The 115343-nt window shown below is 58.7% G+C and carries 103 protein-coding genes and 1 pseudogene (2 of these 104 running past the window's edge); 21 read left to right on the top strand and 83 right to left on the bottom strand.

Annotated elements, in window-relative coordinates; translation table 11 throughout:
• The 10 genes from ACFSR7_RS29310 to ACFSR7_RS29265 all read right to left on the bottom strand — a co-directional run.
• A protein-coding gene (locus ACFSR7_RS29310; RefSeq protein ID WP_378167765.1) for a PAS domain S-box protein crosses the window boundary here: on the bottom strand, positions 1 to 1620 show its 5' portion. 1002 nt of this gene lie to the left of the window's left edge; the window shows 1620 of its 2622 coding nt (coding positions 1-1620); the start codon lies at positions 1618 to 1620; the stop codon falls past the left edge of the window.
• Positions 1621 to 1772: 152 nt separating this feature from the next.
• Entirely contained in the window at positions 1773 to 2969 is a 1197-nt protein-coding gene (locus ACFSR7_RS29305) for a glucosaminidase domain-containing protein (protein ID WP_378167763.1), read from the bottom strand.
• Between the two features lie 339 nt (positions 2970 to 3308).
• Positions 3309 to 9026: a HAMP domain-containing protein gene (locus tag ACFSR7_RS29300; RefSeq protein WP_378167761.1), complete on the bottom strand. Its 5718-nt coding sequence runs from the start codon at positions 9024 to 9026 to the stop codon at positions 3309 to 3311.
• A gap of 38 nt (positions 9027 to 9064) precedes the next feature.
• Positions 9065 to 10717 carry an ATP-binding protein gene (locus ACFSR7_RS29295; RefSeq protein WP_378167760.1) on the bottom strand — a complete coding sequence of 551 codons (1653 nt, stop codon included), beginning with the start codon at positions 10715 to 10717 and terminating at the stop codon, positions 9065 to 9067.
• A gap of 291 nt (positions 10718 to 11008) precedes the next feature.
• Entirely contained in the window at positions 11009 to 12979 is a 1971-nt protein-coding gene (locus tag ACFSR7_RS29290; RefSeq protein ID WP_378167758.1) for an ATP-dependent DNA helicase, read from the bottom strand.
• 154 nt (positions 12980 to 13133) lie between these two features.
• Positions 13134 to 13667, bottom strand: coding sequence for a hypothetical protein (locus tag ACFSR7_RS29285; protein ID WP_378167756.1), 534 nt, complete (start codon positions 13665 to 13667; stop codon positions 13134 to 13136).
• Positions 13668 to 13683: 16 nt separating this feature from the next.
• Positions 13684 to 14415 carry a ZIP family metal transporter gene (locus tag ACFSR7_RS29280; protein ID WP_378167755.1) on the bottom strand — a complete coding sequence of 244 codons (732 nt, stop codon included), beginning with the start codon at positions 14413 to 14415 and terminating at the stop codon, positions 13684 to 13686.
• A gap of 207 nt (positions 14416 to 14622) precedes the next feature.
• Entirely contained in the window at positions 14623 to 14862 is a 240-nt protein-coding gene (locus ACFSR7_RS29275) for a hypothetical protein (protein ID WP_378167753.1), read from the bottom strand.
• Positions 14834 to 15169: a hypothetical protein gene (locus ACFSR7_RS29270; protein ID WP_378167751.1), complete on the bottom strand. Its 336-nt coding sequence runs from the start codon at positions 15167 to 15169 to the stop codon at positions 14834 to 14836. Before ACFSR7_RS29270 ends, ACFSR7_RS29275 begins: the two co-directional genes overlap by 29 nt.
• A gap of 345 nt (positions 15170 to 15514) precedes the next feature.
• The gene (locus ACFSR7_RS29265) at positions 15515 to 16840 is read right to left on the bottom strand and encodes a hemolysin family protein (protein ID WP_378167749.1); all 1326 of its coding nucleotides are present in this window, start codon (positions 16838 to 16840) and stop codon (positions 15515 to 15517) included.
• Positions 16841 to 17176: 336 nt separating this feature from the next.
• Between ACFSR7_RS29265 and ACFSR7_RS29260 the strand changes: the two genes are divergently transcribed.
• Together ACFSR7_RS29260 and ACFSR7_RS29255 are read left to right on the top strand one after the other, a co-directional pair.
• Entirely contained in the window at positions 17177 to 18541 is a 1365-nt protein-coding gene (locus tag ACFSR7_RS29260) for a hypothetical protein (protein WP_378167747.1), read from the top strand.
• A gap of 141 nt (positions 18542 to 18682) precedes the next feature.
• Positions 18683 to 20698 (top strand): Na+/H+ antiporter, encoded by a 2016-nt coding sequence (locus tag ACFSR7_RS29255; RefSeq protein ID WP_378167745.1) that lies wholly within the window; start codon positions 18683 to 18685, stop codon positions 20696 to 20698.
• Positions 20699 to 20725: 27 nt separating this feature from the next.
• Here the strand turns inward: ACFSR7_RS29255 and ACFSR7_RS29250 are convergent, their stop codons facing one another.
• From ACFSR7_RS29250 to ACFSR7_RS29230, 5 genes are all read right to left on the bottom strand, one after another.
• A complete protein-coding gene (locus tag ACFSR7_RS29250; RefSeq protein WP_378167744.1) occupies positions 20726 to 21979 on the bottom strand; it encodes a D-alanyl-D-alanine carboxypeptidase family protein in 1254 nt (417 codons plus the stop codon).
• 122 nt (positions 21980 to 22101) lie between these two features.
• Positions 22102 to 22278, bottom strand: a complete 177-nt coding sequence (locus ACFSR7_RS29245; RefSeq protein ID WP_378167742.1) for a hypothetical protein — start codon at positions 22276 to 22278, stop codon at positions 22102 to 22104.
• Positions 22279 to 22377: 99 nt separating this feature from the next.
• Complete coding sequence (locus ACFSR7_RS29240) at positions 22378 to 23028, bottom strand: hypothetical protein (protein ID WP_378167740.1); 651 nt, start codon at positions 23026 to 23028, stop codon at positions 22378 to 22380.
• Positions 23029 to 23093: 65 nt separating this feature from the next.
• Positions 23094 to 24125: a TIGR03943 family putative permease subunit gene (locus ACFSR7_RS29235; protein ID WP_378167738.1), complete on the bottom strand. Its 1032-nt coding sequence runs from the start codon at positions 24123 to 24125 to the stop codon at positions 23094 to 23096.
• Positions 24122 to 25009: a permease gene (locus ACFSR7_RS29230; RefSeq protein WP_378168196.1), complete on the bottom strand. Its 888-nt coding sequence runs from the start codon at positions 25007 to 25009 to the stop codon at positions 24122 to 24124. Before ACFSR7_RS29230 ends, ACFSR7_RS29235 begins: the two co-directional genes overlap by 4 nt.
• A 239-nt stretch (positions 25010 to 25248) precedes the next feature.
• On the opposite strand from ACFSR7_RS29230, the gene ACFSR7_RS29225 reads away from it, so the two are divergent.
• Entirely contained in the window at positions 25249 to 26163 is a 915-nt protein-coding gene (locus tag ACFSR7_RS29225) for a DMT family transporter (protein WP_378167736.1), read from the top strand.
• 154 nt (positions 26164 to 26317) lie between these two features.
• Here the strand turns inward: ACFSR7_RS29225 and ACFSR7_RS29220 are convergent, their stop codons facing one another.
• Positions 26318 to 27112, bottom strand: a complete 795-nt coding sequence (locus tag ACFSR7_RS29220) for a sugar phosphate isomerase/epimerase family protein (protein WP_378167734.1) — start codon at positions 27110 to 27112, stop codon at positions 26318 to 26320.
• 20 nt (positions 27113 to 27132) lie between these two features.
• Positions 27133 to 28131: a phytanoyl-CoA dioxygenase family protein gene (locus tag ACFSR7_RS29215; RefSeq protein ID WP_378167732.1), complete on the bottom strand. Its 999-nt coding sequence runs from the start codon at positions 28129 to 28131 to the stop codon at positions 27133 to 27135.
• Positions 28132 to 28348: 217 nt separating this feature from the next.
• Between ACFSR7_RS29215 and ACFSR7_RS29210 the strand changes: the two genes are divergently transcribed.
• Positions 28349 to 29173, top strand: coding sequence for a helix-turn-helix domain-containing protein (locus tag ACFSR7_RS29210; RefSeq protein ID WP_378167730.1), 825 nt, complete (start codon positions 28349 to 28351; stop codon positions 29171 to 29173).
• On the opposite strand, the gene ACFSR7_RS29205 is transcribed toward ACFSR7_RS29210, so the two are convergent.
• On the bottom strand, positions 29170 to 30585 hold the full coding sequence (locus tag ACFSR7_RS29205; protein WP_378167728.1) for a DHA2 family efflux MFS transporter permease subunit: 1416 nt from the start codon (positions 30583 to 30585) through the stop codon (positions 29170 to 29172). The two genes, ACFSR7_RS29210 and ACFSR7_RS29205, sit on opposite strands and share 4 nt — an antisense overlap.
• A gap of 235 nt (positions 30586 to 30820) precedes the next feature.
• On the opposite strand from ACFSR7_RS29205, the gene ACFSR7_RS29200 reads away from it, so the two are divergent.
• From ACFSR7_RS29200 to ACFSR7_RS29185, 4 genes are all read left to right on the top strand, one after another.
• Positions 30821 to 31594 carry an ABC transporter ATP-binding protein gene (locus tag ACFSR7_RS29200; RefSeq protein WP_378167727.1) on the top strand — a complete coding sequence of 258 codons (774 nt, stop codon included), beginning with the start codon at positions 30821 to 30823 and terminating at the stop codon, positions 31592 to 31594.
• Positions 31591 to 32613 (top strand): ABC transporter permease, encoded by a 1023-nt coding sequence (locus tag ACFSR7_RS29195; protein ID WP_378167725.1) that lies wholly within the window; start codon positions 31591 to 31593, stop codon positions 32611 to 32613. Before ACFSR7_RS29200 ends, ACFSR7_RS29195 begins: the two co-directional genes overlap by 4 nt.
• A 94-nt stretch (positions 32614 to 32707) precedes the next feature.
• The gene (locus tag ACFSR7_RS29190; RefSeq protein WP_378167723.1) at positions 32708 to 33382 is read left to right on the top strand and encodes a TetR/AcrR family transcriptional regulator; all 675 of its coding nucleotides are present in this window, start codon (positions 32708 to 32710) and stop codon (positions 33380 to 33382) included.
• A gap of 76 nt (positions 33383 to 33458) precedes the next feature.
• A complete protein-coding gene (locus ACFSR7_RS29185; protein WP_378167721.1) occupies positions 33459 to 34151 on the top strand; it encodes a metal-dependent hydrolase in 693 nt (230 codons plus the stop codon).
• An 89-nt stretch (positions 34152 to 34240) separates the two neighbouring features.
• Here the strand turns inward: ACFSR7_RS29185 and ACFSR7_RS29180 are convergent, their stop codons facing one another.
• The 5 genes from ACFSR7_RS29180 to ACFSR7_RS29160 form a co-directional block, all read right to left on the bottom strand.
• On the bottom strand, positions 34241 to 34693 hold the full coding sequence (locus ACFSR7_RS29180; RefSeq protein ID WP_378167719.1) for a divergent PAP2 family protein: 453 nt from the start codon (positions 34691 to 34693) through the stop codon (positions 34241 to 34243).
• Between the two features lie 109 nt (positions 34694 to 34802).
• Entirely contained in the window at positions 34803 to 34997 is a 195-nt protein-coding gene (locus ACFSR7_RS29175; RefSeq protein ID WP_378167717.1) for a cold-inducible protein YdjO-related protein, read from the bottom strand.
• Positions 34998 to 35066: 69 nt separating this feature from the next.
• On the bottom strand, positions 35067 to 36980 hold the full coding sequence (locus ACFSR7_RS29170; protein WP_378167715.1) for an ABC transporter ATP-binding protein: 1914 nt from the start codon (positions 36978 to 36980) through the stop codon (positions 35067 to 35069).
• Positions 36964 to 38763, bottom strand: coding sequence for an ABC transporter ATP-binding protein (locus tag ACFSR7_RS29165; RefSeq protein WP_378167713.1), 1800 nt, complete (start codon positions 38761 to 38763; stop codon positions 36964 to 36966). Before ACFSR7_RS29165 ends, ACFSR7_RS29170 begins: the two co-directional genes overlap by 17 nt.
• Before the next feature lie 21 nt (positions 38764 to 38784).
• Positions 38785 to 40218, bottom strand: coding sequence for an aldehyde dehydrogenase family protein (locus ACFSR7_RS29160; RefSeq protein WP_378167711.1), 1434 nt, complete (start codon positions 40216 to 40218; stop codon positions 38785 to 38787).
• A gap of 202 nt (positions 40219 to 40420) precedes the next feature.
• On the opposite strand from ACFSR7_RS29160, the gene ACFSR7_RS29155 reads away from it, so the two are divergent.
• Entirely contained in the window at positions 40421 to 40876 is a 456-nt protein-coding gene (locus ACFSR7_RS29155) for a Dps family protein (RefSeq protein WP_378167710.1), read from the top strand.
• Between the two features lie 60 nt (positions 40877 to 40936).
• Here the strand turns inward: ACFSR7_RS29155 and ACFSR7_RS29150 are convergent, their stop codons facing one another.
• The 3 genes from ACFSR7_RS29150 to ACFSR7_RS29140 form a co-directional block, all read right to left on the bottom strand.
• On the bottom strand, positions 40937 to 42976 hold the full coding sequence (locus ACFSR7_RS29150) for an acyltransferase family protein (protein ID WP_378167708.1): 2040 nt from the start codon (positions 42974 to 42976) through the stop codon (positions 40937 to 40939).
• A 412-nt stretch (positions 42977 to 43388) separates the two neighbouring features.
• Complete coding sequence (locus tag ACFSR7_RS29145) at positions 43389 to 44279, bottom strand: radical SAM/SPASM domain-containing protein (protein ID WP_378167706.1); 891 nt, start codon at positions 44277 to 44279, stop codon at positions 43389 to 43391.
• Positions 44280 to 44308: 29 nt separating this feature from the next.
• On the bottom strand, positions 44309 to 44902 hold the full coding sequence (locus ACFSR7_RS29140; RefSeq protein WP_378168194.1) for a TVP38/TMEM64 family protein: 594 nt from the start codon (positions 44900 to 44902) through the stop codon (positions 44309 to 44311).
• A gap of 305 nt (positions 44903 to 45207) precedes the next feature.
• Here ACFSR7_RS29140 and ACFSR7_RS29135 point away from each other — a divergent pair, with 305 nt between their 5' ends.
• On the top strand, positions 45208 to 45888 hold the full coding sequence (locus tag ACFSR7_RS29135) for a PsbP-related protein (protein WP_378167704.1): 681 nt from the start codon (positions 45208 to 45210) through the stop codon (positions 45886 to 45888).
• 62 nt (positions 45889 to 45950) lie between these two features.
• Here the strand turns inward: ACFSR7_RS29135 and ACFSR7_RS29130 are convergent, their stop codons facing one another.
• Positions 45951 to 46223, bottom strand: coding sequence for a DUF3886 domain-containing protein (locus ACFSR7_RS29130; RefSeq protein WP_378167703.1), 273 nt, complete (start codon positions 46221 to 46223; stop codon positions 45951 to 45953).
• A 125-nt stretch (positions 46224 to 46348) separates the two neighbouring features.
• On the opposite strand from ACFSR7_RS29130, the gene ACFSR7_RS29125 reads away from it, so the two are divergent.
• Complete coding sequence (locus ACFSR7_RS29125; protein WP_378167701.1) at positions 46349 to 46996, top strand: metal-dependent hydrolase; 648 nt, start codon at positions 46349 to 46351, stop codon at positions 46994 to 46996.
• Positions 46997 to 47019: 23 nt separating this feature from the next.
• On the opposite strand, the gene ACFSR7_RS29120 is transcribed toward ACFSR7_RS29125, so the two are convergent.
• The 3 genes from ACFSR7_RS29120 to ACFSR7_RS29110 form a co-directional block, all read right to left on the bottom strand.
• Positions 47020 to 48906 (bottom strand): LTA synthase family protein, encoded by a 1887-nt coding sequence (locus tag ACFSR7_RS29120; protein ID WP_378167700.1) that lies wholly within the window; start codon positions 48904 to 48906, stop codon positions 47020 to 47022.
• A 76-nt stretch (positions 48907 to 48982) separates the two neighbouring features.
• On the bottom strand, positions 48983 to 50038 hold the full coding sequence (locus ACFSR7_RS29115) for a M42 family metallopeptidase (protein ID WP_378167698.1): 1056 nt from the start codon (positions 50036 to 50038) through the stop codon (positions 48983 to 48985).
• Positions 50035 to 50577, bottom strand: coding sequence for a GNAT family N-acetyltransferase (locus ACFSR7_RS29110; protein WP_378167696.1), 543 nt, complete (start codon positions 50575 to 50577; stop codon positions 50035 to 50037). Before ACFSR7_RS29110 ends, ACFSR7_RS29115 begins: the two co-directional genes overlap by 4 nt.
• 205 nt (positions 50578 to 50782) lie before the next feature.
• Between ACFSR7_RS29110 and ACFSR7_RS29105 the strand changes: the two genes are divergently transcribed.
• Positions 50783 to 51796 (top strand): LLM class flavin-dependent oxidoreductase, encoded by a 1014-nt coding sequence (locus tag ACFSR7_RS29105; RefSeq protein WP_378167694.1) that lies wholly within the window; start codon positions 50783 to 50785, stop codon positions 51794 to 51796.
• A gap of 163 nt (positions 51797 to 51959) precedes the next feature.
• Here the strand turns inward: ACFSR7_RS29105 and ACFSR7_RS29100 are convergent, their stop codons facing one another.
• The 8 genes from ACFSR7_RS29100 to pyk all read right to left on the bottom strand — a co-directional run bounded on the left by ACFSR7_RS29100 (position 51960) and on the right by pyk (position 60967).
• Positions 51960 to 52892, bottom strand: a complete 933-nt coding sequence (locus ACFSR7_RS29100; RefSeq protein WP_378167692.1) for a manganese-dependent inorganic pyrophosphatase — start codon at positions 52890 to 52892, stop codon at positions 51960 to 51962.
• 84 nt (positions 52893 to 52976) lie between these two features.
• Positions 52977 to 53651 (bottom strand): DUF421 domain-containing protein, encoded by a 675-nt coding sequence (locus ACFSR7_RS29095; RefSeq protein ID WP_378167690.1) that lies wholly within the window; start codon positions 53649 to 53651, stop codon positions 52977 to 52979.
• A gap of 106 nt (positions 53652 to 53757) precedes the next feature.
• Positions 53758 to 55389 (bottom strand): family 10 glycosylhydrolase, encoded by a 1632-nt coding sequence (locus ACFSR7_RS29090; protein WP_378168193.1) that lies wholly within the window; start codon positions 55387 to 55389, stop codon positions 53758 to 53760.
• A gap of 174 nt (positions 55390 to 55563) precedes the next feature.
• Positions 55564 to 56118 (bottom strand): TraR/DksA C4-type zinc finger protein, encoded by a 555-nt coding sequence (locus ACFSR7_RS29085; RefSeq protein WP_378167688.1) that lies wholly within the window; start codon positions 56116 to 56118, stop codon positions 55564 to 55566.
• Complete coding sequence (locus ACFSR7_RS29080; protein WP_378167686.1) at positions 56115 to 56834, bottom strand: type 1 glutamine amidotransferase domain-containing protein; 720 nt, start codon at positions 56832 to 56834, stop codon at positions 56115 to 56117. Before ACFSR7_RS29080 ends, ACFSR7_RS29085 begins: the two co-directional genes overlap by 4 nt.
• Before the next feature lie 96 nt (positions 56835 to 56930).
• Positions 56931 to 57845, bottom strand: coding sequence for an aldo/keto reductase (locus ACFSR7_RS29075; RefSeq protein ID WP_378167684.1), 915 nt, complete (start codon positions 57843 to 57845; stop codon positions 56931 to 56933).
• A gap of 65 nt (positions 57846 to 57910) precedes the next feature.
• Positions 57911 to 59335 carry an aspartate ammonia-lyase gene (aspA, locus tag ACFSR7_RS29070; protein ID WP_378167682.1) on the bottom strand — a complete coding sequence of 475 codons (1425 nt, stop codon included), beginning with the start codon at positions 59333 to 59335 and terminating at the stop codon, positions 57911 to 57913.
• Between the two features lie 216 nt (positions 59336 to 59551).
• Positions 59552 to 60967 carry a pyruvate kinase gene (gene pyk / locus ACFSR7_RS29065; RefSeq protein ID WP_378167681.1) on the bottom strand — a complete coding sequence of 472 codons (1416 nt, stop codon included), beginning with the start codon at positions 60965 to 60967 and terminating at the stop codon, positions 59552 to 59554.
• Positions 60968 to 61092: 125 nt separating this feature from the next.
• Here pyk and ACFSR7_RS29060 point away from each other — a divergent pair, with 125 nt between their 5' ends.
• Both ACFSR7_RS29060 and ACFSR7_RS29055 read left to right on the top strand, forming a co-directional pair.
• On the top strand, positions 61093 to 61881 hold the full coding sequence (locus ACFSR7_RS29060) for a helix-turn-helix transcriptional regulator (RefSeq protein ID WP_378167679.1): 789 nt from the start codon (positions 61093 to 61095) through the stop codon (positions 61879 to 61881).
• A gap of 143 nt (positions 61882 to 62024) precedes the next feature.
• On the top strand, positions 62025 to 62231 hold the full coding sequence (locus tag ACFSR7_RS29055) for an alpha/beta-type small acid-soluble spore protein (protein ID WP_378114688.1): 207 nt from the start codon (positions 62025 to 62027) through the stop codon (positions 62229 to 62231).
• Between the two features lie 390 nt (positions 62232 to 62621).
• Here ACFSR7_RS29055 and ACFSR7_RS29050 read toward each other — a convergent pair whose 3' ends face one another.
• The 4 genes from ACFSR7_RS29050 to ACFSR7_RS29035 form a co-directional block, all read right to left on the bottom strand.
• Positions 62622 to 62819: a cation transporter gene (locus ACFSR7_RS29050; RefSeq protein ID WP_378167677.1), complete on the bottom strand. Its 198-nt coding sequence runs from the start codon at positions 62817 to 62819 to the stop codon at positions 62622 to 62624.
• Positions 62820 to 62976: 157 nt separating this feature from the next.
• Complete coding sequence (locus ACFSR7_RS29045; RefSeq protein ID WP_378167675.1) at positions 62977 to 63288, bottom strand: thioredoxin family protein; 312 nt, start codon at positions 63286 to 63288, stop codon at positions 62977 to 62979.
• A complete protein-coding gene (locus tag ACFSR7_RS29040) occupies positions 63285 to 63665 on the bottom strand; it encodes a MerR family transcriptional regulator (RefSeq protein WP_378167673.1) in 381 nt (126 codons plus the stop codon). Before ACFSR7_RS29040 ends, ACFSR7_RS29045 begins: the two co-directional genes overlap by 4 nt.
• An 81-nt stretch (positions 63666 to 63746) precedes the next feature.
• On the bottom strand, positions 63747 to 65084 hold the full coding sequence (locus ACFSR7_RS29035) for a deoxyguanosinetriphosphate triphosphohydrolase family protein (protein WP_378167671.1): 1338 nt from the start codon (positions 65082 to 65084) through the stop codon (positions 63747 to 63749).
• 256 nt (positions 65085 to 65340) lie between these two features.
• On the opposite strand from ACFSR7_RS29035, the gene ACFSR7_RS29030 reads away from it, so the two are divergent.
• The gene (locus ACFSR7_RS29030; protein WP_378167669.1) at positions 65341 to 65877 is read left to right on the top strand and encodes a TVP38/TMEM64 family protein; all 537 of its coding nucleotides are present in this window, start codon (positions 65341 to 65343) and stop codon (positions 65875 to 65877) included.
• A 582-nt stretch (positions 65878 to 66459) separates the two neighbouring features.
• On the opposite strand, the gene ACFSR7_RS29025 is transcribed toward ACFSR7_RS29030, so the two are convergent.
• From ACFSR7_RS29025 to ACFSR7_RS28955, 15 genes are all read right to left on the bottom strand, one after another.
• Positions 66460 to 67239, bottom strand: a complete 780-nt coding sequence (locus ACFSR7_RS29025; RefSeq protein WP_378167667.1) for a FadR/GntR family transcriptional regulator — start codon at positions 67237 to 67239, stop codon at positions 66460 to 66462.
• Entirely contained in the window at positions 67220 to 67972 is a 753-nt protein-coding gene (locus ACFSR7_RS29020) for a LutC/YkgG family protein (RefSeq protein WP_378168191.1), read from the bottom strand. Before ACFSR7_RS29020 ends, ACFSR7_RS29025 begins: the two co-directional genes overlap by 20 nt.
• Positions 67968 to 69485 (bottom strand): LutB/LldF family L-lactate oxidation iron-sulfur protein, encoded by a 1518-nt coding sequence (locus ACFSR7_RS29015; RefSeq protein WP_378167666.1) that lies wholly within the window; start codon positions 69483 to 69485, stop codon positions 67968 to 67970. Before ACFSR7_RS29015 ends, ACFSR7_RS29020 begins: the two co-directional genes overlap by 5 nt.
• Positions 69482 to 70210 carry a (Fe-S)-binding protein gene (locus ACFSR7_RS29010; RefSeq protein WP_378167664.1) on the bottom strand — a complete coding sequence of 243 codons (729 nt, stop codon included), beginning with the start codon at positions 70208 to 70210 and terminating at the stop codon, positions 69482 to 69484. Before ACFSR7_RS29010 ends, ACFSR7_RS29015 begins: the two co-directional genes overlap by 4 nt.
• A 265-nt stretch (positions 70211 to 70475) precedes the next feature.
• On the bottom strand, positions 70476 to 71246 hold the full coding sequence (locus tag ACFSR7_RS29005; protein ID WP_378167662.1) for a DeoR/GlpR family DNA-binding transcription regulator: 771 nt from the start codon (positions 71244 to 71246) through the stop codon (positions 70476 to 70478).
• A gap of 23 nt (positions 71247 to 71269) precedes the next feature.
• Positions 71270 to 72745, bottom strand: coding sequence for a rhamnulokinase (locus ACFSR7_RS29000; RefSeq protein WP_378167660.1), 1476 nt, complete (start codon positions 72743 to 72745; stop codon positions 71270 to 71272).
• 29 nt (positions 72746 to 72774) lie between these two features.
• Positions 72775 to 74037: an L-rhamnose isomerase gene (gene rhaA, locus ACFSR7_RS28995; RefSeq protein WP_378167658.1), complete on the bottom strand. Its 1263-nt coding sequence runs from the start codon at positions 74035 to 74037 to the stop codon at positions 72775 to 72777.
• Positions 74038 to 74150: 113 nt separating this feature from the next.
• Positions 74151 to 74522 carry a sensory rhodopsin transducer gene (locus tag ACFSR7_RS28990; RefSeq protein WP_378167656.1) on the bottom strand — a complete coding sequence of 124 codons (372 nt, stop codon included), beginning with the start codon at positions 74520 to 74522 and terminating at the stop codon, positions 74151 to 74153.
• 44 nt (positions 74523 to 74566) lie between these two features.
• Positions 74567 to 76636, bottom strand: a complete 2070-nt coding sequence (locus tag ACFSR7_RS28985; RefSeq protein ID WP_378167655.1) for a bifunctional aldolase/short-chain dehydrogenase — start codon at positions 76634 to 76636, stop codon at positions 74567 to 74569.
• 393 nt (positions 76637 to 77029) lie between these two features.
• On the bottom strand, positions 77030 to 77539 hold the full coding sequence (locus ACFSR7_RS28980) for a GNAT family N-acetyltransferase (protein WP_378167653.1): 510 nt from the start codon (positions 77537 to 77539) through the stop codon (positions 77030 to 77032).
• 78 nt (positions 77540 to 77617) lie between these two features.
• Positions 77618 to 77914, bottom strand: a complete 297-nt coding sequence (locus ACFSR7_RS28975) for an antibiotic biosynthesis monooxygenase family protein (RefSeq protein WP_378167651.1) — start codon at positions 77912 to 77914, stop codon at positions 77618 to 77620.
• A 51-nt stretch (positions 77915 to 77965) separates the two neighbouring features.
• Positions 77966 to 78517, bottom strand: coding sequence for a hypothetical protein (locus ACFSR7_RS28970; RefSeq protein WP_378167649.1), 552 nt, complete (start codon positions 78515 to 78517; stop codon positions 77966 to 77968).
• A gap of 22 nt (positions 78518 to 78539) precedes the next feature.
• Entirely contained in the window at positions 78540 to 78980 is a 441-nt protein-coding gene (locus tag ACFSR7_RS28965; protein ID WP_378167647.1) for a GNAT family N-acetyltransferase, read from the bottom strand.
• Positions 78981 to 79037: 57 nt separating this feature from the next.
• Positions 79038 to 79262: a hypothetical protein gene (locus ACFSR7_RS28960; RefSeq protein ID WP_378167645.1), complete on the bottom strand. Its 225-nt coding sequence runs from the start codon at positions 79260 to 79262 to the stop codon at positions 79038 to 79040.
• A 12-nt stretch (positions 79263 to 79274) separates the two neighbouring features.
• Positions 79275 to 80117, bottom strand: a complete 843-nt coding sequence (locus ACFSR7_RS28955; protein WP_378167643.1) for a M15 family metallopeptidase — start codon at positions 80115 to 80117, stop codon at positions 79275 to 79277.
• Between the two features lie 143 nt (positions 80118 to 80260).
• Here ACFSR7_RS28955 and ACFSR7_RS28950 point away from each other — a divergent pair, with 143 nt between their 5' ends.
• From ACFSR7_RS28950 to ACFSR7_RS28940, 3 genes are all read left to right on the top strand, one after another.
• A complete protein-coding gene (locus tag ACFSR7_RS28950) occupies positions 80261 to 81079 on the top strand; it encodes an SDR family oxidoreductase (protein ID WP_378167642.1) in 819 nt (272 codons plus the stop codon).
• A gap of 82 nt (positions 81080 to 81161) precedes the next feature.
• The gene (locus ACFSR7_RS28945) at positions 81162 to 82910 is read left to right on the top strand and encodes an alpha-glycosidase (protein WP_378167640.1); all 1749 of its coding nucleotides are present in this window, start codon (positions 81162 to 81164) and stop codon (positions 82908 to 82910) included.
• A 164-nt stretch (positions 82911 to 83074) separates the two neighbouring features.
• The gene (locus ACFSR7_RS28940; RefSeq protein WP_378167638.1) at positions 83075 to 84304 is read left to right on the top strand and encodes a sugar phosphate nucleotidyltransferase; all 1230 of its coding nucleotides are present in this window, start codon (positions 83075 to 83077) and stop codon (positions 84302 to 84304) included.
• A gap of 73 nt (positions 84305 to 84377) precedes the next feature.
• Here ACFSR7_RS28940 and ACFSR7_RS28935 read toward each other — a convergent pair whose 3' ends face one another.
• Entirely contained in the window at positions 84378 to 85367 is a 990-nt protein-coding gene (locus ACFSR7_RS28935; protein WP_378167636.1) for an EAL domain-containing protein, read from the bottom strand.
• A 158-nt stretch (positions 85368 to 85525) separates the two neighbouring features.
• Positions 85526 to 86779 carry an NAD(P)/FAD-dependent oxidoreductase gene (locus ACFSR7_RS28930; RefSeq protein ID WP_378167634.1) on the bottom strand — a complete coding sequence of 418 codons (1254 nt, stop codon included), beginning with the start codon at positions 86777 to 86779 and terminating at the stop codon, positions 85526 to 85528.
• A gap of 193 nt (positions 86780 to 86972) precedes the next feature.
• On the opposite strand from ACFSR7_RS28930, the gene ACFSR7_RS28925 reads away from it, so the two are divergent.
• Positions 86973 to 88205 carry an MFS transporter gene (locus ACFSR7_RS28925; protein ID WP_378167632.1) on the top strand — a complete coding sequence of 411 codons (1233 nt, stop codon included), beginning with the start codon at positions 86973 to 86975 and terminating at the stop codon, positions 88203 to 88205.
• Positions 88206 to 88316: 111 nt separating this feature from the next.
• Here the strand turns inward: ACFSR7_RS28925 and ACFSR7_RS28920 are convergent, their stop codons facing one another.
• Positions 88317 to 90965 (bottom strand): ATP-binding cassette domain-containing protein, encoded by a 2649-nt coding sequence (locus tag ACFSR7_RS28920; RefSeq protein ID WP_378167630.1) that lies wholly within the window; start codon positions 90963 to 90965, stop codon positions 88317 to 88319.
• 99 nt (positions 90966 to 91064) lie between these two features.
• Between ACFSR7_RS28920 and ACFSR7_RS28915 the strand changes: the two genes are divergently transcribed.
• On the top strand, positions 91065 to 91727 hold the full coding sequence (locus ACFSR7_RS28915) for a biotin transporter BioY (RefSeq protein ID WP_378167628.1): 663 nt from the start codon (positions 91065 to 91067) through the stop codon (positions 91725 to 91727).
• A 109-nt stretch (positions 91728 to 91836) separates the two neighbouring features.
• Here the strand turns inward: ACFSR7_RS28915 and ACFSR7_RS28910 are convergent, their stop codons facing one another.
• Positions 91837 to 92238 (bottom strand): hypothetical protein, encoded by a 402-nt coding sequence (locus ACFSR7_RS28910; RefSeq protein WP_378167626.1) that lies wholly within the window; start codon positions 92236 to 92238, stop codon positions 91837 to 91839.
• 157 nt (positions 92239 to 92395) lie between these two features.
• Here ACFSR7_RS28910 and ACFSR7_RS28905 point away from each other — a divergent pair, with 157 nt between their 5' ends.
• Positions 92396 to 93451, top strand: a complete 1056-nt coding sequence (locus ACFSR7_RS28905; RefSeq protein WP_378167624.1) for a hypothetical protein — start codon at positions 92396 to 92398, stop codon at positions 93449 to 93451.
• A gap of 90 nt (positions 93452 to 93541) precedes the next feature.
• On the opposite strand, the gene ACFSR7_RS28900 is transcribed toward ACFSR7_RS28905, so the two are convergent.
• The 22 genes and pseudogenes from ACFSR7_RS28900 to ACFSR7_RS28795 all read right to left on the bottom strand — a co-directional run.
• Entirely contained in the window at positions 93542 to 94054 is a 513-nt protein-coding gene (locus ACFSR7_RS28900) for a YlbF/YmcA family competence regulator (RefSeq protein WP_378167622.1), read from the bottom strand.
• A 40-nt stretch (positions 94055 to 94094) separates the two neighbouring features.
• Entirely contained in the window at positions 94095 to 95699 is a 1605-nt protein-coding gene (gene miaB, locus ACFSR7_RS28895; protein WP_378167620.1) for a tRNA (N6-isopentenyl adenosine(37)-C2)-methylthiotransferase MiaB, read from the bottom strand.
• Between the two features lie 172 nt (positions 95700 to 95871).
• On the bottom strand, positions 95872 to 96057 hold the full coding sequence (locus ACFSR7_RS28890; protein ID WP_378167618.1) for a hypothetical protein: 186 nt from the start codon (positions 96055 to 96057) through the stop codon (positions 95872 to 95874).
• 127 nt (positions 96058 to 96184) lie between these two features.
• A complete protein-coding gene (locus ACFSR7_RS28885; protein ID WP_378167616.1) occupies positions 96185 to 97051 on the bottom strand; it encodes a tetratricopeptide repeat protein in 867 nt (288 codons plus the stop codon).
• 29 nt (positions 97052 to 97080) lie between these two features.
• Positions 97081 to 98037, bottom strand: coding sequence for an ATP-binding protein (locus ACFSR7_RS28880; RefSeq protein ID WP_378167615.1), 957 nt, complete (start codon positions 98035 to 98037; stop codon positions 97081 to 97083).
• A 147-nt stretch (positions 98038 to 98184) separates the two neighbouring features.
• Positions 98185 to 98763 carry a phosphate propanoyltransferase gene (pduL, locus tag ACFSR7_RS28875; protein WP_378167613.1) on the bottom strand — a complete coding sequence of 193 codons (579 nt, stop codon included), beginning with the start codon at positions 98761 to 98763 and terminating at the stop codon, positions 98185 to 98187.
• 135 nt (positions 98764 to 98898) lie between these two features.
• Positions 98899 to 99486 (bottom strand): HAD-IA family hydrolase, encoded by a 588-nt coding sequence (locus ACFSR7_RS28870; RefSeq protein ID WP_378167611.1) that lies wholly within the window; start codon positions 99484 to 99486, stop codon positions 98899 to 98901.
• 555 nt (positions 99487 to 100041) lie between these two features.
• Complete coding sequence (locus ACFSR7_RS28865; RefSeq protein WP_378167609.1) at positions 100042 to 100602, bottom strand: hypothetical protein; 561 nt, start codon at positions 100600 to 100602, stop codon at positions 100042 to 100044.
• Between the two features lies 1 nt (position 100603).
• Entirely contained in the window at positions 100604 to 102361 is a 1758-nt protein-coding gene (locus ACFSR7_RS28860) for a sensor histidine kinase (protein WP_378167608.1), read from the bottom strand.
• Complete coding sequence (locus ACFSR7_RS28855) at positions 102358 to 103038, bottom strand: response regulator transcription factor (RefSeq protein WP_378167606.1); 681 nt, start codon at positions 103036 to 103038, stop codon at positions 102358 to 102360. Before ACFSR7_RS28855 ends, ACFSR7_RS28860 begins: the two co-directional genes overlap by 4 nt.
• A 155-nt stretch (positions 103039 to 103193) precedes the next feature.
• Positions 103194 to 104060: a 2-oxoacid:ferredoxin oxidoreductase subunit beta gene (locus ACFSR7_RS28850; RefSeq protein WP_378167604.1), complete on the bottom strand. Its 867-nt coding sequence runs from the start codon at positions 104058 to 104060 to the stop codon at positions 103194 to 103196.
• Positions 104060 to 105805, bottom strand: coding sequence for a 2-oxoacid:acceptor oxidoreductase subunit alpha (locus tag ACFSR7_RS28845; protein ID WP_378167602.1), 1746 nt, complete (start codon positions 105803 to 105805; stop codon positions 104060 to 104062). Before ACFSR7_RS28845 ends, ACFSR7_RS28850 begins: the two co-directional genes overlap by 1 nt.
• 219 nt (positions 105806 to 106024) lie before the next feature.
• Positions 106025 to 106966: a dipeptidase gene (locus ACFSR7_RS28840; RefSeq protein ID WP_378167600.1), complete on the bottom strand. Its 942-nt coding sequence runs from the start codon at positions 106964 to 106966 to the stop codon at positions 106025 to 106027.
• 140 nt (positions 106967 to 107106) lie between these two features.
• A complete protein-coding gene (locus tag ACFSR7_RS28835; RefSeq protein WP_044877525.1) occupies positions 107107 to 107367 on the bottom strand; it encodes a stage V sporulation protein S in 261 nt (86 codons plus the stop codon).
• Between the two features lie 216 nt (positions 107368 to 107583).
• Positions 107584 to 108378, bottom strand: a complete 795-nt coding sequence (locus ACFSR7_RS28830; protein ID WP_378167599.1) for a TIGR00282 family metallophosphoesterase — start codon at positions 108376 to 108378, stop codon at positions 107584 to 107586.
• 100 nt (positions 108379 to 108478) lie between these two features.
• Positions 108479 to 110020 (bottom strand): ribonuclease Y, encoded by a 1542-nt coding sequence (rny, locus tag ACFSR7_RS28825; RefSeq protein WP_282909018.1) that lies wholly within the window; start codon positions 110018 to 110020, stop codon positions 108479 to 108481.
• A gap of 336 nt (positions 110021 to 110356) precedes the next feature.
• The gene (locus tag ACFSR7_RS28820) at positions 110357 to 111244 is read right to left on the bottom strand and encodes a regulatory protein RecX (RefSeq protein WP_378167597.1); all 888 of its coding nucleotides are present in this window, start codon (positions 111242 to 111244) and stop codon (positions 110357 to 110359) included.
• A gap of 96 nt (positions 111245 to 111340) precedes the next feature.
• Positions 111341 to 112399, bottom strand: a complete 1059-nt coding sequence (recA, locus tag ACFSR7_RS28815; protein WP_378167595.1) for a recombinase RecA — start codon at positions 112397 to 112399, stop codon at positions 111341 to 111343.
• Positions 112400 to 112604: 205 nt separating this feature from the next.
• A complete protein-coding gene (locus ACFSR7_RS28810) occupies positions 112605 to 113663 on the bottom strand; it encodes a sensor histidine kinase (protein WP_378167593.1) in 1059 nt (352 codons plus the stop codon).
• Positions 113653 to 114342: a response regulator gene (locus ACFSR7_RS28805; RefSeq protein WP_378167591.1), complete on the bottom strand. Its 690-nt coding sequence runs from the start codon at positions 114340 to 114342 to the stop codon at positions 113653 to 113655. Before ACFSR7_RS28805 ends, ACFSR7_RS28810 begins: the two co-directional genes overlap by 11 nt.
• A gap of 54 nt (positions 114343 to 114396) precedes the next feature.
• A pseudogene (locus tag ACFSR7_RS28800) lies at positions 114397 to 114520 on the bottom strand (phospholipid methyltransferase); the annotation flags it as partial.
• Positions 114521 to 114733: 213 nt separating this feature from the next.
• Positions 114734 to 115343, bottom strand: partial view of a competence/damage-inducible protein A gene (locus ACFSR7_RS28795; protein WP_378167589.1) — the final stretch only. The gene runs 644 nt beyond the window's last position; only the last 610 of its 1254 coding nucleotides appear in the window; the start codon falls outside the window, past its right edge; the stop codon is at positions 114734 to 114736.

The following is a 115343-nucleotide window of genomic DNA, read 5'->3' as shown; positions in this document are numbered from 1 at the left end:
CAGATAGCTCCGCTGCGTATCGGACAGGTTTTCTCCGTCGAGCAGCAGGTCCGTCATGCCGATGATTCCGTTCATCGGCGTGCGAATCTCGTGGCTCATCATCGCGAGAAATTCGCTTTTCGCTTTGTTGGTCGACTCCGCGCTTTCCTTTTCGATCAGCAGCTTTTTCTGTTCGGTAATATCCTTGATGATCAGATAGTAGCCGACATTGTCGCCATGAATGATAATCGGCGCCAGCGTCGTCAGCACTTCGCGCGTGCTGCCGTCCTTATGCGTAATCTTGTCGTTCTGGCGAACTTCGGCTTCGGAGGCGACGACGTTCCCTCGCAGCGGAACAAACCTTTTCCAGCCCGTGAATCTGGCGATCGGATTGCCGACCATCTCGCTTACCGTATAGCCCGTCAGTTCCTGCGCGACCTGATTGGCATTAATGACGCGTCCATCGAGATCGATCGACACGACGGCGTCGTGATTGTATTTCTTAAGCGACGTGTAGCGTTCGACGCTCTCCTGCAGCTTGAGCTCGACCAACTTGCGATCCGTAATATCCTGCACGGTGCCGACTAGTCCGCCGGCTTCGCCAGGATCCGAGTGGGCGATCGCACCTCGGATATGCATATATTTAACCGAGCCGTCCCGCATCGGCAGGCGCGACTCGAAGCTTAGCTCGCCGCCCCTGGCTGCTGCCACGGACAGCTCCGAAAAAGCTTCGCGGTCTTCGGGAGCGACAAGGTCGATCAGCTTCAGCTCTTCGCTATTGGTGCAGGTCGCTGCGTCTTGATAGATGAGCGACAGATTCGCCGAGTAGGAGAAGCGCCCGCTCTCCTTCTCCCACTCCCAGCTGCCGATCGAGGCGATTCGTTCTGCCTCCGCAGACATACGCTCGTGTTTTTTGCGCGCCGTGATCTCGCGGCCGATAAACAGCTTATATGAATTTCCGTTGTTTCCCTCAATCTGCTTGATGCTCGCTTCGAACCAAACGGATCTTCCGTCCTTGCGCTTCAGTCTGTATTCCTTCGGCGCACCTGCCTTCGGACATTGGCTCTTGTAGCGCTTCAGATCCAGTTCCTCAAAAAGCATGCGCTCGTCGAACCCGACGAGCTCGCCCTGACTGTAGCCGAGCAGCAAATAGGCATTCGGCGCCGCTTCCACGATCCGGCCTTTATCATCGCATATGTAATAGAGATCGACGATATTTTCGCCGATGACTTGCTGCCGCTCCCGAACGGCCTCCAGCTTGTCTTCGGCCCGTTTTTTTCCTTCCGCTTCATAGAATTGCCAGAGCGTGAGCGGTTCCCCTCCCGCGATCGACTCAAGCCTTCCCGACGAGACGTCAAATCTCACCGGCTTGCCGCCGCTGTTTTTGAGATGGACGCCCAGCATGGCGTCCTTATATCGCTCTGCTGTCTCAATACGCTCAACTCCTTCATAGCCGGCCTGAGCGAATAAAGCTTCGACCGGAATGCCAAGCAGCTCGGATTCGCCGTATCCAAGCATGCTCGTCAGCGCATCGTTCACCGCAACCCACCTTCCGGAGGAATTCGCGATTCCGATGCCGTGACGTGATAATTTGAACCATTGATCTCCCATACTGAGCAAGGACTGCGGCAAGCCTGACATCGCGTTTACTCCTTTCGCATGTCCGCCGATCTGTTTCGAGTCTACACGGACTGTCTATACCCCAATAGAGCGATTTCAAAACATTTTGCGAATTGCGAAAAAGACTGTCGAACATCCGACAGTCTCCATGCTAATGACATTATAACGCAAGACTATAGCTTGCGGTAATCGCTTTTCATAATTCCCATGACTTTCCCGGCCCAGCTTGAGCTTGCCGGACAGTATTTGGCGGCGACCTTATCGATGGTCGTCAAGCCTTTTTCTACGTATTTGTCCGAGAGCAGCTGTCCGAACTTGCGCACCGAATCGCCCTTTGATTTGAAGCGGAACGCTTTATTATCCTTGTCTCCCGATGTCGCGTTCAAGCCGAACAAATTGTTTTTGGTCCGGGACAGCTTGCTCTTCCCGTTGCCGCTCTCCAGCTTCATGACCGCGATCGTGAACAGCGCGTTAATGCCGTACTCATCTTCGATTTCCAGAACGACGTCCTCGATGCCGTTTCCTGCGAGCGCCGTTCCCTCGAACAGCTTTGCGATATGTTCTTCCGTCAAGCCGGAATCCGAACGGACCCGGTTGGTAGGACTCGAAGGATCCGTTGGATCTTGCTCGGCGCCGTCGCTTTTCGCTGCGTCCGCACCTTTCGGTTCGGCTTGCGGCTCCGATACGGCCGCTACCGCCACGGGGGGCGACAGCTCCGCCGGCGGGTCTGATGAGGGGCTGCCGACGGCAGAGGCACCGACAGGCGCGTCAGGATCGATCAAAGATGCATAGCCGCCGTGAACGTAGCCGCCTTCCTTCAACCGAAGCCAGCCTTTATCCGTAATCGCCTCCACTTCAAGACGCGTACCTTTTTCAACCACGCGGAGCACCTTGGAGCCGTTGTACGGATTGGCGCGCACGTTCAAATAATAGGCCGTTACTTCGTATATCGAAACGGATGAAGTTTTCGTTATCGTTTTCGGAACATCCCCGCCGGGCTTTTCGCCGCTGCCGGCGACCGTGCCGGCTCCGCTCGTGCCGAGTTCCTCGTCCAGCGTGAATTTAAGCGGTTTTTTCCGGTTGTCCGCCGGCAGATCGTTCGGATTGGCAGAAGACGGACCGTCCACATAAGACAAATGAATCGAGGCTTGGGCAGGAATGATATCCGGAAATGAGGGCCGTTCCTGCGTCCCTGCCGTCTTGTTCTGCGATCCGGCCGTAACGGTGGAGGGTGAGGATGTCGCGATCGGGGCTGCGGCGGCTGGCGCAACCGGGTCTTGCAATGCTGCGAGCGAGGTCAGGCCAAGGGTTGCAAACAGCGTCGCGACGATCAATACAACAAGGGGGAACCGCTTCTTATCTCCACGCATAACTGCACCTCTCTTCTTTTGATGAAGGACGAGCGAATCGTGAATATAGGATAGATTGTACAGACGGCCCCTTGAAAAACATGTCAATTCGTCAACGAATATTTAGATTTCCTTTGTCGACGAAGCGTGCGAAAACGCGGCTTCCCCCTTTCCATGCGTGGTCATTCAACGGATTCCTGCACGTATCCGGTCCGGCTGACGGCTCTTGTCGTCTGATGCTGCGGCTTCGCCGTCTGAGGAACACCCTGCTTCCGCCTTCTGAAAAGCATAAAAAAGCAGGAACGCCCCTGCTTCATCGATTCGATGAAAAGGGACGTTCCTGCTTAAGTAGTGGCCCGCTTAGCTGTCGTCTCCACGATCGAGCCAGCTCCGCATCATGGCGAGCAGCTGCGCGCTGTTGACCGGCTTGGTAATATAGTCCGAGGCGCCGGCTTCAAGACATAGCTCCCGGTCTCCCTTCATCGCCTTGGCCGTGAGCGCGATGATCGGCAGCTCCGCAAACGCCGGGTTCGCGCGGATCGCGCGGGTCGTCTCGTAGCCGTCCATGACCGGCATCATAATATCCATCAGCACGATGCTGATGTCAGGCGTCGATTCGAGAATGTCGATCGCGGCTTGGCCGTTCTCCGCCGGCAGCACCGTCATCTGGTGTCGTTCGAGTATCGTCGTCAATGCGAAAATGTTGCGGACGTCGTCGTCCACGACGAGTACCTTGCGCGATTGGATCGCTTCGTCCGACTGATAGATGCGCTCAAGCGCTTCTCGCGAGCCCGCCGGCAGCTCGTCCGATCTCCGGTGGAGGAATAGTGTCGTCTCGTCCATCAGCTGAACGGTGGTGCGCGCTTCCTTTACGACGGAGGACTTGAGAATTTCTTCCCATTCCTCCTGCTCCTCCCCGCTCAGCTTAATGCCGCCTTCCACGACGATCGGAATGCGTCTGCCCACCGACTTCTTCTGGATCTCCCGCAGAAACTTCGGCATCGGCATATCGGACAATTCGCCTTCCGTGACGACGCAATCGAAAGGTTTTGAGCCGATTTGATTCAACGCTTTGCGCGCCGTATCGACCGCCGTGATCTTGAGCGTGCCGCCTGCGAGCGAATCGACGATCTGCTTCCTGCGTTCGGGCGACTTCACGACCGCGAGCAGCTGACGCTCCCCGCGGGAAGCGAACGCGTTGAGACTTTCGAGTGCCAGATCAAGCTCGTCGTTGGTGACGGGCTTGCACAAATAGTCGTATACGCCTTTGCGCAGCAGCTCGGTCTTGTCCTCGTCGACGGTAATGACGCACACCGGGATATGACGGACCGACATGTCGTTTTTCAGATGCTCCAGTACGAGCCACCCGTCCGTGTCCCCGAGGTGAAGATCGAGCGTGATTGCCATCGGGTTGTACTTTTTGGCCAGCTCGAGCGCTTGCAGGCCCTTGGACGTAATCACCGTCTTGATCCCCTTGCGGCTCAGCGCGTCCTGGACGATCTCGCAAAACTTCAAGTCGTCTTCGACGATCAGAAAGACGGAATCGCCAGGCTCGATGTCGTCGCGGTCATCCTGCAGCTCCGCCCCTTGGGTCGGCGGGGTCAACCGGATGCGCTTGGGCGGAGAGACGTCGATCACCTCGGGCATATGCCTCGTCTTCGGCTCTGGCTGAACGTCCCATGCGTCGATCGGCAGATACAAGTTAAACACGCTGCCGCTGCCCGGCTCGCTGAAGAGAGTAATCTCCCCGCCGAGCATCTCCGCAATCTCGGTCGAGATCGTGAGGCCGAGTCCGGTGCCGCCGTACACCCGGTTCGTGCTGCCGTCCGCTTGCTGGAACGCCTCGAATATGATCTGCTGCTTGTCCTTCGGAATGCCGATTCCCGTGTCGCTCACGGTAAAGCACAGCACGGAAGCCGCCCGGTTAAGCCGGTCCGCGCTCTCGCTCCATCCTTCCGTCGCTTTGCGGACCCGGAGCATGATCTCTCCTTTCTCCGTGAATTTGAAGGCGTTGGAGAGCAGATTTTTCAATATTTGCTGCAGCCGCTTCGGATCGCTGACAATGCGCGACGGTACCTCCGGTTCGACCTTGATGCGGAACGCGAGCAGGCGCTCGTCCACCATATGGCGGAAGGAACGGTCGAGTCCGTCCGTCAGCTCTCTGATGTTGAGCTCGCTGAACTCCGCCGAGACGGTGCCCGACTCGATCTTCGACAGATCCAATATGTCGTTGATCAGATTAAGCAGCTCGTGGCCGGAATCCTGGATCGTCTTGGCGAACTTCACCTGGTGATCGGCCAGATTGCCGTCCAGGTTGTCGGCGAGCTGCTCGGCGAGCAGCAGCAGCGAGTTGAGCGGCGTGCGCAGCTCGTGCGACATGTTGGCCAGGAACTCGGACTTGTAGCGCGACGTGAGCGCCAGCTGTTCGGCCTTTTCCTCGAGGAATCGTCTTGCGACCTCTACCTCGTTGTTTTTGCTCTCGACCTCGGCCTTCTGAATGACGAGCAGCTTCGCTTTGTCCTCCAGCTCTTCGTTCGTATTCTGCAGCTCGAGCTGCTGCTTCTGCAGCTCCTCGGTGAGCGATTGGGACTGGACGAGCAGCTCCTCCGTACGCCGGTTCGCCTGCATCGTATTAATGACGATACCGATCGAGTCGGTCAGCTGATCCAGCAGCGCGATATCGATCTCGCTGAACGATCGGAACGAAGCCAGCTCCAGCACGGCAAGCACTTGATCCTCGAAAATGATCGGCAGCAGCACGATGTTAAGCGGCGTCGCCTCTCCTAGCGCGGAGGAAATCACGACATAATCGCCTGGCACGTTCGTAAGCAGAATGCGCTGCTTCTCGATCAGGCATTGGCCGACCAGGCCTTCGCCCGCGCGGAATTCGTTGGACAGATGCTTGCGATTGTGGAAGGCGTAGCTGGCGAACAGCTTCAGCACCGACTGGCCGCTCACGACATCGTTCATATAGAAGACGCCATGCTGCATCGAGACGAGCGGCGCAAGCTCCGACAGGATCATGCGGCAGACGGCATACAGATCCCGCTGTCCTTGCATAAGCCGGGAGATCTTCGCGAGATTCGTTTTCAGCCAGTCCTGCTCGGTGTTGATCCGGGTCGTTTCCTTCAGATTCCGGATCATCTCGTTGATATTGTCCTTCAGCGTCTCGACTTCGCCGGCGGCGGCGACGTCGATCGTACGCGACAGGTCTCCGTTCGTCACCGCGGTGGCGACGTTCGTAATCGCACGTACCTGCGTCGTGAGCGTGCTCGCCATGTAGTTGACGTTGTCCGTCAGGTCGCGCCAGGTGCCTGCGGCGCCAGGCACGCTTGCCTGTCCGCCCAGCTTCCCTTCCGCGCCGACCTCCCGGGACACGGTTGTGACCTGGTCGGCGAAGATGGCCAGCGTATCGGTCATGTTATTGATCGTCTCGGTCAGCTCCGCGATCTCGCCCTTCGCATCCACGGTCAGCTTCAGCTTCAGGTTGCCGTTCGCGACCGCCGTTACGACCTTGGCGATACCGCGCACCTGATCGGTCAGGTTGGCGGCCATGATATTAACGTTGTCGGTCAGATCCTTCCAGATGCCGCCGACGCCGCGCACCTGCGCCTGACCGCCGAGCTTGCCGTCCGTGCCGACCTCCCGCGCCACCCGCGTAACCTCGGACGCGAACGAATTGAGCTGGTCCACCATCGTATTGATCGTATTTTTCAGTTCGAGCAGCTCGCCTTTGACGTCGACGGTGATCTTCTTGGACAGGTCCCCGTTCGCGACCGCCGTCGTGACGCCGGCGATGTTGCGCATCTGAATGGTCAGGTTGCTCGCCATGTAGTTAACCGTATCGGTCAGGTCCTTCCACATGCCCGATACGTCCTTGACGTCCGCCTGCACGCCCAGCTTGCCTTCAGTGCCAACCTCGCGGGCGACGCGGGTAACTTCGGACGCAAAGTTGCCGAGCTGGTCCACCATCGTGTTCATCGTGTTTTTCAGCTCGAGAATCTCGCCCTTGACGTCTACGGTGATCTTCTTGGACAGATCGCCCCTTGCGACGGCGGTCGTGACGTCCGCGATGTTGCGCACCTGGTCGGTCAGGTTGCGGGCCATGTTGTTGACGCTCTCGGTCAGGTCCTTCCAGGTGCCGCCGACGCCCTTGACCTGCGCCTGGCCGCCGAGCTTGCCGTCCGTGCCGACCTCGCGCGCCACGCGCGTAACCTCGGAGGCGAACGTCGACAGCTGATCGACCATCGTGTTGATCGTATTCTTCAGCTCGAGGATCTCGCCTTGTACGTCGGCCGTAATTTTCTTGGACAGGTCGCCGTTCGCAACGGCCGTCGTGACGACGGCGATATTGCGCACCTGGTCGGTGAGGTTGGACGCCATATCGTTAACCGATTCGGTCAGGTCGCGCCAGGTGCCCGCCACGCCTTTAACCTGGGCTTGTCCGCCCAGCATCCCTTCGGTGCCGACCTCGCGGGCCACGCGCGTAACTTCGGAAGCGAACGTCGACAGCTGATCGACCATCGTATTGATCGTATTTTTGAGCTCGAGGATCTCGCCTTTGGCGTTAACGGTGATCTGCTTGGTCAGATCGCCCTTCGCGACGGCCGTCGTCACTTCGGCGATGTTGCGCACCTGGTCGGTGAGCGTGCCGGCCATGAAGTTAACGCTGTCGGTCAAGTCCTTCCAGGTGCCGGAGACGTCCTTGACGTCCGCCTGGCCGCCGAGAATGCCGTCGTTGGAAACTTCGCGGGCGACGCGGGTAACTTCGGAAGCGAAGTTGCCGAGCTGATCCACCATCGTATTGATCGTGCTCTTCAGCTCGAGGATTTCGCCTTTGGCGTCGACGGTAATCTTTTTGCTCAGATCGCCCTTCGCCACGGCGGTCGTGACCTCCGCGATGTTGCGCACCTGGTTGGTCAAGTTCGAAGCCATGTAGTTAACGCTCTCGGTCAGGTCGCGCCAGGTGCCGGCGACCCCGCTGACCTCCGCTTGTCCGCCGAGGATGCCCTCGGTGCCGACTTCGCGCGCCATCCGCGTGACTTCCGACGCGAAGGTCGACAGCTGGCCGACCATCGTATTGATCGTGACCTTCAGCTCCAGAATCTCGCCTTGAACGTCCATCGTGATCTGCTTGGACAAATCCCCGTTCGCGACGGCCGTCGTCACGACGGCGATGTTGCGCACCTGATTGGTCAAATTCGAAGCCATGTAGTTAACGCTCTCCGTCAAGTCGCGCCAGGTGCCGGACACGCCCTTGACGTCGGCTTGACCGCCGAGCTTGCCTTCGGTGCCGACCTCGCGCGCTACGCGCGTAACCTCGGACGAGAACATCGACAGCTGGTCGACCATCGTGTTGATCGTGTTTTTGAGCTCGAGAATCTCGCCCTTCGCATTGACGGTAATCTGCTTGGACAGATCGCCCTTGGCCACCGCGGTCGTCACGGCCGCGATGTTGCGAACCTGGTCGGTCAGATTGCTCGCCATGTTGTTGACGCTCTCGGTCAAATCCTTCCAGGTGCCGGATACGCCCTTGACATCGGCTTGCCCGCCGAGCTTGCCTTCCGTACCGACCTCGCGCGCCACGCGCGTGACCTCGGACGAGAACATCGACAGCTGGTCGACCATCGTGTTGATGTTAGCCGCAGTACGCTGGAATTCTCCCGTCAGCGGCCTCCCTTCGAGTTCGAGTTCGACCTTTTGCGATAGATCTCCTTGCGCGACCGCATTGATAACCCGAACCATCGCGCTGGTCGGCTGCGTGAGATCGTCGATCAGGCCGTTCAGCGATTCGACCGTCTGGTCCCAGGCTCCCCCCTTGTGCTGCAACGCAAATCTGCGCGACAGGTTGCCTTCTTTGCCGACGACGCGGGCGAGCTGCTGGATCTCGTGAACCATCGATTCCTGAATATCCATGATCTCGTTAAACGTATCGGCGACTTTGCCGGCCACGCCCGTATAATGGTAAGGCATGCGATAAGAGAAATTACCTTTTTTCCAAGCCATCAGCGCATTCAGCAGTTCCCCGCTATCCGCAAGATTGTCCCCGGACAGCTGATCCATATCCCGATCCGTCATAGATCCTCATCCCCCATGAAGCATAAATAATAACTTTTCTAATTTGAAAGGTTGCCGAGCAAACGTTTTAAGCGCTCAAGGGAAATTGGTTTTTGTATATAGTCATCGATGTTGGCGGATGCCGTTGCCTTGCTTGCGCGTTCCATCGCTTCTTCGTATCTCGCGCATAAAGCGACTACGAAAGGCGGCTCTCTCGGCACGCGTTTCGTTCGCCCTTTTCGGTCTGCGCCTCCTTGCGGAACGGCCGTCGCCAGCAGCTCTTCGTCGACGAAGACGAGATCGAAAACGCACTCGAGCAGCGCTTCATGCATCTCCTCCGCATCCAAGACAACCTTTGCCTCAATGCCAAGCATGTCCAGCATATGTACGAGCAAAGAGCGGTAGATCGGACAAGTCTCGCCGATCAGCACGCGCAATCCCTCCGGCCAGCGTTTGTCGTCCTCGCCCGTCCGTTCGGGAAGCACGGCGAGCGCATCGGGGCGCATCGGCTCTGCGGCATCGCCCGGCACCCGGCCCGCCCGCACCGTAAAGACGAACATCGCGCCAGGCTCCCGCGTCTCCTCGATACGAATCGCCCCGCCCATCAGCTCCACAAGCGATTTGCTGATCGAGAGACCGAGACCGGTGCCGTCGAACTTGCGATTCATCGACGTATCGAGCTGCGCGAACGGATGGAAAAGCTGGCCGATCTTGTCCGCCGGAATGCCGATCCCCGTATCGAGTACCGTGAATTCGACGTCCAGACGGCCGCCTTCCTCCGACAGCTGCTTGACGAATATGTAAACGCCGCCTTTCTTGGTGAATTTTACGGCGTTTCCGACAATGTTGATCAGCACCTGGCGCAGCCTGTTCTTGTCGCCGATCAAAATCGACGGCAGGCCGGGATCGAGCACGACGATCAGCTCCAGCTGGCGCTCGCGCGAGGCCGCCGTGAACAGATCGATCGTCTCGAGGAGGCAAAGCCTGAGATCGTACGGCTCCTCCTCCAACTCCATTTTGCCCGACTCAATCTTTGAAAAATCGAGAATGTGGTTAATGACCGACAGCAACACGTTGCCGCTCGTATGTATGATGCCGACCATGCTGGCGTACTCCTCGGGCAGATCCGACGAGAGCAGCAGATCGGACATTCCGATGATGCCGTTCAGCGGCGTACGGATCTCGTGGCTCATCACGGCGAGAAATTCGGATTTGACCCGAAGCGCGATCTCGGCCGTCTCCTTCGCCTGCACAAGCGCGTGATTCGTCCGCTCAAGCTGCTTGGTCTGCTGCTGCAGAAGCTCGCTCTGCATCTGCAGTGCCTTGGTCGTCTCGTACATGCTGACGTAGCCCGCGATCTTCGATCTGAAAATATGCGGAGCAAGCGGTCTAGTCAAGTAATCGATGGCGCCTCCGGCATGGCCGTCGAAATCGTACTGCTCTTCGTGTGCATCCTGCGACACGAAGATGATCGGCACGACGCGCGACTTCTCGCGCGCTCTAATCATGGCAGCCGTCTCGAGCCCGTCCATGTCCGGCATATGGATGTCCATGACGATGACGGCAAATTCCTTCTCAAGCAGACAGCGCAACGCCTCGATTCCCGAATACGCCCTTACGCAAATGTAAGGTTCTCCGGCTAATATCGCTTCGATGGCCATCAGGTTTTCCGGACGATCGTCTACTAGCAAGATATGGGCGGCGTCTTCCATTCCGCTCCTCCTTGAATTTCGATAGATTGTCGAGCAAAAAATCTTATGGCGGTTTCATCGCACAAATGTCATGGTTATTTACCCACTCGACTTCTGTCTGAAACACTCGATTCCTGACTTTTTGAACATTTTTTTAGTATGCATACGCACGTTTGACGTGGAAAAGTATTGCATCTAGTTTACATAACTTTATTAACGTTACTTTCCGTAAAAATCCCATAAATATGCAAAAGCAGCCCGGATTGCAGGCTGCTTTTCGTTGGTTTTATCCGATTCGGGCATGCCGGATCGCTATGCGATCGTCATATCGACGCCTGCTGGAAGTGAAGCCCGGATTTCCGATTCGGGCGGCTCTCCCGCCGCTAGCGATGGCTCCAGTACGACGATCTCTCCGCTGTCCTCGCGTGTCCGGATCAACCGCCCCAAGCCCTGCTTGAATCTAAGCAGCATGTATGGCAAGTCCACCTCCCGGTAAGGATCGGCCGCCTCTCGGCGCTTGGCGTCGAACACCGGATCGTTCGGCGGGTAAGGCAGCGCCCACATGACGACGGTCGCGAGCGACGGCCCCGGAACATCGAGGCCTTCCCATAGCGTAACCGCGCACAGTACGCTCCCCAGATCGCGTTGGAACTCGGAGATCAATACCGTTATCTCGCGATCGCCTTCGAACAGAAACCGGCGGCCGGCCGTCCCTTCCGTCCGTTCGTAAGCCGCTTTAAACGCCGCCAACGCTTCCCTGGTCGGAAACAGGATCAAAACGCCGCCCTTCGCCCGGTTGACGGCTTCGAGCGCCGCTTCAGCTTTCCACGCCGTCAATGCCTTTAAATCTTCAATTAAAGCGGCGGGTTGCGCTCGCGGCACCGTCACCTTCATCCGCTCGGGATAATCGTACGGCGAAGCGACGCTGAACGATAAGTAATTCGGCACGCCCAGACTATGGGCGAGATAATCGAACGATTCGCCCGACGATAGCGTCGCCGAAGAGAAAACGATCGGCATCGGCTTCGCGAATACCCGCTCGCCGAGCACCTCGCGAACGGTGCGCGGCATAATGACGAGCGTTAGTCCTGTCAGACCGTCGACCGTCCAGCAAATCGGCGGTGTGGGACCCGCGAACAGGCCGAGCGCGACCCGCATCATTTCCAGATGTTCCTCGACGATTCGCAGCTGGTAGCCGTCCAGATTGAACAGCTCGCTCTCGAACACGAGGTTTTCCTCGATTCTTTCCAGCACGGCATCGAGCTCCGCGACAGACCGGAGCAGCGCTGCATCCGTCTTGATCTCCATCCGGTCGGAACCGGCGACCTTGGCGCTTCGCGCAGCCAGCGCGTCGAACAACAGCTCGCTCCGCTCGATCGCAAGGTCGATCTGCACCGCCAAAGACTCCCGGATATCGTTTTTAAGCAAGCGCGTGACGAGCTCCTCGAACGCAGCATGCTTGAGCCTGTAGGTGAGCGCCTTCTGTGCGGCGGATTCCAGCAGATGGCCTTCGTCGAAGACGACCGAGCTGTGCTCGGGCAGGAGCGGCAATTGCCCTTCCCGTTTGCGGCTCTCGTACGTCCATACATGTTCCATGTAAAAATCGTGCGAACAAATAACGATATCCGCTGCCCCGCGATAATGCTCCCTTGACAGCGTCATCCCGCAGCGATGGCGCTTGTCGCAGACGAAGCAGTCGCGGAAGCTGTCCCAGCCGATTCGCCCCCATTGCACGTCGTCCAGATCCGGATATTCCTTGCGATCGCCGTACGCATGGAACGACTGGAGCGCCTCCGTCTTGCCGACGAACGGCGGCAGGCTCTCGTAAATATCCTTGTACAGCTCCGTATCCGCGTATCCGAGCCGCGCATCGTCCAGCTTTTGCAGACACAAATAACGGTCCTGCGACTTGCCCAGTCTGGCATCGACCGTCAGGTCCAGATGCTTGGCCAGCTTTGCAAGGTCTCCTTCCGGCTTGGCGAGCTGCTCGATCAGAGACTCGTCCGCGCATGCGACGACTGCGGGCTTGCCCGTGTAACGCGCATAACATACCGCATAAAGCAAATAAACGAGCGTTTTGCCCGTACCGACGCCCGCCTCGGCGAAAATCGTTTTTTTATCCGCATACGCCCGCTCCACCTGATAGGCCATAAAAATTTGCTCGTCCCGAACCTCGAACCCGGCTTCGGGCAAAATATCGTAAAAAACGTCCGCGACCCATTCCCCGACTTGCAGGGCGAACGGTTTGCCGCTTACGACTTCGAATGGATAACGCTTGCTCAAGCTCCGTTGCCTCCAACCTTTTGTTGTCTGGTACTGCCCAAAATGCCGAAGCCATTATTATACCATGAAAATAACCGAAACGATGAATCGCTCCGGTCGGGCTGGATTATGTTCTTGCTTTTCACATCCTTCGCGTCATCGGCTTTTTGAGCTTTCAGATCGCAATTACGCGTTTGGTTCCGAAAGTGGCGCTGTCAGGCGGATTAATTCCGATCTCGACGCCGCCGGCCGAAGCGACATTGACGAGCTCCAGCTTCCCGCCGTCTATGCGAAAACAAATGCCGATGATCCCGCTTCCGCCATCGATCTTTTCCAATAAGTCAGCACCCAGAATAAAGCGGCCGACGTAGGGTGCCAGCTCGAACCGGTCCGTCCGCCACTCATAAGGCAGACGCCGCGCGCCCGGGCCTGTGAAGCAATCGCCCGCATTCGTGACGCTCATCTGAATCTCGTTGATCGTCAAACGGATCAGACGTTCGTTTTTGAATCCGATCTCCAGCTGCAGGCCTTCCAGCTCGAATACGACCGGCGAAGAAGCGCACCACCGCTCGGCTTGAACGTCCCATGCCGAACAGACGTTGCAGATCCGCGCCCCGCGCAACGTCTGCAGGTCGATGCCGTCAGCCTCCAAGAGCGACTGCGTATCGCCGTAACCCGGCGGGTCGTAACCCGGCCATTCGAAGGCCATGCGACTCCCTCCATTTCTAACCGAACCAATGCGCGATATAGATCATCACGATCAAACCGATGATAAACGAATAAGTCGAGGGACGCTCGTACCCATGTCCGTGACTTTCCGGAATAAGTTCCTTGTATGCGATGAACAGCATAGCGCCGGCCGCAAACGCAAGACCGATCCCGATCAACGAGTCGACATAGCTTGCCGTAAAGTAGCCGATGACCGCGGAGACGACCTCCATCAACCCCGTAAGCGTCACGAGTGCCAGCAGCTTCAGCTTGCCGACGTTCGACCGGAGCAAAAACACTGCCAGTACCAGACCTTCCGGCATATTTTGCGCGCCGATTGCGACGGCCACCATCGTGCCGAGCCCCTCGCTGGCGCTGGCGTAGCTGAAGCCCGTGCTTAGTCCTTCAGGTATATTGTGTATAAAGAGCGCTACCAATACCAGCAAAGCCTTATTGTCGAAGCCGCGCACGCGCGCCCCGTTCTCGACATCCACGTGCGGAATGTTTTTTTCGATCAGATCCAGAGAGACGATGCCGATGAGCAGGCCCAAAGTCAGCAGCACGAGGCCCGACTCATTGAGCGATTGCGGGATCAGCCCGAACATCGACGCGGACACCATGATACCGGCGGTGAACGCCACCAGCATGTCCTTCCACTTTTCAGACAGCCGCTTGATGAACAAGATCGGGACGGCTCCGAGTACCGTCGCCATCGCGGATATAAAGCTGCCAAGCAGCGCCGTTTCCAAACGCGATTCTCCTTTCGAAAACGAAGCGAAAGCCCCGCCGTTTCCTTATCGTATGCGAACGCGAGCCGTTTTTGACTTCGCCATGCTGCAATTCGATGCGCCTTGGTTTAAAATAACAATATACGATGTACGCGCTTCGTTCAATTACATGAACGCAAAAAGGACGGAGCGTTTGGCTCCGTCCTTCGCTTGCAGATGGCATTATTCCTATTGAGCTTCGTTCAAGTCGCTCGTCACATTCCACACCTTGCTCTCTTTTTCACCTTTTTCGGCCTGAATTGTAAAATAGGCCGCCGTATTTTGATCACTGCGAAGCCAGAATACAATGGCCTTTCCTGCTTGCTCGTTCCAGAGAATGGCCGGATAGGCATCTCCTTTTTTCAAGCCTTTTTTACGAACATCACTCATCATTGCGTCGTTAAAAGTGAAAGCTTCCTCCATCGGCATTTGATTCGTGATCCCGATGGCCGTGTTCACCGCTGCTCACCAATTTCCATTCATCTAGGTCATTAATTACCTTGTTTTTCAAAAGCAAATCTTCTGCGACCGACCAGTTGTGTTTTATTTTTTGTATGATTTCCGGCGGCATTCCATCGAACAGGGGGGATGCGTATTGAATATGTGCGGTCCCGTTTTCAATTTGCTCAAGCGGTGTCTCTATGTGCGTGGCCTCCGTGCTTCGATCAAAGACTAAAAATAAAGCGCCGCAAACGCACCCTAATATTGCCGAGCATATGAGCGATTTATTTTTCATCAAAGTTCACCCCTCTATTTAGGTTTGCTTGCACTGTAATGCCTGCAAATATACATCTATTTTTATGATTAAAGCTATTTTAAACTAAATTGATGCATATGTGCATTTATTTTCCTTTTTAAGTTCGATTTTCGACTTTTAATTTGAATTTACCTGCACATTTGCAGGTATTTGATCAAGAGCCGTTAGTCGACAGAAAATACCTGCACATTTGCAGGCTTTTGGATCCGCGAAGCGTTTAAAAGCGCCGGTACGCCAAAAGTGCGCTTACCTGTCACGAATCGCCGCCCCATTTATTTCTTAAAATATAAAAAAAACTGTCCCAAAAAGGACAGTCTCCAAATATTAACCTTCCACCAGCGTCAACCTCGCCTGACCTTCCTGCCTCCGCGCGATTTCCAGCTTGCGGATCCGGTTGCGGTCTTTTTCGCGGATGATGAACGCCAGGTTCTCCTCCTCGTAAATCCACGGCACGTTCTTGGGCAGGTCCGGCTGCATCGCGAACAGCCAGCCGCCGATCGTGTTGACCTCGTCGCTCGGCAGCTGCACCTCGAACAGGCGGTCGACTTCGTCGACGAGCGTCTTGCCGTCCACGACGTACTTGTCCTCGCCGATCTCCTCGATCGGCTGAATCTCGTCCTCGTCGAATTCGTCGCGGATCTCGCCGACGATCTCCTCCAGGATGTCCTCGATCGTCACAAGGCCGGCCGTACCGCCGTATTCGTCGTGCAGCAGCGCAATATGCTTGCGCTCGGCCTGCATCCGGATCAGCAAATCCTTGACGGGCATCGCGTCGGGTACGGAGAGCACCGGCTGCAGCAAGGCGCCAAAATCAAATTCAGGATTATTATCGTAATTCAAGAAAAATTGCTTTGTGTTGACAAAGCCGATAATGTCGTCTTTGCTCTCGCCGGCGACCATGAATCGCGTATACTGCTCGCGCTTGATCGTCGCCAGATTGTCGGCAAGCGACTTGTTCTTGTGCAAGCACACCATGTCGGTCCGCGGAATCATAATATCGCGAGCCAGCAGCCTGTCGAACTGGAATATCCGGTTCACGTAGCCGAATTCCTCTTCGTTGATCTTGCCGCTCTCGTAGCTCTCCGACAGAATCAGCCGGATCTCTTCCTCGGAGTGGGCTTCTTCGTGCTCGCTGGCCGGCTTCATGCCGAACATGCGGATAAGTCCGTTCGCGGAGCCGTTAAGCGCCCAAATAAAAGGGTACATCACCTTGTAGAACCATACGATAACCGGCGCGACAAGCAGCGAGATCGCCTCGGCCTTCTGGATGGCCAGCGTCTTCGGCGCCAACTCGCCGAGCACGACGTGCAAGTACGTTATCAGTGCGAATGCAATGATGAAAGAAAGCACGTGCGACACGCTCTCTCCGATCTGAAGCGAATGAAACAACGGCTCGAGCAGCTTTTCAACTGTCGGTTCCCCTAACCAGCCGAGACCCAGCGCGGTAATCGTGATTCCGAGCTGACAAGCGGACAGGTAGCCGTCGAGATTGGTAATCACTCGCTGGACGGCCAAGGCATTTTTCTTTTTTTCCATCACCAGTTGGTCGACGCGGCTTGACCGGATCCGAATAATCGCAAATTCGGTAGCGACGAAGAAGGCAGTAAGCAGAATGAGCAACGCAACCCACACCAAGTTCAGCCCTAGCATTCGCAGTCACCCCCTTCAATCGCCTGCCGGGCGATGGCTGCTGTGCGATAGACTAGCGGTCGTAAGCTGCGTAAATCAGATTCTGTGTCCACGTACGATTGTCTCCTCCTGCCCCAAAATGGATTGTCCTTAATTGATCTAATTCATACATACGCTAAAAATACCGATTTAGATTCAAAAAGATTCGATTTTTATCCCATACCCGGTCCGTCGAAACTTTAAACAGTCGCTACAGTCACTAATTTCCATTGACAACATGGTCAACGCTTGCTACTATGTGAAAACAAATTATTCCTACATATTTTATCAGATTATTCGGGCGAAGGAGACATTTTAATGAAAACAATTACGGTAGACTCGCGCAAACTGCTTTTGTCGGCGCTCGTTGCCGCTACGCTCGCAGGCGGATCGCATGCCTTTGCCGCTGCGCCGGCCAATGCGCAAATTCAAGCGCATGAGGTGCAAGCCTCCGAATACGCTGCCTTTTTAAAAGATAAATATTCGATCGCACTGACCGCAGGCCTCACAAAAGGCGAATTCCTGTCGGCGCTTGCAGAAGCCCTGAAGGCGCAGCCGGCTGAAAAACCTCACACTTTTACGGATCTCTCCGCCTCCGATCCGCTCTATCAGGATGCCGCGGCATTGTATGCCCTTGGCGTCATAACGGCGGATACCGTAGCGGCAGGCCAACGCCTGTCCGCCGTTAATGCGGTCCAAATCGCAGTCAAAGCAGCCGGTCTTAAAGAGCTGGCCTACACGTACCCGGCTTCCAAGACGGCAGCCGCGCTGGCGAAGGTCAAGCTGAAGCCCGAATGGCTCGGCACGACTGCCGCACAGGAGGTAGCGGCCGCGATCGACACCGGTCTTCTGCCTGTCTCCTACTTTGGAGAAATTAAGCTTAAGGGTACAGCATCCCGCGAGCTCGCGGAAGTACTGATCGGCCAAACCCTTACCGTGCAAGGACTCTACAAGCACTTCCTCGGCTATGCATCCGACGCCGACATTTACGCCAAGCTTCAGGACGCATTCGCACAGTCGGACATCATTCAGTCTCCCGAGCTGCAAGCGGTCGTAGACGCCGCGCTGGAGCGCAACATCGTCACCGGCTACAACCTCAAAGACAGCCGGTACGAAGCTAACTTCGTCGACAGCCTGTCGCTCATCTACGGGCACTCCAACCTAAAGCATGCCCTTCAACTGATCGGACTGCTGCGCAGCGAAGGCATCGATGCCAAGGTGCAGTTCGAGCCTAAAACGTCCGCCTTCATCTATTTAAAAGAATGGGGCGAGCCAGGCGTTTCGGACCTGTATACGGTCAAGCAGATCGCAAACGGCAATTATATCGAATATGCCAAGGAATACGACATCGCGTTCGAGTTCGCGAACGCCGCCGACAAGCAGCGGTTCGACGGCATCATTGCAGCCTTCGCCAAGAAAAACGAAGACGACCAAACGGGCCTGCTGTACGGCTCGTGGTGGCAGCCGCTTTACTATTCGCTGACGGAGCTGCCCGGTTACAAAAAAATTACGAACAACAAGATCGAACACGGCCATTATTATGCACAATCGTTCTCCCTGCAAAACAGCTCGCAAGCAGTGGCCGCCGGCTTCCGCGAGATCGATCCGAGCATCTCCGTAATCAGCTACGATTTTTGGACGGACGTGCCTTTCTTTAATTATTTGAACGGCGAATCCAAGTAATCGCACGACGATATCCCTTTACATCGAAGGACCGCCGCGAGGCGGTCCTTTTCGCATGTACGAAATTGATCCGAAAATCCATTTGCGGGTAGTATATGTTAGGAAACATTTCAACCGATATCGCGCGCGGAGGTCAGTCGAATGGAAGTCTTCGAAATCATATTGTTTATGCTCGCGATTATCGCCCTGTCCAACATCGTCAATCGGCTATTGCCCGCCGTCCCCTTGCCGCTCGTGCAGATCGCGCTCGGCATGGCGCTCGCGGTGCTGCCGATCGGTCATCATTTGAAGCTCGATCCGGAGCTGTTTTTTGTACTGTTCATCGCTCCACTGCTGTTCAACGACGGCCAGCGTACGCCCCGGGACGAACTTTGGGAGCTCCGCGTTCCCATTTTGCTTATGGCGCTAGGCCTTGTTTTCGCTACGACTGTCGGGGTCGGCTACATCATTCATGCCATGATTCCATCGATTCCTCTTCCGGCGGCATTCGGTCTTGCCGCGATCCTGTCGCCGACGGATGCGGTCGCGGTGACGTCGATGGCCGGAAGGGTGTCGCTGCCGAAGCGCATTTTGCGGCTGCTCGAAGGCGAGGCGCTCATGAACGACGCTTCGGGCCTTGTGGCGTTCAAGTTCGCGATCGCCGCCGCCGTCACCGGCTCCTTCTCCCTCCTGAACGCCACCGGCAGCTTCCTTCTGATCTCGCTCGGCGGCCTGCTGTGCGGCACGATTATCGCAGCGCTGCTCATTCGTCTGAGGCTTTTTTTGAGGCGTTGGGGCATGGAAGACGTCACCGTACATATGCTCATTCTTATTCTTACGCCCTTCCTCATCTTTCTCGCGGCGGAGGAACTCGGCTTGTCCGGCATTCTTGCCGTCGTCGCCGGCGGCGTCGTCCATGCCGTAGAGAAGGACCGGATGGAATCCCGCATGGTGAAGCTGCAGATCGTATCGAAGAGCACCTGGTCGGTCATTTTATACGTACTCAACGGTCTTGTCTTTCTGCTGCTCGGTCTCCAGGTCCCCGAGGTCGTAAACGTCATCTTTTTCGAAAATCCGATCAATAATGGCATCGTCGTCGGCTATATCGCCGTCATCTTCGTTTCGCTGCTCGTCTTTCGTTTTTTGTGGGTGTACCTGTTCTGGGAAAATCGGTTCTCGCGTAAAAACGGCCGTTCCATGCGCGAGGGACTCGGAATGTCGGTGCTGACGTCGCTGTCCGGCGTGAGAGGGGCCGTCACGCTGGCGGGCGCCTTTTCGATCCCGCTCGTGCTCGATAACGGCGACGCATTCCCCCAACGCGACCTCATCCTGTTTCTGGCCGCGGGCGTCATCCTCATCAGTCTTATCGTTGCAAGCATCTGCCTGCCGCTGCTTACGCGAAGCGACGACGAAGGCCCGACCGAAGAAGAGGAAAAGCTTAACGCGGCACGCATGGCCACGATCAAAGCGGCGCTGCGTTTTCTTGCCGAATCGATCAACGAAGACAACCGCCACGCCTCTCATGCCGTCATCGCCCAATACGAGTCCAGATTGCGGCGCTTGTCCCTTCACGAGGAAGAGCAATCGGAGGGCTTCGAGCTCGCCGTCAGCGAAAACCAGGCACGCTTGATCGGACTTCAGGCGGAACGCAAAGAAATCGCTCGGATGTTCAAGGCCGGCGAAATCCCCGATTATGTGGCGAACCGGTTCAACGATTCGTTCGCGTCGCTCGAGGAGGCGCTGTCGCGCCGCTCCAGAATGCGCATTTTGTTGCTGACGCGGGGGCTGAGAAAGCTGGGTACGGCGATCATCAAGCCGAAGGAACAGGAGCCCCGTCTGGACAAGAGCATCATTCGCAAAACGAAGCTGAAAACGTGCCAGGCCGCGATCGGCTCGATCCGCGCGCAAATGACGAAGGAAAACCGCAAAGCTGCGCTGAACGTGATCGGCCAATACCGGGAGATCATCCGCGCGATCTCCCGAAAAAACGAAGATCCGGAAGACGAGCTGCTCCAGCGAAAGCTCCGCCAGGAGATCCAGCTGCGCGCTTACCAAGTGGAACGGGATGAGATTCAAGCCTTGTACGAGCGAGGAGAAATTAAGCGGGACATGGCCAACGCGCTGCGCAAGACGATCAGCTACTCGGAGGCCAGCGTATTAGAAGGAGAGCTGGCATAAGCCGGCTCTCTTCGTTCGTAGCGTCTATTATTCGCGATCGTATGTGCGCCTGGACGGATAGCGGCCGCGCCTGACGCGCCGCACCAGCAATACGGCCACGCCTGCGCCGACCAGGGCACCCGCACCGAGCGCATAGACGCGAATGAAAGAACGGGAGGCTCCGGCGGCATCAAGCACCGCGGAAGGTTCGTTCTCGCCTTGCCGGCCCGAAAAAGCGGAAATTGAAACCTCTTTTTTGACCGGCGACAACTCGCCCGAATCGTAGGTTCCCTGTTGGCTCTCTAATGTGACGTGCCCGTTCGGGTCGACCGTCAAGACCGGCGACGCGCTTTTCGGATATACGCCCCAAATCGGCTTGTCCGCGATCCATTCGCTTGCGGCTCCCGCCTCATTTTGAAGCTCGTAGCGCTCTCCCTTGGCAAAAAGCATCCTCACGCCGAAGTTCGCGAACCCGTAATCGAGCATCTCGGCCATATCTGCATAAGCGATGTTTTTCGAGCCGGCCTTCAGCACGACGCCGATGAGCGACATGCCGTCCCGCTGCGCGGCTCCGACCAGCGTGTTGCCTGAGGCGATCGTATATCCGTTCTTCACGCCGGTCGCGCCAGGATAGTCGGTCAGCATTTTATTATGATTTTCGAGCGTAGTCGTCCACTCGAGACCGGTCCAAGGCAGCTTGCGCGTGGACACGATCCGCCGGAATGTATCGTTGTCCATCGCGTACCGGGTCAGCAGCGCCATATCGGCAGCGGTGGTGTATTGATTCGGATCGGGCAGTCCGGACGGATTGACAAAGTTGGAGTCGTAGGCGCCGATCGTGTTACGCATAAACGCATTCATTCGTTCGGCAAATTTGTCCTTTGTGCCGTCGATCTGCTCGGCGATCGCCGTCGCGGCGTCATTGCCTGAGTTGAGCATCATGCCGTATAACAGCTTCTCCATCGTAACCTGCTCGCCCTCGGCCAGATAGACGCGGGTCCCCTCCTCGCCGCGCGCGGTTTTGGACACAGTCGCGACATCGGTCAAAGACGAATGCTCCAAGGCGATGATCGCCGTCGCAATTTTCGCGATGCTGGCCGGATACAGCCGTTCGTTGCCGTTTTTCACATACAGCACGTCACCCGTATGCTGCTCGATGAGAATCGCAGCTTCGCTCTGCGCCTGCGGCGGCGCCGCTCGGTCGGACGGATCTGCCGCAGTTGCATAGCCTGCACATACCAAAAAAACGATCGTCGCCGCGATCCAGGCTAACCCGATTCGTCGCCCGCTAAGCTGTCTCATCCAGCGTACCCCCGTCGCAATGTTCGACTGCCGACTGATTTCTGCGTTTTGCCATTGTGCCGAAGTCCATTCCGAATCGCTTCAACCCTATTTTATCGCGTATAAGGTGCCTTATGTCCGTTTTATTTCCTGCGCCGCTTGTAAATCGAGATGACGATCAGCACGGTAATAATCAATCCGATGCCGAAGACGATGGTAGCGGACATCGAAAATCCGGCAACGCCCGCGCCCTCCGCTTCTCCCGCTTTTTCCTCGATGATCTGCCTGGCGCCCGAAGGCCATTCGATCGTTCCGTTCACGCCCAATCTCCTTTCAGCTGACAAATACAACCGCTAGCGGCAATAAAAAGGCGCCCTCTTCGCTAATCGAAGGGGGCGCCGGCTTGGCAGGCCGTCGAATCAATCGAGCCCGTGCTCTTCGCGGATGCGGTACAAACCTTGAATCAATAAATCGGCCGGATCGCGGTTAAGCAGATAATGCGCCATTAAAAAATGCAGCGGCATCGCGCACACGTTGTTCCCTTCCGTGATCGACGGGAAACCCGCCTCCACGACAGGACCGTGCTCCTCGTGAAGCTCGAGATCCGCATGCACCGGCTCCGGCGCGAACTCTTCGCGTACGGACTTGACGCAATGCGGCACGATGACCTTGTCGATCAACGCCTTCGCCTCGTCCTCGGACTGGGGCGGCATCGGCAGCAGCCTGCCTTCCGGCGACTTCATCAAATCGACGAAAAAGGATGACATCCACTGCGAAGGATCCTGCTTCGTCTGGAATCCCGCGATCATCTCGCGCAGGAAAAATCCGCTGACGTAAGGCTTGCCCTCGGGCGACTTCACCATATAAGTAAAGATCGGACCGTATGCCTCGTGGTTCATCACCTGGCCTTCGACCTGTTCGTCGCCGAATTCCATTTTCAAGGCTGTCATGCCGTTGTAGTGTACGGCCGCGATCAGCTCCTGCGCCTTCTCGGCTTCGGTCTTGTCCGCTCCGGCCGCCTGCGCGTCCGGGTTCTGCTGCTCTTCTTTAAGATCGTTGTCGGTTGTCATCTTCTTCATCTCCTTGCCTTGCTACCATGATAGCATCCCGCGCCGAGAAGTGAAAGCGCTCTTCGTCAGAAATTCCGATAGACATACGGATCGTCGGGCTTGGCGATCGGCTCCCATTCCTTGACCTTGAGCACCGGAATCATCTGCTTGAAAGGCTGATAATATTCGCGCGTCAGCTTGCCGGTAACGCGGAGCCAGTCGTCGTCCGACAGCTTCGTGCCCGCCGGCATCTGGACGAGCATGCCGAACACGCCCGAATCGGCGACGCAGTGAATGAAGCCGAAGCGAAATACGAAGTAGGACGAGGCGCCGACTTCATCCCCTTTGTAGGCGAAGCCGTCGAACGTAATCGTCTTGTCCGCGAATTCGTCCGTGTAATTGTACAAAACCTCCATGCCCTTCAAATAATTCGTATCGTTCAATTCGACGGAGGACTGGGTCGCAAAGTCGGCCATATCCTTTTGCTTTACCTTGTCGTAGTTTTCGGTGCTGTAGAACACGCTTGTATCCGGCCGTAAAAACTGATGATAGCCCGCGTCCTTGCGGCGCTGATCGAGCTCGGGAAAGGAGAAGCCCTTCGCCTTGACGAAGCTTGAATCCAGCGTCGCGACCGGCAGAAAGATGCCGGTGAATATGGGTACGGCAAGCACGAGGTAGGTGAAGCCGCGCCGCCACCTGGTACGGCCGATATGCGAGTGGCCCGAATGCCCGTCATGATCGTGGTGATGGTGATCGTGGTAATCGTGGTGATTATGGCTATGATCGTCGGTATGGTGACTGTGTTGGTGGCGGTCATGGTCCGCATGGTCATGGTCCGCATGGTCATGATTCGCATGGTCACGGCCCGCATGTTCATGATCGGCATGCTCGCCCTCTCCCGTCGCGCCCCCCGTTACCGCCAACGCAGCAGCCTCCTCGGCTTTCCTTTCCGCCCGGTATACCTTGACGAATTGATACAGACTGAGCAACGCCAGCAGCACGATCGCGCTTACGGATAAGTAGGCATATCTCATATTAATATATTTGTCGAGATCCCCGGTCCGGTGCAGCAGCAGAAACATGAACGCCAGGCCGAACAAAATCGCGAATCGAATCATCCGAACAACCTCCCTACGATCAGAGAACCGGCAACGGTGAACACCGCCACGAGCGCGATCAGCGAGACGACGAACCGTGTGCGGAAGGCGCTGAGCAGCATCAGCGTGTTTTTAATGTCGATCATCGGCCCGAACACCATAAAGGCGGAGAGCGATCCGACCGTAAAGCTGCTGCGAAACGACGACGCGATGAAGGCATCCGCCTCCGAGCAGACCGACATGACGAATGCGAGCACGATCATGACGAGCGATGCCTTGAGCGGATCGCTGCCCAGCTCGAGCAGGTACGAGGTCGGGATGTAAGTCTGCATCGCCGCGGCCAGAAAAGCGCCGATCACCAGATACTTCCCTACGTCGAAAAATTCGTCGATGCCGTGCGATACGACCGAGGACAGCCTGGCGCGGGTAGACGGCTTGGCGACCGTCGCGATCGACGGCTCCAGCGCGGCCGCGACTGGCGCGACGATGCTGTCGGATGTCTCCGCCGCCTGCCGCAGCTGCGTCCCGCGGAAGATCAGCGCGACGGACAGCGACACGCAAAAGGCGACGGCGATCGCCAGTCCCGCGCGAATGCCTACCATCCGCCAATCGTTGCCGAAGGCGATAAAGGTGGCGAACAGGACGATCGGATTGATGATCGGCCCGGATAGCATGAAAGCGACGCCTGCATTCAGCGGCATGCCCTTCATGACGAGCCTGCGGGTGATCGGGACGATCCCGCACTCGCAGGAGGGGAACAGCAGGCCGATTCCGCAGCCGAAGCAGGTCCTCAGCAGGACACCCTTCGGCATGATTCTGGCGATCCAGGCTTCCGTCACGAACGTCTGGATGACGCCCGACACCAGCACGCCGATCAGCACGAACGGAATAGCCTCCATGATCATGCTGATAAAGATCGTATTCAATTGCAAAAACGAAGTCACGATAGGATCACTTCCGTTAAAAAAAGTATGAAGCCGATCCTTTCATTATGGATATTCTGCGTAAAATAGCAAACGCCGCAAGCATCCATCGGGTGCAAGCGAAGGCTTGCTTGCTGGCTTTAACTTCCACTTGCGAGACTTCCGATCGCCATATAAAATAATTTAATTTATGCTTGTTTGCTGAAAGGAACGTGCTTTCTTTGAACCCGATCTCCTCCAAGCCGCCCGTCGCTCCCGCTATCCCGCTGCTGGTCGGCATGATCGCCATCTCGTTCGCACCGATTCTCGTCCGCTATTCGGACGCGCCCGTATCCGTGCAGGGCATGTGGCGCATGCTGTTCACGCTCGTCCTCATGCTCCCTTTTATGGGGGGCAAGCAGCTTCGGGCGCTGCGGGCGATCAAGCTTGCCGACTGGTGGCTGCTGCTCGCCGCAGGCTTCTTTCTCGCCCTCCATTTCCTGCTCTGGATGGCATCGCTCAGCTACACGTCCATTGCCAGCTCCACACTGATCTTGTCGCTCGAGCCGGTGTTCGTCATGGCCGGCGCCTACTTCCTGTTCAAGGACCGCCTCTCGCGCAAAGCGCTTGCGGGACTTGTCGCCGCGCTCGTGGGAATCGCGATCGTCGGCGCCGGAGATTCGGGCCTTTCCGGGGATGCGCTCACGGGCGACCTGCTCTCCTTGCTCGGCACGGTCGCCGTCGCGGTCAACATGCTGCTTGCCAAACGAATCTTGGAGCGCGTGCCTTCTTTTTTATACAGCCTCGTCGTTTTTGCCGTTACGGCCCTTTGCTTCTATCTTTATAACGTCGGGACGGGCGCGAATATGACCGGCTATCCCTCGCGGGAATGGCTCGTCTTCGCGGGACTTGCGATCGTGCCTACCGTATTCGGCCACTTGATCTTCAACTGGCTCCTCCGCTATGTCAAGCCGGCGACGATCTCCATGAGCGTGCTCGCCGAGCCGGTTGGCGCGAGCATCCTCGGTTTGATATTGTTCAGCGAAGCGCTCGGCATATGGCAGCTGGTCGGCGGCGTTTTCGTCATCGCGGGCCTCGCGCTCTATATGCGCTCCGAAGCGGAGGCTTACGATCGACCGGCAGAAGCACAAAGCTGAAACGAAGCTGAAATCGGTTGATGCCGCGTTCTCGCGATGTAGCTCTATATAGAGCTTCTTCACCCCGGTTTATGTGGCGGTCTAGCCAGATAGACAAATAAATGAAAAGAAGCCGCCCCCAGTCATTTTCATGACTTTTCGGGACAGCTCCCCTTTATTTGGAGAAACGTTCGCGTACGCGGTCTGTCATCCACTGGTTCACTTCCCACAGATCGGCAACGGGTCTATTCGTAAACGGCAGCGTGTGCATATAGCCCGGCGGTCCGAACTCGGCCGTAAATGTAGCCTCCTCCGCCCCGCTTTGACGCTTCGCGTTCAAAATCCGTTCCCACCAGCCGAGATGGATCTCAAGCTCCGTCCGATATTCCGGAGCCCCCGGATGCGGCACCTGCGGCCCTTCGGGATAGCCGATCCGTCCGTGAATATGAACGGCGCGTTCGATCGCCAGCGTCAGATGCTCCTCCTGATCCTCGAGATGCGATTCGCATACGTTCATCCAATGGCTGAAATCGGCCGTAATGCGCAGCTCCGGAAATTTGCGCAGCAGCCTGGACGTCGTCCAGGGCGTAAACATCGCCCTCTGCCGATGGGTCTCATGTCCGATCGGGATGCCGATACGCGACTCCGTCTCAAGGGCTGCTTCGAAGAAGCGGTCCTGCTCCGCTTCCGTCATGCTGTCGCGCGCGCTGTGCGAGACGATAAGCTGCGGCTTCAGGGAAGCCGCATAAGCGCTCCGCTCCGCGAAGCTCGCCGCGTGATCGCCGCTCGTAAAGATTTGCGCAATGTAAGCTAGACGGCGCTCCTCGAGCAAAGCGCTGAATTCCTCGGCCTGTTCGGGAGCCGGCGGCGGCGTCTCGATGCCCGCGTATCCCGCTTCTGCCGCACGGTTCACCTGCTCGGCCAGCGTACCTTCCATTCCCCACAACGCTTTAAAAAATTGAAGCCGCATCCCATTCATCCTCTCTTGTTCTAAACCGAGTCGTCTTTGCGTTCGCCGACCGGCATCATCATGCCGTTAGGCATCCCCATCATGCGCACGCCGCCGCCTTCCGCTCCCTTTTCCGCCAAGAAAACTTCAGTTCCGAACGCGGGCGAAGCATACGGTTGATGCGTGGCGCCGCGCGCGAGAATCTGCTTGGCGTTCCCCGAATCTCCTTCGAACCCGTCATGATCCCAGGGAACCCAAGATCTCGCATTGCAATAATGGCACACGTAGGATCGGCGGAACCGGTCGTCCGTCTTGTTCGGATACGAGCGGTGGAACAGGTGCGAGTCGAAAAACAGGACGTCTCCCGGCTCCAGCACGACTGGTATCGGAGCCGAATACTGGGCTACGACGTGGGACAACGTATTCACTTCGTCATCCAGATGGCTGACATTATGCACGGCGTGCAGGTCCTCGAAGGCATCGATCGCATGCACATTGCCGCCGCCTACCTCTTCGGGCGGGAAAACGGGCTCGTGATTCGAACCCGGTACGACCCAAAGGCAGCCATTATCCTCGTCCGCCCGCTCGAGCGCGATCCAGGCGCCGATCAGCGTGTCCGGATGCGTCTTGATGTAGCAAGCGTCCTGATGCCAGCCCTGTCCGCCCTTGCCCGGCGGATTCAGGAACATCATGGATTGCAGCGCGTAAACGTCCGGACCGATCAACGCCTCGACAACGTCCAGCACGTGCGGATTCAACATGCCCTGCTCGGCGGCGGCGTCGATTCGGGAAAGCATATGCACGCGCGTTGCTTGCGCAAACTCTTCTTTCAACGGATCCCGGCTGTTTTCCTGCACGGCAGCTTGCTGCTTTTTCTGCAATCGCGTTTTTTCGGCCAAAGCATACAAGGATTCGATAACTTCCTTGGAGAGCAAGCCCCGTACGATAAGAAAACCTTCGCGATGATAATGCTTGTATTGTTCGACGGTCACAAGATGACGATCATGGGCTCTCGACTTCGGCGTATAAAAGACTGGCATGACGCACACGCTCCCTTTACCGGATGGAATAGCTTTAATGTAAAGGTTTTATACAAAGTCCACCATGCATCGGATTAGCATTTTCGTATCTGCTATTGACAATCGCCTCAAGAATAACGTCATCTGCCGCAAGCTGCACATCCAAGGTCAAATACTTTTTGTATCTCTCGTTGATTGCAGGACGAATGCGCTTTAAAATAGGCGTTGAGGTGATACCATGACGTCAGGGATGCCCGATTTTTCGCTCGACCGTTTGTCCCATGCCGTTGCCGGATCGACCGTTTATCCGCCAGGCAGCAAGTTCGGACCACGCATACAACAGGACATTCAGCTGGTCATGCTGTATGCCGGCGAGATGACCGTGACCGTGTCGGGCCGGCCGCTGTACGTTTCGCCGGGACATGTCATTTTGCTGAAGCCGGGCTTGGAGGAAACGTTCGTTTTTTCGAAAAAAGAAGATTCCTGGCATCGCTGGATCGCCGTCCACTATGAGGGCTTGTCCGACCTGGACGTCGAAGCGCTTGACCGTCTGCCGGAATGCCTGCCCTTATCGGAAGAGATGAATCTCCTTGTCGATCTCATGATTCATCTTACCCGCCAAGGCGCTCCGACGGATGCCGACGTGCGAAGCCTTGGCCTCGCCGCGCTTCATCTTTATCCGCGCGAGTCCGAAAGAGCCTTGCTGCAACGCGAAAAGCACCCCGCCGTCTACGCGGCGCTCGCCTGTATCCACGAAAATTATGCAGAGGAAATGTCGTTGGCAGCGCTCGCGAACGCCGCCGGGTCGTCGCCCGAGCATCTCGTCAGACTGTTCAAGAAGCACGAGCGATCGTCTCCGATTCATTACCTATGGCAGTACCGTGTGAACCGCGCTGTCGAATTGCTGACGAATACCGGCCTGACCGTATCGGAGATCGCTGCGCGATGCGGCTTCAAGACTTCGCATCATCTGGCCCGTCTCGTCAAGGAAACGACGGGACGCACGGCTACCGACATCCGTCGGGACTCCTGGAGCGGTTTTCGCAGCTCGTCGCAAACTTAATGTCCGGCCATCATGGCCGGATCGGGTTTATCTCCGCCGGCAGCTCCTTCATCCTGCTGCTTCGGCTTGCGGAGCAGCAGCGTCAGCGCTACGCCGCCGGTTACGATGCACGCGGACAAGAAAAACGTATCGCCGTAGCCTGCGACAACTGCGCCGAGCGGATTCTCGTTCGCTCCCTCTCCGGCGGCATGCGAAGCGATCTGCGACGTCAAATAACCCGTCAGTCCTGCCACCGCGAATGACACCACGACCTGTTGCGCAGCCGTCGTAAGCGGCGTGACGCGGCTTACCAGACGCCGAGGCGCGGAATTCAACACATGCGTATTGAGCGGCATCATGGAGAAGCCCATGCCAAGGCCGATGAAGCAGATGCAAAGGATGATTTTCCACAGCTGCGCATCCACCGTTATGCCGGACAGGACGAACAGCGAGACGGAAATGACGGTCAATCCGGCAAGTGCGAGCGGACGTGCGCCGATCTTATCGAAAAGCCGGCCGCTGATCGGCATGCCGATGCCCGCGCACAATGCCTGCGGCATCAGGATCCAGCCCGTCTCGAGCGCGGAATAATGCATGACGCCTTGCAGGTACAACGGCACGATCAGCATCGCGCCGAACAGCGCGAGCTGAACGATCCACGTTAATATGATGCTGCGGGTGAAGTCGGACGACTTGAACACCTTCAGTTCCAGCAGCGGCTGCTTCTGCTTCAATTCCACGATAATAAAGACGATCAGCGCAATGCCGCCGACGGTAAGTCCAATGATCGTAGAAGCCTTGGACCAGCCGCTCCCCCCTTCGCTGACGCCATACGCCAGCATAGAGAAGGCGATCGGTGCAAGACACATGCCGATCACGTCCAGATGCGGGGCCGCATGGCGTTCGGACCGCGGCAAATATTTGGAGGCGAGCACCAAGGCGATAATGCCGATCGGCAGATTGATGATAAATATCCAGTGCCAGCTGACAGAATCGACGAGCCAGCCGGACAGAACCGGCCCGAACGCCGGGGCCATCAGCATGGGGATGCCGAGGACGCCCATAATGGAGCCGCGGCGCTCGGGAGGCGCGATCTTGAACACCATAGCCATCCCGATCGGAGCGACCATGCCGCCGCCCAAGCCTTGCACGACGCGGAAAAGGATGAGCTGCTCCGGCGTTTGCGCGATACCGCACAAGAGCGAGCCGACGGTAAAAAGCGCGATCGTCAGCATAAAAATTTGCTTGGAGCCGAATTTGTCGGTCATCCAGCCCGCCAGCGGTATAACGGCGGACAAGGCAAGCGTATAACCGGTGACGGTCCATTGAATCGTCTTAAGGTCGGTGTGGAAATAGTCGACGAGCTTCGGAATCGCATTGTTGACGACGGTGCTGTCCAGAATAACCATGATCATACCGACGATAATCGCCATCAGCGGCGGCAGAATCGCTTTTAGCGAGAACGTTTCCTCCCCGGAGGCATTCTTTTTAGCGGCTCTTGAATCGGCTCAAGACAAAGGTCCCCCCTCGCGGAACGCAGAGGCGGGACCTTTTTTATTTCTATCTTTCGTCTACTACGTTGATTGATCGATCTCTTCCCCTTCATCAAAACATTTGTTAAGATAGGATCGAAAATGAGTAAACACTCACTCGCAAAGGGCTGATCCGATGCCTCACCTGCAAAATGAAATTCGAAACTTCAACGATTCGTCGTCCGAACCCCGCGACGCGATCACGCTCGAGTCCGTCGCCCACAGCTACGGAGATCGTCCGATTTTAAACGAAATCTCTCTTCAAGTCCGCCGCGGGGAGCTGTTCGGCCTGCTCGGCCCTTCCGGCTCCGGCAAGACGACGCTAATCAAGCTCATGACCGGCATCGATACAGCGGACGCAGGGCGGATCACGGTGCTCGGCCATCGGGTCCCCTCCCTTCCGCTGCTCGGCAAAATCGGCTATATGGCGCAGTCCGACGCTCTATACGGAGAGCTTACCGCCAGGGAAAATCTGAAGTTTTTCGGCGCGTTGTTCGAGCTGCGCGGCAACCGCCTCGCAGAGCGGATCGGCCACGCGCTCTCGACCGTCGGCCTCACGGAGGATGCAGGCAAGCTCGTCTCGCGGTTTTCCGGCGGCATGAAGCGCCGTCTGTCGCTGGCCGTAACGCTGCTTCACGAGCCCGAGCTGCTCATACTCGACGAGCCGACCGTCGGCATCGATCCGGCGCTGCGCGTGTCGATCTGGGCGTCGCTGCTCGCGCTGCGCGAGCGCGGCACGACGATCCTGCTAACGACGCATGTCATGGATGAAGCAGAGCGCTGCGACCGGATCGGCTTGATCCGCGACGGCTCCCTGACCGCCGTCGGCAGCCCGGCCGATCTGAAGTCGGATACCGGCACGACGACGATCGAAGAAGCTTTTATCCGTCTGGGAGGTGACTCCGCATGAGAGCCCGCGCCTTGTCCGTACGCATCTTCAGGCAATTCATGCGCGACAAACGCACGCTGGCGCTGCTGTTCGTCGCACCGCTCTTCATTCTGACGCTGGTCTACTGCATCTTCGGCGGTACAGGCAGCGCGCCCAAGATCGGAACGGCCAGCTTGCCCGATACGATCACAAGCGCGTTAAAAGCATCGTCCGCCGACATCGTCTTCTACGATTCCGAAACCGGCGCCAGATCCGATCTGGACGCTCGCAAACTTGACGCCGTGCTGACGATAAAGGACGACAAGCCGACCCTGCTGCTCGAGGGCAGCGATCCTTCGCGCAGCCGCGCCGTGCTGCTTGCCGTATCGGCCATGCAGCGGACGACGGCATCGGCCGTTTTTCAGCCCGAAATCGATTATCTGCACGGGAAGCCGGGGATGTCCTCCTTCGACGCCTTCGGACCGGTTATGATCGGCTTTTTCTCCTTTTTCTTCGTCTTCCTGCTTGCGGGCGTCGCTTTTCTTCGCGAGCGTACGACGGGCACGATGGAACGGCTTATGGCGACGCCGATCCGCAGGCACGAGGTCGTGCTTGGTTACTTGGGCGGCTTTGGCCTGTTCGCGATTTTGCAGTCGGCGCTCGTCGCCTGCTTCGCGATCTATGCGCTCGGCATGTTCATGTCCGGCTCGATCTGGCTGATCCTGCTCGTCAACCTGCTGCTGACGCTCACGGCGCTCACGCTGGGCACGCTGCTCTCCGCGTTCGCGGGCTCCGAATTTCAGATCATTCAATTCGTACCGGTCGTCATCGTGCCGCAGGCTTTCTTTTCCGGCCTCTTCCCGCTGGACGGCATGTCGCCATGGCTGAGCAAGCTGACGTATCTGATGCCGCTCTACTACGGCGGAGACGCCTTGAGAGGCATCATGATCAGAGGCGAAGGCTTCGGAGGTATCTCGCTCGACGTAGGCGTGCTTCTCGGCTTTTCTCTCCTCTTCGCGGCGCTGAATGTCGTCGCCCTCAAGAAGCAGCGGGCCATTTAGCGCGGCGGCGCGGCGTATGGTACGATAGGTAGGACAGGATGCCGTACGGTGCGTCGCGCCGCGGCTTCAAGACAATAGAAGGAGCGACAGCTTGATGGACGCGAATGACGGCTCGATGGAGCCCTGGATGGAAGAGCTGCTGCATGAGGGCTCGCTCGGCGAAGGCCAGCCGGTGAAGACGGAGAAGCAGGCCCGCATCCTGGCCGCCGCGATCGAAGTTTTCGCAGCCAAGGGCTACGCCGGATCCTCCACGAGCGAGATCGCGCAGCGGGCGGGCGTTGCGGAAGGGACGATTTTCAGGCATTACCGGACAAAAAAAGAACTGCTCGTGTCCATCGTCACCCCGGCGATGATGCGGATGATGGCGCCGTTCGTCATTCGCGGTTTCGGCGACGTGCTGGATGCCGAGCACGACAGCTTCGAGCAGTTCGTCCGCCGCATGATCGACAACCGCATCGCGTTCGTAAGCCGCAACAAGCGCTTGTTTCGCATCGTCGCCCAGGAGCTTCCCTTTCACCCCGAGATGCGCGAACAGTTCAAGTCGATCATCCTGACCAAGGTGCTTGCGCGCATGACGGTCGTGATCGAGAAGTTCCAGCGGACGGGCCAGATCGCGCCGATGCCCCCGCATACGGTTGCGCGTCTTACCGCTTCGACCTTGATCGGTTATGTGCTGCCCCGTATGCTCCTGTCGGGCGAGTCCGGATGGGACGACGAGGCGGAGCGCGAAGCGACCGTTTCCTTTTTGGTCAAGGGCCTGTCTCCGTAGTTTAGGCTTCGGTCGGCACGGGTATCGTTTATACTTGCGGACCTATCCTCATTTTGAAGGAAAGAAGGGAATCAGCTTGATCGTTACATTTCTCGGACATGCCTGCGTGAAGCTCGAGCAAGACGGCCGTTCGCTTATCATCGATCCTTACCTCACCGGCAACCCGCTGGCTTCCGCCTCCGCGACCGACATTCAGGCGGACCACATCCTGCTCACCCACGGCCACGGCGACCATGTCGGCGACACGGCAGCCATCGCGAAGCGCACGGGCGCCCAGGTCGTCGGCACGCCGGAGCTGGCGACCTTCCTGGGCTGGCAGGGCGTCGAAAATACGGTCGGCATGAACATCGGAGGCACCTACGATCTCGGATACGCAAAGGTCAAGATGGTACAAGCCTTCCATAGCTCCGGCTATACGCTGACGGACGAGCAGCGCATCGTCTACCTCGGGATGCCGACGGGCCTGATCGTCACCTGGGGCGGGCTCACCATTTTGCATGCGGGCGACACGGGACTTTTCGGCGATATGAAAATGATCGGCGAGCGTCACAAGATCGATCTCGCCTTCATCCCGATCGGCGACCATTTTACGATGGGACCCGAGGACGCGCTGACTGCCGCCGAGTGGCTGAATCCCAAGCAGGTCGTGCCCGTTCATTTCGATACCTTCCCTCCCATCCGCCAAGACGCTGACGCCTATGCGCAAGCGCTCGAACAGAAGGGCATCAAAGGCACCGTGCTGAAGCCGGGAGATCGCCTGGAGCTGTAGGCATGCGGTACGTATACAAAAAGGAGACCCGAACTTCCGGCGCGACGCACCGGGGCTCGGGTCTCTTTCTTTTTGCGGCAAACAAAGGATCAGGCATAGAACAGATAATAGACGGCCACGCCGATGCCGATGCCCCAGATCGCGCCTGCGAACACCTCGATCGGCCGGTGGCCGAGCAGCTCCTTCAGTTCCTTGACCGGATGCAGCTCGCCGTGCAAATCGGGCATTTTCCGCAAAAAACGATTGAGCACGGATGCCTGGAGTCCCGCATGCCGCCTGACGCCAGCCGCATCGAACATGATGATCATGCCGACAACCGCGGCGACGGCAAACGCTGGCGAATCGAGTCCGTCCTCGATGCCGAGCGCAGTCGTAAGTCCCGCCATGGCGGCGGAATGCGAGCTCGGCATGCCGCCGGTGCTGAAGGCCATGCCGGTCTGCCATGAGCGCCTGCCGACGAACTGGATCGGCACCTTGACGGCCTGCGCCGACAGAATGGAGACGATCGCGGCGATGAGCGGAAAATTGGCGAGTAAGGACATAACGGCGGTCTCCCTTCTCCCGAGTGGGCGCTACCCGATCCTGCGGAGGCAGCCAATAGAGCTATTATAGCTTATTACACCCGAGAGGGGACAACCGATTCGCCTTCTGTCAGCGCGACCTCGATTTCACCTTTTTCACGAGCGCGGGCAGATGCTTCATCGTGCGGAGCATGTCGCCCTTGCACATCGGGCACTTCTGTTGCTCGGTCGCGAACTCCTCGCGTACCCATGCCTTGCAGTCGGGACTTTTGCATTTCCAGATCTTCGTTAAAAACAGCTTGCCGCCTTCATCTTGCGATGTCAATCTCGGTGCCTTCCTTTCAAAACCCGTTATAAGTCAACTGACCTACTATAGGCCGTTCTGCCGCCGGAGTCAAGTTCCGGTTGCCGATGTCCCGCCGGACAACCCCGGCGCGGCGCCTGCGCCGAATTGACTTTCGAACATGCGGTAGTAAGCGCCTTTGCGCGCCAGCAGCGCCTCGTGCGTTCCCCGTTCGGCGATGCCGCCGTCCGCGACGACGAGGATCTGATCGGCGCCGCGAATCGTATTCAGCCTGTGGGCGATCACGAAGCTGGTTCGCCCCTTCATGACCGTCAGCAGCGCCTCTTGGATCTGGAGCTCCGTCCTTGTGTCCACGCTGCTCGTCGCCTCGTCCAAGATCAGGATCGACGGACGCGCCAGCATCACGCGGGCGATCGCCAGCAGCTGCTTCTGCCCTTGGCTCAGGCTCCCGCCGTTCTCGGCCAGCTGCGTGTCGTAGCGCCCCGGCAAGCGCCTGACGAAAGCATCGGCGCCGACGAGCCGGGCCGCTTCGGTCATCTCATCGTCGCTCGCGCCGGGATTGCCGTATTTGATATTGTCACGGATCGTCCCCGAGAACAGGTACGTATCCTGCAGCACGACGCCAAAAGCGCTGCGCAGGCTGCTTCGCGTATAGTCGCGGATGTCGCGTCCGCCGATGCGGATCTTGCCTTCCGTAACGTCGTAGAACCTGTTCAACAGCTGCACGATCGTCGTCTTGCCGGCACCCGTCGGGCCGACGAGCGCGACGCAGGTGCCGGCCTCCGCCTCGAAGCTCACGCCGTTCAGAATCGGATGCGCCGGGTTGTAGCCGAACGATACGTCCTCGAAAACGACGTTCAGCGCTCCCGGCTCCAGCTCGGCGGCGCCCGGACGGTCCGACGTCTCCTCCGCCTCGTCGAGCACCTCGAATACGCGTTCCGCGCCGGCCACCCCGGACTGAAGCACGTTGTAAACGTTCGCGATGTCGTTCAGCGGTCTTGCGAACTGCCTCGAATAACTTAAAAAGCTGGCGATGACGCCGACCGAAATATGACCTTTGACCGCCAGCACGCTGCCGACGACGGCTACCGTCGCGAAGCCGATGTTGTTGATCACGCTGAGCAGCGGCATGAGCAGTCCCGACCAGATCTGCGCCCTGATGCCGATCTCGCTCAAGCTGCGATTGACCTCATCGAATTCGGCAACGGACCGGCGTTCCCTTCCGAACGACTTGACGAGCGACAGGCCTGTGACGCTCTCTTCGATCTGGCCGTTCAGCCTGCCGAGATAAGCCTGCTGTTCCTTGAACAGCGTGCCGGTCCTTCGGGTCACGACGCGGGCCAGCAAGTAGACGAGCGGCACGGTCACAAGGCCTGCCAGCGTGAGCAGCGGGCTCAGCACGAGCATCATGACCAGCGAGCCGACGATCGCTACGGCCCCGCCCATCAGCTGCACGACCGTCTGGGACAGGCTCGTGCTGACATTGTCGATGTCGTTGGACAGCCGGCTCATGATCTCGCCGTGCCTGCGCGTGTCGAAGTACGAAAGCGGGAGCCCGTGCAGCTTGGCGAAAAGTCCGCTTCGAAGCCGGCTCACGGCCCGTTGAGAGACGCCCGACATAAGCCAGCTCTGCACGAAGGTAAGCGAGGCGTCCATCGCGTACGCTGCGGCCATCAGCGCGAGCAGCACATGAAGGGCGCCGAAATCGACGGTGCCGGGACCGTGCATCGCGTCGATGGCGCGGCCGATCAAATACGGGCCGAGGAGCGCCGCCCCTGCGCTCGCGAGCGTGAATAGAAAGACGATCGCGAGCAGTCTTCGCTCCGTCCGGAGATAAGACAGCAGACGGCGCACGGTCGCGCCGAACGCTTTCGGCTTCTGTACGGGGCCCCTGCCGCGCGGACCTGCCCCCGAGCCCCCGGCACCGCTCGGACCGCCGGGTGCGCGTACCGGTACGGCTGGCGCCGCCGGCCGTCCGTTCGATCGATCAGATGCCTGAGGCATGCGGAATCGCCTCCTCTCCGAATTGCGAGCGGCAAATATCGCGATATACGGCGCAGCTCCGCAATAGCTCCTCGTGGGTGCCAAGCCCGACCAGCCCGCCATCGTCGAGCACGGCGATTCGATCGGCATCGATGACCGACGAGATGCGCTGCGCGATCAATAGGCAGGTCGGCTTCGGATCATAGGTTCTGAGCGCCGTCTTAACCTTGCTCTCCGTGACGGCGTCGAGCGCGCTCGTGCAGTCGTCGAGGATCAGAATCCGGGGATGGCGGATCAAGGCGCGGGCGATCGAGAGCCGCTGCTTCTGGCCGCCGGACAAGTTAACGCCGCCCTGGCCAAGCATCGCATCGTAGCCGCCCGGCAGCGCCATGATGAAGTCGTGCGCACTGGCGGACCTCGCAGCCGCCTCCAGCTCCGACTGCGTAGCCGATTCGTCGCCCCAGCGCAAATTGTCGGCGATCGTTCCCGTGAACAGCACGGTTCGCTGCGGCACGATGGCCACCGTTTCGCGAAGCTCCGATACGTCCAGCATCCGGTGATCGACGCCGCCGATGCGCACGATACCTTCTGTCTGATCGTACAGGCGCGGAACCAGCTGCACGAGCGTGCTCTTTCCCGCGCCGGTCGATCCGACGATCGCAAGCGTTTCGCCGGGTTCGCAGGCCAGCGTCACATTGCGCAGCGCCCGCTCTCCGTCCATCCCCTCGTACGAGAATCCGACGCCTTCAAAAGAAACGCCTACAATCCCGGAAGCCATAGGTGCGGTAGCAGGCGTTCGATGACTGGCGTCACCGATATGCGCTGCATCGGGGACGGCGTCGCGCCCGGGAGCCGACTCTCCTTCCGGAAGCGCCAGCACCTCCGCGATACGTCCCGAGGATGCTCGCGCGCGGATGAACATATTGAACACCCATGAGATCGTCATCAGCGAGAACAGAATCTGCGTCATATAGTTGACGAAAGCAATGATGTTGCCGACCTGCATCCCGCCGTCGTCCACCCGGATGCCGCCGAGCCAGACGATAGCGACGACGCTCAGGTTCACGACGAGCGCGATCGCGGGGCCGAAGCCGGACATTGCGCGGAGCGTCGTCGTCGAACGCGTCTGATATTCGCCGTTGATCGTCTCGAATTTTTGCGATTCGTAAGCGGATCGGTTAAATGCCTTGACCGACCGTACGCCCGACAAATATTCGCGCATCGCGCCGTTCAACCGGTCGAGCGCCGCCTGAACCTTGAGGAACAGCGGGAATCCGACGCGCATGTTTAAAATAATAAGCAAAATGACGAGCGGCACGACGACGACGAGTACGAGCGACAGCTGCGGGTTAAGCCTGACGGCCATAATAAGTCCCCCGATGCACAAAAGCGGCGCCTTGGCGAAAATCCGCATCATGCCGTTGGCAAAGTTCTGCACCTGGGTGATGTCGTTCGTCAGCCTCGTCACGAGCGATGCCCGGTCAAAGCGATCCGCGTCGCGGAGAGACAAATACTGCACGCGGCGGAACAGATCGCCGCGCAGATCCGCTCCGAACCGCTGGGACACCCGGCTCGAGACGACGTTGCGTCCAAGCGCGGAGAGCGCGCCTGCGGCCGTAATCGCCAACATCCAGCCGCCGTACTGGCGCACGACATGCAATTCGCGCGTCAGCACGCCCCGGTCGATCATATGAGACATCAGCGTCGGCAGCAGCAGATCGCATATGCCTTCAAGCGCGACAAGCGCGAGCGACAGCGAAAAAAGCAGGCCGTATTTCGACATATATTTACGCAAATAATGCAACTCGTTTGCCTCCCCGCCCGTCTACTTGCCGGCCGGGCGCCAAATGAAGAGCTTGAGCTCGGTAAGTTCCTCGATCGCGTAGCGTACGCCCTCGCGGCCCAATCCGCTCTGCTTCACGCCGCCGTACGGCATATGATCGAGCCTGAAAGTCGGAATGTCGTTGACGAGCACCGTGCCGGCGACAAGAGTGTCCATCGCATGCATCGCCGTATCGATCCGGTTCGTGTAGATGCCGACCTGCAGCCCGAAATCCGAATCGTTGGCGCGGCTTACCGCCTCCGCGATCGATTCGACCTTGTTCACCATCACGACGGGCGCGAACGCTTCGCGTCTCGACAGCTCGGCATCGTCAGGCACGTCCGTCAACACCGCCGGAGGCAGCACAGCCCCTTGCGGCGCGCCGCCGGCCAGCAGCATGGCGCCGCGGCTCACGGCGTCGTCGATCCAATCGGCCGCGCGCTTCGCCTCCCGGGGCGCGATCATCGCCGAGAGATCCGTCTTCGGATCGAGCGGATCGCCGACGACGAGCTTCGAAGCCGCGTCCGCAATACGTGTTGCCAGTTCGTTCGCGACCGATGCCAACGCGTAAATCCGTTGCAAGGATATGCATACCTGTCCTTGATAACCGAATGCGCCTTCGACACAGCGGCGGGCGACGGCATCGAGATCCGCATCGTCGTCGACGATGACGGCGCTGTTCGAGCCGAGCTCGAGCGTCACGCGCTTGAGGCCGGCTTGCGCGCGGATGGACTCGCCCACGGCAGCGCTGCCCGTGAACGACACGGCGCCGACGCGGGGGTCGGCCACGATCTGCTCGCCCACGCGTTTGCCGTCGCCCGTCACGACGTTCAACGCCCCGCCGGGAAGTCCCGCTTCATGGAGCAGCTGCGCGACAAAAAAAGCCGACAGCGGCGTCTGCGGCGCAGGCTTCAGCACGACCGCATTGCCAGCGGCGAGCGCGGGTCCGACCTTGTGGGCGACCAGGTTCATCGGAAAGTTAAAAGGCGTAATCGCGCCGACGACGCCGATCGGCTCTCGTCTCGTATAGGCAATCCGTCCTTCGCCTCCCGGCACTGCGTCCATGGGGACCGTCTCGCCATGGAGCCGCTTGGCCTCCTCGGCCGCGAACTTGTAGGTCGCCGCCGTGCGGTCGATCTCCGCGTAGGCTGCTTTCAGCGGCTTCGCCGCTTCCAGCGCGACGATGCGCGCCGCTTCTTCCTTGCGTTCGGTCAACAGATCCGACAGCCGCTCCAATATCGCCGACCGCTGATAGCCGGGCATCGCCCGCATCGTCCTGGCGGCATCGGCCGCGGACGCGATCGCCCGGTCCACGTCCTCGGGGGCCGCATCGGCGATCTCTGCCAGCTCCTCGCCGTCGTAAGGCGCCATTAATTTGACGTACGACTTGGTTTCGTACCCGGCGCCGTCGATCCACAGATGCTTGCGTACGCTCATCATGCATCGCTCCTTCATAAAAAGTATGTTAAACAACCATACTTCCAAGAATAGCACTTGATGCGATGCGGTTCAAAAGTATAAAACGGATAACCGGCACGGAGCCATTTTCATCTGATCTTCATGCTTATTGCTGGAGGATGTGTTAAGATTTCTTTAGAACTTAGATTAAGTCTAAATATCATTAATGGAGGGATTCCGAATGACTGCAACCAAACAAATCGAACAACTGAGCGTCGTACTGAATCGCCAAGTCGCCAACTGGACCGTGCTGCACACGAAGCTCCACCACTTCCATTGGTACGTCAAAGGGAGCGAGTTCTTTACCCTTCATGCGAAATTCGAGGAATTGTACACGGAAGCGGCAGATCGCCTGGATGCGATCGCCGAACGCCTGCTCGCTATCGGCGGCAGACCCGTATCGACGCTAAAGGAAAGCCTCTCGCTCGCGACCGTCGACGAAGCGGCGGGCGGCGAATCCGCCTCGCAGATGGTCGGCGCGGTCATCGCGGACTATGCCAAGCTCGCTAACGAGCTCGCCGCCGGCATCGAATCGGCGCAAGCGGCGGGCGACGAAGCGACGGCCGACCTGTTCATCGGTCAAACGGCCGAGCTGCAGAAGACGATCTGGATGCTGAACGCATATTTGGGCAAATAAAGACGCGAAAACGGGATGAAGCAGAAATTCTCCGCTTCATCCCGTTTGCTATGTCAGGCGTTATTTCTTGCTGCCGAGCAGGTCCGCAACCAGTTTGGCATACGCCTGCGCACCGGTTTTCCCCAGATGCACGCCGTCCTTGCCGAAATATTCGTCGTGGCCCGCGCTCGCATCGTACCAGTCGCCGATCGATACGTTCGGATAATCCGATGCGATATCGTTCAGCATGTCGTTGACGGTGTCCTGCCATTTGCGCGGGACGCGGGTATTCATCAAGATTACTTCATCCTCGCCCGCAAGCGCGTCCAGAAGCTTCGTGAGCTGCTTTTTCGTAAACGAGCCGTTCGTGCCCAGCTCTACGACGATACGGCTGCCGAGCAGCCCTTGGCTCTTAAGCGCGGCGATTCTGTCTGGCGCCTCGCGCATCTGCCGACCGACCTCGCCGTCGACGACGATGCCGGGCAGCAGCTGTTCCAGATATGGCTTTACGTTCAGCATGACCGAATCGCCGATCACGGTAATGCCTTCCCCGCTGCGCGGTTTATACGTGTCTTTGGTTCCGGAGCCCGCCCCGGCGCCTGCAGACTGCTGCGGAGCGGGCGAATCGGACGGCCTTGGCGTCGGCGAAGACGCAGGCTTCGCGGGCGGCTTGCCATCCGCCGAAGGCTTGGGTGTCGGCTTCGCCGTCGGCCCGGTCGTGCCGGCATGACCTTGCGCGGGACGCACGTCGGCGTCTCCTTTCCCTCCGCCGCCGCCGGCAGCTTCGGCGCCGCCGGCATGGCTGCCGGTGCCCGCGCTGATGCCGGCATCGACGATAACGCCCGCGGATCCGTTCGTTGCGGCGGCTGTGCCGCCTTCGCTAAGCGGCTGCGCGCCGCCCGTGCAAGACACGCACAGCAGGATCAGCGCCGCGACCGACAAGCATGCGGCCTGACGACTCGGCGCGGACGGACGTCCAGGTCGCAAGCCGCCCGAGAAGCTTGCCGCGACGGCAAGCATGCCGTCTTTGACAGCGACGAGACCGTGTCGGCGTATCGGGTTTTCGACATAGCGGTAAGATAGCGCCGCAAGCGCAACGCTGACGGCAAGCTGAAGCGCAATGCGCAGCGGCTCCGGTCCGTCTGTGTTCACCTGCTTCTCCGACAGGGCGATGACCGGATAGTGCCACAGGTAAATGCCGTAAGAGCGCTTCCCGATCCAGCGCAACGGTCCGCAGCCCAACCAGACGCCGAGGCGGCTGTCGGGGTGTGCGACCACGGCGACGAGCGCCGCGGCGCAGAGCGACAGCAGCACCAATCCGCCCTTGTACAGGAAAGGATCGTACTCGCTCGTATATCGCATCATGAGCAAAACGGATAAAAGCGCAGCAACGCCGAAGGCGTCGAGGCCGGCGCGCGAACGCCGGGTCAATCCCGCGGACAGCCTGCCGCTCGGCCAGACGAGCGCGAGCGCGGCGCCGAGCAGAAGTCCGAACGCGCGCGTATCGGTGCCGTAATAAATCCGGCTCGGATCTTCTCCCGGCACATAGAGCACAGCCATCAAAATGGCCGAGGCAGCAGCGGCTGCAGTAACTGCCAGCGCCGTCTTGCCCCGGCGACCGAGCAGCATGGCCGTCGCAGGCAACAGCAGCGGCCAGAGCAGGTAAAATTGCTCTTCGACGGCAAGCGACCATAGATGCCCGAACGGCGAAGGCGGCCCGAAGCTCTCAAAGTAAGAGACGTGATGAAAGATTAAGTACCAGTTGCTTGTATAAGTGACGGCCGACCACACGTCGCCTGCCAGCGACGGCAGCCGGTCACGGTCGAATAACAGTAAATATAACAGTACGGCGGCCATGACGAGCAGCATGGCGGGCAATAATCTCCTGGCGCGGCGCAGCCAGAATCCCTTCAGGTCCAGACGACCATCCCGGTGCAGCTCGGAGGCGATCTGATCCGTTATGAGGTAACCGGACAACACAAAGAACACGCCTACGCCCAATAGGCCTCCCGAGGCCCAGCCGAAGTCCAAATGATAGGCGATGACCGCAATGACCGCGATCGCTCTGAGCCCATCCAGACCCGGCATGTAGCGGGATGGTGCGGATTTAGTTGTATGCATGCTTAGCGGACTCCTTTGGCAGCTCTTGACACTTGCTTTTAAAAGCATCGATTCAAATTTCTATCCATTTCTCGTGGTCGTACGTTAAAGCCCCGTCGCCGGGGATCTTGCCGTTGCCGGTGCGAACGATGCCCGGGCGATGCCTGATCATGCGGCGTTCTAGCGGTCACTTGCGTGTCAAGGACTAGCGCTGCGTTCGGTCTAACATCCGACTATGCGACTGCTCCGGCATCCCTCCCCTTGTCCCGTGAATCGGACAATTTTCTTTCGTTTTTGACAATCAAACATTAGACGGCGCAACCCGCTCCAATGTTCAATTAAAAAAAGATTTTTTTAATGTTTTTTGTATACCAAAAAGCCTCTCTCCCCAACTTTTACAGGGAAAGAGGCTTGCCTCGCCATATGTGCTTGCTCAAGCTTGGCTCTGGAGTCCGAAACGCTGCCGGTAGCCGCATTTTCTGCACAGCTCCTCGACGACTTCGCGCCTGGAAAATCCGTCATACATTCGCTGGGCGCGCTCGCCCTCTATAATTTCCGAGAACGGACGCTCGTGAATGTTGCCCAGATTAATGACGCCTTCACCGTCGAGGCAGCAAGGAATGACCGTACCGTCGGACAAGACGCCGGCCTGGTTGCGCAGACCGTGACAGAAGCCTCTGCCCTCGTCCTCCCGCTCGGCAAGATCCGGCCATTTGAACTCATGGTCCTGGTTCAAATAGATACGGTCGGCCAGCTTCAGGCCTTTGCCCCGCTCCCAGCTCTCTTCGATCGGACGCGCCAGGCCGAACTCCCTTTCAAGCAGCGCGAGAATGTCCCGGTTGCGACTTCGCGCCGCGTTCTCGGCGTTGTCCAGCTCCAGGTTCCATAGCCGCAGCGAGATCGTGACGCCGCCGCTCCGTACGGCTTCCTTCGCGAACGCGAGAATGCCGAGCACGTACTTTTCCTTGTGCGGCTCCCCCATATGCGGCCCCTCGCTGTGGAGGGAAAAATTGATTTGTCTGAGCGCCGGCTTCCCAAGGAGCTTGGGGCCGGCCTTGTGCAGCAGCGTGCCGTTGGTCGTCAGATTCACCTTGAATCCTTTTTCGTGGCTCAAATCCATCAGCTGATCCAGCTTCGGATGAAGCATCGGTTCGCCTTTCACGTGCAGATAGATATGGTCCGTATAAGGTTTGACCTGGTCGAGCGTGTGCGCGAAGTCTTCGATCCGGATAAACTTCGCTTTACGTTCGGTAGGCGGACAGAACGAGCATGCCAGGTTGCACACGCTCGTAATTTCAATATAAAACTTTTTGAATCTTTTCAAACGAATGTCTCTCCTTCTGCCCGGCCGGGTTAGACGCCTCTGGCTCGCCTGCGCTCGCGCATCAGCTGCGCCGCAAAAATGCCGGCCAGCGCCACGCAGAACAATAAATATGTACCGATCAACAGCCCGATATCGGTCTCCGGAAATAAAATCGACGAGCTGATGATGCCGAACAGCCAAATATGGGACATCACGCCGACCAGCGACGATACGATGTACGACCTGTGGGAGATGTTGGACAACGACGCCATAAAGGAGATGACGTTGTTCGGCATGATCGGCAGCGTGCGCAGGAAGATGATCGACCATACGCCGTATTTCATAAAATAACCTTGCCACTTTTCGTAGCGACCGGCCTTCGCCTTCATCTTGCGTTCGAACCATTCTGCGAAAAAGTACTTGCATGCGTAATAGACAACCAGCGATGCGACGATTCCGACGAGCCAGCTCGTGATCAGTCCGTTAACCAGGCCCAAGGCGGAGATCTGCAGGAAGATCAGCGTTGAAAATGGAAAAATGCCGAAAAATCCTTGGATGACCGCCAGAGGCACGGTAAGAAGCAGCACATAGAATCCCTGGAGGTTGGTCGACTCCAGCAGCCAGTCTATGGCCTGGTTGATCATGTCGCTCAAACCCCGTTCCCCCTTTTGCACTCTCTTGTTCTTGCTTCCGTACCGCATTTTCCGCGCACAGGATTTAATTGTACCTTACCACGATGTCAGGTATACAAGCAAAAGATTATACGCTTGGCAGGACGGATGCATGCATCGAACGCATGTTGCAGATGAAGCAAGAATTATTTTTACGCTAAAAATTTCCTTAAAGCCGCGTTTTTGCGTTTTCGATTCGGCAAAGCGGTGTACATTCAACAAGATACGATTTTTATCTGCTTTGAACATTAGATCTAAAAAAGGGAGAGAGAGAAATTATGAAAATCAAGGCTCATCAAACGAATTCTTACTTAAAATGGACCGCACCGCTAGGTCTGGCGCTGATCCTGGCCGCTTGCGGGAATAGCGGAGACAACAACGATACGGCGGCGGCTGGGAGCCCGGCCGTCACGGCCACGGCCAGTGCAAGCGTCCCGGCAAGCCCGAGCGCAAGTACCGCTACCGCCTCCGAAGCGGCCTCGCATCCCGCGGGCGAGCTTAAATCGGGCTTTCAGCTGTATGAAAATGCCGATGAAGGCTACAGCATTCAATATCCGAAGGATTGGACCGTCCAGAACGATATCCAGGGCGTGAGCGCAGCTTTTTTATCGCCCGCCGACGGCGATTCGGATCTTTTTAAGGAGAATGTAACGCTGGTCGTTCAGGATCTCGGCGCCGCAGCAACGGGATCGATCGATCAATACGCGGACGAGACGCAAAAAGCGCTTGAAAAAATGATCACGAACTTTAAACTCGTCAGCTCGGAAAAATCCGAAGAAAACCATTCCTTTTTCCTAGAATATACCGGCCAGCAGGGCCAGTATGATCTGCACTGGCAGCAAGCCGCCATTATCGGAGACGATAAAGCGTATATCGTCACCTATACCGCCGAGCCCGGCAGCGTTGAAAAGTATCAGGACACGGTCGGAGAAATGATCGACACGCTCTCCTACAAATAAGATGCGGAAGGGACCGATCGCCCCGCTCGGGGCGTCCTCGGTCCCTTTTTTTGTATGGTACGTTACTTGAACGATTTCCAATCGAGCCGGCTGTTGTCCAGCAAATGTCCGAAGTCGCCGGCAAGCCGCTTTTCCTCGGCCCGCTTCGCCTCTTCCTCCGCCGCCCGCTTTTCCTCGGCCCGCTTCCGTTCCTCTTCCTTGATCGAATCCGCATGCGCCTTCAGCTTTTGCAGCGTCTCGGCGCTCAGCAGTTCCTTCAACGTCGAACCCGATGCTGCCGTTTCTTCTTGCCTGGCCGCAGGCCGACGCGGCGCGCCCGCTTTTTTCTTCGCCATCGCGATCACCTCTGTTTCTATTATAACGCGGTTGTGGAAACTTCGTCCTCCAGTTATAATGGACAAACAAATGTTCGCATGACGATCCATGCAATTTGCAATCCAGTCCGACGGAGGTTCTCATCATGAAAGGTACGACCCATCTGGCCATCGGCCTCGTCGTCGGCGTCGCCGCGGCCTGTTATTATCCGCCGGGTCCCGTTCAATCCGCCGCCTACGTGGCTGCGGCAGCTTTTTCGGCGCTTGCGCCCGATCTGGACGGGACGAACATGCTGAGCGCCAAGCTCGGCGGTCTGTCCAGGGCGATCCACCGCGGCGCGCTCGGAGGCGGCGTGGTCGCAGCTGCGGCCGCGCTCTATTTGTATGCGACCGGACAGGCCGTGCCGGCTGTGCTCGGCTGGATCGGGATCCCGCTTATGCTCGTGCTGATGTCCGTCTCCTCGGGCACGATCCGCAACGGACTCGTATCTCTGATCGGTATCGGTCTCGCCGTCGCGGGCTCGCGAAGCGGGGAGACGTGGCTGATCGGACTCGGCGCATATACGGCCTGGGCGCCTTGGCTCAAGCACCGCGGCATGACCCATACCGTATGGGCGCTGGCCATCTGGTACTGGCTCGGACGGGAGCTCGAGGCCGAGCGAGACATTCCCGGCATCGCGGTCGTCGCGACGGCCGGCTATGCGTCTCACTTGATCGCGGATACGCTGACCTCGCTTGGCGTCAAATGGCTGTACCCGCTCTACCGCAAGTCGATCAAGCTGCCCTTTTTTTGATCCATCCATCGCTCGACGGCCGATTACCGCTTCGGCAGCAGGCGGACGTATCGGTCCGACAGCCCCATCAGCTTCATGATATAGTCGTAGTCCCCGCGATACGGCGAGAGGTCCTTCACCTGCTCCATCGTGTCCAGCGACACCGCCGTACCGTCCTCGAAGCCCGTCCCGGGCACATACAGCACCTGGTCGTTGAAGAACGATCCGGTCGGTAAATAATAGCGGCTGCCGACTACGTTCCGGTCGATATTGAGCAGGTCCTGGCCAAAGGCGACGATCCCGGCGTCGCGCGGCTTTTTCCCGAGCAGATTGGCGATCGTCGGCATCATGTCGAGCTGGCCGCCGACCTGCTCTACCCGCCGGCCGTTCGACTGGCCCGGCGCGTGCACGATAAACGGGATATTCAAACGGGATACGCGCGAATCGTATTTGATGCCGAGCATCCGGCTCACCCAAGCCGGATCGTTGTCGTCCGGCTGCAGACCGTAATGATCCCCGTAGACGGCGAGCGTCGTATGGTCCCACAACCCTTCCTTTATAAGCCCCTCTATCAATTGGCCGATCGCATAATCCGTATAATTCGCCGCAATCAAATAATCGCCGAGCTGCGTTCCTTCGAGCGCATCGGGCACCTGCAGCCTTTGGCGGTCCTTCGGCACCTTGAACGGAAAGTGGCTCGAAGCTGTCACGAATTGCGCATAGAACGGCGTTCCAGCCGCGCTTGTCTTCGCCAGCTCCTCAAGGCCAAAGCGGTACAGCTCTTCGTCCGAGGCACCAAAGTCGTTAAAGTGGTCGTTTTCATAATACGGCTTGTCGAAATATTGGTCGAAATGAAGCGCCGGATACAGCCGGTTGCGATCCCAGAACTTGACGTCGTTGACGTGAAACGTATACGCCTTGTAGCCGTCCTCCTGCAGCAGCCTCGGAAGGCTCGGCAGCGCTCTGTCGCCGTAGCCCGTGGACATCGCGATCTTCGCGGTCGGATAGATCGAAGTGTTCGCCATAAACTCGGCGTCCGACGTGTTGCCCTGCCCGATCTGCTGGTAAACCCGCGGAAAATAATACGATTCGTCCGCCAGCCGGTTGAGGACCGGCGTCACCTCCCGCCCGTCGACCTTCAGATGGAGCGGGAAGTTCTGGAACGCCTCGAGCTGCAGCACGATCAGGTTGCTCCCGGCCGCTTCGCCGAAGTGCGCCGGCGCCGCGCCCGAGCTTGCGCTCTTGCGATAGGGAAACGACGCTTGCAGCGCTTCGATCTCGCTGACGGTCTGCGCGAGATCGGCGGCGGATGCTTGACGGGATTCGCGGTCCGCCTTGATGGCAGCAATCACCTGGTAGCTCAGGAAGCCTTCGCGGTCTGCTGCCGCCAGCTCGTTGTCGATGCCGAGCCCCTGGCGTACGTCGCCTGCTACGATGCCTGCGCAAGCGACGAATGCGATCGCGGCCATCCATCTGGCGGAAGCGAAGGAAGCGAAGCGCACGGCAGCGGATCTCCGTTTTTTTATGCGCCATTGAATCAAGGCGACAGCGGCCATAACGGGCAAATCGGCGAAAAACAAATCATAGAGCGGATCCATCGTCGACTGCACGCTGGCCTGGACTTGCGCCACCTGATGGAGCTCCAGCAGCGCCGTATACGTCGGCATCGAGCCGAAGTGGGCGAAATATAACGTCGCAGCGAACAAAATGGTCGAGACGAGCGCGTCGAGAAGCCAGCATGCGACGAAGCGGCCGCGACGCGGCAGGAACATAGCCAGAAGACTTGTCAGCACGGCAACCGCGGCTGCGTCGGCGCCGATATGGCTCCAGGCGATCTCGCCGAACGTAAAGTAACGGAGCAGAGCCAGCTTGATCCAGAGCAAGGCGGTCAAGACGAGGAAAACCGCGGGCACCCGAAGCGGCCTTCGCATCGTAGCCCTTCCGCCGCGCAGTCCGGCGGATGCGGGTAATGGGCCCGTTTGGGATTCGAAGCGGCCGCCTTCGCGGTTACCGTTCATCCGTGACATAAGCGATCAATAGCGCAGCCGTTCCCAGGATTGCGTCCGCATGTGTGCGCTCCATGCCGTGCGAGGCATGCACGCCTGGACCGATGAGCGCGGCGCGTATATTACCGCCGCCCCGGAGCGCAGCTGTGGCATCCGAGCCGTAATGCGGGTAAATGTCGACCGCATGCGCAATGTTCTCTCGCTTCGCAAGCGCGATGAGACGCGACGTCATTCCATAGTCGTAGGGACCCGAGGAATCCTTGGCGCAGATCGATACATCCCGTTCCGTAGCTGACAGGTCGTCGCCGAGCGCACCCATGTCGACCGCGATCAGCTCCTCGATATCGGCGGGAATCCAGGCGGCGCCGTGTCCCACCTCCTCGTAGGTCGAGAAGACGAGCTTAAGCGTCCTGACCGGCGCTTGTCCCGTGCGCTTCAGCCATTCGAGCAGCCCGAACAACGCAGCGACGCTCGCCTTGTCGTCGAGGTGACGCGACTTGATCCATCCGTTCGCGTAGATGCGGGTTCGCGGATCCCACGATATGAAATCGCCCGGAGAAATGCCCAGCGCGAGCGTATCGTCCTTGCCGCGAACGTCTTCGTCCAACCGGATCTCCATATTTTCTTCCTCGCGCTTCCATTCTCTCGCGTCAGAATATACGTGAACCGACGCCTTCGTAGACAGCACCGTGCCTTCGTACTTGCGGCCGTCGCGGGTATGCACGATACAATATTCGCCCTCTACCGTCTGCATCGCATATCCGCCGATCGGCGTAAAACGCAGCGTCCCCGTCGCCTTGATAGCGCGAACCATCGCGCCGAGCGCGTCGACGTGGGCGGACAAGCCGACCGAAGGTCCGGCTTCGCGTCCAGGCACGATGACGATTACATTGCCTTTAGGCGTCGTCTCGCTGGCGTAGCCGAGTCTTGCGGCTTCCTCTCGCAGCATCGCGGCGATCTCCATGCAATAACCGCTCGGACTTGGACAGCCGAGCAGGCGTTCCAGCCAAGCCAATATATACGCCCGGTCGAGCGACCGGTTCGCGGATTCCGTCATCTGAATGACCTCCTGTGAAACTCGCTGATATGTCGAAAAAGCGCTTGGCCATCCGGTGCCGTAAAACGATCCGGCTCGAAATAGCGGACCATCGCGCGGTAGGGCTCGGGAACCCAAATGTATTGGTGAACGTAATCCGTTCGCGCGAACCCGCATTTCTCCCAAAATCGGATGCGGGCTTTATTTTCCGCTGTGTCATCGGCCTCCGCCTCGATCAAAAGGCCGTCAAGCGCCTGTTCTCTGGCCCATTCGGCGATCATGGACACGAATGCCGTGCCGATGCCCTGTCCCCGATCAGTCTCGCGAACCGCCAAATAATCGATCAGCAGCAGCTTTGGCTTGGCCAGAACGCCGCAAATGGCCATCGCCTTCATCACGCCGTCTTCGATGCCGGTAGCCAGCATGCTGATCCGCTTTTCGAACATGCGGTCCAAAATCGCATCGGGCTTACGTCCCTCGGTGGGAAAAGCCTCGCGGTAAAGCGTTAGCGCCTCTTGCCAGCTGTTGTCGTCAGGCTTATCCTGCAATGTCAGCTTCATTTAAGGCTCCTCCCGCGCGTCCCATTTTTATTCCATAATATTAGTTCACCGAATTTGAAAAGTCCAACCGCAGCAACGCACGCAGCTCTCTTTTTAAGTCGAGGGAAAAGCGAGCTGGCATTTTGCCGTTAAATGTGCGATTATAAATCACAGATAAACGACGCATGCAAAATCGCTCAAATTCGAACGCCGAGGTGAGGGCTTCATGAAATTAAGCATATTGGATCAATCCCAGATCGCAGAAGGACGCAACGCGTCAGATGCGCTTCGCGAAACGACCGAGCTGGCCAAGGAGGCGGACCGGCTCGGCTACCACCGGTATTGGGTGGCGGAGCATCATGCCTCCCACGCGCTCGCATCCTCCAGCCCCGAAGTGCTGATCGCTCATCTGGCTGCGAATACGCAGCGCATCAAGGTCGGTTCCGGCGGCGTCATGCTGTCCCATTACAGCGCGTACAAGGTCGCCGAGAACTTTCGGGTGCTCGAGGCGCTTCACCCGGGCCGCATCGACGTCGGTCTCGGGCGCGCGCCCGGCGGCATGCCGATCTCGACCCGCGCGCTGCAGGAAGGAAAAGTGTCTCATATCGACAACTATCCGCAGCAAGTGGCCGATCTGATCGGCTACTTGAACGACGCGCTGCCCGAAAAGCACAGGTTCAAGGGACTGACGGCTTCGCCCGCCATCCCGACGACGCCCGAGCTCTGGCTGCTCGGCTCGAGCTTCGGCAGCGCCGCGATCGCCGCGGAGATCGGAGCCGCCTACGGCTACGCCCAGTTTTTCGGCGTTCCCGAGAGCGAAGTGTCGGTTCAGCACTACAAGGATCGCTTCAAGCCGTCCGCGCTGAACGACGTTCCGAAGCTGCTCGCTGCCGTTTACGTCATTTGCGCGGATACCGAAGAAGAAGCGCGCCGCCTGGCCACAAGCACCGAGCTGTTTTTCCTGTCGCTGGAGAGCGGGCGTCTGCTCGACCGCTTCCCGAGCGTCGAGACCGCGGAGGCGTATCCGTATACCGAATACGACCGCATGCGCATCGCATCCGGCGCGCACCGCCGGATCGTCGGCACGCCGGCCTCCGTGAAGCGGCAGCTTGAAGAGATGTCCGAGCGCCTTGGCATCGACGAGCTGATGATTGTCACCGTGACGCATAACTTCGAGGCGCGGCTGCGCTCGTACCGCCTTATCGCCGAAGCTTTCGGCTTGACTGAAGGCAGTGTCTGACCGACTTTGCCAGCCTGCCGGCCGGCCTTCCTGTCTACTCGCATTTCCGCCTGCCGGCCTCTCCCACGCTTGCCGGTTAAATACAGGACGCAAAGAAGCCGCCTCGCCAGGCGGCTTCTTCTGCTGGTACGCGATATGCGATTTACAATCGCGCCCGATCCGATTACTGCTTGTTGAACGTGTCCGTCAGCACCGGCACGATCTGCGACTTGCGGGAGACGACGCCCTTAAGGGTCGCCTTATTGCCGTCAAGCTTGACGCCGTAAGCTTGCTCGACGACGGCTGCGGACTTGCCCAGCGCGACGCCTACCGAGTCGTTGTTCAGGATGTCCGTCACGACAAACAGGAACAGATCAAGACCCTTGGCGGCGATAATGCCGTTCAGCTTGTCCTCGAGCTCGGCTTGGCGGGACAGCACGTCGTTCACGTCTACGGCGTTCACTTGCGCGATCTCGACCTTGGCGGAGCCCATCGAAAATTCCTTCGCGTCGAGGGAGACGAGCTCGTCGATCGACTTGTCGAGCAGATTAGCGCCCGCCTTCAGCATGTCGAGGCCGTAAGTGTCGGCTTCGACGCCGGCGATCTCGGCCAGCTCGCGAGCGGCATCGATGTCTTCCTGCGTGCAGGTCGGCGACTTGAAAAGCAAGGAGTCGGAAATGATGGCGGACAGCATCAGGCCGGCGACGTTCTTTTCGATCTCGACGCCGTTTTCCTTGTACAGCTTCTTGAGGATCGTAGCCGTGCAGCCGACCGGCTCGGCGCGGTAATAAAGCGGCGCGCTCGTCTCGAAGTTCGCGATCCGGTGGTGGTCGATAACTTCAATGACCTGCACTTGATCGATATCGGAAGCGCTTTGCTGGCGTTCATTGTGGTCGACAAGAATGACTTGCTTCGCTTCGGAAGCGATCGTCTCCACGAGACGCGGCGCGGCTGCGCCGAACGTGTCGAGCGCGAATTGGGTCTCGGCGCTGACGTTGCCAAGGCGGACGGCTTCAGCTTCGACGCCGAGCTTGTTCTTAAGCGCCGCGTAAGCGATCGCAGAGCAGATCGTATCCGTATCGGGATTTTTGTGACCGAAGATCAATACTTTTCCCATCTTCATACTCCTCATTATTAGAATTGGCTACAAAATTATAACGCACATGAAGCGGGCCAAGCAAGTCGGGCCTGCCGCTTTTTGTCAGGATTTGAGCTGTACGTGCAGTCCCTCCCCTTCGCTCCACTCGGCGTACAGCACCTTTTTGACGTCCTCGACCCCCTGCTCCAACAGTTCGCGAACAAGCCATCCGCCGTCTTTGCCAAGGTCGCGTAAGCCCGCGGCGTCGATTCGTCCGTTAACGACAAGCGCGACCGGAAGCACGACCTCCGCGGTCGGAGGTTGCAGGTCCTCGCGCGCCCCCTCCTCGACGTCGGACTTCAGCATGACGCTCAGACTCCCGTTCGTCTCCAGCACCGCATATTCCACCTGGCTGATCGCGAACACCCCGTTCTGTCTAAGCATCGCATGCAGCTGCTCGAAATCCAGATTGTTGCGCCTCATCGCGGCAAAAATAATCTTCCGGTTATGTACGATCAACTCAGGTCTGCCGCTCGCAAAACGGCCAAGGCGCGGAAACACGATGCTGAGCTTCTCGAGGCCGATCGACAGGCAGGTCCAAAGCGCGAGCGCGTACAGCAAATGAAGCAGCTTCACATCTTTGTCGTAGATCGTATTCCCGACCAGCTCGCTTAGCATGAGCGAAGATACAAAATCGAAGGCGGTCAGCTGCGAGATTTCTTTTTTCCCGAGCAGACGCGTCATGACCCAAAGACCGACAATCGCGATGATCAGCTTAAAAGTTACCATCTCAATCATGGACAACGACTCCTCTGCGGCCGAATTCCCCTTTTTACCCGCGATGTTAAGCCCCTCAAACCGAAAAAAATCCCCCGCGCACAAAGCGCGGGAGATTCGATGAAGGTTATGCGTTCATGCCTTGAACGTAATAATTTTGCAGCGCCTGTACGATGCCGAGCGTATTTTTGAGCAGCGACGACGCGCTGTAATAAATATCGCCCTGCACCATCGGATGCACGGCATTGTATTTAAGCTGATTAACGATCTCGCCCGACGACTGCCAGCCCGCTTCCGCAGTGCCCAGCTTATAGGTCGCATGACCGATATACAGCTTCACGCTCGTATTCGCGACTTCGCCGGACCACCAATCGACGAGCTTGTCGTATCGCGCCGCGGTGTAAGACATGCTCCAGTAAATCTGAGGGGCGACGTAATCGATCCAGCCCTGCCTGATCCAGGTCCGCACGTCGGCATACATGTTGTCGTAAGCCGTAACGCCCGCCTTCGTGTCGGAGCCGGTCGGGTCTTTGGCCATGTTCCGCCAGACGCCGAAGGGGCTGATGCCGAACGATACACTCGGTTTGGCCGCATGGATCGAGACGCCGAGATCGCGCACGAACGTATTGATGTTGTCTCGCCGCCAATCCGTCTTGAGCAGAATGCCCGTCGGGTTGTGCAAGGCGAACGTCGCATCGTCGCTGAACACGCCGCTCGAAGGATAGAAATAATCGTCCAGGTGGACGCCGTCGATATCGTATCCGTTGACGACTTCCATAATCGCATCGATGATGTGCTGTCTGGCCTCCGGAATGCCCGGGTTGATGTACGAGGTCGTGCCCGTCGTCACGATCCATTCGGGGTGCTGCACCGCGACATGATTGCCGGCAAGCGATGCTGTCTTCGTATCCGTATTCGCCCGGAACGGATTGAACCAGGCATGGAACTGCATGCCGCGCCGATGGGTCTCCTCAATGAGATAAGCCAGCGGATCGTAGCCCGGATCGCGTCCTTGCGTGCCTGTCAGCACCTTGGACCAAGGCACGAGCGTCGAGCGGTACAGCGCGTCCGAAGCGGGACGCACCTGCAGGAATACGGCGTTCAGGCCCATCTTCTGAAATTGATCCAGCATTGCCGAAAACTCTTGCTTCTGCTTGCTCTCGTTGCCAGAGGCGGCAGTCGACGGCCAGTCCAGATTGTAGACGGTCGATATCCACGCGCCGCGCAGGCCCTGGTCGGTCGAACCGCCTTCGCCTTGATTGCCGCCGCCGTTTTGGCCTCCGTTTTGACCCTCGTTTTCGCTGCCGTTTTGCCCGCCGTTTTCGCCGCCGCTTATCGCACGCATGACGACGGATCTGGCTGCCGGATCCCAGACGACGTAAAGACCGAGATTTTCGCCGATGAAGCGAAGCGGCACCATAATACGGCCTGCCTTGTTTTGTACGGACGCATCAAGCGGTACCGCGCTGCCGTTCACGGTAGCCGTTTTCTTGCCGCTCGTCAACACGATCGTATCTGCGCCTTTTGTAATCGTGGCCGTCTGCGCTCTCTGCTCCCATACGATCGAAGCGCCCAAGCCTTCGCTTACGGTACGGATCGGCACCATCGTGGCGCCGAGCTTGGGATCGATGTAAGGCGGCACGTCTGCAGGCAGCTTCACGCCGTCCAGGTAGACGGTAATGTCGGCAAGCTTCGCGGCGCTAGCCTGCGGTACAATCGGCACGCTCAGCAGCAGCGCGAATAACAGCGGCAGCGCCATCTTCATAATCCGTTTCAATCGTATAGCCTCCAAGCACCCAAGTTGTGATCGATATATGGTATCGACTCTATGGTGTATAGACGACTAAGAACGCCAATTGTTGCTAAAATAAAAAACACGGCGCGATGAGAAAGCTCTCATCCGCCGTGTTCGCGCGCGTGCAACGCGTCCCGGTTAACGCTCCTGATCCGCCTCGACGCCGGTCGCCTGCGTTTCCGAGGCGTTGCCGTATTCCTCCAGCGTCTTCCAGGCGTCCGCGTCGTCAAAGCGTCCGGCTTGCCGCTGGCGATGCTCGCCTGCGCCCGAAGGCGGACGCGTCATAACCTCTTCCTCCACCGGCCGGTACTCGCCCGGCGCGTTTTCCTCGCTCGGGACGTGCGCGATGCTGTACCGGGCCGCAGGCATCGCTTCGAGACGCTCGTACCCGATCGGCTCCCCGCTGCTCTCGCACAGACCGTACGTCCCGTCCTCCATCTTGGACAGAGCGCGCTCGACATCGTCCTTGCGTTCAAAATAGCGCTGATCGATGGCGGCATCCCGCTCCCGCTCGAACGTCTCCGTACCCAGGTCCGCCGGATGATTGTCGTAGGCCGACAATTCGCCCGTATCGTCGGTGATCGACGTCGCGCCGTCATTCGCCTCCCGGGCAAAATGAAGGTCGATTTCGGACTTTTCGGCGAGCAGCAGTGCCTTCAGCTTGGTTAGCTGCTTTTCGTCTAATCCGTTCATCGCGCCACACCTCCCGGTACGCGGCCTTGACGGTGCTCAAGGGGCTTTTCGGCGACGATCAGATCGGCGACGGCCTGCGCCGCGGCCCGGGAAGAAGCCGGATTTTGTCCGGTTACGAGACCGCCGTCGACCTCGATATGCTCGGCATTGTCCGGACCCGCGACAAACTTTGCCTCAAGCGCTTTCAGCTTCGTTTCGAGCAGGAAAGGCAGCTTGCTCTGAAGCGGCGTCTTTTCTTCCTCCGAATTGGTGAACCCGGTCAGTCGCTTGTTTTCAACGAGCGGATTGCTCGTGTCCAGCTTCGCGCCGACCAGGCCGGCGACGCCGTGGCAGACGGCGCCGATCGGCTTGCCGGCCGTGACGAAGTCCGTCAGCAGGTTTTGCAGATGGACGTCGTGCGGAAAATCGAACATGGCGCCATGGCCGCCCGCGAGAAAAATCGCTTCGTAATCCTGCGTTTTCGCTTTGCGCAGAGGCATCGTGTCCGACAGCCACTTCTTATATGAATGCTCCGCCTTATCGCCGGCGTCCTTCATACTCGCCGGATCGACAAGCGCTTCGCCTCCTTTGGGACTCGCGATCGTCACTTCATAGCCCCGCGCGGCGAATTCCTCGATCGGCTCCGCGACTTCCGACCACCACACGCCGGCGAGCGGTCCGCCGTCAAGCTGTTTGCCGTTCGTCACGACGATCAGCACGCGATTCGTTTGATTCATCCTTTATCACTCCCAGGTGGCAGAATGGACAGCTATGCTCCTTTCTTACCCCTTAGGCCAGCGGAGTAATCCTAAATGCGCAGAAGGAGCGGAAAATCAGGCTTCCGCAACGACGGAACCGGCCGCGGTCAGTCTGCGCTTCGCTTCTTCGTATACATCCTGCGGCAGCGTCCCCCTGCTTGCCTGCGCGACGTTCTCGCTTAGATGCGCAGGATTTTTCGTCCCGATGATAACCGTCGAAACGTCAGGATGGCTGAGCGTAAAGCGCAGCATAAACCCGGTCCGGCTCTCTCCTTCCTCGAGCAGCTCGTCCATTCGCGCGCGGTTCCAGAACGCCCATTGGTCCTGCTGGCCGAGTCCCGCACCCGGCTCTCCTCTGCGGACGCCGCCCCGCACGATAATGCCGGCGCCTTGCGCGGCTGCCTCGGAAATCAGCGCTTCATGCGCCCGCTCCAACGCCGAGTAAGGCATTTGGATCGTATCGTACTCGCCGGCACGGATAAAATGCGGAACGGCCGGCAAAAAGCTGGAGATGCCGATCCAACGCACCTTGCCCGCCGTCTTAAGGCCTTGCAAAAACGCGACGAGCGATTCGCGTTCCGCGTCTTCAGGCATCGGACCGTGGAGCTGCAACAGGTCCACGTAGTCCGTTTTCATCCGCCGCAGGCTCTCGTCGAAGCTCTCCGCCAGAAACCGCCGATCCCAGCAATGAGGCGTGTCGACATGGTCTCCGCGATCGATCACTTCCCGGCCGCATTTGGTCGCGAGCAAATATTCGTCGCGCCGATGGGCGAGATGCTTGCCGATCATCTCCTCCGCGATGCCGTAAGAATAAGCCGTATCGATAAAATTGATGCCTTGATCCAGCACTTCGTTCAGTACGCGCCCCGCCTCCGCGTCCGCTACCGGCCGCCCGCTCCATACGCGGTCGCCGCGCAGCTCCATGGATCCGTATCCGATCGGCGTCACTTGCATTCCCGTGCGGCCCAGCGTTCTTTTAGCCAGATTCATTGGATTCCCCTCCCAAGGATTTCAAATCTTTTATGTGTCGTTTTTCGGAGGTCGCGGCACTTCTGCTACAGATCCCCGTTTTTGCCTATCAGCCATTCGCCGGATATGCCCGGCGAAGTCATCTGGTACGGATCGAGAATAATATCGATCTCCTCGGGCGTCAGCAGCGCGCGCTCCAGAATGATGTCGCGAATCGGCTGCCCGGATTTGAGCGCCTCCTTGACGAGGCCCGCCGCAACCTCGTACCCGAGATGCGGATTGAGCGCGGTCACGATGCCGAAGCTGTCCCGCACATACGTCGCGCAGCGCTCAAGGTTCGCCTCCATGCCGTCCAGTGCGAATTGAATGAATACGTCGACGGCGTTGCGAAGGATGCGCAGCGACTGAAGCAAGTTGAGCGCGATGACCGGACCCATGACGTTGAGCTCGAATTGGCCGGCCTCCGAAGCCAGGCAGATCGTATGGTCGTTGCCGATCACCTGAAAGGCGGTCTGGTTCACGACTTCTGCCATGACCGGGTTGACCTTGCCGGGCATGATCGACGAGCCGGGCTGTCTCGGCGGCAGCGCGAGTTCGCCGAGTCCCGCGCGCGGACCTGAAGCCATAAGGCGAATATCGTTGCATATTTTCGATAAATTGACCGCGCACACTTTAAGCGCGGCGGACAACTCCGTGTAGGCGTCCGTGTTCTGCGTCGCGTCGACGAGATTGTCCGCGGATTCGAGGGCGATGCCCAAATCCTCCGCCATCAGTTGCACGACCTCTTTTATGTATTCAGGCTTGGCATTCAGTCCCGTACCGACGGCCGTCGCGCCCATATTCACCGGAAGCAGATGCCCGGTCGCGCTGGCGATGCGCTTGACGTCGCGTCCGAGTACGGCCGCATAGGCGCCGAACTCCTGGCCGAGCCGAATCGGAACTGCATCCTGGAGATGGGTTCGGCCCATCTTAATGATGCCGTCCCACTGCGCGGCCTTACTCGCAAAGCCGCGTTGCAGCGCCTCGAGCGTCTCGAGAAGACGATGCGCCTGCAAGTAAGCCGCGATCTTGAGCGCAGTCGGGATCGCATCGTTGGTCGATTGGGACATGTTCACGTGATTGTTCGGGCTGCAGTGAAAGTAATCGCCCTTCTCCTTGCCCATCAGCTCGAGCGCGCGGTTCGCAAGCACCTCGTTCATGTTCATATTGATCGAAGTGCCCGCCCCGCCTTGAATCGAATCGACGATGAACTGGTCGGCCAGACCGCCGAGAATAATTTCGTCCGCTGCCTGCACGATGGCGTCCGCGATGGACTTCGTCAGCATATGGGTGGACGCGTTCGCGCGGGCCGCCGCCTTCTTCACATGCGCTAAAGCGATGATCAGCTCATGATGCACGGGGATGCCGGTAATCGGAAAATTCTCGACAGCCCGCATCGTTTGAATGCCGTAATACGCGTCGATCGGAACCTCTTTTTCTCCGAGAAAGTCCCGTTCGATCCGATAGTTCATTTTGCTTCCCTCGCCTTCATCGTAGTCGAATGCTCGCGGCCGTGCCGTTGGTGCCGATTGTAACATACCGGCGCACATATCCATAATGACGCGAGAGCGAGGTGAACCGTCCGGCTTCGATTTAAACTGCTCTTAAATAGTAAAAACGGGATCCAGCGGATTTCGTCCGCTGGATCCCGTTTTGCGCGCCTTTGTCGGCACTTTAATTTAACGGCCTTAAACAACCTGTTCGATCTTGATCAGATTGGTCGCGCCCGACTTGCCGATCGGCGTGCCCGCCGTGATGACGACGTGGTCCCCCGAAGCGATCAATCCGCTTGCGCGGCCGTGCCGCACCGCAGCGGAGATGACTTCGTCGGTCGATTGCTCCTTGGTTCCCTTGACAGGGACGACGCCCCACAACAAACACAGACGCATCAGCGTCTTGTCGTCGTATGCAATCGCGACGACCGGCGCCTTCGGACGGTACTTGGACACCATGCGCGCGGTAAATCCGCTCTCCGTCGGCGTGAGGATCGCCTTCGCGTTCAGCTCGAGCGCCGAGCTGACGACCGCCTGGCTGATGACCTCTGTCGTCGCCTGCGGCTGAACCTTGGCCCGCTGCAAAAACTCTTCTTTGTAATCGAGCATCGACTCGGCCTTGAGCGCAATATTCGACATCGTCGCAACCGACTCGACCGGATACTTGCCCGCGGCGGACTCGCCAGACAGCATGACCGAGTCCGCGCCCTGGATGACTGCGTTGGCGACGTCGCTGACCTCGGCGCGCGTCGGGCGGGGATTGACCTGCATCGAGTCGAGCATGTGCGTTGCAACGATGACGGGCTTGCCCGCGCGGTTGCACTTCTCGATCATCTGGCGCTGGATCATCGGCACCTCTTCGACGGGAATCTCGACGCCGAGATCGCCGCGGGCGACCATGATGCCGTCGGACACTTCGATGATGGCATCGAGGTTTTCGACGCCTTCTTCGTTTTCGATTTTCGAGATGATCTGAATATGCGTCGCGCCAAGCTCCTCAAGCAGGCCGCGAATTTGCAGAATGTCCTCGGCTCGGCGCACGAACGAAGGCGCGATGATGTCGATGTTTTCGCCGAAGCCGTACTTGATGTGCATAATATCGCGCTCGGTCACGCCGGGCAGCGTCGTCTTGATGCCGGGCAGGTTAACGCCTTTGTTGGATTTGATGACCCCGCCGTTCACGACGCGCGTAACGACCTCGGTATCCGTCACGTCCGTAACGGTCAGTTCGATCAGGCCGTCGTCGATCAGAATCCGGTTGCCCGGCTTCACGACGAGCGGCAGTTCGTTATAGTTGACCGAAATGCGCTTCAAATCGCCTACGATGATATCCGTCGTCAGCACGAGCGTATCGTCGGCCTTCAGTTCGCCTGGTTCGGCCAGTTTGCCGATCCGTACTTCAGGTCCCTTGATATCCATCAGAACGGGCACGAGCGCGTTCATCTCTGCCGCCGCTTCGCGAATGCGCGCGATTCGGCCGCTGTGGTCGGCAAGCTCGCCGTGCGCCATATTCAGACGCGCGACGTTCATGCCCGCTCCGATCATTCTTTTCAGCGTCTCCGTAGAGTCGCAGGACGGTCCCATCGTACATACGATTTTCGTTTTTCTCAAGTTGCTCTTCCTCTCTTCATCGCCTGTTTCGACATTATCTTTCTATATTAGACGTTGAATTGTCCGTTGGATATGAATCATAGTATGATTAAAGTATTATTGTACGACCTGAAAGGAGTTTAATGATGCAGGGGATCCGCATCATCGACTTCCGGCTTGACCGGGGGCAAGAGGGCCCTTTCGCAGACGAAGCCTTTGAACCTCACGACTTGTTGGTCGTCGTCACGTACGGCAAGCTTCACATTCGAATAGACGGCATGCCGTTAGCCGCCACGAAAGGAGACGTTATATACGTTCCCGCGGGGGCGACCTGCGAAGCAAATCAAGCCGCAAACGCTTTTCACGAAAAATATGTCGCCCTGTTGTCCCCGCGCGCGAACGCCACAGGTCTCCCGCTGCTCGACGACGGTATCGTCCGGATCGCAAAATACGTGCCGTTCGAATGGATGTCCGACCGTCTCCGAACGATGCACGGCGAATGGCAGGAGGACGCGCCGTATGCCACCGTTCGGTGCGAAGCGATTCTGCTCGAGCTGGCAGCCGTATGGAGCCGGGAGCTGCAAAAAGAACCGCCCAGCCCTTCGTCCCTGCTGCTTGCCGAACGGATGAAGGCTTATATCGCCGGCCACTACCGGGAGAAAATTACGAAGGACGAGCTAGGCGCGGCGATCGGGCGCACGCCCAATCACGCGGCGGCGCTTTTCAAGCGTTCGACGGGCCAGACGATCAGCGAATACGCGCATGCGGTGCGGATCAAGACGGCCGTTTATATGCTTAAAGAATCGCTGCTTACGGCCGGCGAAATCTCCGAATTTCTCGGTTATCGGGACTTGTCTTATTTCCACAGAATATTCAAAAAACTGACGGGATTCCCGCCCACTCACTTTATGAATGATCGAAATCCGAATAACTAATGACGTTAATCGTCATCGCAAGTCGATTAATGACATAAAATGTTGCTTCACGTGAAACAATTCGTATCCTTAAAAGCCATGAGCGCCCGTATAGAAGGAACTGCCAATCGATATAATAACCTCCATCAACGGAGGTGATAGACATGGCCAGAAGCAACCAACTCGTCGTCCCCGAATGCCGCGCCGCGCTCGAGCAGTTGAAGTTCGAGATCGCGCAAGAGCTCGGCATCCATATTCCGCAGGACGGCTATTACGGCAATATGTTGACGCGCGAAGCCGGCCAGATTGGCGGCAACATCACAAAACGGCTCGTACAAATCGCCGAACAGCAATTGGGCGGCAGATTCTGAAAGTCGCTGCACAGCGGCTATTCAAATGAAAAAAAGGGGCTATCTCAAAAGGTAGTGCCTCGGCGCATACCTCCGTTTTGCTAAGAGGCTCTATGTGGAGCCTCTTTGGCTCGTTTGACGGCGCGTTTCGGCAAAGTAGTCCTATATGGGACCTCTTTGCTGCGGTCAGCGGTGCGGCCCCGCAAAGCGGCTCTCGCGCCAAGCGTCTCGCCAGGTCATTGTCTAAGTGCAATAAAGGAACCAATAGACCAAAAACGTAACGGGACGAAGCAGAATGATACTCTGCTTCGTCCCGTTTATCCAGATCGGCTTCGGTTTTGCTTTTTGCTTCAACTTTGGAAGGTCATTTGAGACAACTTCTATTCAGGAAAAAAACTTATTGTCACTCGTTTAAACAACCTCGTAGCCTTGTTCTTCGATCGCCGTCTTAATATCCGCGAGACCAAGCTTGCTCTCGTCGTAGCTCACGGCTACCGATCCGGCCGCCAGGTCGACCTTCGCATCCGCGCCCAATTTCTTAAGCGCGCCCTCCACGCTATTGACGCAGTGTCCGCAAGACATGCCTTCTACTTTTAGGGTCGCATTCACGGTTATAGCCTCCTTAGCATCGTTATACGTTAAATATAATATACCCCTGTATGGTATGTAAAGTGAAAGGTGAAAAGTGAAAAGTGAAAACAAAAGCCCTCAAGCCGAATCGCTCGGGCTTGAAGGCTGTTTTGCTGCGCTGCCGGCTTCAAACGAATCAAACGTACTTGTTCAATGCCGTCCTGTACACTTCGATCGGGCGAAGACCGACCAGCTTCTCCACCGGCTGGCCGTCGTTGAACAAAATAACGGTCGGATTGGCCATCACGCCGAACGTCGAGGCCGTCTCGGGCGACTCGTCGGTGTCGACCTTTACGACGGATACTCGCTCAGCATATTCTTCCGCCAACGTCTCGATAATCGGCAGCAGCGCTTTGCACGGCGGGCACCAGGTCGCCCCGAAGTCCACCAGCGTCACGCCAGTACGCGTCACCGCGTTTTCAAAATCCATATCGTTCGCTTCTCTCATCTCTCGCCCGCAACTCCTTCGCCCTGCTCGGATTCGCCGCGGAAGGAAGAAATGCGGTCGACCAGGTTATCGCGAATGCGCGTCAGCTGCGCAATCTGCGCCTCGAGGTCCGACAGCTTGCTCTCGTATACCGGCAGCACTTCGGTGCAGAACGTCTCCGGCCGGCTGAGCACACAGTTCAGAAATCCCGCGATCTGCTCCGTCGTCAGCCCCAGCTGCAAATAAAAGCGGATCGTGCGCACCTGCTCCTCGGCCAGCGGCGAGTACTCGCGATAGCCGTTAGCTTCGCGCAGCGGCGCGATCAGACCCTGCGCTTCATAGTAACGCAGCGAACGGATGCTCGCTCCCGTCCTGCGCGACAGCTCGCCGATTTTCACCAAGACCGCCTCCTTCCTTCCCGGCTTGCTCCAGCATACACGCTGCCATTAATGTCAGGGTCAAGCGTTGCGGCGACAAGATCAGTCGCGTTCGTAAATCGACCCTGAGCGGCTCGCGAAAAACTCGGCGTACACTTTTTCCGCGTACGCGTCCGTCATGCCCGACAAATAATCCGCCACGAGCCGTTCCCATGGCCAGCGTCCCTTGTGCTGCTCGAAGCTCTCGTGCCAGTCAGGCGGGATAATCAGCTTGCCGGCCTCGTATTCCTTGAAGCTGCCCCACAGCCTGCGGATCATCACCTCGCTGCGCTTGTGCAGCCGTTGCACGCGAAAATCCTTGATCAGCGTCACCCAGGCGAGCTTTTTCAGAATCTCCATCGTCCGCAGCAGCTCGATGTCTTGCGCGCCGTCGCGAATGAAAGTCACCTTTTTCCAGCCCTTGGCGGGATCGTCCAGAATGCCGACCTGGTTGGCGAACTTGCGCACCCAGCGGGCCTTCATCTCGCGCCTCGCCCGCGAAGGCTCGCCTCCGCAATCGATGTATATTTGCTCCCATTGCTCGAGATAGCCGCTCAGCACCGTTCGAACCATCGACGGCAGATCGATCTGCTCCCAATTCATGCTGTGGTTGCCGGGGTCGTCGTTGATTTCCTGAATAAGCGCCGCCACGATGCGTTCGTCCTCGAAAAGGGTCCGGCTCATCGGAATCTTGCCTGCGCGAATGCCGTCCTCCAGGTCATGCGTCGAATAAGCGATATCGTCGCAAAGATCCATGAGCTGGGCTTCGAGCGTCGCACAGCCTTCGGGCATGCCCCACAGGTCGCGGAGGTATCGGATGCCTTCCCATTCCATATGGTAGACGCCCTTAAGCCGCCCGGGCTCGTCGAGATTGTACGGGTACTTGTTGATGCCGAGCAGCACCGATGCACTTAAGTCAAGTCCGCTGTCGCTGCCGGCCCGTTTTTCGAGAAACATCAAAATCCGGAAGTTTTGCGCATTGCCCTCGTACTTCAGCCCGAACTCCTCCATCAGCAGGTCGTTCAGCACCTCTTCGCCCTTGTGGCCGAACGGCGGATGGCCGAGATCGTGCGCGAGCGCCGCCACCTCGACGACCTCGGGGTCGATCATGAGTCCGGGATGCTCTCTTCTGCTAAGCATTTCGTACTGCTTGCCCAGACGTCGGGCAACCTCGCGCGCGATTTGCGACACTTCGATGGAATGCGTCAGACGCGTCCGGTAATAGTCCCCGCTGCCCGCGCCGAACACTTGCGATTTGCCTTGCAGCCGCCGGAACGACGGGGATTGGATAAGCCGCGCGTAATCCTTTTCGTATTCGTCGCGGTCATCGCCGGAATGTATGTTTTCGGTATCGAACAGTCTCATTTTGCGGAGATTCGTTTGTCCTTTTTGCAGGGTCATCGGCCTCTTGCTCCTCTACAGTCTGAACGGCTATGGTTAGTCCAACCGGCGTTGATATCGGGATTAGTATATGCGCCAACCGAAGATGAAGCAAGCCCGATGTAAGCTTGGCGGCAGCTTGTCTGCCCAATCGAGAGCGGTTGCGGGCTTATGGCGATATGCGGTAGTCTGATGAGAGAGATTGTCGGCGAAAAAAGGCCGGCGGACGGCGCGAATCGGGAGAACACGCGGCGGTTCGGCGGCGAAAGGTGCAACTATGAAAAAAATCGGATGGGCCGTCGTCGTCTATGGCCTAGTCATAGGCGGGTTTTGGCTATACAAGGACGAGCTGCTCGCCCTTATGCAGAGCGGTTCGGGGTCGCTATGGGTCATGCTGCTGCTGGCGTTTGCGCTCGCGTTTTTTCCGGTTCTTCCTTATAAACTATTTATCGCGATGGCCGCCTACGCATATGGCGCGCCGGGGGGCGCGCTCATCAGCTGGTTCGGCGCCACCGTTGCGGCCGTCCTCATGTATTTCTATGCGCGCCTGTTCCTCTCCGACGCTGCCGAAGGCTGGCTGTCGCGCAGTCCGAAGCTGAAGGCGTTTGCCGAGCGGCTGGGGAGACGGCCGTTCTGGTTCGTTTTTGCAGCTCGGCTCGTGCCTTTCCTGCCGCAGCCGGTCGTGAACCTGTATGCGGCGGCAGCCGGCATCCGGCCGCTGCCTTACATCGCCGGTACGGCGCTCGGCAAGCTGCCGATGATGGCCCTCTATGCGTTTGCGGGAGAGAAGCTGCTGGGATACTTGCTGGGATAGACAGTTGGCGGTTCATGTCAAGCGGTTTAAAAAGGCTATTGCATTTGGGAGTCATCGTGGTCGGAAGCGTGCTTCAGCAATGTGACGCTATGCAGAGCTTCTCGGCCTTGGTTGACGACGCGATGCAGCGATGAAAAACTGGAGTCGCGCGGGACGCTATCGCCGGCACGTCCGTCACCGTTCTACCGGGTCAGCATATCGCCGTCAGCGTCGTATTTCACCGCACTGCCTGCATATATGCATCTTTTTATGCCGACTTCGCCCCTTTTGTATAGATTAGATGCAAAAGCGCAGGCATTTTGCTTCATCAGCCGCATTTTCGGTTTGTGTTAGGCATTTACCTGCACATTTGCAGGCATTTCATCAGATGTCGCGAACCGACAGAAAATACCTGTACAAATGCAGGTTTTTTTACCCGCCAAACATCCACAACACTCCTGTACGCCGAAAACGCGCTTGAATATCCGCAAATTACCGCCCAGTTCATTATTGTAAGACCTTTCCACAAAAGCCAAACGCGACGAAGCGGAAGACCTGCTGCTCCATCGCGTTTGGCTTTTAATGTACCGCTGTATTGTTTGCTTACAAATGACGCAGCAGCATCCGCTCCACATGCGCGAGATGCTCGTTCATCCGCAGCGATGCCGCAAGCGGCTCCTGCTCGGCGACGGCGTCGAGGATGGCCGAGTGCTCCTCAAACAGCCGGCGCGCGACGGAGCGGTTCGCATACAGCTCGACACGGCGGATGTCGCGGATCGCCCGCTCCATCTGCCCCGTAATCGATGCGAACAGCGAGATCATGATCTCGTTGCGCGTTGCCTTGGCGAGCAGCAGGTGAAACTTGAGATCGGTCCGCTCCCCTTCGACATCGTCGCCGATCGCGGCTTCCATCTCGATCTGGAGCGCGCGAAGGGCGGCCAGGTCCTCGGTCGTGCGCTTGGCTGCGGCGATCGAGGCGATCGACACTTCGAGCGTCTGGCGCACCTCGAGCAGCTCTAGCAGCGTCTTGCGGTCGTCCCGCAAGGACGACAGCTCGGGAGGCTCGAGGCCCGCCGCTCCTAACTGCGAGCCGCCGGACGGCGGAGCGGCTGCGACCCTGCAGCCACCCCCCTGGCGGATGTCGATGAGCCCCATTGCCTTCAAGGCGCTGAGCGCCTCCCGCGTCGTCGACCGGCCGACGCCGAACTGCTCGGAGATCTCCCGCGTCGACGGGAGCTTGTCGCCCGGCTTCAGCCGCCCGTCCTCGATCTGACGGCGGATCTGCATCGCAATCTCTTCGTAATGGTTGCGCTTGGTCAGACGCTTCGCTTCGATCGGTCTCGCCTCCTTGAACGGCTTCGCTTCAGCCGATGATGACCGCATAGACGACGCCGGGACCATGCACGCCGATCGTCAGATCGTTCTCGATGTCCGAGGACCGGCTCGGCCCCGTGATGAAATGGACGCCGGCCGGCAGCGCTTCGCGCCCGCCTTCGTCCATCGGGATGAGCGCTTCGCCGAGCCGGGTGCCGAGCCGCTCGACCGGAATCAAGATGAACAGCACGGTCGGCAGCAAAGAGACCGAACGGCCCTTGTTCGCTGCCGAGCGCACGACGACCGAGCCCGTATAAGCGAGCGCCTGATCGGCAATAACGACGCCGATATCCGCTTCGGCCGCCCGCGCTTTCCAGGCGACGTCTTCGTCCGCATTCCAGACCGACACCTCGGCCTCCGGCACGGACGCTTCCAGGCCCAGCGTTGCCAGCTCGGCCTGGTCCTGCCGCACGATGATGCGCGCGCTGAGCTCCTGCGCCCGCTCGGCGATAAAGCGGCCGGCTTCGGCCAGATCCTGCGCGCGCGCAGTGTGCCCGCCGACGCTCCGCCAGTTCGCCTCGAAGCGTTCGACGCGCTCCTCGGGCGTCCAGTCGAACGTCCGCCAGAAATCCGGCGCGCCCCGCACCGGCTGCACGGGCTTGGACGTCATCCGCGGATGGCGCAGCCTGGCGGCAATGCCGTTCATGAACGATTCCTGCTTGGCCCGGGACGCGCGCTCCATCTCCGCCAGCCAGGCGGCATGCTCCGCGTCTCCGCCCGTCCGTCCAGACTGCTCCTTAATGTCCGCCATGTCCGCCGCCTCCTTGTTCCCGCTCTTTGACGATTTGTTCCATTCTCCGCTTCATATCCGGCGCCATCTGCGGACGCTCGGCGTCCATCTCGCGGTTGAGCTTCTCCCAACGGTCGCGGAACGAACGTCTCGGCAAGCTTGGCGTCACCCGGTAGCTGTTCCAGCCCTTCAAAGGCCCTAGCTTCGTGCGAATCTCGCCGCCGCGGACGACGAGGCGCTGGCCGATCTTGCCGATCGCAAGCGCAGCCTTCATCGCCGCGCTCGAGCCCGTTAGCGCCGCGAAGCCCTTCATGCCGACCGTTTCGACCGCCTTGCCGTTGCCGGTCTCCACCTTGCGGCGCCGCAGGTAGATGAGCATCTCGTGCAGCGGAATTTTGACCGGGCAGGCTTCATAGCAGGCCCCGCACAAGCTCGACGCGTTGGCGATATCGTCCCATTCGGAGACGTTTTTGTTAAGCGCCGGCGTGAGCACCGCGCCGATCGGTCCGCTGTACGTGCTGCCGTAAGCATGTCCGCCGATATGGCGGTACACCGGGCAGGCGTTGAGGCAGGCGCCGCAGCGGATGCAGTTGAGCAGCTCCTGGAACTCGGGATCGCCGAGCTGCAGCGAGCGGCCGTTGTCGACGATGATGATGTGCATCTCTTCCGGACCGTCCGCATCGGCCGTCCGCTTGGGACCAGTGATGGCCGACATATACATCGTCAGCTTCTGCCCGGTCGCCGAGCGCGGCAGCAGCGTCGCCATCACTTCAAGATCCTCGAACGAAGGAATGATGCGCTCCATGCCCATCAGCGTAATTTGCGTTTTCGGCACCGTCGTGACCATGCGTGCGTTGCCTTCGTTTTCGAACAGCACCATCGAGCCGGTCTCCGCGATCGCGAAGTTGCAGCCGGTCATGCCGATGTCCGCCTCGAGGAACTTCTCGCGCAGCTTCTTGCGCACGAAGCCCGCGAGCACGGTCGTATCCGCCTCCAGCTTTTCTCCCGCCACCTCGGAGAGCAGATCCGCGATCTGATAACGGTTTTTGTGAATGGCAGGTATGACGATATGCGAGGGCATCTCGCCGGCCAGCTGAATGATATATTCGCCGAGGTCGGTCTCGATCGCTTCGACGCCGATCTTCTCGAGCGCGTGATTCAGATGCAGCTCCTCGGATACCATGGACTTCGACTTGACGACGGTCTTGGCCGCCTTCCGCTTCGCAATGTCCATCGAGATGGCGACCGCGTCTTCGCCCGTTTCGGCGAAGTGCACGTGCACGCCGTTCGCTCGTGCGTTCTCGACGAACAAATTCAAATAATAGTCGAGATGGGCAATCGTATGCAGCCGGATCTGCCGCCCCCGCTCCCGCCACTCATCCCAATTCCCGTGCTCCGCCGAGGCATTTTTTTTCCCGTTGCGAAGCCGCTCGGTCGTGAACTTGACCGCCTTGACGAGAAACTCGTCGTTCAGCGCCAGCTCCGCCCGCTCCTTAACCGTCGCTCTTCCCTTTTGCGCGCTCATGCCAGTCCCGCTCCTTCCGCCAGCACCTCTGCCAGATGCATGACCCGCACTTGTTCTCCGCGATAACGCAGGTTGCCCGCGATGTTCATGAGGCAGGCCATGTCGAGCCCGACCAGCACCTCGGCCTCGGTCTCCTTCACGTGATCGACCTTCTCGGACACCATCGCTCCCGATATATCCGCCATCTTGACCGCAAACGTGCCGCCGAACCCGCAGCAATCTTCCGCGAACGGCAGCGGCACGAACTCAAGACCCTGCACGTTCGACATAAGCGCCATCGGCTCGTTCTTGACGCCGAGCAGCCGCGTGCCGTGGCAGGACGGATGGTAAGTCACCTTGTGCGGGAAGCTGGCGCCGACGTCCGTCACGCCGAGCACGTTGACGAGAAACTGGGTGAATTCGTACGACTTGTCCCGCAGCCGCTCCGCCCGCGCGAGCTGGACCGGATCCGACTCGAACAGCTTCGGATAATGGTGAATCATGCCCGTGCAGGAACCGGACGGCGAGATCACGAAGTCGCTGTCCTCGAACGCGTCGAGAATCGTCTTGGCGCTCGCGCGCGCCTCCTGCCAATAGCCGCTGTTGAAAGCAGGCTGGCCGCAGCAGGTTTGAAGCCGGGGAAATTCGAGCGACACGCCGTACTGCGCGAGCACCCGAACCATCGCCTCGCCCACGCGCGGATAGATGGCGTCTCCGAGACAGGTGATGAACAATGAGACCTTCATAGCTTGACACCTCGCGTTTTTAATTAGGATATGTCAGGTTGTCAGACAAGTTGATGACGGGAAAAGCGCAGACAAGTCTGCGCCGCGATCTATGATCGTACTGCTTCATCCATATTATTGATTGTACTGCCTTATTGTCAATGAATCGGACTGCGGCATTCACGTTGTTGTCACAATAGGAGCGCAAACCGCCGGATCTCGCGCGCTCCGGCAAAACTTTGCTTCAAACGATCGGACGAATGGGGCGTCGACCGCTTGGGCTGCATCAGGCTATGCTTACGGCAATGCCGCGGGACTCAAGCTCGCGCACGATCTCGCCCGGCAAGCGCCTGTCGGTGACGATCCGGTCCACCTCGGACAAGTCGGACACATGCGTAAAAGCCTGCATGCCGAACTTGCTCGAATCGGCCAGCACGTGCACGCTGTCGGCCATGCCGATCATCTTGTGCTTGATGCGCGCCTGCAGCTCGTTGGACTCGCTGATCCCCCGCTCGAGGTGGACGCCCTTGCAAGAAAGGAACAGCTTGTCGACATGATAGGCGTCGAGCGAGCGCTCGGCGAGCGGACCGACGTACGACAGCGATCTGCGCGCCAGCAGGCCGCCCGTCGAAATGACCTCGATCTTCTCCTTGCCGGAAAGCTCGAGCGCCACCTTGATGGAGTTGGTCAGCACGGTGAGCGGAATATCCGGCATCTCGCGCGCCATGTACCACGCCGTGGAGCTCGCGTCCAGCAGGATCCGGTCCTTGGGCGAGATGAGCTTGATCGCCTCGATGGCGATGCGCCGCTTGTCGTCCGCGCGGATGATCTCCCGCTCGGAGTATGGCGTCTCGGGCTGCGTCTGCACGTCCAGATCCTTGACGCTCACGGCGCCGCCATGCGACCTCCGCAGCCGCCCGGCCTGCTCCAGCCGGTCGAGATCGCGGCGGATCGTCTCCTCGGTGACGCCGCATTGCTCGGACAGCTCGGACACGCGGATGCTGCCGCGTTCGTTAACGAGCTCTACGATTTTTTCATAACGTTCCGCGACGAGCATTCGGCGTCCTCCTTTCTTCTATCCTACTTCGACAGTGACGTCGTCCGCAAGAATTTTCCGTAAGCGTCTTCCCAGATGTCCGCATCCTCGGGTCCGTAGGTCACGACTTCGAACGAATCGCGGATGACCCGGCGCGCCTCGCGCAGGTCGGCCAGTTCGCCGGACGCAATCCATTGGACGGCAAGGTTGCCGATCGCGCTGCCCTCGGCCGGACCGGCCCAGACCGGCTTGCCGATGGCGGACGCGGTCCAGCGGCAGAGCAGCGTATTCTGAATGCCGCCGCCTACCATATGAAGACCGCTATAGCGCACGCCGCTCAGCTCTTCTACCCGCTCTAGCGCGTACCGGTACTTGAGCGCGAGGCTCTCGAGAATGCAGCGCATCGTCTGGCCGATGCCTTCCGGCGGCTGCTGTCCGGTGCGGCGGCAGTACTCGGCGACTCGCCCCGGCATGTCGCCCGGCGGCAGAAAAAGCTCGTCGTCCGGATCGATAAAGGAAGCGAACGACGGCGCCTCTTCGGCCATCGCCACCAGCTCGGGGAACGAATAGACGACGCCCTGTCGCTCCCAGGCTCTGCGGGATTCGTTGACGATCCAAAGGCCCATGATGTTTTTGAGCAGTCTGTACGTGCCGTATGCGCCGCCTTCGTTCGTGAAGTTCAATTCCCGCGCGCGGTCCGTGAGCACGGGCTCGGTCACTTCCGTGCCGATGAGCGACCAGGTTCCGCAGCTCAGATAGGCGAAATGCTCGTCTAGCGCCGGCACCGCGACGACGGCCGAGCCGGTGTCGTGCTCGGCGACCGCATAGACCGGAATCGCCGGCACGCCTAGCTCCTCGGTCACCGCTTCGCATAGCGCGCCAGCTCTATCTCCGGGCGCGAGTACCGGACCGAACCATTCGGCAGGTATGTCGAGCTTCGCGAGCAGCTCTCGATCCCAATCTTTTGTCGTTGCGTTGAACAGCTGCGTCGTCGTCGCATTGGTGAACTCGGCATGCATTTCTCCCGTCAGGAAGTAGCGCAGCAAATCCGGGATCATCAGGAAGCGCTTGGCTTCGCGCAGCAGCGGATTGCCGGCGGACTTCAGCGCGTACAGCTGAAAAATCGAATTGAACGGCAAAAACTGGATGCCGGTTTTGGCGAACAGCTCGGCTTCGGGAATTTCCGCGAACAGCACGGGCATGATGCCTGTCGTATGATTGTCCCGATAGTGATACGGATTGCCGAGCAGCTCGCCGCTCTCGCCGACGAATCCGAAGTCGACGGCCCAGGAGTCGATGCCGATGCTCTGGATTTCGATGCCGCGCTGCTTGGCCTTAAGAAGCGCCTGCTTCATCTCGTGCAGCAGCCGGAGAATGTCCCAGTGCAGCCTGCCGCCGACCTGGACCGGATCGTTCGGAAACCGGTGCAGCTCCTCCGTCTCGATCCGGCCGTCCTTCAGTCTGCCGAGCAGCGCCCGGCCGCTGCTCGCCCCCAGATCGTAAGCCAATATGTCGGCCATCTTCAGCTACCTCCAGTATCTATCCTTGCTTAGCCGCGCGCGGCGAGGACGTCGCGTTCGTACGATTTGACCTCTTCGAGCCAACGCTCGCGGACCGGCACGCCTTGCGATTCGCAGTAGTAGTCCCAGATCGCGCCCAGCGGATACGTCTTGAACTCCTCGGTCAGCGCGAGGCGGGACGTGTAGTCGCCGGCGAGCTCGGCCTTGCGCAGCAGGTCCGTCGGCTCGAGCAGCGCCTGGAGCAGCGCCTTGATCGTGTTGCGCGTGCCGATGACCCATGCCGCGACGCGGTTGATGCTGGCGTCAAAGAAGTCCAGGCCGATATGCGTCTTGCCGAGCAGATCGCCGCGGACGAGCTCCTTGCCGATCTCGTACAGCTCGTCGTCGAGAATGACGACGTGGTCGCTGTCCCAGCGGACCGGACGGCTCACGTGCAGCAGCATGCCATCGGCGAACAGCGACAGCGAAGACAGCTTGCCGGAGATAACCTCCGTCGGATGGAAGTGGCCGGCATCCAGGCAGATCAGCTTGTTATTTTGCAGGCCATAGCCCATGTAGAACTCATGCGAGCCGACCGTGTATGCTTCCGCGCCGAGTCCGAACACCTTGCTCTCGACGGCATCGAGGTTGTGCGCCGGGTTCAGCTCCTCCGCAAACACTTCGTCGAGCGCATCCTTCAGACGCTTGCGCGGCGCGAGGCGGTCGACCGGATTGTCCTTGAAGCCGTCCGGCACCCAGACGTTCGTGACGCAGGTCTGTCCGAGCTGCTCGCCGAAGTAGGCGCCGACGCGGCGGGAGCGCTTGCAGTGCTCGATCCAAAAATCGCGGACCTTCGGATCAGCATGGCTGAGCGTGAAGCCGTCTTTGGAATTCTCGTGGGAGAAGCAGGTCGGATTAAAATCGAGTCCGAGGCCTTGCGCCTTCGCCCACTCGACCCAACGCTCGTAGTGACGGGGCTCGATCGCGTCGAGGTCCACTTTTTCATCGGTGTCCGCGTAGATGGCATGCAAATTCACCTTGTGCTTGCCGGGAATGAGCGAGAACGCTTTTTCCAGATCCGCCCGAAGCTCGTCAGGCGTGCGCGCCGCGCCCGGATAGTTGCCCGTGACCGCGATGCCGCCCGTCAGATCCTGGTCGCGATTCAAGAAGCCGCGCACGTCGTCGCCCTGCCAGCAGTGCATGGAGATTTTGATCTCGGACAGCTTCTGGAGCGCCGCGTCGACGTCGATGCCATGAGCCGCATATTGGGCTTTGGCCGCTTCGTACTGCTTGGTCGTTTCGTTGGATGGCAAAAGGGTCTCCTCCTTGTATAAGCCAGGCGAGCGACGCGGGTCGTGCGCCGCGCCGCTCGGGCTTTCTATCGCTTTAAAATGATAGGAACTGAAATGTTAATGAATCGGGAATATTATTGAATCGGAAACGCCATGACCGACATAAGCGCGTTTTCCGCTTGGGTCGCGTCGAGCCTGCTGTACTGCACGATGACCTTGATGTCGCTGCGCACTTCGATCGCGTAGGGCACGCCCGGCGGGATGCTCTTGCCGTCCTTGGCCAGCGAGGATGTACGGATATGACGTGTGCGCCGCGCCGGTACGACGACCAGGATGTCCTCGATCGGATCGCAGTCCTCGAAATAAATGGTGAACTGGAGCAGCGCGTCGTCGGAAGCCGTGTTCAGCACGCATACCGATTCGTGGCTCGTAAGCTGGCCTGCGCTGTGCTCGGGAATGTAGGCGTCCGGTATGAACCAGCGTTTTTCGCCAGTCGCTTGGGGCATGCGCGAATCCTCCTTCGTAGGCTATTTAACCGCTTAGCGGGCGATTAGCGCGTGAACGCGGCCGGTACGCCGCCGTCGATCGTGAGCATGCAGCCCGTCGTCTTTTCGGCCTTGGAGGAAGCGAAGAACGCTACGCCTTCAGCGATGTCGCGCGGGTAGATGTTGACGAGCAGCGTCGTGCGCTTGCGGTAGTACTCCTCGAGCTGGTCGGGCTCGATGCCGTAAGCCGCAGCGCGCTCGTTGCGCCAGCTGCCGTTCCAGATGGCGGAGCCTTGCAGGATCGCGTCGGGCAGAATCGTGTTGACGCGGATGCCGTGCTCGCCGCCTTCGGCTGCGATGCAGCGTGCCAGATGAGCTTCGAGCGCTTTGGCCGCGCTGTAGGCGGTGGCGTTTTTGCCGGCATAGACGGAATTTTTGGAGCCGATGAACACCATGCTGCCGCCGACCGCTTGCGCCTTCATCACCTTGAACGCTTCGCGGGCAACCAGGAAATAGCCGGTGCCGAGCACGTTCATGTTCAGGTTCCATTCCTTCAGCGAAGTCTCTTCGAACGGGCTGGAGGTCGCGAGACCCGCGTTGTTGACGATAATGTCTACGCCGCCGTAGGCAACCGCGGTAGCCGCGTAAGCGGCCTGAACGGCTTCTTCGCTGGTTACGTCCATCTTGACCGCGATCGCGCGGTTGTCGCCGTAGCGGGCGTTGATCTCGGCCGCGATCTTCTCGGCGCCTTCGAGGTTAAGGTCGGCCAGCACGACGTGCGCGCCTTCGGATACGAGGCGGCGAGCCGTCTCGCTGCCGATCCCGCCCGCGCCGCCGGTGATGAACGCCACCTTGCGCGAGAATTCGGCTTCGGCCGGCGCCAGCGTCAGCTTGTAAAGCTCGAGCGGCCAGTACTCGACGTTATACGATTCGTTCTCGCTCAGTGAGACGAATTCGCCGAGCGCCGTCGCGCCGCGCATAACCGCAATCGCGCGGTGGTAGAGCGCGCCGCTTACCTGGGACATCGCCCAGCTCTTGCCGGTGTTGATCATGCCGACGCCCGGGATGAGGATGACGCGTGGCGCCGGTTCGAACATGACGTCGCCTTCGTTTTTGTTGCGCTCGAAGTAGGCTTTGTATTGCTCCTTATAAGCCGCGACGCTATCCTTCAAGATCGCCTTCAGGCCTTCGACGTCGTCCGCGTTCGGCGTCCAGTCGATGAACAGCGGCACGACCTTCGTGTGCACGAGGTGGTCCGGGCAAGCGGCGCCGACTTGGGACAGCTTCGGCGAGCGCTCGCCGCCGACGAACGTCAGCACGTCGTCCGCGTCGTCGAACGACAGAATCATCTTCTTGGCGTCGGAGACGGCGCCGCGGATCGTCGGCATGACTTGCGACGCGATGCTGCGGCGAACGTCGGCCGGCAGCGCGGCGTGCTTCGTGCCGCCGAACAGCGTCGCGGCGTTTACGCGCGCCTCGATGAACGCTTCAGCTTCGCTGATGATCTTGATCGTTTGCGCGTAAGCTTCCTCGCTCGTTTCGCCCCAAGTGACGAGGCCGTGCTTTTCCATCAGGACGAGCTCTGCGTTCGGGTTGGCCAGCACGCCTTCCGCGATCATCTTGGACAGCTTGAAGCCCGGACGGATGTAAGGCACCCATACGAAGCGGTCGCCGAAAATTTCCTTTGCCAGCTCCTTGCCGTTGTCGGCGCAGCACAGGCTGATGATCGAATCCGGATGTGTGTGGTCGACGTGCTTGAACGGCAGGAACGCGTGCAGCAGCGTCTCGATCGAGGCGCGCGGGTGCTTGACGTCGATCATGCAGTTGACGAGATAGGCGACCATCTCTTCGTCCGGCATCTCATCCTTCTCGAACAGCGGGCGGATATCTTCCATGCGGAGGCCCGTAAAGTTGCCGGCTTTCATCGACGCGAGGTCGGAACCGCTTCCCTTCACGTACATCACTTCGACGTCGCGGCCGCGGAAATCCTTCACGACCGTCTTCGCGGACGTGTTGCCGCCGCCCCAGTTGCAGACGCGGCGATCGGCGCCGATGATGTTGGAACGGTAGACGAGCTGATCAAGCGCGTTTTCTTGCTTCGATGCTTCCGAGGAATTCCACAAGCTTTGAACCATGAGATGAGACCTCCGAATAAATGTTTTGTTTTCTTTTGTTTTCACTATATCATCTTTGTTTGTTTTTGAATACGCATTTTCGGATAAAAACAAAAAACATCCTCGGTTACGAGGATGTACGGGAAAAAAAACAAATAGGATCGTGTTTTGGCGGCTAGAACGCAAGCGATACGCGCGCGGCACCGTTGCATATCCACTTCCGCGTTCCAAGAATAACTGCGCTGCATGCCGTTATTGATCGACGGCTGCGGCGTTTCGGAGCATTAGAGGCACAGAATGCAGCTATCGCTCGCATGCGGCGGCGCTTCGGAGTATTAGCGACACGGATTGCCGCTATCTTCCGCCTGCGGCCGGCACTACCTATTTTTTTGCGAAAAAAGCAGCCGATCCGCCTCAGCAGAGGCGCAGCCCGACGATGACCAAATCCCGCTCGATGCCGTCGAGCTCCGCGACGCGAGGCAGCCGGCCCCACCGTTCGAAGCCATGTTTGCCAAGCAGGCGAAGGCTCGGCTCGTTGTGTCCGAATACGAGTCCGACAAGCGTCTTGATGCCGAGCGGCGGAGCGGCCGCGATCGCATGGCGGATCAGCACGCCGCCGAGGCCCAGCCCCCTGGCGGACTCCGCTAAGTAAATGCTGAGCTCCGCCGTCGCATCGTATGCGGCCCTGCTATGATAAGCCGAGAAGCTAAGCCAACCCGCGACATGCCCATCTCTGCGCAATACCCACAACGGATGCCGGTCCGGCAGATGCGCTTCGAACCAGCCGATCCGGCTCTCGACCGATACCGGCTCCAGATCCGCCGTCACTTGCCTGCCCGCGACAGTCGAATTGTAAATCGAGACGATATCGGGCAGATCTTCGAAGCGGGCAATTTCAATGCGATCGTTTGCAGACTGCGACAATGCTTTCCCTCTTTTCATAAACTGCACCCGGCTATTTTTCATGTATCGAAAACTGCTATTTGCTATTATTGAAGACGATTATTCCAAACGGATGCGGATATAATGGTCGGTCTCCGTCTCAAGCTCGTAATAATCCTGCAGCGCCGACTCCCATTCTGCGCTGGCCGGCGAATTCATGAAGCCGACAGCATGGTCGCCGAGGTTCTGCCATTTGACGAGCAGCATGTACCGGCCCTCCTGCTCCACGCATTTGTGAAGCTCATGAGACAGGTAGCCTCGCGTACCGGCTAACAGCGCCTGGAATTTGCGAAAGCTGCTCTCGAATTCGCTTGCCATGCCTGGCTTGACCGTAAGCATCGACGATTGCAGGATCATCGGTACACCTCCAATAATAGGTCTGAACGAACGGCTGCCTGTAGCCCTCTCCTACAATTCTTCGGTGGCTTCTTCATCGTTCAGCGTCCCGAGTACGATGCGATCGTTCTGCAGGACGGCTGTCAATCCGATCGCGCTAAGCATGACATAGGCATGGCCATCCAGCGAAAACATGGCCGCACCGCCCGAGTACGATCCGGCACTGCGCAGAATAACCGACTTGCTGCCGGGCAGCGTAAAAGCGTACCGGTCGTCGACGTGCTCTACGTACTTTCTGAACGCCCGCGAGCGCATGTAGATGTCGCCGTTCAGTTCGATCCACTCGTACTTGGCGCCGGCAGAAGGATAAATATCGATGCCGGCGCCTTCGACGGCATATTCCGGCGCACGTTTGATCAGGCTCCTGACTGTCGCCAGCGTCGGCGGCAAATCCAGCAAACGCGCCTGCACATTTTCCGCGATGCCGATCAGATGCGACAGTCCGAGCAAGGCGGGTCCGCCGAACAGGCTGAACACGATCATCAGGACCGAATTGCTGGCAAAACCGACGATCGTCCCGCCAATCAAGATCAAATAACCGATCAGATCAAGCAGCGTACGCATTTAATCGTCACTCCTGTCCAGCTTAGTCCTCTTCCTCTTCTTCCGGCGACACGACATAGACGCAGCGGAAACGCTCGGTGCCCGGATACTTCTCCCCAAGGCTGTGAACGGTAAACCCGATGCTCCGGTAAAAATTAACGCCGTCTTCGTCGGTCTCCGCCTCGATGCGCTCGGGCTCGGCAGCGCTCAGCAGATGAAGCACCATGCCTCTGCCGTATCCCTTCCCCCGCTCATCCGGATGGACTGCAATATGACGGATGGTCGCAATGCGGTCGTCGTCCGATTCATATCCGATGATTCCGATGATCTCTCCGTTGTCTTCATAGCCTTGAAGATGAAACCGGACATTTTCCTTATATTCGCTCAACACCTTCACTAGACGGTCCGGATCCGGAAAAACGGACAGCTCGAGCAGCTCGTAGATCGGGCGTTGTTCCAGTCTGTCTTTCACGTTAACCAGCATTCGAGTCACCTTTTCCTATTCATTTAATTGCATTAATTATCGTCGTTAAATATACATTTAGTGTCTCCATCTGATATCCGATTTAGACAATTGGTACACCATCCAGCCCGCCGAGGCCAGCGTGCATAGAACCGGATTGCCGCGCGCGAAAAAAACGGCAAAAATCAAACAAAACACAGTCGTCGTTTGCGCCAAACCGCCAACCAAGCGGCCTTCCTTATCAGAAAACACCGCAAGAATCGATAACAGCAGCATCAATGCGATCAAGAACACCCACAGCATCGCGCATCGCTCCTACTCTACGTCGAAGTTAAAATACGTTTTCGGATAGGGCTCCTTCGCGAGCGTATAATGCCACCATTCCTTGCTGTAAGCTTTGAAGCCCCGTTTCTCCATCGCCTTCTTCAGCAGGTTGCGGTTCGCCGTCTGCGCCGAGACAGCAAGCTTCGCGCCATGCGCCGAGACCGGACCGAGAAAGTCGAAGCTGCCGCCCATGTCGACGAGTTGGCCCGTCTTGACGCTGGCCATCGACAGATCGACCGTGCTGCCTCTGGAATGCCCCGATTTGCCGGAGAGATAACCGAGCTTGAACAGCTTGGCCTTATCGGTGTCCGGATAGAAGACAGCCTTCGTCTTCTGGTCCTTCGGGTCCTTCGACCAACGGATGAAGTGATCCACCGCCTTTTGCGGACGGTATGCGTCATAAATAACCAGCTTGTAGCCTTTTTCGGCGAGATCGTCGGAGACTGCTTTTAGCGCCTTGGCGGCTTGCTGCGTCATGACCGCGTATGGCGCCTTATACCCGTCTACGCGGGCGCCTACGAAATTATAGTCGCTATAATACCGAATGTCGTATTCGGCCGAAGGGATAACTTCGTCCAGATAGACGAATCCTTTGGGAAGCTTGTTCTTCTTGGCAGGCGGACGCTCATCGGCCCCTGGGACTTGGCCATCCGATGCCGGGATCCCGGCAGTCGAAGCGCCTCCTCTATCGACCGGAGCCGAGATCGCACCGATCCGTGCGGATACGGCGACGGCCGTCGCCGCTGACATGCCCAGCGTACCGGCTGCGACTGCGGGGCCCGATGCGACGGTTAAGGCGACAGCGGCGAGCGGTACGATCCACTTGCTGCGCATAGGCCGGACTCCTCCTTCTCGCGATCGTAACCATCATTATAGCATCATTCTTGCGCGGAAGAAGAGCGAGTTGTTGCAGCCTGCAAAGCGACGGGTATACCTTTTTGTGTAAAACTATCGAGTAAACAAAGGAGCGATCGAACATGGCGAACGCCGCACAAGTCGGAGCCGGAAACGGCGATCTTGCAGGAAAGGTAGCGCTGGTCACCGGGGCTGCATCGGGTATCGGCCTTGCATCGGCCGTCAGGCTGGCCCGCGACGGCGCGAAGGTTGCGCTTCTCGGTCGAGGCGGCGACGACGAGCTGGAGCAGGCGGTACATAAGATCGCAGGTTCCGGCGGCGAAGCGATCGCGGTCGAAGCCGACATCTCCGTCGAAGCCGAGATGCAAGCCGCCGTACAGCAGGTGCTAGACCGATGGGGCCGGCTCGACATCGTCGTCGCCAATGCGGGCGTCAACGGCGTATTGCTGCCGATCGAGGACATGGGCATGGACGATTGGAGCACCACGATCGGCATCAACTTGACCGGCACTTTCCTTACGGTCAAACATGCGGTGCCTGCGCTCAAAAAGCAGGGCGGCAGCATCATCATTACAAGCTCTATCAACGGAAATCGCGTGTTTTCCAACTTTGGCTTCAGCGCCTACAGTACGTCCAAAGCAGGTCAGGTCGCCTTTATGCAGATGGCCGCGCTCGAGCTGGCCAAGTACCGCATCCGTGTCAACGCGATTTGTCCGGGCGCGATCGAGACCAACATCGAGGAAAACACGGACCGCCGGCCCGAAGTCGACGAGATCGCCATTCCCGTGGAGTTTCCCGAGGGCGACCAGCCGCTGCGGCACAAACCCGGCAGTGCCAAGCAGGTCGCCAGCCTCGTCAAGTTCCTCGCTTCAGACGAGTCTTCGCACATTACCGGCACGCCGATTTACATCGATGGTGCCGAATCTCTCATACACGGCTGATTCAAACTCTTCTTGGGACAGATTCGTTATAACCAAGCCCAGGCCGCTGTCGCAAACATACCAGGCAAAGAAGGTGCGCATCATGCAGCTCGAGTGCTTCTACCATTCTCCGCGCAGCAACTGGGCTTATTCCTACGACAAGGACACCTTCCATCTGCGACTCCGGACCAAACGGGACGACGTAGATAGTGTCGTCGCTATAACCGGCGACAAGTACGATTGGGCGCATCACCAACGCGAGTGCCTCATGGAGAAAATCGCCAGCGACAGCTTGTTCGATTATTGGGAATGCCAAGTCAAACCCGAACGCAAGCGTTTTTCGTACGGCTTTAAGCTGATGTCCGGCGACCAACGGGTATGGATGATCGAATCCGGCATTTTCGGCGAGGAGCCTTCTCCCCCGGGCGGTTATTACGAGATGCCTTTCATTCACGAGATCGACATTTTCACGCCGCCCGAATGGACCAAGTCTGCCGTTTTCTACCAGATCATGCCCGACCGATTCGCCAACGGCGACCCCGGCAACGATCCGGAAGGCGTGCTCCCTTGGGGCGGCAAGCCGACGCGGGAGAGCCACTTCGGCGGCGATCTGCAGGGCATCGTCGACCGCATCGATTATTTGACGGAGCTTGGCGTAACCGCCGTTTATTTGACGCCAATCTTCGAATCTCCCAGCAATCATAAATACGATACGATAGATTATCGAAAAATAGACCCGCATTTTGGAGACGTCAAAACGCTCAAGAAGCTGGTCGACGTCGCGCACGGCAAAGGCATCCGCATCGTGCTCGACGCCGTTTTTAATCACACGAGCGTGGATTTCCCGCCGTTCAAGGACATCGTCAAAAACGGCGAAAAGTCCAAGTACAGGCACTGGTACCATATCTACGATTATCCCGTCCGGATCGAGGAAGGCAACCCGAACTACGATACATTCGGCTTTTTCGCGCAAATGCCCAAGCTCAACACGGCCAATCCGGAGGTCAAAAACTATCTGCTCGGCGTCGCCGAATACTGGCTCAAGGAAGTCGGCATCGACGGCTGGCGTCTGGACGTCGCCAACGAGATCGACCATGCGTTCTGGCGAGACTTCAGGCGCACGGTCAAGCGGGTCAATCCGGAGGCCTATATTATCGGCGAGGTATGGTCCGACTCGCTTCGCTGGCTTCTTGGCGACCAGTTCGATTCGGTCATGAATTATCCGTTCGCCGATTGCGTGAACGCGTTTTTCTGTCCGGGCGAAGCCGATGCCGGCGATTTTGCGAACAAGATCAACCATGTTCTGATGCGTTACCCGCAGCAGACGAACGAAGTCGTCTTTAATATGCTGAGCAGCCACGATACGCCGAGAATATTAACGATGATGGGATCGGACAAGCGCAGGCTCAAGCTGGCTATCGTGTTTTTGCTCACCTTTATCGGGACGCCCTGCATTTTCTACGGCGACGAAATCGGCCTGTCCGGCGACGGCGACCCGGATTGCCGCAAATGCATGGAGTGGGACTTCGAACGTCAGGATCGCGAGCTGTTCGACTTTTACCGATTGTTGATCGATCTGCGCAAATCGAATCAGGTGCTCCGCTCCGGACGCTTCCGCTTCCTCAAGGCCGATACCGGCGACAGCGGACTCGTCTATGAGCGGATCGACGCCGGCAAGCATTTCACCATCTGGATGAACAACACGGACGAAGCGACGGTGCTCGCCCACCCGATCGTTGCCGACGATTGGATCGACGCGCTGAGCGGCGAGTCTGTCAAGCCGGTGGACGGATGGATGCGCATCGGTCTGGAGCCGCTAGGATACCGGATTTTAAGCCGCTCGATCGTCTAATATGAACAGGGGGATATCTGCATCTCGCATGCAGGTATCCCTTTTTTTTCGGACACATTATGTTCACAAATGAAAAAAAAGTTCGAGTTTCAAGTAATATATGCGCTGGTTAATAACTATCTATGATTGATCTGGCAGTTATTTTCAAGGAGGAAGAGCAGAGGATGAGCAAGCAAAACGTTCTAGCCATGCTATTAGCCGGAGGGGAAGGCAAACGGCTGCATCCGCTAACGCAGCAATGGGCCAAACCGGCCGTACCTTTCGGTGGAAAACAACGCATTATCGATTTTCCGATCAGCAACTGCTTAAACTCCTTCATCGATAATATCGGCATCGTTACACAATATCGAGCCGAATCCATTCACCAATATTTGAGCGAAGCTAAATCATGGAGCGGCGGTCCGCAAGCTCAGCGCGGTCAAACCTTGCTGCCATCCGATCGGATCGGCGGCGAGGGCTACGCTGGAACAGCCGACGCGATCTATCAAAATATAGATTACATCGACAGTCATTCCCCCGAGGACGTCCTTATTCTATCCGGCGATCATATCTATCAAATGGACTATGCGCCCCTTCTTTCCGCTCACCGCAAAAGCGGCGCGAGCGCGACGATTGTCGTCAAGCACGTCGCTTGGGAAGAAGCGAGTCGGTTCGGCATTATGAGCACGGATGAAGAAGGCCGTATCATCGACTTCGCTGAAAAGCCGGCTGCGCCGAAGAGCAATCTCGCTTCGATGGGCGTCTACGTCTTCCGCTGGAGCGACCTGCGCCGCCTCCTGCTGCAGGACGCCGCCAAGCCCGCTTCCTCGCACGACTTTGGCAAAGACCTGATCCCGCAAATGCTCCAAGACGGCGAATCGCTCCATGCCTACAAATTCGGCGGCTACTGGCGCGATGTCGGCACGATCGGCAGCCTTTGGGAAGCCAACATGGATCTGCTCGACGGCGAGGTCCATATCGGCACGCCGGAATGGCCGATGAATGCCTCCGCCCTGTCGTCGGTCGTGCACTTCTCGTCCGGCGTCCACGCGCAAATCCGCGGCTCGCTCATTCACCAGGGCGTCTCGGCCCGCGGCGAGATCGATCGCTCCGTCATTTCGATCGGCAGTCAGATCGGCTCGAACAGCCAGGTCCGCGACAGCGTCGTCATGCCCCACGCAAAGATCGGCAAGCACGCGAAGATTAACCGCGCGATCATCGGCGAAGGCGCCGTTATCGAAGACTATGCGGTGGTCGGCGACGGATCGGACATCGTCGTCATCGCGCCGGGCGAACGCGTCAAGGCGAACGTATTCATGGCTCCGGCATTCGAGCGCATCAAGGACATGAAGGACCGTATCGTCGGCGCTGGGAAGCTCGATCAACCGGCTGCGTTGCTGACGATTGCCGAATAATCGCCGAACCTCCATTAAAAAGAAGGCGGACTCCTGCTGCGGAGTCCGCCTTCTTTTTATCCTGCATCCATTTCTAGCAGCTACCCGGCACAATCGGCTCCGGCCTCCCCCACAGATATCCTTGAAACAGACGGTACCCAAGCGCCTGAAGCCAGCGGTAATCCGCCTCGCGCTCGATCCCCTCCGCCAGCGGCACGGCGCCGACCTGCAAGGCTGTCTGGAGAAGCTCTCCGGCAATCCGCTGCTTGGCCGGATCGCCGCTCACGCCGTCTGCGGCGCCGCGGTCCAGCTTCATATAATGTGGCTTGATCTCGCGGAGCAGCTCCGGCGTACTGAAACCTTCCCCCACATCGTCAAGGGCGTAGCTAAAGCCTTGTTCGGTATAGTAAGCCAAAATCGTCTTCAGGTGCGCCAGATCATCGACCCGCTCGCTCTCCACGACTTCAAAAACGAATCGCGACGCATCCAGCCCCAGCTCCCGCGTCAACGCGGTCGTCGACCGCAGACAATGCTGCGGGGAATAGATCGACGTCGGAATAAAGTTAATGAATACTTTCCCCTGCAAATGAACGGCGCTCCGCACGGCAGCCATACGGCACATGCGATCGAGCGCATAAAGCCGGTTGCGACGCTTCGCCGCTCCGAATACTTCGGCCGGCGACAGCATCCTGCCGTCTTCGGCCAGAAATCTCGCCAACACCTCGTAGCCGTAAACGCCGCCGTCTGCGCTCACGATCGGCTGGGCGTACGGCACGACGCGTTCCTCCCCGATGACGCCTTCGACCCATTGCTCCTTCAGTTCTTCCGGCAGCGTCGTCAGCGGCTTCCATTCGCCTTCGTTCAGGCGATAAGCCATCGCGGCAGGGTTCATATGATCGAGACAAAAGTCGTAAAAATCGGCGACAGCGGACTCGCGAACCAGCATCGCGTCCGGTTGATTTTGCATGGGCGCGCCGCGTTCCTTCATAAACCTGGCGATCTCGCCGGCTACGGCTTCGTTCGCGGGATCGGCTAGCCGGAATTCGTACAAGGGCTCTCCCGCCATGCATTGTCGGCAACTCATCTGCACACTTCCTTCGATGTCGAGCGGGATTAAGGTCCGACGCTATACATTCGCCGTATGCTTCTTTATTCCTACCTTTTTAAGAGAAAGTTCTGAAATTAAAAAGAAAGACAGCCCACGGCTGCCTTGAAGATCTTACCTTATGCACCATTTTTCAGCTAGGACCGCGGCACCTGAAGCTCTGCGAACAGCCGTCCCAGCTCGCCGTCGATATCTGCTGGTTCGCAAGCGTAATTGTACATGCCCAGAAAGATGCGCGTCGCCCGTTCGTCCGTGCCGATCAGTCGATAAGCGCCGAGCAGCTCCGGCGGCAGCGGCGCATTGCGGGTCATCTGGCAGCCGATCTCGAATCGGCTCCTCAGCTTGGCCTGCATGGCGTCCTCGTATTTGGCCGCCATCTCCTCCGATGCTTCAAGCCAGTCCGCGGGCCGGTATGCGGAGAGCGTCCGCGCGAGCAGCCCTGCGCCGAAAACCGCGTCATGCATGCCTTGGCCGACCGCCGGATCCTTGAAGGAGAAAGCGTCTCCGACAAGCGCCCAGCCTCTGCCAATGCCTTCGTGCCAATCGTTGTCGTAGCCGAGAAGCGCGCGTATGCGCCCCGCAAACGACGCGTTCCTCAGCCGGCCCGGAAATTCCGTCGCGGCAAACCCTTCCTCTGCCAGCGCCCGGAGCCCCTGCTCCGGTTCGGCACGCAGCCTCTCGATGCGAGCGGTGTCGGTTAACGGGAACATAAAACCAAGCACATATTGCGCATCGCTCGTCGGGAAAGCGATGGCGAGCTTGTCGCCCTGCTTGTAGAACTCCGCGAACCGATCCCCGCTTTGCTCGTAGCCGTCGACATAGGCGACATAAGAAGCATAATCGGTCGGCACGGCCAGCCGTCTCTCTGCGCCTGCCCACTGCCGTACGGAAGATCGGCGGCCGTCCGCGCCCACGACGAGCGGTGCAGAGAAAGACAGCACCTGCCCCTCTTTCGTAACGCCGGTCACCCCCGTTACTTCTCCGCCTGTGCCGCGGATGAGCGAGGTCGCCCTGAATCCGCTGACCGCCGTAACGCCCGGCTGCGCGCGCGCCAGACGGAATAGAATATCGTCGATATATTTGCGTTTTACGCAAAGACAACCGTCGATCCCGTCAACCGCAGGAAAACGTCCTTCGATGATCGCTCCCTCGAAGTTAATATGCGCTTTGTTGTAGAGCGGGGTACCCGTAGCCAGCAATTCGTCCAGTACGCCCATTTCTCTGAATTTGGATAGCGTGTTGGCATACAAATTGTGCGTGGATAAAGTGTCGCTCGGAAATTCGGCCCGGTCGAGCAGCAGCGTCCGCATTCCCAGCCGCGACAGCTCCCACGCCAGCGTGGCACCCGCAATTCTGGCTCCTACGACAATGACGTCGTATGACGCGTTCATCCAATCCCTCCTCATCTACCTTGACGGGAAGAGTATAACGCCGGACTTCGTCACGAAGACAGTTACGGCGGTCACCGGATTCGTCACGTGTTCGAGAAGGTCGTACGAAGCAGAGACGTCGCATTTCCGGTCTTCCCCTCGCCGACCCGCTCGGTTACAGTAGAAGAACCGGTTAATGAATGGAGGATTTATTTTGAAAACGCCGTTATCGACGGAACGTCCCGCCGCCGCACTGCAGCGCCCGATTGCTTCCAGGGACCATGTGGTGTTCGCGGCCGCGACGCTGCTCTATTGGGCGACCATGTATATTTATGTGCCGATTCTGACCCCGTTTCTCGAGGATCGCGGTCTGCCGCTCGGCACGATCGGCCTGATCGTCGGCAGCTACGGCTTGACGCAAGTGCTCATCCGCTTCCCCCTGGGTCTCTACTCGGACCGGCTCAGCAAGCGCAAGCCGTTTTTGTTCGCCGGCATGGCCGCGGGACTTTTGAGCTGCGCGCTGTTTTTTTATGTAGGCGGCTGGATCGGTCCGCTGTCCGGGAGGCTTGTCGCCGGCATTTGCGCATCGACCTGGGTGCCGTTTACGGTGCTGTACGCCTCGTATTATCCGCCGGCGCAATCCGGCAAGGCGATGAGCACGCTGAGCTTTCTGACGGTCGTCGGACAGCTGGCCGGCATGACGCTGAGCGGCTATCTGGCGGGGTCGGGCGGCTGGAACGCTGCGTTCGCGGCCGGCATGATCATTGCCGCAGCAGGCGGCGCGCTCGTCGCTTTCGTCCGCGAACCGCACTCGGCTTCAACGACGAATGCAGCATTTATGAGCGGCGAAGAAGCCGGCAAAAGGCCGGCGCTGACGCTCCTCCGGCATTCTCGGCAGCTGCAGATCGTTTCTTTGCTGTCGTTGCTCGCTCACTGCGTGCTCTTCATTACCATGTTCGGCTTTACGCCGCTGCAAGCCGTTGAATACGGAGCCGGCAAAAACGGACTCACCGGCCTGGTCGTCTCTTTTATGGTTCCGCATGCGCTCGTCTCATTATGGACCGGCCGCTATATCGCCCCTCGCTTCGGCACGCGGCGCGTCTTAGTCTGCGGCTTCCTGCTGGCTGCCCTCTGCACAGCGCTCATCCCGTTCAGCGGCAACTATGTCGGCCTGCTGGCCACGCAGGCGGTCAACGGCATCGCGCAGGGGTTGTACTTGCCGCTGCTGCTTGGCCTCGCGATCAAGGATATTCGGCCTGTCGAACGCGCCACGGCCATGGGGTTCTATCAATCCGTATATGCCATCGGCATGTTCGCCGGGCCGTATCTGGCCGGGTGGCTGAATGCCGGCGGCGGGCTTAAGGCGGGCTTCGCCTTCGGCGCCGCGATCGCCGTCCTCGCCGCCGTTATCGCGCGACTTGGAATAAAAGCGGAACGCACCGCTTAAGCCGCTTCGAAGTTACGGCTGGCTAGCGCCGGCTTGGCGGGCTTGGCGGGCTTGGCGGGCTTGGCGGGATCGGGCCTAGCTAGTGCTGGCTGGAGCTATTCCCGCGATGTCCTAATAGAGCCCGCCTTGCAGTGTCAAAGCGACGCAGGCAAGCGCGACCAAGATCAGCAGCACGCCGTCCCGGGCATGCCAGTGCAAACGCTCGGCCTCGCTCGGCGCGTCCCGCCGGCCGATCCCGCGGCTCTCGAGCGCCAACGTCACGGTCTCTCCCATCCGGAACAATGCGAGCATAAACGGCACGGCCGTGCTTCGAAGTCTCCGCAGCATCGCCGCGGGCGAACGCCCCGTGTCCTTGCCTCTGGCGACGGCGATGCGGGCGAAGCGATCCCACTCCGCGAGCAGCTGCGGCACGAATCGCAGGAGCAGCGTCACTGTCAGGACGAGACGCTGCGCCCGTCTTCCTGCGCCGCCCTTTCGCGGCAAAACCTGCGCGAGCGCGCGGCGCAAACGGAGCGGCGGGATGGCGGCCGGCAGCGCAATTCCGATCGCCAGCACGAGCCAGGTTTTTGCAAACGAGCGAAAAGTAGCGACGCTGTTCGCGGCATGCCACCAATCGCCGCGATCGCCGCTGCTTCCCGTCAAGCCGGACAGCACCGTCGACATGACGGTGAACAGCGCAAACGCGGCGAGCGGACCTTTGTATTCGCGCAGCGGTAGGCGGGCGAGCCCTACGATCGCTGCCGTCAGCAGGGCGGACGCCGCCAGTCCCGCCCATCCCCGCGCTGCGAACATCGACAGCGACAACGCCACATATCCGAGCCATATCGCTCTTGGATCGAATCCGGACAGCCGGTTGCGATCGGCCCCGGATATGGAGCGCCTCCTTGCGTTTGGCCATGCTTCAAAATCGGCTATTTGCGCGCCGTCCGAATTTACGCCCTGATTCTCGCGGTCGGCAGACGTAGATATATCCTTAACATCCTGAAGTCCCATTGACAGCCGAAACGCTGCAATTTCCGTCGCCTTCCATATTCTCTCTTCCGCCAGTCCATGCCGCCATGCATCGCGGGCGGCCCTATAAGATGCCGGACAGCGAAGCCCGGCTTCCTCCCACCATTCGGGGTGTTCCAGCAACGCGCGCCGGCTGCAGCGCCGGATCTCGCCGTCAGCCCCGAGCAGCAACAGCTCGTCCGCAAGCGGCATCGACCAATCGGGATCGTGGGAGACGAGCAAAACGCCGCGGCCGCTCCGACGCTCTAAGGTTAGGCTTTGCGCCAGCTTTTCGCAGCCAAGGGCATCGAGACCGGCGGTCGGCTCGTCCAGCAGCAGCCAGGACGCCGGCGCCGCCAGCGCGCCAGCCAGCGCGGCCCTTCGCCGCTCGCCGCCGCTCATGGCATATGGGTCCCGCGTTAGCCAGGAATCCCCCCATCCGACGGATTGCAGCGCATGTTCAAGCCGTGTGCGTCTCGCCCCCGCATCCAGCTTGTAGGGCTGGAGCACATAGTCGAGCTCTTCCTCGACCGATCGGGCAAACAGCTGCTCCTCCGGGGATTGACTCGCATAGCTGTACGCCAGTAATCGATGTCGACGAGCGGACCAACCGCTGCCTGCGGGCTGTATTTGCCCCGAGGCGAGGAACTCGGCTCTGGTCTTCTCAGCCTTCTGCAGTCCTGCCGCAATCTCCAACAGACGCGTCTTGCCCGAACCGTTCGGACCGAGAAGAACGACAATACGGCCCGGCTCGAGGGTTAGCGAGTCCATTGTGGGCAGGGACGCTTCGGCGCCGCCGCGCAGTCGAAGTCCCTCGAAGCGCAGCAGGAAAGTTTCGCAGGACGTTGTTTTGTCCGAAGCGGCTATGGCGGGCGTTCCCGCGCCTGCTCTCTTTGCCCTTTCCGTTTCGCGTGAATGCCCGGCTATCCGAGCGTCGCCCGCCTCGCGGCGGCGCAGCGCCATTTCATAATCCAACGCCGCGGCATACGGGAGCCTGAGACCCGCCAAAAGGCAGGGCGGAGCGAACGCGGCTTCCGCCTCTGACGCATCTTTGTACAAAAATCCGCTTGCGCTGCCGTCGTACACCAGTCTTCCTGCCGCCATTGCGAGCACACGGCGTTCCGGATCCGATTCCAGCTCTTCGATTCGCTGCGTAATCCAGACGATCGCCGCCCCTTCTTGCTGCCTTTTAAGCGCAAGCTGCCGCACGAGCGACTGCGAATGCCCGTCGAGCATCGAGGTCGCCTCGTCAAAAACGAGCAACGGCGCATGCCCCGCCGCAGCGGCAGCGACGGCCGCGAGCTGCCGTTGTCCCCCGGACAGCGCGCTCCACGGCAGATCCGCCGCTTCCTTCAGCCCGGCTTCGCCCAGCGCCTCATCCGCCAGCCGCAAAATGTCGGGGCCCCTGGCACCAAGCCATTCCAGCGCAAATACGATCTCCTCGCGCGGCGTCGTCCCGAATAGCTGCGCATCGGGCTGCTGCATGACATAAGGCGCCGGCTCTTCCCCGGCGAAGCCCCGTTCCCAACGCTCGGCGCGAAGCTCGCCGTGAATGCCGAGCCCCGCGACGATTCTGCCCAAGGTCGATTTTCCGCTGCCGTTCGTCCCGACGACATATACCCATTCGCCGGGCGACAGCGTCAGTTCGACCCGATCGAGCAGCGGCGGCGCATCCTCCGCAGCGCCCTCTCTGTAGGCGGACATCCCCGCTATAATAAAGTGCGCTTCGGCCGGCGGCCGTTCCGGGCGCGAATCTACCGTTGCCGTCATTTTTGAATTCCTTCTTCCCAAACCGGTTGTCTCATGCTAGAATTCCAATTGTTAACCACACATTCGTTTTTAGGTTAACATTCGAGAGGAGAATTGACAATGACTGAGACAAATCGAACTTCTTCCGCTTCGGGCGGCGGCGCCGACCGAACGGCAGCCGTAACCGTCGTGCGACAAAACACCACGGCCGCCTGGATCGGCAAAACCGTATTTATCGCCCTCTTCGCCGCGCTATTCATCGCTTTTAGCTATGTATCAATACCGCTCGGGTTCACGAGCGTCCCGATTACGCTTCAGACGCTGGCCGTCATGCTTGCCGGCGGACTGCTCGGCGCTCGGCTCGGCTTCTCCAGCATCGCGCTTGTCGTACTGCTCGCCGCCGCAGGCTTGCCGCTTCTTCATGGACGGGGCGGGCTGTCGACGGTATTCGGACCGACGGGCGGCTTCATCTGGATGTTTCCGTTTCAAGCGCTGTTCATCGGGATGACGGCCGATCGGCTGTTCCGCAAAGGCCGCAAGGCGACGACACGTACATACGCGATTCTGATCTTTTCGGTCGTCCTGTTCGGCGTTGCGCTCGCTTATGTCGGAGGTGTGCCCTGGTACGCGCACAAAGCGCATACGTCGCTGCATGCGGCGCTGATCGGCGCCTGCTACCCTTTCCTTCCCGGCGATCTCATCAAAGCCGCCGCGGCGGTCGTCATCATCGCCGCGCTGCGTCCTGCACTCTACGGCACTTTAAAGCGTTTGTCCGGGCGGTAATATACGACCTGATCGCTTAATGCCAGCATCCTTTCCCCGCATGTCAAAGATCGCCCCTCCCAGGCCTGGCGCCATTGGACGAGGCGATCTTTTTCATACTTCCCGGCAGTCAGATGACCGTCAATCCGCCGTATTTCGCCAGCTCCTCGATCAATCGCTTGTATATCGGCAGCCTGAATTCCATCGGTCCCGTGCGATGAATGCCTCCGCGATGATGCACGACGACTTCCTTTGCATACAATGCGTAATAGGCGCTCCCCGCCGCGATCGAGCCGTAGGCGATCTCCCCGCTCGCCGTGCGGGCCGCACGCATTGCCTTGCGGTCAAGACGGACGCTCTCGCAGGGAACGACGCTCACGATATGCTCGAACAGGATGTAGTAGTTCATATGCGGCTTTTGCACGACCAGCTCCCGCGTCGACAAGGTCAGCCCGAAGGGACCTTTTTTATGCGAAATTTTAAGCTCACCGGTCAAGCCTTTGACTTGCAGAAAATCCGAGATCGGAATCACCTTCTTCCCTGGTAGTGTACGCCGAGCCGCTTGGCCGGCAAGCCGGATCAGGCGCTAGACAAAGGTACAGGCAGCGGTCGGCGCATCGGCATATGCTAAAGACATGCGGCTGCCACGCGGCAGCAAAGTCCTGCATTCGGGAGCGTGAAACGGTGCGATGATCAGCAGCATACTGGACCTTATCGTCAGCGATCTGCCGGAAAGAACGGTCCATATGACGTCGGGCTGTGCGTATGGCGAAGAAAACGCCTTAACGGAGATCGGTGACGGTACCGAGGTCACGCTTGTAAACGGAAATTATTCCGGAAAAGCGGTTGTCCGTTTGCGCAGCGGAGGCGAATGCTTCCATGGCAGCTTCGAGCTCGGCGCTCCCTTGGCGAGACAACTCCGGTTGACCGGCAACAAACGCTTTAAACTCGTTTACGATCCGGACCGCAAGACGCTTAAAATCGGCTCGTCTCCGATATCGGCGGCATCCGCCCCGGTCGGCAGCGATGCGAAAGTCGGCTCCGGCCGGCTGTCGATCGGATACGCGCTGCTCAGTCAGCTCGGCTTGCCCGACGATAGTCGGGACCATACGCTGACGATCAGGCACGGCGGCGCATCCCGGCGCCTAGCCGTTCGTTCGCCCGCCAATCTGTTTGAAGGCGGCTTTAGGCTGCATCCCGATTCGGTTCGCGCGCTCAATCTTCGGTCGGGCAAGGCTTACAAGCTCAGCTACGATCAGCGGGCCAAAGAGCTTGTCGTTATGCCGGCAGGCCGAGCACCCGGCAAAGCCGGGCAAGGTAAAAACGAAGCCAACCGGTCCGGCGGCACGAACCGTTCCAGCAGTCCAAACCGTACTACCGGTTCTAATCGTTCCAGCGGTTCCAAACGTTCTAGCGCTTCTAATCGTTCTAGCGGCACAAACCGCTCGGGCGGCGGCGCCGTTCCCAACCCGCCCGCATCCGCGAATGACCGATCTAAAGGCGACGCCGGCCACCGGCCCGCCGCGCCGCAGCGCACGCGCACACGGACAAGGCGTCCTGCGCCGGCCGCAGCGCCTCGCGACGACCGCCGGCCGACAGCCGGCGCCTTGAAACCGCCGCGTCCGGAGAAAAAACCGAATCCGGCGCCCGTCTTCCACACGACCAAGGGCAGCGGTTCCGGCAAGCAAGCGACAGCCGGTCGAGCCACGCCGTCCAAGCCTTATATGCCAAAGGGCCGCGCATAATGCCGCGGCCCTTCTTGCCGTGAGCCGAGAAATCCTGCCAGGGCAGGCTCGCGCTACGTAAATCCCTTTGACGATCATACCGTTGTGCCGTCAGTCGATGCAAGTCTCCGGCTCTTCGGCTTGAGGCGTAGCCGCTTCGACGTCGAGCTTCTCTGCGACCGTGTCGCGAATGATGCTGACGATGGATTGCAGCATATAGTTGACGTCGGTCTGGCTTTGCTGGAACTGCTGGACGACCGGCATGCCGTCGAGCTCGTCCTGGAGCACCGCAATCTCGCCTTCGATCTTCTCGACCATCGCCGGATTTTTGAACGTCTTCTGGAACGCGACGAGTTCTTTTTGCTTCTTTTTGATCTGGGAGATCAGAACTTGCACTTTTTCATGGCGCTGAATGAGCCGCTCCGCGTTCTGGTACGTCTGCACCTCGTCGGCCGTCGTGATCAGCTGCGCCAGCTCCTTGGCCCGCGCGAGGATGTCGTCGCGCAAGATGAGCTCCCGGTTGTCGAACTCGGGAATGACATAGCCCTCGGGCTGCCCGAGATCGGGTACGCCGTGGCTGCAGCCGTCGTGGCCGTGATGGTGATCGTGCGAATGCTGAGACATGAATTGGGTTCCTCCCGAATGTGATCTACCTTTTGCTAGTCTAAACGCCGCCCGCCGTCTGAGGCAATTCGCGCTCCGGTTCGGCGAGGCCGATCGCTTCGGCCCGGATAAACCAGGTCTGCGGCTGCGTAATGCGCACATTGACGAATTGTCCGATCCACGACTTGGGTCCCTCGAAGTGAATCAGCTTGTTGCTGCGCGTACGGCCGGACAGCACGTTCGCGTTGTTTTTGCTCTCGCCTTCGACGAGCACCTCGACGACCTGGCCGGCCAGTTCCAGGTTGCTGGCCAAGCTCATCTCGGCAATCACTTCGTTTAGCCGCGCGAGTCTGCGCTGCTTCGCCTCGTACGGCACATTGTCCTCCATGTCGGCCGCCGGCGTGCCGGCGCGCGGCGAATAGATGAACGTGTAGGCCATCGAGATGCCCGCTTCGCGAACGACTTCAATCGTCTCCTCGAACTGCGCTTCGGTCTCGCCGGGGAATCCGACGATGATATCGCTCGAGAGCACGGCGTTCGGCATTGCGGCACGGATGCGTCCGACCAGAGAAAGGAACTGCTCGCGCGTATATTTGCGGCTCATACGCTTCAGCACCTCGCTGCTGCCCGATTGGAACGGCAGGTGAATGTGCTCCACCAGATTGCCGCCTTTGGCAAGCACCTCGATCAAATGGTCGTCGAAGTCCCGCGGATGGCTCGTCGTGAACCGTACGCGCGGGATGTCGATCTTGCGGATATCGTCCATCAGGTCGCCGAACCGGTAATTCCGGTCCGCGAAGTCCTTGCCGTAGGCGTTGACGTTCTGCCCGAGCAGCGTGATCTCCTTGAAGCCTTGGCGGGCGAGATCGCGCACTTCCGCGATGACGTCCTCCGGCACCCGGCTGCGCTCCTTGCCGCGCGTATACGGAACGATGCAATACGTACAAAACTTGTCGCAGCCGTACATGATGTTCACCCAGGCACGGAGGCCCTCCCGCTTCTTCGGCAGATTTTCGATGATATCGCCTTCTTTGGACCAGACCTCGACGACCATCTCCTTGCCGTAATGCGCTTCCTTCAGCAGCTCGGGCAGACGATGAATGTTGTGCGTGCCGAAAATGAGATCGACATGCGGATGCTTCTCCAGAATACGGTTGACGACCGACACTTCCTGGGACATGCAACCGCATACGCCAAGCACCAGCTCGGGCTTCTGGAGCTTAAGACGCTTCAGATGGCCCAGTTCGCCGAACACTTTATCCTCCGCATTTTCACGGACCGCGCAGGTGTTGATAAGGATGACGTCCGCCTGCTGCTTGTCTTCGGTGGCGGTATAGCCCATCTCCTCGAACAAGCCGCGCATAATCTCCGTGTCGTGCTCGTTCATCTGACAGCCGTAGGTGAAGATGCAATAATACCGGCCTGCGCCGAACGTCTTCATGTCCTCGCCGATGCCCGTATCGTAGTGGACCCGGATCTCTTCCTTGCCGCGCTTCTTGCCTTCGCGAAGATCGGGCGGCGACGAGATCTGCACATTGCGTCCGTTGATGCGATATGTCGTCTTTCCGTCTTCTTGGGCGATGACCTTCGCGCCCGAGAAGTCGAAGTATTTGGCATAATCTTTAGCCTGACCGGCTGCTTGCCGTCCTTGGCCTTCCTTCGTCATGCGAAGAGATACCTCCTGTCGTCCGCCCTTATAGCGATGGGACCATTCGATTCTCCATTATAGCATAGCAAAGAATGGGGCCCAAGCCTATTTCCTCCCGTAAAAAACCCGCATGGCCGCCGTTCGCGCGAAAAACCCGGCAGCGCTGGCTGCCGGGTCGCGATACGCTCGTCTATTTGCGCAAATTGCGCGTGTCTATCAACCGATTCTGCCTGTCGGGATGACTGTTGGTTCCGACCGGACGCTGCGCTTTGACCGCATCGAAGTTCGACTTCGCCCTGTCCGCGTGCGCCTGCCACTGCTTGCCTTCCTCTTGTACGTCGATGCCTTGCCTGTCCAACCTGCCGTTGTTCGTCATGCGAATCCACCTCCGGGTTGAATAAGGACAAGGAGTATTTACCCGGGAAAGCGCAATCTTAAGCAAACGGATACTCGTTATTCATTTTAGCCTTGAGACTTTATCTCTCTGACCTAGCCTGGAGACGTTATCTCCGACGCCAGCCGAATACGCGCACATGAACGAGCGCCTTCGTTCCCAATTTAGATACCGCGTACAATACGATAAAAAGAAGGACCAAAGGTTTAAACAAGATCCACGCGGCGATCCAGGCGACCCATATTTGCCAGGGCTTCATTCTGCGAATGTATTTGCCGGGCACCGTAAAAATCCGGAACAACGGATGGGCAAGCTGCAGCGCCTCCAGGTATTCGTCCTGGAACTGCTTTTCGTCCGGATTAAGCCGGATCGCGCTTTTCATGTACGTCTCGTCAAGCTTGAAATCTCCGCGCGTACGGGCAGCCCAAGCCAGGTGCAGCAAAACATGCGGCGTTTCGGCGTCGATACGGATTGCCTGGGCGTCTATCCTAGCTGATTCCTCGAAATGACCGAGCAGCGCTTCCACATAGCTGAGCAGCGCAAGGTACACGGCATTGTGGGGCTGAATCTCAAGCGCGCGCAGCAGCTCCGATTTGGCGAGCGGGAATTGACCTTTTTTATTGTAATAATTGGCGTTCAAATAATAATAGAAGGACTCGTAGGGATCGAGCCGCAGTGCTTCGGTCAGCGCCTCCTGAAACGCCTGGAGCTGGCCGCTCTCGTAATAGGCGGATACGCGCACGAACCAGGCGAGCAGGTGCTCCGGATCGCGGCGCAGCGCCTCCGCGGACCAATGCAGTCCTTCGGCATGCCGATCCATGAGCACGTAAATACGCCCGGCCAGCGCCATCGCGTCCGCGTCCTCCGGATCGAGCGCCAGCAGCCGCTGCGTCTCCTCCAGCGCTTCCTTATATCGATTCCATTCAATCAGTTGCTCAGCCGCCTGATAGGACGACTGCCAAGCTGAATCTTCCAAACTTGTCGCCCCCCGCCTGCCGCTACCGTTTATTTAATGCCGTGCTTTTTCGCGTAGTCGAGCACGATCCGGTAATCCCCGTTGGCGTCGCTGAACGTTGCGTAGTTTTTGGCCGTCGAAAACCACTCCAGCGTCGTCGCCTTGCGCGTCTTGGCCGATCGCCGCAAGTCGTCATTCGTGATCGGCTCGATTTTCCCCGAACCGAGCATGCGCTCCATGGCCGTCTCGACCGCGTCCTTGACGACCTGCTCAAGATCCGCGCCTGAGAAAAGCTTCGTCTCCGCCGCAATTTTCGCCAGCTGCAGTCCCTCCGCAGGCTTGCCGGACAACTTGAGCTCGAGTATGCGCTCCCGTTCGGCTTCCTCGGGCGGAGGCACGAATACGAGATGATTGAACCGTCCCGGCCGCCGCAGCGCCGAGTCGAGATACCAAGGGGTATTCGTCGCGCCGATAACGAACACATTTTCATTTTCCGCCTGCAAGCCGTCCAGCTCGAGGAGCAGCTGGTTGACCAGCATGCGGTCGTGATGCTGCCTCATCTGATGCCGGCTGCCGCCCATGGCGTCCAGCTCGTCGATGAAAATGACGCACGGCTTGCTCTGCCGGGCTTTGTCGAAAATATCGTGCAAATTATGCTCGCTCTGACCCGCGTACATGGACAAAATGGCCTGAAGCTCGATGTGCATGAAGTTTGCCTCGATCTCGCCTGCGACGGCTCTCGCGAGGAAGGTCTTGCCGCAGCCCGGCGGGCCGAACAGCAAGAGGCTTCCGCCCGCTTCCTTGCCGTAAGCCGCGAACAGCTCGGGCTGCTGGAGCGGCAGTATGAAGTTCATGCGGATTTTCTTTTTAACCTCTTCCAGGCCGCCGACGTCGGCGAACGTTTCCTTCGGCTTATCCGATTCGACGAGCGACTGATCGTCCTTGCTGAATTGAATGAGCTTCAGGTTTTTCCTTCTTTGCTGCGCAATCTCGTCCCGGTCGGACATCTTCGTTACCACCTCGGCTTCTAGGATAAGGAATATACACAGTTTACCATATCTATGAAAAGTCCAAAGCGCCGATTGTGCAAGAAAACGATGCAAAAAAAGCGCGTCCCCCGCTTGTATCGCGGAAAAACGCGCCCTTTATGCGTTCTATTCGAGCAGCTCTGCAAAATCGCCCGTAGCGGCGCCGGAAGCATTGCCTTCATCGGTGTCGATGTGCATGTCCAGCGCAAACGACGGCGATACGCGCGCGATGACGTTCTCGAACACCAGGCCGCGCTCTCCGCCGACCCGTACCTGTAGCAGTTGCTTGTCCGCGACGCCCAGACGCTCCGCGTCCGATGTATGGAAGTGGATGTGACGGGCTGCGACGATGACGCCTTCGTCCACCGTCACTTCGCCGGCCGGACCGACGATCCGGATGCCCGGCGTCCCGTCGATGTGGCCGGATTCGCGCACCGGCGGTTTCAGCCCGAGCGAAAAGGCGTCCGTGCGGGATACTTCCAGCTGCGTGGCCTTGCGGACGGGACCGAGGATGCGGACTTTAGGAAAAGAGCCCTTCGGACCGTGCACCGCTACCGTCTCGTTGGCTGCAAACTGTCCGGGCTGCGACAACGGCTTCATCTCGGTGAGCTCGGCGTCTTCGCCGAACAAGATCCGGACATGTTCCTGCGTCAAATGAATGTGTCTGGCAGATACGCCGACCGGTATTTTTCTGTCTTCGTTCATCGTCAAGACCTGCCTTTCGCGAGCGATGCGTATGCTTAACATGTACACGAACCCATTATATCGCAAACAGCGACCGAGCAAGCAGGTTGCCGGCATAAGTTCACGAACCGTCCACGCGGACGTCAACGATCTGCCTTATTCTCCCTTCAGCCAAGCTTCCGCATGCGCGATCCAGGTGCCGTCCTCGGCCGCAAGCAGCGTCTTCCACCCTAGCGCGGCGCCTTGAGGCAGGTTGTCCTCCGTATCGTCGACGTATAAAATGTCCGCAAAGTCCGAGAGACGCGCATTCATGCGCCCATATATTTCCGGCTCCGGCTTGCGGCAACCGACCTCGGCCGAGACGAGCACGTGGTCTAATAAAGGCCGTATCGGCTCGAGAACCGGCGCGATCCATTCGGTCCGGTGATTGCTCAGGATGTTCAGACTGGCCCGCTCGCCCCATCCGGATAGAAGTTCGAGCGCGGGCAGCGGACAGATCTCCGAGACGAGCCTCGCTCTGGCGTCAGCGGGACTTATTCGGGGAAAGCGCTCGTTCAAGCGTTCCCAAAATGCCGACTCCGCGATTGCGCCCGTCCATAAGACGGCCCTTACATCGCTGCGAAATTGCATCAGCGCCGCATACGGCACGTCAAAGTCGTTAGAAAGAGATTCCCAGAATTGCGGCGTATAATTGGTCGCAAGCACGCCGCCGACGTCGAGCACAAGGGCTTTCTTGTTTGTCATCTTGTTCGTTCCTTCCATACGATCGTCTACGAAAGTATAACATCCGATGCGGGCACCGGTCTGCTTTCGCTTTGCGGCGCATTTGGAACAAGAAGTCGAAGTATGAAAAACCGCCAGGGGAAGATCACCCTGACGGTCCTCTTAAGTTTTGGCGGACATCCGAAACCGGGTTGCGCGGAACGCTTATCGGCGGCACACCCGACAGCCGTTCCGTTCGGCCGGCAGATCGCCCACCGCGCCCTTCTTTTGCGTAATGCCTGCAAATATACATCTATTTGTTCCGATGTCGACCATTTATAGAAGTAAAGATGCGAATATACATCTATTTTCTTCTATCAGTCCTATTACCGGTTTGCGCTTTGCAATTACCTGCACATCTGCAGGCATTTCCTCAAGTGAAGCGAGCCGACAGAAAATACCTGTACAAATGCAGGTTTTTCGGCTCATCCAACATCCGAAAACGCAGGCACGCCGCACGCGCGCTCACCTGTCCTCGATTTGCCGCCGCCCCAATCAGGCTCTATCCCCTTCGAACAGGTTGATTTGTCTGAAGCCTCACTTCAATGTGATTTTTTTCGTCCAACGCTTTTCATGCCCGTTGTCGTCCTTGAACAGGAAGCTGACTTCGCCCTCCTGCCCCTTCAGCTCATCGGGGTAGAAGAAGCCCATGAACTGCCCGTCGCCGCTGATGTAAAATCCGTCTTCGCCATTGCCGCCATGCGCGATCGCGTCCTGCAGCGTATTGACGATTTTCGTATCGCCGGAGGTCCAGCTCATCTCGGACAGCATATATCCGGTCGGAAGCTGCTTTACGAAAAAGTCAAAGCTGTTGCCCTCGATCGGCTTTTGCGTCTGATCGATGACGATCAGAATCTTCTGGTCTGCCGGCTCCTCGGAAACGGCCGCCTCCGTTCCGTTTGAGGCCGGAGACGAAGCAGGCGCCCCCGACGCGCTCGCGGTAGGCGATGCCGGCTCGGAAGGCGACGGAGTCGCCTCGACGGCAGGTGAGGAAGCGCCTGCCGAAGCCTGCGCATCTGTATTCGTTTTTTCACCGCAGGCGCTCATCGTTAGCAGCACGGCAATTGCAACGGTATACATCCATTTTTTATGGTTCATGTCAATCTCCTCCGCTTTCGTTTAAGGTTTCGTTTAAAGTAAAGTAAAAAGCTACGCCTCGCACCGTGTTGCGAACGCCGAATTCGCTCCCGTGGAGCGTCAGGATATGCCTCACGATGGCAAGGCCCAGGCCCGTCCCGCCTGATTTGCGGTGGCGCGATCGCTCGGTACGGTAAAATTGCTCCCAAATCCGGTCCAGATCCGCCTCGTCGATGCGGGTCCCCTCGTTTTCGATGGTCGTTTGAATTTGGCCCGGCTTCGTTCGCTTCACTTCAATGGCGAGCGTGCCGCCTTCGGCAGCGTGCCGGATCGCATTGCCGAGCAGATTCATCAGCACCTGTTCGGTCCGCTTCGGGTCCGCTTCCACCCGCCATTCCCCGTTCGCTTCCGCTTCGAGGCGCAGTGCCTTCTCCTCGATCTGCCCGGAGAACGACTGCAGCGCTTTTCGGATCAAAGCTGTCAAAGATATCGCTTCCCGCTGCAGTTGAACGGCACTGATCTCGAAGCGGGACAGCTCAAGCATATCCATAATGAGCGCGTTCATCCGGTCCGTCTCCGTCACGATCAGGGACAGGTACCGCTCCCGTTTGTCGGCGGCAACGCCGTCCTGCAGCCCCTCGGCAAACCCCTTCACAATGCCCAGCGGCGTCTTGAGCTCGTGGGAAATGTTCGCGACCAGTTCCTTGCGCAAACGCTCGGACCGCTCTTTTTCCTCGACGTCCTGCTGCAGCTGTACGTTCGCGCTTCTCAGCTCGACGAGCGCCGACTCCAGATTCCGCGACATCGCAGTCATGCGGCGCGACAGCTCGCCGAATTCGTCCTTTGACCGAAGCTCCTCGTGACCGGCAAAGTCAAGCTCAGAGAGCCGCGTCGCCGAACGGGTCAGCCTGACGAGCGGTCGCGAGACCATTCTCGAATAAATCCAGGATAATAGCAGGCCCAAGACCAATACGACCGGCGCTAAGAAGACGATGTAACGCTTCAACATATCGACCGCTTCGCCGACCGGCTGAAGGGACGTCATGGCGAATAAATATCGGACGTCTCCCCTCGCCGGCGTGAACGGCTTCAGCATGGCAGCATAATGGACGCCGCTCCACGGATCGGTCCATTCCGTCTGCGCGATGCCCTCGTCCATCGTCCGGATCGAAGCCTGCTCCGCGTCTGTCAACCAGGACGAGAGCGCCTCTTTGACTTGCAGATCCTGATAAAAAGGATTGTAAGAACGGCGCTCGGGCACGATGAGGTCCGTGATCGTCCCGTCCACCCTGACGAGCCCCTCTTCAAGCGCGCGTCCCCGCTGTTCGATTGCGATCGGCTGCATAATCGTATCTTCCTCGTCCATATAAATGCCGTCGACCGTCAGCGGATCCCCGACCTTCAGGCCTTGCGGGAGCGCGTCCGCCGTCATCCCTTCGCTTGCGAGCGGTACGGTGACCGTCTTGCCGCCCGCGCGCAGCTCCAGAAAGTAAGGATGAACGGAAACTTGCTCAAACCGGCCGTCCAGTAAAGCGAGGCTGGCATCGTTTTGGTTCATGAATTCGCCAAGCAGCCGCGACCCGCTTCCCGATTTTGTTCTTTCTGCCTGCCGGTATTCGCCTGCGAACGCCGTCATGCTTTTTTCGATCGCGTCATTTTTGGTCGTTCGATAAAATCGTTCGAAAAAAAGGCCTTGCGCCAGGAACAGGAACACGAATACAAGGACAATGAGGGCCGCCGTCACCGCAAACAGCTTAAAAACGACGCTGTTTTTTCTCATGATTCCCTCTCGAACTTATACCCCGAACGGATGACGGTGGCGATCAGCCTGCCTTCATGACCGAGCTTGGCACGCAGTTTTTTGATATGGGTATCCACTGTGCGCGGATCTCCGTCGTATTCGTAGCCCCATACCGAATCCAAAATATATTCGCGGGCAAGCACCTTGCCTTCGTGTTTCGCGAGAAACGCGAGCAGCTCGAACTCCTTCGGCGAAAGGAAAAGCGGCTCGCCTGCTACGGTTGCGGCATGCGCGTTTCTGTCGATCGTCAGATCGCCGAATACGAGCAGCTCGCCGTCCCGTCCGACCGTTCCTTCGGTCCGGCGCATGAGCGCCGCGGCCCGGGCCACCAGCACGCGCGGGCTCAGCGGCTTCGTCACGTACTCGTCCGCACCAAGCTCATACCCCAGAATTTGATCGTCGTCCTCCGCGCGGGCCGTGATGATGATGACCGGCACGTCCGACTTTTCCCGGATGCGCCTGCATGCCGTCCAGCCGTCCATCTCCGGCATCATGAGATCGAGCACGACCAGGTCGACGGCGTTTTGCTCGAACAATTCCAGCGCGCCCCGCCCGTTTTCCGCCTCGAGCACATCCCATCGTTCTTTGAGAAAATAATCCGTTATAAACTCTCGCATAAGCGCATCGTCTTCCGCCAGCAGAATCGTCCGCTTCATCGCCCCTCGCCCCCGTCTCGGCCCGGCCATCCGGTACGTCTATAACCTTATCGTACCCTTGTGTCCTTCGTGTGTACGCGACGAAACTCAAAAAAAGCGGCAGCCGGGACCGGATTCCATGTCCCGAACTGCCGCTATAATAAGGCTTGCGTGTGTTATCTAAACTCCGCGAGCAGCTTGTCGAACTCCGCTTCAGGAAGCGTCAGATCCTGCTTCGCAAGCGCTTCTGGCTTGAAGCCGACCGCCATGTCCTCGTACGATTTGCGCGTCGTGTCCTGATAGATCAGGCCCGTCAGCATGCCGCCCGTCTCCATGATCTTCGTCATCGCCGCGATGCGGTTGCTCGGATCGTAGTCGGGGAACTGCTCGAGGTTCACGATGTTCTCTTTGAACCAGTCGTAGGTGTTGACTTTATTGAACGTTACGCAGGGCGAAAATACGTTGATCAGCGAAAAGCCTTTATGCTGGATCGCCTGCTCAATGAGCGAGGTCAGCTGCTTCAGGTCGCTGGAAAACGACTGGGCGACGAACGTCGCGCCTGCGGACAGCGCGATCTCGAGCGGCGACAGCGTCGTCTCGATCGAGCCTTCCGGCGTCGACTTCGTCTTGAAGCCTTCCGCGCTGCGCGGCGACGTCTGGCCCTTGGTCAGACCGTAGATCTGATTGTCCATGACGATGTAGGTGATGTCCAGGTTGCGGCGGATCGCATGCACCGTATGACCCATGCCGATCGCGAAGCCGTCCCCGTCGCCGCCGGACGCGATGACGGTCAGCTCGCGGTTCGCGAGCTTGACGCCTTGGGCGATCGGCAGCGCGCGGCCGTGAATGCCGTGCAATCCGTACGCGTTGATATAGCCCGAGATCCGGCCGGAGCAGCCGATACCCGAAATGACGGCGAGCTGCTCGGGCTCGAGGCCGACATTCGCGGCAGCGCGCTGAATCGAAGCCTGCACGGTGAAGTCCCCGCAGCCGGGGCACCAGTTCGGCTTGACGTTGTTGCGGAATTCCTTGAATGTAGCCATTACAGCTTCAGCTCCTTGCAGGCTAGGTAAACTTCGGAAGGCAGGAACGGCGTGCCGTCGTATTTGAGCAGATTCACGATTTTATCGTGATATCCGACGTTTTGCTTGATCAGGTTGGCCAATTGGCCCGTTGCGTTGTTCTCGAGCACGACGACCTTGCTTGCCCGCTCCAGGTAAGGCGCCAGCAGATCGCTTGGGAACGGATGCATCTGGCGCACTGTCACATGGTTCGTCGCGATGCCCGCTTGCGTCAGACGATCTTGCGCTTCATTAATTGTGCCGCCCGTAGAGCCCATCGACACGAGGAGCAGATCGGCCGGCTCGCTCGGCCCGTCCGGTTTGACGGCATCGGCAATGCGCAGCGCGCCGAGCTTGTTCAGTCTCTTGTCCATCATCTTGCGGCGGTTGACCGCGCTCTCCGACGGGCGGCCTTCCTCGTCATGCTCGACGCCGGTCACATGGTGAATGCCATGCTTCGCGCCAGGCAGCACGCGGGGCGAGACGCCGTCCTCGGTGAATTCGTAGCGCTTGAACAGCTTGTTCGGCTCCGTAGGCGCCAGCTCCTGCTCAAGCGGGATAAGCTTGCCGCGCTTGATCTCGATGCGCTTGTAGTCGAGCGGCTCGCACGATTGCTTGCCGAGCGACAGCTGCAGGTCGGTCGCCACGATGACCGGTACTTGGTATTCCTCGGCGATGTTGAAGGCTTCGATCATGTCGTAGAAGCATTCCTCGATCGTGCTCGGCGCGATGACGACCTTCGGAATCTCGCCGTGCGTGCCGTAGATCAGCGCGTTGATATCGGACTGCTCCTGCTTCGTCGGCAAGCCGGTCGAAGGTCCGCCGCGCTGCGTGTCGATGATGACGAGCGGCGTCTCGGTCATGCCCGACAGGCCGATCGCTTCCATCATGAGCGACAGACCCGGGCCGGCCGAAGCCGTCATCGTGCGTACGCCGCCGTAGTTGGCGCCGATCGCCATCGTGACCGCCGCGATCTCGTCTTCCGTCTGTATGACGGTGCCGCCGAACTTCGGCAGCTTCTTGATCAGGTACTCCATGACTTCGGATGCCGGCGTGATCGGATAGGCGGACATCAAGCGGCAGCCGGCCGCGACGGAGCCGAGCCCCATCGCTTCGTTGCCGATCATGAACAGCTTCTGCTTGCCGTCGGCTTCCGCCAGCTTAAACGCTTCGATCGGGCCGCCGGCCTGCTCGAGCACGAACTCGGCGCCCCGCCGTACGGCCTCCACGTTTTTCTCGACGACGGCCGCGCCCTTGCGTCCGAACTCTTCCTCCACCGCCCGGTTGAACACCTCGATCGGAAGACCGAGCAGCGCCCAGGACGCGCCGGACGCGACCATATTCTTCATCAGCGACGTGCCGAGCTCCTCGGCGATCGCCGTGATCGGCACCGCGAACAACTGGGCGTCTACGCCCTCCGGTACGACCGGCGCGAACTTGGCGTCCGCGACGATGACCCCGCCCGCACGGAGCTCTATTGCATTCAGGTCGATGCTCTCCTGGTCGAACGCGACGAGAATGTCCAGATCGTCCGAGATCGCCCGGATCGGATGCGTGCTGATTCGAATCTTGTTGTTCGTGTGACCGCCCTTGATCCGGGAGGAGAAGTGACGATATCCGTATAGATAATAGCCGAGCCGGTTAAGCGCCGTCGAGAAAATGCGGTCCGTACTTTCGACACCCTCCCCCTGTTGACCGCCTATTTTCCAAGAAAGTTGATCGATCAATGCTTCCATCTCCTCATGCTTTGGTTGACTGGTATCGATAAGGGCAAAACTTGACGATTGTGCTATATACAAATCGGATTTTGAATTTATTCAATTGTTGATCTAATAAATTTTATGATCCGTTATGTTAAATTGCAATAGTTTCAGCTGAATTGACACGATATTAATTTTCAATTCTGTCACAACTTCGCCTATACGAACGATGGGACTAACGCGCCATTATTTAAGGTTGTCCGCCAAAAAGCGCCGCGCGTGTCCGGACAGCCACCCGCGGACAAGCGACTCGGTATGGCGCGCCAGCAGCGCGTCGGTTAACGCCGAATAATCGCCCGGTCCGGCAAGCCCGAGCGTATAGGTATCGATGCCGTCAAAGTCAGAGCCGAACGCGATATGGTTCGCTCCGCCAAGCGCGCAAATATGCTCGACATGCCGCAGCACATCGTCGATGCCGGCCGGTCTCAGCGCCTGAAGAAAAAACGGCACAAACGTGATTCCGATCAGGCCGTTTGCGGCGACGAGCGCGCGAATCTGGTCGTCCGTCAAGTTGCGCGGATGCGGACATAAGGCACGGGCATTGGAGTGGGATGCGAGAAACGGGCGTCTTGCAAGCTCCGCGGTTTCCCAGAAACCCTTTTCGGATATATGGGATACATCAATCAAAATGCCGAGCGCCTCGCACTCCGCGACCAGACTGCGCCCTTCCTTTGTTAACCCGGCCCCTCTCGGTTCCATAATGCCGTCGCACGCCCAGTTGGTTTCATTCCAGGTAAGTCCGAGCATTCGAAGCCCGAGCCGATGAAGCAGCCGCAGCGCCCAGCGCTCTCCGCGCAGCGCATCCGCGCCTTCCAGCGTGAGTAGCGCCCCTCTTTCCGCCGCGTCCGGTCCGAGTACGGCATCCACGTCGGCGCCGCTCTTCACGAGCCTCATACCTGGCGCCGACAATATTTTTTCGTGAAACAGCTCCGCTTGGCGCAGCACGCTTTCAGGCGTTTTGGCCGTTCCCGTCGGCACCCAGATCGCAAAGGCTTGAAGTCCGACATTTCCGCTAGCAAGGCCCTCGGCGGTCACATCCAGTCCGTTGGCGGACGGCGTTGACCATTCCAGCTTCGGGTCGCGATCCAGCTTGCTGAGTGCATCGCAATGCAGGTCCGCGATTCGCATGCGTCTCCCCCCTCTCGTTTTCCGGGTACAACAAAAAAACCTGCGGTCACGCGAGAAGCGAGCAGCGCGGCAAGCTCCGCGGCATCCGCACCATGCGATGGCAGGTCCAATGTTCCTATCGGTCGGTCGCTTCCCGTGGGTTATCTGGGCTCGACGATGAGCTTGATAGCCGTTCGGTCCTCCCCGTCGATGACGATATCCGTAAATGCCGGTATACAAATCAAATCGACGCCGCTCGGCGCGACAAAACCTCTTGCGATCGCCACCGCCTTGACCGCTTGATTCAGCGCGCCGGCGCCGATTGCCTGCAGCTCAGCCCCTCCACGCTCACGTAGCACCCCTGCCAATGCGCCTGCGACGGAGTTTGGGTTCGATTTTGCCGATACCTTTAATACATCCATGACCAGTTCCTCCTTGGGGTTAAGGATGGGCTCACTAACCGATCATATTCGGGATTCCGGCGATTAATTCCTGCCCGCCCGGATTGGTGGCGCAGTCTAATTTCAAATTATTCTGAAATTTGTAGTTTTTCATGATCCAGGGAATTGCAAAAACAGTTTTATATACGAAAACCGCACCCTGCGGTGCGGTTCCCTTAACGATGACGCCATTCCCCGTTAAGCCGGAATCCAGCTGTCCTCGTCCACGCGAATCGTACGGACGCTGACGGCTTTGCCCGTCGCTTCGTCGATGTCGACGAACAGTCCGTTCAGATGCCACTTCGTCTCGGCAACCTGGAACCGCGTAGGCATGCCGGTGACAAATTTGCGCAGCACGCTCTCACGCTCCATGCCAAGCACGCCGTCGCGCGGCCCGGTCATCCCCGCATCCGTCACGTACGCGGTGCCTTCCGGCAGGATCCGGTCGTCGTTCGTCTGCACATGCGTATGCGTGCCGAGCACGACCGAAGCGCGTCCGTCAAGATGCCAGCCCATCGCGATTTTCTCGCTGGTCGCTTCGGCATGGAAGTCCACGAGAATGCACTTCGTCTTGCGCCGGAGCTCGTCCACGATCTCGTCCGCCTTGCGGAACGGACAATCGGAAGGCGGCAGGAAAGTGCGCCCGATCAAGTTCACGATAGCCAGCTCCCGGCTGCCGCTCTTGATGATCGTATAACCGCGGCCTGGCGTTCCCGGCGGCAGATTGGCCGGGCGGACCATCCGGGCTTCGTCGTCGATAAACTCAAAAATTTCCCGATTGTCCCAGGTGTGGTTGCCCATGGTGATGCCCTGCACGCCGGCCGAGAACAGCTCGCGCGTAATCGCGGCATTGATGCCCCGTCCCCCTGCGGCGTTCTCGCCGTTGGCGATGACGATATGCGGCTGATACTTATCCTTAAGCCACGGCAGCAGCCGCTTGACGGTATCCCGGCCGATTTGGCCGACGATATCCCCGATAAAGACGACTTTCATGTCATCCACCTTTCTGTCGATTCACTATCATTTCCTGTGGCTCTGAAAACGTAGAAGTGGCCGCCAATCGTGGCGGCCACTCCCCGGTATAGCCTTGCTGTTACTTGGCGTATTCGACCGCCCGCGTCTCCCGAATGACCGTGACCTTAATATGTCCCGGATAATCGAGTTCGCTCTCGATCTTCTTCGTAATATCCCGCGCAAGTCTGAATGCCTCGCCGTCGTCGACCTTCTCCGGCTGCACCATGACGCGAACCTCGCGACCAGCCTGAATGGCGTACGACTTCTCGACGCCCTCGAACGACTCCGAGATGGCTTCCAGCTTCTCCAGCCTGCGAATATACGTCTCGAGCGTCTCGCGGCGCGCGCCCGGACGGGCCGCGCTGAGCGCATCTGCCGCGCCGACCAGCATCGCGATGACCGAGGTCGCCTCCACGTCGCCGTGGTGGGACGCGATACTGTTGATGACGACCGGGTGCTCCTTGTATTTCTTCGCCAATTCTACGCCGATCTCGACATGCGAACCTTCCACTTCGTGGTCGAGCGCCTTGCCGATATCATGCAGCAAGCCGGCGCGTTTGGCGAGAGAAATGTCCTCTCCGAGCTCGGCTGCCATCAGTCCGGTCAGATACGCGACCTCCATCGAATGTTTAAGCACATTCTGGCCGTAACTCGTACGGAACTTCAGGCGACCGAGAATCTTGATGAGGTCCGGATGGAGACCGTGAACGCCCACCTCGAACGTCGCTTGCTCGCCGTATTCGCGGATCCGCTCGTCCACTTCGCGACGGGACTTCTCCACCATCTCCTCGATGCGGGCTGGGTGAATGCGTCCGTCGGCGACGAGCTTCTCGAGCGCGGTACGGGCAATCTCGCGGCGGATCGGGTCAAAGCCTGACAGGATAACGGCCTCCGGCGTATCGTCGATAATAAGATCGATGCCGGTGAGCGTCTCCAGCGCACGGATGTTGCGGCCTTCCCGGCCGATGATCCGCCCCTTCATCTCTTCGTTCGGCAGCGTTACGACGGATACTGTCGTCTCCGCCACGTGATCCGCGGCGCAGCGCTGAATCGCGAGCGAGATGATATCGCGGGCGCGCTTGTCGCCTTCTTCCTTCGCCTGTTGCTCGATGTCTTTGATCAGTTGAGCGGTCTCGTGACGCACTTCCTGCTCGACCGTGGACAGAATCAGCTGCTTGGCGTCTTCCATCGTCAGGTTGGAGATGCGTTCGAGCTCCGTTATCTGCTGCTTATGAAGCGTCTCGATCTGTTCTTGGGTCTCTTCGATCCGTTTCTCTTTGTTGGCGACTTGCTCCTCCTTGCGTTCCAGCTGCTCCAGCTTGCGGTCCAGCGATTCTTCCTTCTGAACCAGCCGGCGTTCCTGCCGCTGAATCTCGTTGCGGCGCTCTCTAATATCGCGTTCCGCTTCGTTCCGGAGCTTGTGCACCTCGTCTTTGGCTTCCAGTACCGTTTCCTTGCGGAGAGCGTCGGCCTCTTTCTTGGCATTCTCTACGATCTGCCTGGCCGCCTCTTCAGCGCTGGATATTTTAGCTTCCGCAATGGACTTGCGTACAACATAACCGATCCCAAAGAAAAGCACGCCAACAACGATTAAGATCAAGACCCAGATCCATGACTCCATGGTCTTCACCTCCTCGTTGTATCACCAAGGCAAATCTTGGGACACCTATTTAATTGTGCTCCGGTTTCAGAACCGTTCTGTAATCTCGTGTAAATCGTCGAAAATTCACTATCCGAATCGTTTTTTGGAAGGAAAAAGAATCGGTAGCGCGATGATGGAATACTCACTCATTGTATCTTTTGTGAAAATGGATTGTCAAGCAATGCAGGGACGTCCCCTCCCCCGCTGGCCGCCTTGGACGATTAGGCGCGGCTTGCGCCGCCGATCGCAGGTTGCTAAAAGCCTGAACTGCTTGATGGGACGGCAAAAAACGAGTTCGCTTCGCGCCTCAGCTCACTATTCCAGACCGTCCTCGTCGTAGGGCTCCTCGGGCGTATCCCATTCGTCGGATTCGGCTGCCGACGCAGAGGCTTGACGCACGGCTTCGCGGGCCGCAGCGCCCGGAAATCCCCTGCGCAGAAGCATGTTCATCAGCTTCATTTGCCGCTCCCGCTCGCTCTTGCCTTTGACGGAAGGCCAGCGCTTCATGGCCAGCGCCAGCGCGGAGCTCCGCTCCGCCTCTTCGTCGAGGCCCTTGATCGCTTCGTCGATCTCGTGCTTGTCGACGCCGCGCTGCATGAGCTCCTGACGGACCAGACGGCTTCCTTTCTTTTGTCCCGTCACGCGCTGCTCTGCGAAGCGCTGTGCGAACACGGCGTCGTTCACGTATCCCTGTCTCGCGAGCCGTTCGAGACAGCCGTCGATCGCTTCGGCGGCATATCCCTTGCGCTTCAGTCCTCGCCGCAGCTCCGCTTGCGTGCGGGCTTTAAAATCGAGCATGTATAGCGCCGAACGATAGGCTTCTTCTTTTTCTTGCTCCTTGCGGAGCATTTCCCACTCCTCGGGCGACAGTCGCCGGTCCTTAAGAAGCCGCCAGGCGACAAGCGTGTCCTCGTGAACGCTGATCAGCGCCTGCTCCGTCTGGCCCTCCACCGCAATCGCAAGTTTGTACATGGCGGGCCGCTTCGCGTCGGCCTCCACCGCTACGATGACGGCGGCTGCCGGCCCCGATGTCGCAGCGTCCGCTTCCCCGCTTGTCTCTTCGTTTGTCTCTACCTTTGTCTCTTCCTTTGAATAACGGTACGGAGAAGTAGCGCGTCGCGTGCGGGACCGCTCCCACTCCCGCTCGTCCGATATATCTACGATGCTGTCGGCCGGATTCGGCTCTGCTTTTTTTCTGACCATCGCCGGTCAACCTCCTCGCCTTTCATTGCTGTCAAACTGAAGCCGCACATGTCCAAAAGGGCATCCGCGGCTGCGGACGCCCTCAAGCTGTGCCTATTATTCGTTTTCGAAGTCCGGTTCTTCCTCGTCCTCATCCTGCTCCGCGGCGCTCGTACGAGCCGCCACGGCCACTTCGTTCAGCGTGGCTTCACGAATTTGCCGTTCGATCTGTCCGGACAGATCCGCATGATCCTTCAGGAACTGCTTGGAATTTTCCCGGCCCTGTCCCAGACGCTCGCCATTGTAAGAGAACCACGCGCCGCTCTTCTGTACGATATCCAGCTCGACGCCGATATCGATGATGCTGCCTTCGCGCGAAATGCCTTCGCCGTACATGATGTCGACTTCGGCTTGCTTGAAAGGCGGAGCGACCTTGTTCTTCACGACCTTGATGCGCGTCCGGTTGCCCACGATGTCATTGCCTTGCTTGATCGATTCGATACGGCGAACGTCCAGACGTACGCTGGCATAGAACTTGAGCGCACGGCCGCCCGGCGTCGTCTCGGGATTGCCGAACATGACGCCGACCTTCTCGCGAAGCTGATTAATAAAGACCGCGATCGACTTCGACTTGCTGATGGCGCCGGACAGCTTGCGCATCGCCTGAGACATCAGACGGGCCTGCAGGCCGACAAACGAGTCGCCCATGTCGCCTTCGATCTCCGCCTTCGGCACCAGGGCCGCGACCGAGTCCACGACGACGATATCAACCGCGCCGCTGCGTACGAGCGCTTCCGCGATCTCCAGCGCCTGCTCGCCGGTATCCGGCTGGCTCAACAGCAGTTCGTCGATGTTGACGCCAAGGTTGCGTGCGTACATCGGATCGAGCGCATGCTCTGCGTCGATAAAGGCGGCTTGTCCGCCGGCTCTTTGCACCTCGGCGATCGCATGCAGGGCGACGGTCGTCTTACCGGAGGACTCCGGTCCGTATACTTCAATAATCCGGCCCCGCGGGAATCCGCCGATTCCGAGGGCGATATCCAAAGCCAGCGCTCCGCTGGAATATGTCTCGACTTGGAGGTTGGCTTGCTCTCCCAGCTTCATAATCGAACCTTTGCCGAATTGCTTTTCAATCTGGCGCAATGCCATCTCTAATGCGGCGCGACGATCGGACAACACACCCACATCCTTATCATTTGATAGTTATATTATAACTTTTTATAAACCGTTTGCCAAGCTTTTTACGAACATTTGTTCGAAAAACTTCCAAAAAAGAACCGTAGCAAAGTATTCTTCGCTACGGTTCTTCCGCAACTTTCCTATACAATCTATCATAATTCGACAGCACGCGCAAGCCTGTCTCCCGCTTCCTTCGAGCGCATTACTCGGACAGGCCGGATGTCCGCGGAAGCTCGACCCGGAAACAGTAATGCCCGCTATTATAGGCAAACAACACTCTCCCCCCGTGCAATTCGGCGATGCTTCGCGCGATCGATAAACCAAGGCCCGCCCCTCCGCCCCGTGTCCGGGCGTCGTCCACCTTGTAAAATCTGTCGAACAGACGCTCCTCCTGCGCCTTCGTAATCGCCGCGCCTTCGTTCTCGACCGTCACCTGCGCGACGGGCCCGCTCGCATTCAATGCCACCTTGATTGTTCCGGGCTTCGTCGCGAACTTCAATGCATTCATCGCCAAATTGTCGATCGCCCGCCGCAAGCGTTCGGAATCGGCCGAGACGATTATAGGAGTCATAGGGAGCGACGCGACGATTTCCATCTCATCGGCCCGGGCCAGCGGCTGAAGCTCGACGAGCATTTGATTCAGCATTTCCTTAAGGTCGATATCGGAGAGCTCCAGCTTATAACCCCCTTGAGACAGTCTCGTATATTCGAACAGTTCGTCGATCAATTGGCTCAACTGCTGCGCTTTGTTAAACGAATTTCCGATGAATCGGTCATATTCCGTCTCGTCCTGGTAGGCCTTCGCTTTGAGGAGATCCAAATATCCGATGATGCTCGTAAGCGGCGTACGGAGATCGTGCGACACGCCCGTTATCAATTCCATTTTCGACTGCTCGATTTCCCTCTCCCTTTGGATCAAACTTTCCAGTTTCTCGGCCATCGCGTTAATATTGGCGGCGAGTACGCCTAGCTCGTCCCGTCTCGACTCGGTCACTCTGAACCGAAGATTGCCCGCGGATATGGCTGCAAGACCTTCAGACAGCTTTAGAAAATAGCCGATCGTCCGGCGGGTCAGCAATAGGAACACAATCGTAAAGGAAGCAAAAAAGGCGACCAGCGTGCTCGGCACGAAGCCGATCAGTCCGATCGGAACGGCGGTCGCTACGGCCATCCCTGCCGCAAGGCTGGCAATGAACGTCCACACCATCTGCATTCGGATGCTTTTCCTGCCGATCGCTACGGCGAACCAATTACTTTTCAATCTTGTAGCCTACCCCCCACACCGTCTTGATGTATCGCGGATCGCGCGGGTTGTCCCCTAACTTCTCCCGTAGGTTCCGAATGTGCACCATCACCGTGTTTTCCGAAAAACCGGCAGGTTCCTTCCATACCGCTTCGTATATTTTATCGGCATGGAAAACCTGGCCCCTATGCGTCGCGAGCAGTTCGAGAATGCCGAATTCGAGCGGGGTCAGCGGCACTTCTTTGTCTTTCAGAACGACCCGATGCTGGGCGATATCGATTAGCAACTCATTAAAAGCAATCGTGGTGTCGGGTTCGTTTTTGTAGATTCGGCTTTGCCGGCGAAGCTGAGCCTTAATACGCGCCATAAGCTCCAAGGGACTGAACGGCTTGGAAACGTAATCGTCCGCACCCGTGGAAAGTCCGGTAATTTTGTCGATATCCTCTTGTTTGGCGGACAGCATGATGATCGGAACGTCGGACATTTCCCGTATTTTCAGGCAAGCGCGAATGCCGTCCATGTCGGGCATCATAACGTCCAGAACGACCAGCGCGATCTGCTCTGTCCGGACGATCTCGAGCGCGCGCCTGCCGTTGTCCGCCTCTCGCACGATAAAGCCGTCGTTGCGCAAATAAACATGAATGATATCCCGAATGTCGGCGTCGTCGTCGACGACAAGTATCGCGTCTTTGCCCATCTGCGGCCTACCGCCCTTCACTTGTTCCTGTATCCGGTCGATTCTTGCTCTATTCTAAAGCTTCTTGCGGCAGGCGTATACGATGGCGGGCGGGAAATTAACCGGCACGAACTTCATCCGTTCGATGACGAACCGCCGCGACAACTGCGCGCATCTGCAATGAATACTGGAACGCGACGATTCGTCGTTGAACGAATCATAAAGCATAAAATTAAGGAGCTTCCCGAGAAGATTCTGAAGATTTTATAAAGAAGCAGTCCGGCGCCGCTTGCCCGCTAGGCAGCAATCCCCTAGCCGCTCGCGTGCGTGCAGGCAAAAACGAAAAAGCGCCGACGTACTCCGGCAGGAGAACGTACGGCGCATGCTTGACGTTCGAACGAAATAACATGAATCAATCCTTGCCGGTCAACCTCAGCCAAGCCAAGTACAGCGCCCGCTTAGCGGCTCTGATCCGGATGCCTTCGCGGTCCCCCTGGAGCTGTAGCTTCTCTACGCGTACTGGCTTGCCGCGTTCGGCGATCCCGATGTAGACGAGCCCGACGGGCTTGCCTTCGGAGGACGCCGGTCCCGCCACGCCCGTAACCGACAATGCCAGATCCGTATCGGTCGCGCTTCGCACGCCGTCGGCCATCGCCTTCGCGGTCTCCTCGCTTACGGCTCCCGGCGCGCCTTCGCCTTCCAGCAGCGCCTGGTCGACGCCCAGCAGGTCCCGCTTTACGGGATTGCTGTAGCTCACTACGCCGCCCAGAAAAGCGTCCGCGCTGCCGGGTATCGTCGTGAGCAGCGTCGCGATCAAGCCGCCGGTGCAGCTCTCCGCGCAGGAGATCGTCCGCCGCTGCTCCGCGAGCAGCCGAATGACCTCGGCTTCGAGCGCCACGTCGCTCTCCGAATACAAATACCGCTCGCCGCGCCTGCGAATCTCCTGAAGCGTCGGCTCCAGTCTGGCTAGCGCCTCCCCGGCCGTCGCCGCCTTCGTGGACACGCGCAGCGTGACCTCGCCT

The organism is Cohnella sp. GCM10020058, assembly GCF_042683485.1.
Taxonomy (GTDB): Bacteria; Bacillota; Bacilli; order Paenibacillales; family Paenibacillaceae; genus Cohnella.
The sequence above is the reverse complement of the archived record's forward strand: the minus strand, read 5'-3'. Positions and strand labels throughout refer to the sequence as shown.

Bases quoted from the DNA above. Each gene is read 5' to 3' on its own strand.
- ACFSR7_RS29305 (WP_378167763.1), bottom strand. From the start codon at position 2,969: ATGCGTGGAGATAAGAAGCGGTTCCCCCTTGTTGTATTGATCGTCGCG.
- ACFSR7_RS29300 (WP_378167761.1), bottom strand. From the start codon at position 9,026: ATGACGGATCGGGATATGGATCAGCTGTCCGGGGACAATCTTGCGGAT.
- ACFSR7_RS29295 (WP_378167760.1), bottom strand. From the start codon at position 10,717: ATGGAAGACGCCGCCCATATCTTGCTAGTAGACGATCGTCCGGAAAAC.
- ACFSR7_RS29285 (WP_378167756.1), bottom strand. From the start codon at position 13,667: ATGGCCTTCGAATGGCCGGGTTACGACCCGCCGGGTTACGGCGATACG.
- ACFSR7_RS29275 (WP_378167753.1), bottom strand. From the start codon at position 14,862: ATGCCGATGGAGGAAGCTTTCACTTTTAACGACGCAATGATGAGTGAT.
- ACFSR7_RS29270 (WP_378167751.1), bottom strand. From the start codon at position 15,169: ATGAAAAATAAATCGCTCATATGCTCGGCAATATTAGGGTGCGTTTGC.
- ACFSR7_RS29265 (WP_378167749.1), bottom strand. From the start codon at position 16,840: ATGCTAGGGCTGAACTTGGTGTGGGTTGCGTTGCTCATTCTGCTTACT.
- ACFSR7_RS29260 (WP_378167747.1), top strand. From the start codon at position 17,177: ATGAAAACAATTACGGTAGACTCGCGCAAACTGCTTTTGTCGGCGCTC.
- ACFSR7_RS29255 (WP_378167745.1), top strand. From the start codon at position 18,683: ATGGAAGTCTTCGAAATCATATTGTTTATGCTCGCGATTATCGCCCTG.
- ACFSR7_RS29250 (WP_378167744.1), bottom strand. From the start codon at position 21,979: ATGAGACAGCTTAGCGGGCGACGAATCGGGTTAGCCTGGATCGCGGCG.
- ACFSR7_RS29240 (WP_378167740.1), bottom strand. From the start codon at position 23,028: ATGACAACCGACAACGATCTTAAAGAAGAGCAGCAGAACCCGGACGCG.
- ACFSR7_RS29235 (WP_378167738.1), bottom strand. From the start codon at position 24,125: ATGATTCGATTCGCGATTTTGTTCGGCCTGGCGTTCATGTTTCTGCTG.
- ACFSR7_RS29230 (WP_378168196.1), bottom strand. From the start codon at position 25,009: ATGATCATGGAGGCTATTCCGTTCGTGCTGATCGGCGTGCTGGTGTCG.
- ACFSR7_RS29220 (WP_378167734.1), bottom strand. From the start codon at position 27,112: ATGCGGCTTCAATTTTTTAAAGCGTTGTGGGGAATGGAAGGTACGCTG.
- ACFSR7_RS29215 (WP_378167732.1), bottom strand. From the start codon at position 28,131: ATGCCAGTCTTTTATACGCCGAAGTCGAGAGCCCATGATCGTCATCTT.
- ACFSR7_RS29210 (WP_378167730.1), top strand. From the start codon at position 28,349: ATGACGTCAGGGATGCCCGATTTTTCGCTCGACCGTTTGTCCCATGCC.
- ACFSR7_RS29205 (WP_378167728.1), bottom strand. From the start codon at position 30,585: ATGGCGATTATCGTCGGTATGATCATGGTTATTCTGGACAGCACCGTC.
- ACFSR7_RS29200 (WP_378167727.1), top strand. From the start codon at position 30,821: ATGCCTCACCTGCAAAATGAAATTCGAAACTTCAACGATTCGTCGTCC.
- ACFSR7_RS29195 (WP_378167725.1), top strand. From the start codon at position 31,591: ATGAGAGCCCGCGCCTTGTCCGTACGCATCTTCAGGCAATTCATGCGC.
- ACFSR7_RS29190 (WP_378167723.1), top strand. From the start codon at position 32,708: ATGGACGCGAATGACGGCTCGATGGAGCCCTGGATGGAAGAGCTGCTG.
- ACFSR7_RS29180 (WP_378167719.1), bottom strand. From the start codon at position 34,693: ATGTCCTTACTCGCCAATTTTCCGCTCATCGCCGCGATCGTCTCCATT.
- ACFSR7_RS29170 (WP_378167715.1), bottom strand. From the start codon at position 36,980: ATGCCTCAGGCATCTGATCGATCGAACGGACGGCCGGCGGCGCCAGCC.
- ACFSR7_RS29160 (WP_378167711.1), bottom strand. From the start codon at position 40,218: ATGAGCGTACGCAAGCATCTGTGGATCGACGGCGCCGGGTACGAAACC.
- ACFSR7_RS29155 (WP_378167710.1), top strand. From the start codon at position 40,421: ATGACTGCAACCAAACAAATCGAACAACTGAGCGTCGTACTGAATCGC.
- ACFSR7_RS29150 (WP_378167708.1), bottom strand. From the start codon at position 42,976: ATGCATACAACTAAATCCGCACCATCCCGCTACATGCCGGGTCTGGAT.
- ACFSR7_RS29140 (WP_378168194.1), bottom strand. From the start codon at position 44,902: ATGATCAACCAGGCCATAGACTGGCTGCTGGAGTCGACCAACCTCCAG.
- ACFSR7_RS29135 (WP_378167704.1), top strand. From the start codon at position 45,208: ATGAAAATCAAGGCTCATCAAACGAATTCTTACTTAAAATGGACCGCA.
- ACFSR7_RS29130 (WP_378167703.1), bottom strand. From the start codon at position 46,223: ATGGCGAAGAAAAAAGCGGGCGCGCCGCGTCGGCCTGCGGCCAGGCAA.
- ACFSR7_RS29125 (WP_378167701.1), top strand. From the start codon at position 46,349: ATGAAAGGTACGACCCATCTGGCCATCGGCCTCGTCGTCGGCGTCGCC.
- ACFSR7_RS29120 (WP_378167700.1), bottom strand. From the start codon at position 48,906: ATGCGAAGGCCGCTTCGGGTGCCCGCGGTTTTCCTCGTCTTGACCGCC.
- ACFSR7_RS29115 (WP_378167698.1), bottom strand. From the start codon at position 50,038: ATGACGGAATCCGCGAACCGGTCGCTCGACCGGGCGTATATATTGGCT.
- ACFSR7_RS29110 (WP_378167696.1), bottom strand. From the start codon at position 50,577: ATGAAGCTGACATTGCAGGATAAGCCTGACGACAACAGCTGGCAAGAG.
- ACFSR7_RS29105 (WP_378167694.1), top strand. From the start codon at position 50,783: ATGAAATTAAGCATATTGGATCAATCCCAGATCGCAGAAGGACGCAAC.
- ACFSR7_RS29100 (WP_378167692.1), bottom strand. From the start codon at position 52,892: ATGGGAAAAGTATTGATCTTCGGTCACAAAAATCCCGATACGGATACG.
- ACFSR7_RS29095 (WP_378167690.1), bottom strand. From the start codon at position 53,651: ATGATTGAGATGGTAACTTTTAAGCTGATCATCGCGATTGTCGGTCTT.
- ACFSR7_RS29090 (WP_378168193.1), bottom strand. From the start codon at position 55,389: ATGGCGCTGCCGCTGTTATTCGCGCTGCTGCTGAGCGTGCCGATTGTA.
- ACFSR7_RS29085 (WP_378167688.1), bottom strand. From the start codon at position 56,118: ATGAACGGATTAGACGAAAAGCAGCTAACCAAGCTGAAGGCACTGCTG.
- ACFSR7_RS29080 (WP_378167686.1), bottom strand. From the start codon at position 56,834: ATGAATCAAACGAATCGCGTGCTGATCGTCGTGACGAACGGCAAACAG.
- ACFSR7_RS29075 (WP_378167684.1), bottom strand. From the start codon at position 57,845: ATGAATCTGGCTAAAAGAACGCTGGGCCGCACGGGAATGCAAGTGACG.
- aspA (WP_378167682.1), bottom strand. From the start codon at position 59,335: ATGAACTATCGGATCGAACGGGACTTTCTCGGAGAAAAAGAGGTTCCG.
- ACFSR7_RS29060 (WP_378167679.1), top strand. From the start codon at position 61,093: ATGCAGGGGATCCGCATCATCGACTTCCGGCTTGACCGGGGGCAAGAG.
- ACFSR7_RS29055 (WP_378114688.1), top strand. From the start codon at position 62,025: ATGGCCAGAAGCAACCAACTCGTCGTCCCCGAATGCCGCGCCGCGCTC.
- ACFSR7_RS29045 (WP_378167675.1), bottom strand. From the start codon at position 63,288: ATGAGAGAAGCGAACGATATGGATTTTGAAAACGCGGTGACGCGTACT.
- ACFSR7_RS29035 (WP_378167671.1), bottom strand. From the start codon at position 65,084: ATGACCCTGCAAAAAGGACAAACGAATCTCCGCAAAATGAGACTGTTC.
- ACFSR7_RS29030 (WP_378167669.1), top strand. From the start codon at position 65,341: ATGAAAAAAATCGGATGGGCCGTCGTCGTCTATGGCCTAGTCATAGGC.
- ACFSR7_RS29025 (WP_378167667.1), bottom strand. From the start codon at position 67,239: ATGCGGTCATCATCGGCTGAAGCGAAGCCGTTCAAGGAGGCGAGACCG.
- ACFSR7_RS29015 (WP_378167666.1), bottom strand. From the start codon at position 69,485: ATGAGCGCGCAAAAGGGAAGAGCGACGGTTAAGGAGCGGGCGGAGCTG.
- ACFSR7_RS29010 (WP_378167664.1), bottom strand. From the start codon at position 70,210: ATGAAGGTCTCATTGTTCATCACCTGTCTCGGAGACGCCATCTATCCG.
- ACFSR7_RS29005 (WP_378167662.1), bottom strand. From the start codon at position 71,246: ATGCTCGTCGCGGAACGTTATGAAAAAATCGTAGAGCTCGTTAACGAA.
- ACFSR7_RS29000 (WP_378167660.1), bottom strand. From the start codon at position 72,745: ATGGCCGACATATTGGCTTACGATCTGGGGGCGAGCAGCGGCCGGGCG.
- ACFSR7_RS28990 (WP_378167656.1), bottom strand. From the start codon at position 74,522: ATGCCCCAAGCGACTGGCGAAAAACGCTGGTTCATACCGGACGCCTAC.
- ACFSR7_RS28985 (WP_378167655.1), bottom strand. From the start codon at position 76,636: ATGGTTCAAAGCTTGTGGAATTCCTCGGAAGCATCGAAGCAAGAAAAC.
- ACFSR7_RS28975 (WP_378167651.1), bottom strand. From the start codon at position 77,914: ATGATCCTGCAATCGTCGATGCTTACGGTCAAGCCAGGCATGGCAAGC.
- ACFSR7_RS28970 (WP_378167649.1), bottom strand. From the start codon at position 78,517: ATGCGTACGCTGCTTGATCTGATCGGTTATTTGATCTTGATTGGCGGG.
- ACFSR7_RS28965 (WP_378167647.1), bottom strand. From the start codon at position 78,980: ATGCTGGTTAACGTGAAAGACAGACTGGAACAACGCCCGATCTACGAG.
- ACFSR7_RS28960 (WP_378167645.1), bottom strand. From the start codon at position 79,262: ATGCTGTGGGTGTTCTTGATCGCATTGATGCTGCTGTTATCGATTCTT.
- ACFSR7_RS28955 (WP_378167643.1), bottom strand. From the start codon at position 80,117: ATGCGCAGCAAGTGGATCGTACCGCTCGCCGCTGTCGCCTTAACCGTC.
- ACFSR7_RS28950 (WP_378167642.1), top strand. From the start codon at position 80,261: ATGGCGAACGCCGCACAAGTCGGAGCCGGAAACGGCGATCTTGCAGGA.
- ACFSR7_RS28945 (WP_378167640.1), top strand. From the start codon at position 81,162: ATGCAGCTCGAGTGCTTCTACCATTCTCCGCGCAGCAACTGGGCTTAT.
- ACFSR7_RS28940 (WP_378167638.1), top strand. From the start codon at position 83,075: ATGAGCAAGCAAAACGTTCTAGCCATGCTATTAGCCGGAGGGGAAGGC.
- ACFSR7_RS28935 (WP_378167636.1), bottom strand. From the start codon at position 85,367: ATGAGTTGCCGACAATGCATGGCGGGAGAGCCCTTGTACGAATTCCGG.
- ACFSR7_RS28930 (WP_378167634.1), bottom strand. From the start codon at position 86,779: ATGAACGCGTCATACGACGTCATTGTCGTAGGAGCCAGAATTGCGGGT.
- ACFSR7_RS28920 (WP_378167630.1), bottom strand. From the start codon at position 90,965: ATGACGGCAACGGTAGATTCGCGCCCGGAACGGCCGCCGGCCGAAGCG.
- ACFSR7_RS28915 (WP_378167628.1), top strand. From the start codon at position 91,065: ATGACTGAGACAAATCGAACTTCTTCCGCTTCGGGCGGCGGCGCCGAC.
- ACFSR7_RS28905 (WP_378167624.1), top strand. From the start codon at position 92,396: ATGATCAGCAGCATACTGGACCTTATCGTCAGCGATCTGCCGGAAAGA.
- ACFSR7_RS28900 (WP_378167622.1), bottom strand. From the start codon at position 94,054: ATGTCTCAGCATTCGCACGATCACCATCACGGCCACGACGGCTGCAGC.
- miaB (WP_378167620.1), bottom strand. From the start codon at position 95,699: ATGACGAAGGAAGGCCAAGGACGGCAAGCAGCCGGTCAGGCTAAAGAT.
- ACFSR7_RS28890 (WP_378167618.1), bottom strand. From the start codon at position 96,057: ATGACGAACAACGGCAGGTTGGACAGGCAAGGCATCGACGTACAAGAG.
- ACFSR7_RS28880 (WP_378167615.1), bottom strand. From the start codon at position 98,037: ATGTCCGACCGGGACGAGATTGCGCAGCAAAGAAGGAAAAACCTGAAG.
- pduL (WP_378167613.1), bottom strand. From the start codon at position 98,763: ATGAACGAAGACAGAAAAATACCGGTCGGCGTATCTGCCAGACACATT.
- ACFSR7_RS28870 (WP_378167611.1), bottom strand. From the start codon at position 99,486: ATGACAAACAAGAAAGCCCTTGTGCTCGACGTCGGCGGCGTGCTTGCG.
- ACFSR7_RS28865 (WP_378167609.1), bottom strand. From the start codon at position 100,602: ATGAACCATAAAAAATGGATGTATACCGTTGCAATTGCCGTGCTGCTA.
- ACFSR7_RS28860 (WP_378167608.1), bottom strand. From the start codon at position 102,361: ATGAGAAAAAACAGCGTCGTTTTTAAGCTGTTTGCGGTGACGGCGGCC.
- ACFSR7_RS28855 (WP_378167606.1), bottom strand. From the start codon at position 103,038: ATGAAGCGGACGATTCTGCTGGCGGAAGACGATGCGCTTATGCGAGAG.
- ACFSR7_RS28850 (WP_378167604.1), bottom strand. From the start codon at position 104,060: ATGGCTACATTCAAGGAATTCCGCAACAACGTCAAGCCGAACTGGTGC.
- ACFSR7_RS28840 (WP_378167600.1), bottom strand. From the start codon at position 106,966: ATGCGAATCGCGGACCTGCATTGCGATGCACTCAGCAAGCTGGATCGC.
- ACFSR7_RS28835 (WP_044877525.1), bottom strand. From the start codon at position 107,367: ATGGATGTATTAAAGGTATCGGCAAAATCGAACCCAAACTCCGTCGCA.
- ACFSR7_RS28830 (WP_378167599.1), bottom strand. From the start codon at position 108,378: ATGAAAGTCGTCTTTATCGGGGATATCGTCGGCCAAATCGGCCGGGAT.
- rny (WP_282909018.1), bottom strand. From the start codon at position 110,020: ATGGAGTCATGGATCTGGGTCTTGATCTTAATCGTTGTTGGCGTGCTT.
- ACFSR7_RS28820 (WP_378167597.1), bottom strand. From the start codon at position 111,244: ATGGTCAGAAAAAAAGCAGAGCCGAATCCGGCCGACAGCATCGTAGAT.
- ACFSR7_RS28805 (WP_378167591.1), bottom strand. From the start codon at position 114,342: ATGGGCAAAGACGCGATACTTGTCGTCGACGACGACGCCGACATTCGG.